The organism is Bacillus cereus group sp. MYBK222-1 (assembly GCF_051916425.1).
Taxonomy (GTDB): domain Bacteria; phylum Bacillota; class Bacilli; order Bacillales; family Bacillaceae_G; genus Bacillus_A; species Bacillus_A paranthracis.
This window is the reverse complement of record NZ_JBQAGP010000001.1, coordinates 2,190,456-2,305,798: the sequence shown is the minus strand read 5'-3', so window position 1 is coordinate 2,305,798 and position 115,343 is coordinate 2,190,456. Positions and strand designations below refer to the sequence as shown.

Genomic DNA, 115,343 nt, shown 5'->3' with positions numbered 1-115,343 from the left:
CCGTTTCGTGATTTTATGAACGGATCATTTAAAAAACAGCAGAAGCAAACAAAATTATTAAGCATTGAGCCAATCAGTCCAATAGCGTTTTTCCATATGGCACACCCCCTTGTACACACTTATGTAGCACTTGGCATACTTGGCGGACTAACGATTGGAGCTGTTTTATTGGAAAGATATCTGGTTCAAAATGACCGGATTACAGCAGGTAAATTAGTATCAGATGGACTGTATCACGGACTTCGGATAGGTAGCATTGGTTTTATTGTATATGTGTTCATTCGAGTTGTAAGGATGTTTTAAAGGGAGGGTATGAATGTGATGAAGGAATGGTTTCATAAAAGAGCTATAAAGAATCTTTTAATTGAGGTATTCAAAAAAAGTGGTATTTACTATGAACACCAAACAAGAGGAGGTAAATTACCTGTTTTCCCGAAAATCCATCATGTTCTAGAAACAAAAGATTCTGTCCGATATACATTTACTTTACCAAACGGGGTAGATCCGCAAACGATTGAGAAGAAATGGTTTTGCTTTCAGCAAATCTTAGGGAGGGAACTGGCGATTGAAGGAGATATAAAACGCTTTGTATTGCACTCGTTCAAACATAATAGCTTACAACCGTATTTGTATAACTATTCAGATTGGTTACCACATCTAAAAGGACATAGCATCCCTGTAGTGGTAGGAAAGGACCAATTTGGAAAGTGGATTGTATATGATATGACGGATTCGAATAGCCCACACTTATTAATAGCGGGAGAAACAGGAAGTGGTAAAAGTAGTATGGTACGCGTTATTTTATCTACATTGATTCAACATTTGCCACCAGAATCATTACAGCTGTATTTAGGTGATTTGAAGAACTCAGAATTTCACTTTTTAAGAAGAGTGCAACACGTTAAAAAAGTTTGCATGGAAGAAGTAGAAATGGAGGTAATGTTAAACCAATTGTGGATGGAAATTATCAAAAGACGTAAGTGTATGGAGAAATATGAAGTAGACCACGTTAACGAATACAACAAAGTGACTACAGAGGAAAAATTACCGTATATTTTAATTTGCATTGATGAGGTTGCGATGTTGGAAGATGAAAACGATAGTATGAAAATTATTAGAAAGATATCAGCTGTCGGGCGATCATTAGGCGTATTTTTAATGTTATCGATGCAGCGGCCGGATGCAACCGTTATCGATGGGAAATTAAAAGTGAATATGACAGTCAGAATGGGGTTCCAGTGTGATTCATCGTTAAATGCAGGAATTATAGGTACACCAGGTTCAGAACTGTTAGAGCAATCCGGGCAAATGATTTTCAAATTAAAAGGACTAAAGAAAGTGCAAGCTCCAGAGTTAAAGTTAGAAAAAGCAAAGAAATTAGTGGCTCCTTTCAGAATGACAAAAGAAATAGAAGTAAGTACTGAAGTGAAAGAGGAGCCTTTATTTGGGGTGTTAGATGATGAGGAATAGAGATATGGCTATTTTGAAGAATTTGACTAAATTTCGTTGTATGTCACGGGACGACATTGTGGAATTACACTTCAGCCATTTGAAAAACCCAATAACATCATGCAATACGGTATTAAAAAGATTACGTAGAGATGGACATGTGGAAGTGAATACTACATTCCAGCCATATGTGTATTTTCCACAACCAAGCGCAATTAGAAAAACAAGTCAAAAAATACCACATTTCTTAGGCATAGTAGATGCGTATAAACAATTGATCCAAAATGAGAAACCTAAGATTTTTAAAGTAGAACCGAAGTATGGAAAAGAATATATGGAACCTGACATATTTACGATTTGGCGAAAAGCTCCCTTCTTTATTGAAGTACAAAAATCAATATACAGTAAAGCTGTAATGCAAGAAAAGATTAAAAGATATGAAATGTATTTTTGTGGTATGAAGTGGCAAGAAGAATCTTGGCAGCCATCCAATAAAAAAATATTCCCCTCAATTTTAATCCTTACTGATAGAAAGTATGATGTCTCCAGTGCAAATTTCCGCATTTTTCAAGCGAATTCAATTAAAGATTTTCTTAATCAAATAACACCCAAACATCCAAAAAAAGAAATCTCTATTCAAGTGGGATCAAGAAAAAATTAATTTAAAAGGAGTGATTTATTATGAGTGAAGCAACAAAAGAGTTAAATGAAATTTTGCGTAAGTATGATGTGAGTGCTGAAGACGTAATTGAAATGATGTCACAATGGTTAGAAAGAAAAGTTTATGATGATCGTGAAGAAACTTTAGAGGAATATGGAGAAAACGATTTTATACGTTTAGATAATCTTCATGCTGAAATAAATAAATTAGATTGGAAATTCAATTTTCCTTATTGAAAATAAATCACAAAAAAATTAATGGGCATATATATAAGAAGAGAGTGTCATATAAAATGATCGCTCTCTTTTGACCACGCAGACCACATTGACCACAACTTGTACCACATTTATTATTTACTTTATGTCCATTTTGTCTAAAATATAAAATATAGCTAGACAAGAAGACACGTTTTAACACATAATGGACACAATGCATCTTTAGAGGTGTAAAGAAAAAACATTGACAAATATAAAATGGCTAGCTATAATTTTGTTTGTTGCCTTGAGGTGATATGATATGAAATGGTCCATCCATCAATTGAATAAATTGAGAAATAAAGGATTGACATTGGATGAGATGGTAGATGTAAGTGAGCTAAAAGAGGTCGAGAAAGATATTCGTGAAATTAATCCTGTTCACGTAACAGGAAGAGTTGATTTTGGCTCCGGTAAGTTTACGTTCCATCTACATATAACTGGAAGCATGGTTTTACCATGTTCTCGCTCTTTAGTAGATGTGACATTACCATTTGACATTAAAACAACTGAGGTGTTCCAAACTTCACAAGAAGAATTTGAAACTGAAGCTGAAATTCATTGTTTAGAAGGAGAAGTACTTGACTTACTGCCCGTAATCAAGGAAAATATACTTTTGGAGATTCCAATGCAAATTTTCAGTGATGATGTTTCTGGTGGAGCACCGACGCAAGGTCAAGACTGGCAAGTGATTTCGGAAGAAGACAAAGAAAAGCCTGTTGATCCAAGATTGGCAGGACTTGCAAAGTTTTTTGACAAATAATCGGAAGACTGGTTCAGGCCTTCATATGAAAATAACTATTTCTTTTAAGGAGGTGGGAAGAATGGCTGTACCTTTTAGAAGAACTTCTAAAACAGTAAAAAGAAAGCGTCGTACGCATTTCAAATTATCAGTACCTGGTATGGTAGAGTGCCCAAGCTGTGGTGAAGCGAAATTAGCTCACCGTGTATGTAAAGCATGCGGTACTTACAAAGGTAAAGAAGTAATCAGCAAGTAATTGCGGGAAAATAAACGTAGAAGATATCTTCTACGTTTATTTTTTTTGTCTTATTCTTCATTTGTTGTATTCTATCTTTTCTAGTAACTGCATATGTTTAATAAAAAATGCATAGGGAGGACTAGAGAGATGGCGACAACAAGACAAGATGCTTGGACTGATGATGAAGATTTGCTTCTGGCAGAAGTAGTACTCCGGCATATTCGAGAAGGTGGAACGCAATTATCTGCCTTTAAAGAAGTGGGAAGACATTTATCTCGTACACCAGCAGCATGTGGCTTTAGATGGAATTCTTACGTTAGAAAGCAATACAAAGAACGTATTGAAGAAGCGAAGCAACTGCGTAAAGTGGAAAATTATGAAGTGAAAGAGACGAAGGTATTAGAACCTACGTCAATTACATTGAATGATGTTATTGATTTCTTGCAAAATTATAAAGATGAAAACTCTTTAGTGGTGTTGCAACAGCAAATTGAATCGTTACAAACAGAGAAAGAGAGCCTGTTGGAGCGATTATCAGTATATGAGGAAGAATATAGAACATTGCTTGATTATATCGATCAAAAAAGAAGTGTAATGGTAGCGGAAAGAAATAGCGCTCGTTCGAATGGGAAATTAGAGAAGTTAAAGAAATAAAAAAACAGCTGCTATGTAGCTGTTTTTTTATTTCTTATGCAGACTCTTCATTTGTAACCGCATTCAAATTTGTTTCTGGGTGCCAAACGTAAAAATCACCATCAGGTACTGACACAGGTTGGAAATTTAATTTATCCCAAAAACCAGCTGAATGGATACGTGCGATCGTTTTAATTGGGAACTGCAGTCCCTTCGCATAATTTACAAGCATTTCTCCGAATCCTTGTTTTTGGAAAGTTGGTAATACTTCAAGTTTATAAAGTTCTAGGTAAGTACCTGTAATTTCGAATGGTTCCCCGCCGTTCCTTTTCATGTATAGACTCATACGTGCAATGAGTGATCCACCGTAATAAATACCGTAAAATGGAGATTCACTATTGTTTTCAATAATGTTTGCTTGTAATTCTTCTAACATGGATAGTTCTTGAGCTCCGCAGCCTTTAAATTTTTTAAACTCGTCTAATGTTTTATAATTGATGAGCAAGCGCTCAACTTTTGGGAATCCCATAACATCACATCCTTTTTGTCTCATTGAATGCAGAAAAGTGAAAATATTTATAATAATATTATAACTCATTTTTTTATTTTTATGAAGATGATAGTGTATTTCTTTTATTATTTTTTTGAGGATTTGCTAAACTAAGAGTAGAAGTATAGTAATAAGTAGTATATACATATTGAAAGAAGAGGTGGCATTTGATCATCTTTAGTTAATTATGATTCCGTATGAATCGGGGGTTCGCGGAATAAAAGAGGAGGGGAAAAAGGGACTTATGTATCGTGTTCAAATGAGTTCCTTGTGTGAAAATGAAAATTGGAGTTGTGGGACCGGGAGCTATTGGTCTATTGTATACATTTTATTTACAAAAAAGTAATCAAGATGTTACGTTGTTTACAAGGACAGCTAAGCAGGCTGACGAATTAAATATAACGGGTGTAACTTGTATTAGGGAGGGGAAACGTGAAACGGTATTCCCGCCAGTGTTACCAATAGAAAGCATGCTAGACCAGCAGCTAGATTATATATTTATTGCTGTTAAGCAATATCATATAACTGACATACTACCTTTTGTGCGAGGGAAATCCTCAGTAGTCTTTTTGCAAAACGGAATGTCACACCTTCATGCTATGCAGAAAATAGAGAATGAAAATATTGCAGTTGGAATTGTAGAGCATGGTGCGAAAAAAGAAGAAAGACATACCGTTTATCATACAGGGATAGGTGTAACGAAGTTTGGAATCGTGCGCGGTCGGTCTATACATTTTGAAAAAATATTTAATTGCTTTCCTTTTCCGCATTTTCCAATTCGAATAGAAGATAATTGGAAGGATGTTATGCACAAAAAATTAGTAGTGAATGTATGTATCAATCCATTGACGGCATTATTACAGGTCAAGAACGGAGAATTGATCACGAACCCGTTTTTTTATCAGATGATGGAGCAAGTATTCAAGGAAGTCGTTTTTCTCGTTAAAGAAGAAAAAGAAATGGTATGGGAAATGGTACGTCATGTATGTGAAAGAACATCTCATAATACATCATCTATGCTGGCAGATGTAAGGGCGAATAGACAAACAGAGATTGGTGCGATTGTTGGATATGTATTAGAAGAAGCTAAGAAACAGCAACGATCCGTTCCGACACTTCAATTTTTGTTCGATGCAATAAAAGGGTTAGAAGTAAAAGTATAAGTGTAATTCTTTGCTTTTACGTGAAACATTGACTACAATGTGGATTGGTGAGAGAACAGGATACGAAAGGAAGAATTATATGGAGATAAAAGAAATCTCTGTTCCGCAACAAGGTGTTGTAGCGGACTATATGAACGGTAAAAAAGAGATACAGTCGTGTTTTGATTATATGTTAACAGAAGATGCTTTTAAACAGCGTGTACAAGATTTGCGTGAGAGGGAGTTTTTCCGCCAAGATTTAGTAGCGCATTTATTAGAATATAATACAAAATTACAAGCGGGAGAAGCTACAATTCAAAATGTAAAAGCGCTTGAAGATGAAGATACATATGTTGTTATAGCTGGACAACAAGCTGGGTTATTAACTGGGCCACTTTATACGATTCATAAAATTATTTCAGTTTTACAGCTTGCGAAGGAAAAGGAAGAAAGTTTAGGCGTTAAAGTTGTTCCTGTTTTCTGGATTGCTGGTGAAGACCATGATATGGATGAAATTAATCATACTTTTGTAACGAAGAATAAAAAAATAAAAAAGACCATTTTTCATGATCGTAATCCGAAAAAGGCGAGTGCTTCAGAGTCTGAGCTTTCTTTGGAAGACTGTAGAAAGTGGATTGAAGAAATTTTTAAAACATACCCTGAAACGAATTTTACAAAGGATGTACTGCGATTTATTGATGATTCTTTACGGAAATCGAATACGTATGTAGATTTCTTTGGTCACCTTATTATGAAAATGTTCATGAATTCTGGTTTAATTCTTGTCGATTCGCATCATCCTGAATTAAGAAAATTAGAAGTGCCGTTTTTTAAACAAATTGTAAGTAAGTATAAAGAAGTGCAAGAGGGGCTTCATAACCAACAGGAAGTAATTAAAGAATTAGGATATAAGCCAATTATTGAAACAAAGTCTAATGCAGTACATATATTTATGGAAATTGATAATGAGCGAGTGTTGCTTGAAGACAATCAAGGGAAGTTTGTTGGGAAAGATGGGACGTATTCCTTTTCATATGAGGAATTGATTGAAGAGATGGAAAGAAGCCCAGAGCGCTTTAGTAATAATGTTGTAACGCGCCCTCTTATGCAAGAGTATGTATTTCCTACGTTGGCGTTTATTGGAGGTCCAGGGGAATTAGCTTACTGGAGTGAATTACAACAAGTCTTCCATACTATCGGCTTCCGAATGCCTCCTGTCGTTCCTCGTATTACAATTACTTATATTGAGAGGGATATAGCGACAGATTTACACGATTTACAATTGCAAGAGAGTGACCCGTTTTTGAATAACGTAGATAAGTTGCGTGAAAACTGGCTATCTAATCAAATAGAGGAACCGATAGATGAACGATTTGTAGAGGCGAAAAAAGAAATAATTGATATTCATAAGTCATTACAACAGTTTGTGAAGAAAATAGATCCTGGATTAAGTTCGTTTGCAGGGAAAAACGAGTTCAAAATTAATGAACAAATTGAACTGTTGGAAAGAATGTTGAAAAGAAATGTTGAGAAAAAACATGAAGTGGAACTAAATAAATTCCGTCGTATACAATTTGCACTACGCCCATTGGGAGCGCCACAAGAGCGTGTGTGGAATGTATGTTACTATTTAAATCAGTTCGGTTTAGATTTCGTTGATCGTGTAATGGAAAAACCGTTCTCTTGGAATGGAAAACATCACGTTATAAAACTATAGAATCTTGCTCTTAGGAGCAGGATTTTATTTTTATTCCGTTGAATTTACTGTGAAGTGAAATTTTTCTGAATTATTAATTTTAAAAAAGCTAATATCGTAATTATGCAGGATACTTAAATATATGACAAAATAGCACAAAATGTAAACGTATTATTATCTTTTTCGACAGTTTTTTATTTAAATTCCCGCAAAAGATGATAAAATTTAGTATATAATAAAAGAAAATGGCGATTTGTATAGTATGCTGCCTTTGTAGGCAAGTTAAATGAGTCGTTCTTTCATAGTATTTCGTTCTCTAGTCGTGAAATATGCGTTTAGAGGAGGAGATACATTCAACATAATTAATTGGAAAAAGAGTAGGTGCAACAATGTTTAATCACGTAACAGTGCTTTTGAAGGAAACAGTAGATGGCTTAGATATAAAGCCAGGTGGTACATATGTAGATTGTACACTGGGGGGAGGAGGACATAGTTCTTATTTATTATCCCAATTAACTGAAGGCGGAAGATTAATCGCGTTTGATCAAGATGAGATAGCAATTCAAAATGCGAAAGAAAAATTCTCTTCATACGGTGAGCAGTTCATAACAGTAAGGAGTAATTTCCGTTACCTATCTGAAAAACTACAGGCATTAGGTATAACAGAAGTAGACGGTATTTTATTTGATTTAGGTGTTTCATCCCCGCAATTAGATACACCAGAGCGTGGCTTTAGTTACCATCATGATGCACCGTTAGATATGCGAATGGATCAAGATGCCCCATTAACAGCCTATGATGTTGTAAATAGTTGGTCATATGAACAACTTGTAAGAATTTTCTTCCAGTATGGCGAAGAGAAATTTTCAAAACAAATAGCAAGAAAAATTGAAGCGTATCGTGAGAATAAAGCTATTGAAACGACAGGGGAATTAGTAGAACTAATTAAAGAGGGTATTCCAGCTCCTGCTCGTAGAACGGGTGGACATCCTGCGAAGCGAGTGTTCCAAGCGATCCGTATTGCGGTAAATGATGAATTGAAAGTATTTGAAGAAGCGTTGGAATCTGCAATTGAGATGGTTAAGCCAGGCGGAAGAGTTAGCGTTATAACATTCCATTCTTTAGAAGACCGTATTTGTAAAACGACGTTTAAGCGAAATAGTACAACGCCACAATTGCCACCAGGATTACCAATTATTCCTGATGAATTTAAGCCGAAATTAAAGCTTATTACAAGAAAACCGATTTTACCTTCTGATATAGAGTTAGAAGAAAATAATCGAGCGCGTTCTGCGAAATTGAGAATCGCTGAAAAACGATAAAAAGGGGAGAGAGGTATGAGTAACTTAGCTGTAAAGTACAAGCAACAAGCGCAAGAAGAGGTTCAGATTCAAACGCCCCCACAGCAGATGGTTCAACCAAAAGCTAAAGCGAAGATTACAAGAATCGAAAAACTGTTGTATGTAGCGTTTATTGGCTTTTTATTGTATGCCTGTGTAGCGTTTATTGGAAATAAAGCAGGCCTTTATCAAGTTAATGTAGAAGCTGCGACAATAGAACAAAAAATTGTACAGCAGCAAAAAGAAAATCAAGAGTTACAGGCTGAAGTAGAGAAGTTAAGTCGTTATGAACGAATCGCTGAAGTTGCAAAAAAACACGGGCTAGAAATTAATGCGAATAATGTGAAAGGCCTCAAATAAGGCAATAGGTGTGAAGGGAAAATGAAGAGAAATATGACTAAATTTCATACCAATAAGGGAGCAGGGTATTTTATGATTTTATTCCTCCTGCTCTTTTTGCTGTTATTAGCCCGATTTTTTTACATACAAGCGACAGGAACAGTGCATAATCAGGATTTGGATAAACTCGCTCAGCAAAAACATAGTAAAACAGGAGTTCTGGAAGCGAATCGTGGGACGATTTATGATCAAAATTCCCATGTGTTAGCGCAAGATGCAAACTCTTATAAACTTGTAGCGGAATTAAAAGGTGCGAAGCCTGTTGAGAATAAAGAGGATACTGCTAAGAAAATTGCGGGCGTACTCGGAAAAGATGAAGAGAAGATTTTAGCTACTTTAAATAAAGAGGGTAGAAGTCAAGTAGAGTTTGGGAAATTAGGTAAAGGCTTGACGAAAGAACAGAAAGAACAAATAGAAGCATTGAAATTACCAGGTATATCTTTTATTACTGAAAATGCAAGAGTGTATCCGAACGGTGATTTTGCATCTTATGTTGTAGGTCATGCGAGACCTGATGAAAAGGGAATCGCTATAGGTCAATTTGGTTTAGAAAAGAGTTTGAATAAGTATTTAGGTGCTTCCAATGGAGAGGTAGCTTATACAGGCGATCGTAGAGGCGTATCTCTTGACGGTGGAAAAGTGAATGTGAAGGCACCTAAAAATGGAGATAATGTATATTTAACACTCGACCAGCGTATTCAAAGTTATTTAGAAGATGCAATGAAAGAAGCGAGTAAACATTATGAGCCAGAAAGCTTAATAGGAATTGTTGCGGATCCAAAAACAGGGAAAATATTAGCGATGTCTAGTAAGCCTAGTTATGATCCGAACCAAGAGAATAATAATTATTTTTATAATGACGCAATTGCAAATGCATTTGAACCTGGATCAACAATGAAAATTTTTACGCTAGCAGCAGCTATTAATGAAGGTGTGTATAAGGGACAAGATTATTATCAGTCTGGTACATATCAAGTCGGGAACCGCAAAATAAAAGATCATAATGGCGGTGCTGGATGGGGATCTATCACATTTGATGAAGGTGTAGAGCGCTCTTCCAACGTAGCGTTTGCTATTTTAGGGGATCAAAAACTTGGTCCAGACCGTTTCCGGAAATATATCCATGCTTTCGGATTAGATGAAAAAACGAATATTGATTTACCTGGTGAAGGTTCAAATACCATTGTATTCGATCAGCAAATACAGCAAGTAACAACAGCTTTTGGACAAGGTTCTACTGTAACACCAATTCAGCTTGTACAGGCTGCAACTGCTATTGCGAACGATGGGAAAATGATGAAACCTTATACAATTGATAAAATTGTAGATCCGATAACAGAGGAAGTAAAATTAGAACATAAACCAGAAGAAGTGGGAAAACCTGTTACAAAAGAGACAGCAGCGCAAGTAAGACAGTTATTAGAACGCGTTGTTACATCGCCGAAAGGAACAGGAACTGCTTATAAAGTCGATGGCTATTCAGTTGGTGGTAAAACAGGAACAGCGCAAATTCCGGATGGAAAAGGAGGCTATATGACGGGAAGAGAGAATTATATATTCTCATTCTTAGGTATGGCACCTATGGACAATCCGCAACTTGTTGTGTATGTAGCTGTTAAAAAGCCGAAATTGAAAGATGATGAGAGCGGCGCACAACCTTTAGCTGATATTTTTAAATATGTAACGAAGAATAGTTTAGAGTATTTAAAGATTAAGCCTAATGAAGTGAAAGATCCGAAGAAATATGTGAAAGAGCAGCAAACTGCTGTTCCAGATGTAACGGGAAAAACGATGGAAGAAGCGAAAAAAGCCATTGATAAAGCAAAACTTCGCCCAATCGTATTAGGTGAAGGGAAAGTACAGCATCAAGTACCGAAAGCAACTGAACAAACATTGAAGGGTGACCGAGTCTTCTTAGTGGGAGATAAACCTACAATGCCAAATATACAAGGCTGGGCACTTCGTGATGTTATGAATTTAGCAAAAACATTAAAGCTTAATCTAAAACCTACTGGTACAGGATACGTAACCGAACAAAGTGTACCAGAAGGAACATTGTTGCAACCTGGTACAGAGTTAGGTGTAACACTTGTACCGCCACTTGAACCACAACAAGAAGCAGAAAAGCCGTAATGGTAAAAGAGAAGAAGTTCTAATTAAATAAGTACAAGCATATATTGGAACAAGCTAGGCGTAAGGGAGGCTTGTTCCAATATGCGTGTATCAAATGTAACAGTTAGAAAACGACTTATTTTTATACTCATATCAGGTATACTTATTTTCACTATCATCGATATTCGTCTTGGATATGTGCAATTTTTTCTTGGGAATATGTTAACGGATCGTGCGAAAGATTCATGGAGTCGTAATATTACTTTTGAACCTGAACGTGGAAAAATTTTAGACCGAAATGGTGTGGAACTTGCCACGAATAAAAGTGCTCCAACTGTCTTTGTTGTACCGAGGCAAATTGAAAAACCAGCAGAGACTGCAGAGAAGTTAGCTGCAGTATTAGGTGTGGAAAAAGATGAGATTTATAAGAGGATTACAAAAAAAGAATCAATTGTAAGGTTAGATAAAGGCGGAAGGAAAATATCACATGATAAGGCGAAAGAGGTAAGAGGATTAAGTTTGAAAGGTGTTTATATCGCAGAGGACTCTATCCGGTACTATCCATTTGGCAACTTTTTATCACACGTATTAGGGTTTGCAGGTAGTGATAACCAAGGTCTTATGGGACTAGAAAAATATTATGATAAAGAACTGAATGGTGATGAAGGTCATGTGCGCTTTTTTGCAGATGCAAAAGGGCAAAGGATGCCTAATGTTGGCGATGATTTCAAAAAACCAGAAGCTGGTTTGAATTTAGGCTTAACAATTGATGCACGTATTAATAGAATTATGGAAAGAGAAATGAATATCGCAGAGTCGACATATAATCCAGATGGTATGATTGCGATTGCGATGAATCCGAAAAATGGTGAAATTTTAGGTATGTCGAGTCGGCCGAGTTTTGATCCGGCAGATTTTCAAAGTGTTTCTCCAGAAGTGTACAATAGAAATTTACCAGTATGGAGTACGTATGAACCTGGTTCAACATTTAAAATCATTACGTTAGCCGCAGCTTTGAATGAAAATTTAGTAGACTTAGAGAAAGATACGTTTTATGATGATGGAGCAGCTGAAGTTGGTGGAGCAAGATTGAAATGCTGGAAAGCAGGAGGCCATGGTAGCCAAACGTTTTTAGAAGTAGTTCAAAACTCTTGTAACCCAGGATTTATTGAGCTGGGTGATCGTCTTGGTAAAGATCGATTGTTTAAATACATTCGTAATTTTGGCTTTGGACAAAAAACCGGAATTGACCTGCAAGGTGAAGGTAGTGGGATTTTATTTAATTTAGACAAAGTCGGTCCAGTCGAGCAAGCAACAACTTCATTCGGTCAAGGTGTTTCTGTTACGCCAATTCAACAAGTGGCGGCGGTAGCAGCAGCTGTAAATGGTGGAACATTGTATCAACCGTATATAGCTAAAGAATTTATTGATCCGAAAAACAATCAAGTTGTAAGTAAAAAGACACCTGTGGAAAAAAGAAAAGTTATTTCCAAGGAAACTTCAGAAAAAGTTCGGTATGCATTAGAGAATGTTGTAGCAAAGGGATCTGGTAAAGGTGCTTTTATTGATGGGTATCGTGTAGGCGGAAAAACAGGTACAGCCCAAAAAGTGAAAGATGGTAAATATTTAGAGAATAATTATATCGTATCTTTTATCGGTTTTGCTCCAGCAGATGATCCGGAAATTGTTGTATATGTTGCTGTTGATAATCCGAAAGGTGTAACGCAATTTGGTGGAGTAGTAGCAGCTCCAATTGTTGGGAATATTCTGCGGGATGCACTTCCTGTTATGGGAGTGAAACCGAGAAAAGAACAAGTTGAGAGAGAATATAAATGGGGCGATACACCAACTGTGGAAGTTCCAAATTTAATTGGTATGAAAAAGAAAGACTTACAGACGCAACTCGTTGATTTGAAGCTTGATATAAGCGGAGATGGAGAGAAAGTCATTAAACAGTCCCCAGAAGCAGGAGCTAAAGTGAAAGAAGGCTCAAAAATTAGAATTTACTTCGGGAATTAAAGGTAACCTAGTACGTTTTATGGTACAATTGGTGGAAGTGAGTTCTTTATAGAAGAGTTACTTAATTTGAGACCGCAAGAGTCTCGGTTATAAATAGGTCTATTTATTAGACACAGTAGCACTTACCTCCTATTTTACATAATTAGGAGGTAACGTGTTGCTTATTAATAAAAGAGATAAATACACAATGTAGAGAGGGTTTAGTGAAATGAAGTTGCATACACTTGTATCATGTTTGCATGATTTTCCAGTTGTTCCAAAAGAAAATCCAGAAATCACATCTATAGAAGCTGATTCACGTAAAGTGAAAGAAGGAAGCTTATTTGTATGTATGAAAGGATATACGGTTGATAGCCATGATTTTGCTAAGCAAGCAGCGGCACAAGGAGCGGCTGCTATTGTTGCGGAAAGACCAATTGATGTTGACGTTCCAGTTGTACTTGTGAAAAATACTTTTCGTTCGTTAGCGGTTTTAGCTGATTATTTTTATGGTCAACCAACACACAAGTTACATTTAATCGGTATTACAGGTACAAATGGAAAGACAACAACATCGCATATTATGGATGAGATTATGCGCGCACATGGTCATAAAACCGGGCTAATTGGAACGATTAATATGAAAATCGGTGATGAAACATTTGAGGTGAAAAATACAACACCAGATGCACTAACACTTCAACAGACGTTTGCAAAAATGGTTGAACACGGTGTGGATAGCACAGTAATGGAAGTTTCATCACATGCTTTAGATCTTGGCCGTGTACACGGATGTGATTACGATGTCGCAGTGTTTACAAATTTAACACAAGATCATTTAGACTATCATAAAACGATGGAAGAATATAAACATGCAAAAGGGTTGCTATTTGCGCAACTTGGCAATAGTTATAATCATAATCGTGAAAAATACGCGGTATTGAATAACGATGATGCTGTAACAGCGGAATATATGAGAAGTACTGCAGCAACTGTTGTAACGTATGGAATTGATACAACAAGTGATGTTATGGCAAAAGATATCGTTATGACAAGTGGTGGAACTACATTTACGCTTGTAACACCGTATGAGAGTGTAAATGTTACGATGAAATTAATTGGGAAATTTAATGTATATAACGTACTAGCTGCGACAGCGGCAGGACTTGTTTCTGGTGTAAGTTTAGAAACAATCATTGATGTAATAAAGGAACTAGCTGGAGTTCCAGGACGTTTTGAAGTAGTTGATGGTGGACAAAATTATACAGTTATTGTTGATTATGCACATACACCAGATAGCTTAGAAAATGTATTAAAAACAGCAAAACAGTTTGCAAAAGGTGACGTATATTGCATCGTCGGTTGTGGCGGTGATAGAGATAGAACGAAGAGACCAATCATGGCAAGTGTTGCAACACGATATGCAACTCACGCCATTTACACTTCAGATAATCCAAGAAGTGAAGAGCCAGGAGCTATTTTAGATGATATGGTACATGGTGCAAATGGAAATAATTATGAAGTAATTATTGATAGAAAAGAAGCGATATACCATGCAATTGCTAACGCAAAAGCTGAAGATATTATCATTATTGCTGGTAAGGGTCATGAAACATATCAAATTATTGGTAAAGATGTTCATCATTTTGATGATCGTGAAATCGCTAAAGAAGCAATTACAGAGCGTTTAAACAACGAAGAGTAACAACGTGAGAGGAGGACTACATGTGCTTGAGCAAGGTTTATTAGTAACGGCTGGGGTAGCATTCTTAATTTCTGTTGCCCTTTCGCCATTGTTTATTCCATTTTTAAGAAAATTAAAGTTCGGACAGAGTATTCGTGATGAGGGACCAAAATCACATCAAAAAAAATCAGGGACACCGACAATGGGTGGTATCGTCATATACGTATCTATGATGGTAACTTCACTTATTATGGCGATTAAGTTTAATCATTTAGGTGCAGAGGTATCGTTATTACTATTAGTGACATTTGGTTACGGATTGATTGGATTTTTAGATGACTACATAAAGGTAGTTAAGAAGAGAAATCTTGGTTTAACATCAAAACAAAAATTAGTAGGTCAGCTTGTTATTGCTATTGCGTTCTTTTTAATTGGAAAAGGGCAAGCGTTCCACACATACATCATGATTCCGGGAACGGATGTTAAGTTTGAATTAGGTTGGGCTTATTTTGTACTTGTACTATTTATGCTTATTGGTGGATCAAATGCAGTTAACTTAACTGACGGTTTAGATGGTTTATTATCAGGAACTGCTGCTATTGCATTTGGAGCATTTAGTATTATTGCTGTGGCACAAGAGCAATTTGGAGTAGCGATATTCTGTATGGCAGTTGTAGGAGCTGTACTTGGATTTTTAGTATTCAATGCGAATCCAGCAAAAGTGTTTATGGGAGATACAGGTTCATTAGCTTTAGGTGGAGCCATTGCAGCTGTAGCAATTTTATTAAAACAAGAATTGCTACTTGTAATCATTGGCGGAGTATTCGTAATGGAAACTTTATCGGTTATTATTCAGGTCATTTCATTTAAAACAACAGGAAAACGTGTCTTTAAAATGAGTCCACTACACCATCATTATGAATTATGTGGTTGGTCAGAGTGGCGTGTCGTTGTGACGTTTTGGTCTGTAGGATTTTTATTAGCTGTGTTAGGAATTTATATCGGGGTGTGGATGTAATTGAAAACTGTAACTGAATTTCAAAATAAAAATATTCTTGTATTAGGCATTGCAAAAAGTGGTTATGCAGCAGCTACATTGTTACAAAAGTTAGGGGCAAATGTTATTGTAAATGACGGAAAGCCTTTAGCAGAGAATGTACTTGCTGCAGAATTACAAGCAAAAGGAATGGACGTTGTATGCGGTGGTCATCCTTTAGAATTATTAGAGAGAAATATTTCTCTTGTAGTAAAAAATCCAGGAATCCCGTATTCTAATCCAATATTAGTTGCTGCGAAAGAAAAGCAAATTCCAATTGTTACGGAAGTTGAATTAGCATATCGTATTTCAGAAGCACCATTTGTTGGGATTACGGGGTCTAACGGTAAAACGACGACGACAATGCTTACATTTGAAATGCTAAAAGAAGGACAAAAGCATCCCGTAATTGCAGGGAACATTGGAACTGTAGCGTGTGAAGTTGCACAGGATGCGAAAGAAAATGAAGTTGTAGTTACAGAACTTTCATCGTTCCAATTGATGGGAGTAGAATTGTTCCAACCTAAAATTGCTGCGTTTTTAAATTTATTTGAGGCCCACTTAGATTATCATGGGACGAAGAAAGAATATGGTTTAGCAAAAGCGAATATTTTTAAAAACCAAACAGAAAATGATTATAGTGTAATAAATGCAGATGATGCAGATGTGATGGCTTTATCTGCTTATAGTAAAGGTCAAAAAGTACTGTTCTCAACAACGAAAGAAATTGAAGATGGTGCGTGTATAAAAGATAATGCTCTTTATTTTAAAGGTGAAAAAGTTGTTGAAGTAGGCGATATCGTTTTACCTGGTCAACATAATTTAGAAAATATTTTAGCAGCGATGAGTATCTCAAAATTATTGGGTGTTTCTAATGAAGCGATTACGGCAGTTTTAAAACGTTTTACAGGTGTAAAACATCGTTTAGAATACGTAACAACTATAAACAACCGTAAGTTTTATAATGACTCAAAAGCAACGAATATGTTAGCGACAGAGAAAGCTTTATCTGCGTTTACACAACCGACTGTGTTATTAGCAGGTGGGCTAGATCGTGGAAATGAATTCGATGATTTAATTCCGTATTTCAAAAATGTTAAAGCGATTGTAACATTTGGACAAACAGCTCCAAAATTAGTAAGAGCTGCAGAAAAAGCGGGATTAGATACAATTGAAAGTGTCGATACTTTAGATGAAGCTGTAGTGAAAGCTTATGCTCATTCTACAGATGGCGATGTAATTCTTCTTTCTCCAGCATGTGCAAGCTGGGATCAATTTAAAACATTTGAAGAAAGAGGAGACATTTTTATACAAGCTGTGCATAAACTTATATAAAGTAAATCAAAACATCAGTAGGCTAACACCTACTGATGTTTTGTTACATAGGGCAAAAGTTTCTGCCTAAAGAGGTGGTGTTTATGGGTAATGAAGAAAACGCCTGATTTTATTCTCATCATCGTTACACTTGCGTTGTTAACAATCGGAATGATTATGGTTTATAGTGCGAGTGCGGTTTGGGCCTCTTATAAAATGGGGGACTCATTCTTTTTTGCAAAAAGGCAATTGCTATTCGCAGGTCTTGGTGTAGTGGCTATGTTTTTTATTATGAAAATTGATTATTGGGTGTGGCGTACGTATTCAAAAGTAATTTTGCTAGTTTGCTTCATTCTTCTTATTCTCGTTCTTATTCCTGGAGTAGGTCTTGTTCGAGGAGGAGCGCGAAGTTGGATTGGAATCGGGGCATTTTCCATTCAACCGTCCGAATTTATGAAGTTTGCGATGATTATTTTCTTAGCGAAATTTTTAGCGGAACGACAAAAATTAATTACCTCTTTTAAACGTGGTTTACTACCAGCTTTAGGTTTTGTATTTCTTGCTTTCGGAATGATTATGTTACAGCCCGACCTTGGTACAGGGACGGTAATGGTTGGGACATGTATCATTATGATATTTATCTCAGGAGCAAGAGTCTTTCACTTTGCAATGTTTGGTTTGCTTGGTGTAGCAGGATTTGTAGGGCTAATTGCATCAGCACCGTATCGGATGAAACGTATTACATCATATTTAGACCCGTGGTCAGATCCGCTTGGAAGTGGATTTCAAATTATTCAATCGTTACTCGCAATTGGACCAGGTGGATTATTCGGGCTTGGACTTGGACAAAGTAGACAAAAGTTTCTTTATTTACCTGAACCGCAAACAGACTTTATATTTGCAATCTTATCCGAGGAATTAGGTTTTATTGGTGGTTCATTTGTGTTATTATTATTTAGTCTATTATTATGGCGTGGGATTCGTATAGCTTTAGGAGCGCCAGATTTATATGGTACGTTTTTAGCAGTAGGTATTGTGGCGATGATTGCGATTCAAGTAATGATTAATGTTGGTGTTGTAACAGGATTGATGCCTGTTACGGGTATTACTTTGCCGTTTTTAAGTTATGGTGGATCAAGTTTGACATTAATGTTAATGGCAGTAGGTGTATTATTAAATATAAGTCGCCATTCTCGCTACTAAACCCTGTTTTATAAGACAGGGTTTTTCGTATGTGTACGAAGAAACAATATGTATATAGAAATAAATACGACTGTAATAAGAAAAAGAGAAGCGGAGGAGTTAGTAGTGCGTGTATTAGTAAGTGGTGGGGGCACTGGAGGTCATATTTATCCGGCTCTTGCTTTAATAAGAGAAATAAAAAAATTAAATCCGGAAGCAAGGTTTTTATATATTGGTACGGAGAATGGATTAGAGAGCACAATCGTGCCCAAAGCAGGTATACCGTTTCAATCTATTGTTATAAGTGGATTTAAGCGTAAAATATCGTTAGATAACGTGAAAACGGTGATGCGTTTTCTAAAAGGTGTACAAGATAGTAAACGATATATTCGTCGTTTTAATCCAGATATTGTAATTGGAACAGGTGGATATGTATGTGGACCTGTTGTATATGCTGCGGCAAAATTAGGTATTCCAACTATTGTACATGAACAAAATAGTGTACCTGGTGTAACGAATAAATTTTTAAGCCGCTATGTTGATAAAGTTGCAGTTTGTTTTGAAGCGGCTGCAGAACATTTTCCGCAGTCAAAAGTGGTCATGACAGGAAACCCACGAGCGTCAGAAGTAATGGATCAAAATGGAATGAAAGGAAAACGTTCAGTAGGTTTATCTCTTCCTAAAAAATCCGTGCTTATTTTTGGTGGCAGCCGTGGGGCTAGACCAATTAACGATGCTTTCGTAGAGGCAATTGAACAGTTTGGAAATAAAAGTTACGAAATATTGTATGTAACAGGTGAAGTTCATTACGACAAAGTGATGGACGCAGTGAAGCAAAAAGGGAACCCGAATAATGTTATTATTAAACCTTTCATTCATAATATGCCAGAAGTACTTACAGGTGTAGACCTTGTTGTCTCAAGAGCTGGAGCAACAACACTTGCAGAATTAACAGCGTTAGGTAAGCCAAGTGTGTTAATTCCGAGTCCTTATGTAACAAATAACCATCAGGAAAAAAATGCACGTTCTGTTGTCGATAAAGGAGCAGCAAAAATGTTGCTTGAAAAAGATTTAACAGCTGAAACACTTATTCGTGATATTGACGAGATTTTATTAGATGCACAAACATTACAAAATATGAGGCTTGCTGCTGGGCAATTAGGTATTCCAGATGCAGCAAATAAGTTGTATGAAGTAATGAATAAGCTTGTAAAAAAATAACGTTAGGTGAACGCCCTGCATACTACTGTAATAAGGATGCTTAGTATGGGGGAGATTGTTTATGGAGCAATTAGTAAATGAGCTTATAGAAGCAAATGTTGGTCGTGTGTTAGTGGATGAACCGTTAGCACGTTATACAACTATGAAAATAGGTGGACCAGCTGATATTTTAATTGTGCCAAAGCATGTTGCCGGTATTGAAAAAACGTTGCAGTTAGTAAAGAAATATAAAACAAAGTGGACTGTAATTGGTCGCGGTTCGAACCTTCTTGTATCTGATCTAGGTATAGAAGGTGTCGTTATTCGTTTAGGAGAAGGATTAGACCACTTAGAAGTCGAAAAACATAGAGTAAGAGTTGGTGGTGGGTATCCCCTAATTAAATTATCAACTTTACTTAGTCGGCAAGGGTTAGCCGGTCTGGAGTTCGCAAGTGGTATTCCAGGAAGTGTTGGCGGTGCAGTGTATATGAATGCAGGAGCACATAATTCGGATATATCAAACATATTATCAAAAGCTCTTATTTTGTTTGAAGACGGAACAATTGACTGGTTAACGCATGGAGAAATGGAGTTTTCCTATCGTACATCTGTATTGCAAACGAAACGTCCTGGTATTGTTTTGGAGGCTGAGTTTCAATTACAAATAGGTGAGCGTGAGAGAATTGTAAGTGTTATGCAAAAGAATAAAGATTACCGTCGTGAAACACAGCCATGGAATCATCCGTGCGCAGGAAGTGTGTTTCGGAATCCAACTCCATACTTTGCAGGAGATTTAATAGAAAAGGCGGGGCTTCGTGGTTATCAAATAGGTGGAGCTCAAATTTCTGAAATGCATGGGAATTTTATTATTAATACTGGGGGAGCCAGCGCGCAAGATGTCTTATCTTTAATTGCATTAATAAAACAAACAATTAAGGATGGATTTGGCGTAGAAATGCATACAGAAGTAGAAATCATTGGAAGATAACGGTTATTCGTTCCGCTCATTATCATTTATGTTATAATAAGAAGATAAGAACGGCATGAGGAACATGCCGTTCTTTATGTTACGTAGGGGGATCGTACATGAAAAATAGTAAAGTAATTAAACTACAGGATCGTGTACCAAAGTTAAAAAATCAACAGAAAAAAAAGAAGAAAAATGTTAATCATCGGTTGATTTTATACATATCAATTTTATTTCTATTAGTTCTCTTTTTAATTTATTTTCGGTCTCCACTTAGCAATATAAAAAAGATAAGCGTGTTTGGAAATCATTATATGACAGATGAACAAGTGATGAAGGAATCAGGTGTGACATATGATACAAGTTATTTCCGAGTGACAGCACATAAAGCAGAAGAAAACTTAACGAAACGAAAAGAAATTAAAGCAGTAAATGTAAAGAAACGTTTTCCAAATAAAATTGACGTTCATATTGAAGAATATTTAACGATTGGTTATATAAACAAAGATGGGAAATTACAACCGTTATTAGAGAACGGGAAAACACTTGATGTACTCCCGAACGGAAAACTTCCTGTTGCAGCGCCAATTTTTGAACCTTTTAAAGAGGAAAAAATGAAGGAGTTAATTGCTGAGCTTGAAAAATTAACACCAACTATTTTAAGGTCTATTTCTGAAATTCGTTATTCACCGACAAATGCGAATGAAGACCACCTTACTTTATATATGAATGAAGGGTATGAAGTGAGCACTACGATTCAAAATTTTGCAAAACGTATGGAAGCTTATCCACTTATCTTAAAAACAATTGAGCCAGGTAAAAAGGTATTAATTGATTTAGAAGTAGGGGCGTATACGAAAGAATTAGGAGCAGAAGAAAAAAAAGAATAGAATGATAGTTTTCACTACGTTATTGTAGAAAAAAACGAAACGAATGTTCTGCTTGGTGCATAGGAATTTACAAGAATGGTTCATTTGATGAAAAATATGTAAAAATTCTTAGATTCATACTAGGATTGGTACAAGTTTCACTTTTCTATGAGTACATCTTAGTGTAGACTTATACTTGGCGGTAATCTTTACACTTGAAATAGAATTATTTCAAGATAAGCAGTTATTCACAGTTTACTGCAATATTCTTAAATGAATGTTAAATAAAAATAAGAAAAATATAGGGTTAAAAAAGGGAAACGTATAAAGACGTTGAATATTTTTCTTATAAATAGTAAAGTTGCGATTGTTGTTCCATATATTGAGTTGTATGGTATAAATAAAGAAGGAGGTGCCAAAGAATGAACAGCAATGAAATATATGTTAGTCTTGACATCGGTACATCCAATGTTAAAGTCATCATTGGTGAAATGGTTAATGACAGCTTAAACATTATTGGTGTTGGAAATGTAAAATCAAATGGTTTAAAGAAGGGATCGATAGTTGATATAGACGAGACTGTTCGATCAATTAAAAAAGCAATTGAACAAGCTGAGCGCATGGTGGGAATCCACATTGAGCAAGTTGTAGTAGGTGTCAATGCAAACCAGGTACAGCTACTTCCTTGTCACGGAGTAGTCGCTGTTTCAAATGAAGATCGTGAAATCGGGAATGAAGATGTCTTACGCGTTCTAGATGCAGCACAAGTTGTGTCAATTGCTCCAGAACGTGAGTTTATTGATGTGGTACCTCGACAGTTCATTGTAGACGGTCTTGACGAGATTAACGATCCGCGCGGGATGATCGGTGTAAGATTAGAAATGGAAGGTACACTTATTACAGGCTCGAGAACTTTACTACATAACCTACTTCGTTGTGTAGAAAAAGCAGGTCTTGAAATTGTTGATATTTGTCTTCAACCTTTAGCGGCTGCAACAGTTGCTATATCTTCAGATGAAAAAAATAGAGGAGTAGCCCTTGTTGATATGGGGGGAGGATCTACAACTTTATCTATTTTTAAAGATGGAGAGTTACAAGCGACGAGCGTATTACCATTAGGTGGAGACCATATAACGAAAGATATTGCAATTGGGTTGAAAACTTCAACAGAAAATGCAGATCAAATTAAGTTGAAATATGGACATGCTTTTTATGATACAGCATCTGAAGAAGAGATGTTTACGGTTCCTATTATGGGAAGCGATCAAACAGAACAATATTCTCAGTTGGAATTATCGGATATAATAGAGGCTCGTGTAGAGGAAATTTTAATGTTTGTTCAAGATGAAGTGCGTAAGTTAGGAGTAAAGCAAGTAGCTTCTGGTTATGTACTAACTGGTGGAATTGCTTCTATGCCAGGTGTCCTTGATCTTGCATATGATATTTTACATGAAAATGTTCGTATAGCAACTCCTGATTATATTGGTGTGCGTGAGCCACAATATACAAGTGGAGTAGGATTAATTAAACATTCTTATCAAAAAGCTAAATTACGTGGGAAAAATGTACAGGAAAAGCAAGAGCATTTTGAACCAGTACCAGCACAAGCTCCAGCGCCGGTACAACAGCAACCTGCGAAACAAAAAACTCGTAATCAAAACAATAATAATCAAAATGATGACCGTATGATGTCAAAAGTAAAACGTGTATTCCGTTATTTATGGGATTAAAATTGGACACGAAAAATGAGGTTCTAGGGGGATTTCGACATGTTAGAGTTTGATACTACTCAAGATCAATTAGCGAATATAAAAGTTATCGGTGTCGGCGGTGGCGGAAACAATGCTGTAAACCGTATGATTGAACACGGTGTACAAGGTGTAGACTTTATCGCTGTGAATACTGATGCACAAGCATTAAATCTATCAAAAGCTGAAACAAAAATGCAAATTGGTGGAAAATTAACACGTGGACTTGGTGCAGGTGCAAACCCTGAAGTAGGGAAAAAAGCTGCAGAAGAAAGTAAAGAACAGATCCAAGAAGCACTTCGTGGTGCTGATATGGTATTCGTAACTGCTGGTATGGGCGGCGGAACTGGAACTGGTGCAGCGCCAGTTGTTGCTCAAGTGGCAAAAGAATTAGGTGCATTAACAGTTGGTGTTGTAACACGTCCATTTACATTTGAAGGACGTAAGCGTGCAACACAAGCGGCATCTGGTATTGCGGCATTTAAAGAAAATGTAGATACACTTATTGTAATTCCAAACGATCGCTTATTAGAGATTGTTGATAAAAACACGCCAATGTTAGAGGCTTTCCGTGAAGCGGATAACGTATTACGTCAAGGTGTTCAAGGTATTTCTGATTTAATTGCAACACCAGGTTTAATTAACTTAGACTTCGCAGACGTAAAAACAATTATGTCTAATAGAGGTTCTGCTTTAATGGGTATTGGTTCTGGTAATGGAGAAAATCGTGCTGCTGAAGCTGCGAAAAAAGCGATTTCTAGTCCATTATTAGAAACATCTATTGATGGAGCTCAAGGTGTTATCATGAATATTACTGGTGGAGCTAACTTAAGCTTATATGAAGTACAAGAAGCGGCAGATATTGTAGCTTCAGCTTCAGATCCAGAAGTAAATATGATCTTCGGTTCGGTTATTAATGAAGGATTAAAAGATGATATCGTTGTAACTGTAATTGCAACTGGTTTTGATGATACAATTGCAACTCAACCACCAAAACCAATTATCCGTCCGAATGTGAATCACACGCAACAACAGCAACAGCCAGTAGCTCAACCACCAAAACAACGTGAAGTAAAACGTGAAATGAAGCGTGAAGAGCCAGTTGTACATGAGCGTCATTCAGATTCAGATGATATCGATATTCCAGCATTCTTACGTAATCGTCGTAGACGATAAAAGAAAAGGAGCATTTATGCTCCTTTTTTGTTTTATACAGGGAAAAGATCTGCCTAAGCAGGTCTTTTTTATTTTATATATTTTAATCTATTTCGCTATTTGCCGGATAACATGATTGGTGCGTGGTGATTAAAGTTTCACTTTATATGTAAGTAAAAAAGTATATAGCATTCTATGAAACATTTACTTTTATTTTTTACCGACAGATTATGTCTAGAAAGCACAAAATAACAAAAAAACACCTCCGCAAATTGACACACTTTCCTATTGGATATGCATTATACTAGTCTCAACTTAAAAAAAGAGGTGAATTGTTTGGTTGTTTACGCCGACGTTGTTTGGTTGTTAAACGCCTGCATTGATTTTCTTTTACTTTTATTAACGGCTACCGTGTTAAAAAAGAAGATCAAAAGATGGAGGCTTGTGTTAGGGGCATTGATAGGTTCAACCATTGTTATTTTTGCCTTTACTCCTTTTGCTTCTATGATGACACATCCAATTATGAAACTACTGTACTCGTTACTTATTGTGTATACAGCATTTGGGTTTACAACATTTAGAAATTATGCACAAACTGTTTTTACTTTTTACTTTGTAACCTTTATGGTTGGCGGAGGATTAATGGGCACTCATTTCTTTTTGCAAACGAATGAAATGGTAAATGGGTTGGTTCAATCTCAATCAATTTCTTATGGTGACCCAATTAGTTGGTTGTTCGTTATTTTTGGTTTTCCAGTCATTTATTATTTTTCTAAAAAGCGTATTGAAAGCGTAGAGGTTACAAAAATACACTATGATCAAATTGTGAAATTGAAAATTCAATTAGCTGAAGAGGAACTAGAACTCGCAGGTTTAATTGATAGTGGGAATCAACTTTACGACCCGTTAACGAAAACACCTGTTATGATTATGCATATTTCATCGTTAGAACATTGTTTACCAGCTTGGTTAACAGAACAAATTTATTCCAAAACAGAGATTCCTCAAATACCAGAAAATGATTCTGGGTGGGCGACAAAATTACGCTTAATTCCTTTCCGAGCAGTAGGAGTAGAGAATCAATTTTTATGGGCAATTAAGCCAGAAAGTGTACAAATTTATCATGAAGGTAGTTCTATTGTCGTTAATAAAGTATTGATTGGATTAAATACACAACAGTTGTCAACCAATGGAGAGTATCAATGTATTGTGCATCCGAAAATGTTAATTTCGCAAAAAATGGTAATTGCTTAATAATGGGAGGCGGGATAATATGATGAAATTAAAATTTTATTTAGTATACCTTTGGTATAAAGTATTGTTGAAATTAGGAATTAAGACCGATGAAATTTATTACATTGGTGGAAGTGAAGCGTTACCACCACCGTTAACGAAAGAAGAAGAGGAAGTTCTTTTGAATAAATTGCCAAAAGGAGATCAGGCAGCAAGGTCGTTACTGATTGAACGCAATTTACGGCTAGTTGTATATATAGCAAGAAAGTTTGAAAATACAGGGATAAATATTGAAGATTTAATTAGCATTGGAACAATTGGGCTTATTAAAGCGGTAAATACATTTAATCCAGAAAAGAAAATAAAATTAGCAACATATGCATCACGTTGTATAGAAAATGAAATTTTAATGCATTTGCGCCGGAATAATAAAAATCGTTCAGAAGTTTCTTTTGATGAACCGCTTAACATCGATTGGGACGGGAATGAACTTTTATTATCAGATGTATTAGGGACAGACGATGATATTATTACAAAAGATTTAGAAGCTACTGTTGATCGTCATCTTCTAATGAAAGCATTACATCAATTAAATGATCGTGAAAAACAAATTATGGAACTTCGGTTTGGGCTTGCAGGAGGAGAGGAAAAGACGCAAAAAGATGTAGCGGATATGCTTGGGATTTCACAGTCATACATTTCGCGTTTAGAAAAAAGAATCATAAAAAGATTACGAAAAGAATTTAATAAAATGGTGTAAAGAATAAGACCAGCCGTTATGTAGGCTGGTCTTATTCTCTTTCGTTGTATGAGGAAGGACAACGAAAATGAAAAATGAAGAGAAAACCGCATGCATAAAATCTCCTTCAAAGGAAATACTTTACACTGTACAGCAACTCCCGATAGGAGGGAACACTTTGACGAGAAACAAAGTAGAAATTTGCGGTGTTGATACAGCTAAACTTCCCGTACTAAAAAATGATGAAATGCGTAAATTATTTCGTGAAATGCAAAGTGGAGAGATAAGCGCAAGAGAGAAATTAGTGAATGGAAACTTACGTCTTGTACTGAGCGTCATCCAAAGATTTAATAACAGAGGAGAATATGTTGACGATTTATTTCAAGTTGGTTGCATCGGACTTATGAAATCCATTGATAATTTTGATTTAGGCCAAAATGTAAAATTTTCAACGTATGCTGTGCCGATGATTATTGGGGAAATACGCAGATATTTGCGTGATAACAATCCGATTCGCGTATCTCGTTCATTACGAGATATTGCGTATAAAGCGTTACAAGTAAGAGAAAAGTTGATTGCAGAAAATTCAAAAGAACCAACAGCAATGGATATTGCAAAAGTGCTTGAAGTGACTCATGAAGAAATCGTTTTTGCTTTAGATGCAATTCAAGATCCAGTTTCATTATTTGAGCCGATTTATAACGATGGGGGAGATCCTATCTTTGTTATGGATCAGTTAAGTGATGAAAAACAAAAGGACGAGCAGTGGGTTGAAGAGCTAGCACTAAAAGAAGGAATGAAGCGTTTAAATGATCGTGAGAAAATGATTATTCGCAAACGTTTCTTCCAAGGGAAAACACAAATGGAAGTTGCAGAAGAAATTGGGATTTCTCAAGCACAAGTGTCACGTTTAGAGAAATCAGCTATTAAACAAATGAATAAGACAATTCAAGGATAAGGTTTCACCATTTATGGTGAAACCTTTTTATATATCATATAGTTTGTTTGCGCTCATAGTAGGGTAGCTGTGTTCATATAATGAAAATAATATGAAGTGGGTAAGAGGTTGCTTCCTGTTCATTTGAGAAACAATGTTTTTTCGATTCGTCATATATAAGGGAGAGGATGAAAGTGATACAAATTTCGGAATTGCAGATGAAAGATATAATAAATGTTTCAGACGGAAAAAGGCTGGGTAATATTGGTGATATTGAAATTGATATGAACACAGGGAAGATCGATTCTATTATTATTTCTAAACAGGCACGTATGTTTGGGATTTTTGGGAAAGACGTAGAAATTGTAATTCCTTGGAAAGAAATTGTGAAAATTGGGGAAGATGTCATACTTGTTAGAGTAAATCCTGTTAATTCTGTAACAGAATCAATACAAACACCGACAATTTCATAAAGAATATTACAAATTCCTCTTTTTTTTCTGTTAGGATTATGAAAAAATAAAAGTATGGTAAAATAGACAGGAAGTACCATGCTTTTTTATGTTATTTTAATTAAAAGGAGCCGCTGTTATGAGAGAACCATTTAAATATGTGGACGGTATACTGTATTTAGAAGCGTGGAAAGAACTTGGAAACATTACTGCTGGATTTACGACAAAAGATGGTGGGGTAAGTACGGGCTCCTTTCATGCAATGAATTTAGGATTACATGTGAATGATATTGCCGAGAACGTTCATGAAAATAGACGCATTTTAGCAAATAAGTTACAAAAACCATTAGAAAACTGGATTTGCTCTGAACAAGTTCATGATCATCATGTTGAAAAAGTAGGACAACAGGAAAAAGGAAGTGGCGTTTATTCATATGAAGACGGCATTTCAAAAACAGATGGCATTTATACGACTAATAATGATGTTCTTTTAACATCTTGTTATGCTGATTGTGTTCCACTCTATTTTTATGCACCATCACATGGTATGATAGGACTTGCGCATGCTGGATGGAAAGGGACTGTAAAAGAGATTGCAAAAGAAATGATTCAAAAATGGAATGCAGAAGGGATTTCGAGTGATGAAATTCATGTTGCGATTGGACCGGCAATTGGATCTTGTTGTTACGTTGTTGATGATCGAGTGTTAACAGCAGCAGAGCAAGTGGTAAACGGTTCTGTTCCTTATAAAAAAGTTTCTGACGGACAGTACGCAATTGATTTAAAAGAAATTAATCGTATATTATGTGTACAAGCAGGCATAAAAGAAGAGAATATTGTAATGTCATCTCTTTGTACAAGCTGTGAAGAACAACTGTTTTTCTCTCACCGTCGTGATCAAGGTAAGACAGGGAGAATGTTGAGTTTCATAGGTTTTAAGGAGGATGAAAGCAAGTGACAGTACAAACAAATTTAACAACTGTAAACGAAGCAATTAAACAATCTTGCGCGCGAGCGGGACGTTCTTTGCAAGATATTAAACTCGTTGCAGTTACAAAAACGGTAGGAATTGAAAAAACAAACGAAGTAATTGAAGCAGGAATTATCGATTTAGGTGAAAATAGAAATGAAGGTTTCTTACAGAAGTATGAACATTTCGGTTCAAAAGTGAATTGGCATTTTATTGGATCATTACAAACGAGAAAAGTAAAAGAAATCATTAATGAAATCGATTATTTACATTCATTAGATCGTCTTTCACTTGCAAAAGAAATTCAAAAACGTGCGGATAAGAAAGTGAAATGTTTTATTCAAGTGAAAACATCATCTGAAGAATCAAAGCAAGGATTGGCAATAGAAGAAACCGTTTCTTTTATTCAAAGTTTGCAAGAATTGGATAAGATTGAAGTGGTTGGACTAATGACAATGGCTCCGTTTACAGAAGAAGAGGAAGAAATTAGACGCTGTTTTAAGACATTACGTATGCTACAAACAGAGGTGCAGGAGTTAGAATTATTACATGCACCATGTAAAGAATTATCAATGGGAATGTCTAATGATTACACCATTGCAATTGAAGAAGGTGCTACATACATTCGTTTGGGGACGATTTTAGTAGGAAAAGCGTAAAAGGAAGGAGAATCTTATTATGAGTTGGTCAAAAGTAAAATACTTCTTTTTTGATACACCTGAAGAAAAAGAAGCAGCTCAATATAGTTATGAAAAGGAGCAAACGGACATGAAGAAGCAGCAAGATCCGCCAGAACAACAAGATGTTACGTTTCCAAAAGCGCAAACGAAACAAAATGTTGTGAGCATTGAAACAGCGAAGCAATCCTCAAAAGTTGTTTTATTAGAACCACGCACATATTCGGAAGCGCAAGGAATTGCGGACCATTTAAAAGGTAGACGAGCTGTTGTAATTAATTTACAACGAATGTCTACGGATCAAGCTGTACGTATCGTTGACTTTTTAAGTGGTACTGTATACGCTATAGGCGGGGACATTCAAAAAATAGGACCGAAAACATTTATGTGTACGCCTGAAAATGTAGATATTGTTGGTGCAATTTCAGAGTTATTCGGTGAAGAAGAAGACACAAATATAAAGAGGTGGTAATACGCCATGGAAACCGTTTTAAGACTTTTAGTTTATGCTATCGAGATTTACTCGTGGGCACTTATTATTTACATTCTCCTATCATGGTTCCCAGGTGCAAAGGAATCAACTTTCGGAGAGTTTCTTGCGCGTATTTGTGAACCATATTTAGAACCATTTCGCAGATTTATTCCGCCGCTTGGTATGATTGATATTTCGCCACTCGTTGCGATCTTTGCTTTAAGACTTGCGACAAATGGTTTAATAAGTTTATTCGGCTATTTCTTATAGTAAGAGGTTATATGTATGAGCATCTACGAGCATTTTAGACCTGATGAAGTGGTCTTTGTGGATAAAGTGTTAGAGTGGAAGCGAGCAGCGGAGTACCATCAAGTGAAATTAACAGATTTCCTTGATCCAAGGCAACAACAAATTGTTACTATGGTAATAGGCCAAGGGGATGTTGCTGTACAATTTGATGGTGCAACGTCTCAAGCAGAGCGCAAAAGAGCACTCATTTATCCGGACTATCTAGTAATAAATGAAGAGGAATTTCAAGTAGAAGTATTGGAAATTGACTATCCTTCCAAGTTTTATACGCTAGAGCATAGGCAAATATTAGGTACATTTATGTCTCTTGGTTTAACGAGAGAAAAATGTGGTGATATTTTGCTTCAAGAAGATCGTGCCCAAATTGTAGTCGCGAAAGAAGTTGTATCTTATATTGAGATGAACTTACAATCTATAGGAAAAGTGAAAGTCTCCTTATCACCAGTGCAAGGGGAAAAAATTCTACAGATACAAGAAACGTGGGGGGAGAAATCCGGAACGGTTTCTTCACTTCGTTTAGATGTTATGTTAGCTGAAATGTTACATATATCTAGGCAAAAAGTACAACCTTTCATAAAAAATGGTTTAGTAAAAGTGAATTGGAAAATAGTGGAGCAAACCTCTTATGAATGTTATCCAGGAGATGTTTTTTCAGTGAGAGGATATGGACGCAGTAAATTGTTTTCTGTAGAAGGTAGAACAAAGCGCGACAAATGGAGAATTTTGTATGGTATACTAAAATGATTGGTTTTTTAGAAGGAAATCCTCCTATTTTGTCGAAGAAAAGATATAATTGAAAGAGGAAATTTAGATAACTACTTGGAGGTGGCGTTGTGCCGTTAACACCATTAGATATTCATAACAAAGAATTTGGTCGCGGATTCCGTGGCTATGATGAGGATCAAGTAAATGAGTTTCTTGATCAAATTATCAAAGATTATGAATTAGTCATTCGTGAGAAAAAAGCTTTAGAAGAACAAGTTGCGCAATTAGAAGGGAAGTTAGATCATTTCTCTAATATTGAAGATACGTTAAACAAATCTATCGTTGTTGCACAAGAAGCAGCGGAAGAAGTAAAACGTAATGCCCAAAAAGAAGCGAAATTAATTGTACGTGAAGCTGAAAAGAATGCAGACCGTATTATTAACGAAGCTTTAGTAAAATCAAGAAAAGTTGCTTTTGATATTGAAGAGCTAAAGAAACAAGCGAAAGTATTCCGCACTCGTTTCCGTATGTTATTAGAAACACAGCTTGAAATGTTAAACAACGATGATTGGGATAAACTAATTGAGTTAGAAGACGAAGTAGACGAGCTGTTGAAAAAAGAAGAAACAGTGTAAGCTTGACGTTTTTCTCATTATTACATATAATTTTAAACAACATATTTATTAAGAAAAACGAAGATAGGGATAAGTACCTTTTTCATACCTTATATAGCGAACTGAGGATGGTGTAAGCTCAGGATAAGGAGATAATGGGAATATCACCCTGGAGTTCCGCGCTGAACAAATAGAGTAAGCGTAGGCGTATATTCGCGTTAAGAATATAAAGAGGATTGTATACATACGTATAGAATCTACTAGGGTGGTACCGCGGGAGACTTTCTCGTCCCTTTTTGGGATGAGAAAGTCTCTTTTTTATTCCGTTTTTTAGGTCTTTCTTTTATACATGTAAGGAGGAATTGAGCATGGAGTACAAAAATACATTACTAATGCCAAAAACAGAGTTCCCGATGCGTGGGAATTTACCAAAACGTGAGCCTGCAATGCAAGAAAAGTGGGCGGAAATGAATATTTATGAAAAGGTACAAGAACATACGAAAGGTCGTCCTTTATTTGTACTGCATGATGGACCTCCATATGCGAATGGTGACATTCATATGGGACATGCATTAAATAAAGTATTAAAAGACTTTATCGTTCGTTATAAATCAATGACTGGTTTCTGTGCACCATATGTCCCAGGTTGGGATACACACGGTTTACCAATTGAACAAGCTTTAACAAATAAAGGTGTGAAGCGTAAAGAAATGACAGTTGCTGAGTTCCGTAAGTTATGTGCAGAGTATGCATATGAACAAGTAGAACGTCAGCGTGAGCAATTTAAGCGTTTAGGTGTACGTGCTGATTGGGATAACCCATACATTACTTTAGAGCCAGCATATGAAGCACAACAAATTAAAGTGTTTGGTGATATGGCGAAAAAAGGTTATATCTATAAAGGGCAAAAGCCAGTTTATTGGTCACCAACGAGTGAATCAGCTTTAGCAGAAGCTGAAATTGAATACCAAGATAAAAAATCTGCATCTATTTACGTAGCATTTCCTGTAAAAGATGGAAAGAACGTATTAGAAGGTGATGAGAAATACATTATCTGGACAACAACGCCTTGGACGTTGCCTGCAAACTTAGGTATTTCTGTTCACCCAGAACTTGAATACGCTATTGTAAAAGTAAATGGTGAAAAATATATTATTGCTTCTGAACTATTTGAGACAGTTGCAAAAACGTTAGAGTGGGAAAACGCTGAAGTTGTGAAAACAGTAAAAGGTAGCGAGCTTGAGTATACAGTTGCAAAGCATCCATTCTACGATCGTGATTCATTAGTTATGCTAGGAGATCACGTAACAACAGATGCAGGTACAGGTTGTGTTCATACAGCACCAGGACACGGGGAAGATGACTTTATTGTTGGTAAAAAGTATGGCTTAGAAGTACTTTGTCCAGTTGATGATAAAGGTGTATTAACAGAGGAAGCACCTGGATTTGAAGGCTTATTCTATGATAAAGCTAACAAGCCAATTACAGAAAAATTAGAAGAAGTAGGCGCATTACTGAAGCTAACATTCATTACGCATTCATATCCACATGATTGGAGAACGAAAAAACCTATTATTTTCCGTGCGACAGCACAGTGGTTTGCATCTATTGAAGCATTCCGTAAAGAGTTATTAGAAGCTGTTGCGGAAACAAAATGGGTACCAGCATGGGGCGAAACTCGTCTTCATAACATGGTTCGTGACCGTGGTGACTGGTGTATTTCTCGTCAACGTGCATGGGGTGTGCCAATACCTGTATTCTATGCTGAGAATGGTGATCCAATCATTACGGATGAAACAATTAACCATGTAGCTGATTTATTCCGTGAACACGGTTCTAACGTATGGTTTGAGCGTGAAGCGAAAGATCTATTACCAGAAGGATTTACACATCCAGGTAGCCCAAATGGTGAATTCCGTAAAGAAACAGACATCATGGATGTATGGTTCGACTCAGGTTCTTCTCACCAAGCAGTATTAGAAGAGCGCGATGACTTACAACGTCCAGCAGATTTATATTTAGAAGGATCTGACCAATATCGTGGTTGGTTTAACTCTTCATTATCGACAGCAGTTGCTGTAACAGGAAAAGCGCCATATAAAGGCGTACTAAGCCACGGTTTCGTATTAGATGGTGAAGGACGTAAAATGAGTAAGTCGATTGGAAACATCGTCGTACCGAAGAAAATTATGGATCAATTAGGCGGAGATATTTTACGATTATGGGTATCTTCTGTTGACTATCAATCTGATGTACGTATTTCGGATGATATTTTAAAACAAGTAGCAGAAGTGTATCGTAAAATCCGTAACACATTCCGTTTCTTATTAGGAAACTTAGACGACTTTAAGCCAAGTGAAAATACAGTAGCTATAGCTGAACTTCGTGAAGTAGATCGTTACATGTTAGTGAAATTAAATGACTTAATTACAAAAGTAAAAGAAGCATATGAGACATACGACTTCGCTGCTGTATATCATGCAATTCATAACTTCTGTACAATTGATTTAAGTTCATTCTACTTAGACTTTGCAAAAGACATTTTATACATTGAAGGTGCGAACCATGAAGATCGTCGTGCAATTCAAACTGTATTATATGATGTTCTTGTTGCATTGACGAAACTTGTAACACCAATCTTACCGCATACAGCTGATGAAGTATGGCCATACATTCCAGGTGTAACAGAAGAAAGTGTACAATTAACTGATATGCCAGAAGCTGTACAATTAGATGGTGCAGAAGCATTAAAAACAAAATGGGATGCATTTATGACATTGCGTGATGACGTATTAAAAGCGTTAGAAGTAGCTCGTAATGAAAAGGTAATCGGTAAGTCATTAAATGCAAGCATTACGCTATATCCAACTGCAGAAATGAAAGCTATGTTAGAGTCTATTAACGAAGACTTAAAGCAATTATTCATCGTTTCTGAGTACAAACTTGGTGGTATGATGGAAGAGGCGCCAGCAGATGCACCGAAGTATGAACATACAGCGGTTGTTGTTGTTCAAGCAACTGGTGAAACATGTGAACGTTGTTGGGTAGTTTCAGAAACAATTGGTAAAGATGCTGAACATGAAACATTATGTGAGCGTTGCGCAACGGTTGTTAAAGAAAATTATGTAAAATAATAAGGGGTGACTGCACGTAAAGTGCAGTCATTTTTTTGGTTAACAGTATATTGAAATAACTTTCACTCTCTTTCCTATGAAGGAAAAATGTGTGAGAGGTAAGCATATAAATTTCGGACACACTAATCGTACATTGCAACTGGGAGGAATGTACACGTGAATGAAATGTATATGGAAATCAAAGAAGAATTGCAATTGATGCGAAAAGAGTTACAAGAGAGGCTAGCTAAAGAGGTTATGTACAAATATAATACAGAGTTTAGCGAAGAGCTTGGGTATGAAATTAAGGAAGAGATAAAGAAAAAACTTTTATTACATGATATAAAAGAGGATTTAAAAGATGTAGAACGTGCATTATTTAAAATGGAAATAGATATGTATGGTATTTGTGAAGACACAGGGAGAGTAATGTCGGTAAAACAAATGAAAACGATGCCGACTGCACGTACCATTCATGAATTTTTCTATGAAAAAGTAAATGTATGAATGTGCACAACGATATTATATTACCTTTTTTTAATTTATTTTATTCTTCTATAAAGGTTCATTGTGAAAAGGTTGCAGCTATGCTAAAATTTTGAGGTACACTGTCTTTGTGGGGGAAATGAAAATGATATATTATGTAATAGCGTTATTTGTCATTGCCATCGATCAAATATCGAAATGGCTAATTGTAAAGAACATGGAATTGGGTACGAGTATTCCGATTATCGATAATGTATTATACATAACATCACATCGAAATAGAGGAGCTGCTTGGGGTATTTTAGAAAATAAAATGTGGTTTTTCTACATTATTACAGTCGTTTTTGTAGCATTTATCGTATTTTATATGAAAAAATATGCAAAAACAGACAAGCTTCTAGGAATTTCATTAGGTCTAATTTTAGGCGGAGCAATTGGTAATTTTATTGATCGTGTATTTAGACAAGAAGTAGTGGATTTCATTCACGTGTATATTTTCTCGTACAACTATCCAGTATTCAATATCGCTGATTCAGCATTATGTATTGGTGTTGTATTAATTATTATTCAAACATTATTAGAAGGCAAGAAAACGAAGGAGTAATTGAATGAGTGAAGTAGTACAAGTAACAGTTGCAGAAGAACAAAAAAATGAGCGAATTGATAAATTCGTTGCAGGAATAAATAATGAATGGTCACGTACACAAGTACAACAATGGATTAAAGATGACGTTGTTACAGTTAATGGAAAAGCTGTAAAAGGGAATTATAAAGTTAGAGAAAATGATGAAATTACAGTGACGATTCCTGAGCCAGAAGAGTTAGATATTCAGCCAGAAGATATGAATTTAGAAATTTATTATGAAGATGCAGATGTACTTGTTGTTAATAAGCCGCGTGGTATGGTTGTGCATCCAGCACCAGGTCATACAAGTGGTACACTTGTGAACGGTCTTATGCACCATTGTACAGACTTATCAGGCATTAATGGTGTGATGCGTCCGGGTATCGTACATCGTATTGATAAAGATACGTCTGGTCTATTAATGGTTGCTAAAAATGATATGGCACACGAATCACTTGTAAATCAACTTGTAGCAAAAACAGTAACGAGACGTTACAAAGCGATTGTACACGGTGTTATTCCGCACGATAAGGGAACGATTGATGCTCCGATTGCTCGTGATAAGAAAGAACGCCAAAGTATGACGGTTGATGAAAATGGTAAGCATGCTGTTACGCATTTCCAAGTGTTAGAGCGATTCAAAGATTTCACACTTGTAGAATGTCGCTTAGAAACAGGGCGTACACATCAAATTCGTGTTCATATGAAATATATTGGCTATCCACTTGCAGGAGATCCAAAGTATGGACCAAAGAAAACATTAGATATGAACGGACAAGCACTTCATGCAGGTATTTTAGGCTTTGATCATCCTCGTACTGGTGAATATATTCAGTTTGAGGCACCGATTCCAAAAGTGTTTGAAGACGCATTAAATATTTTGCGAAAATAGTATTGACAAATCATAAGAAAACTGAGATACTGACAACAGTTAAATAATGATCCTTTAACACAGCCCCGTGAGGTTGAGAAGGTAACGGTTTGAAATGCATAGGGTATGCTATACCCTTTTTCAAAAGTCCTCTCGCACACGCTGAGAGGACTTTTTTTATACCATTACTCTCACGCAAGAAAAAAGCTTGGAGGTGTAGAGCATGCAAGAGAAAGCTGTCGTTTTAGATGACCAAATGATTCGCCGCGCTTTAACACGAATTAGTCATGAAATCGTGGAACGAAATAAAGGTGTCGATAATTGTGTTCTTGTCGGAATTAAAACTCGTGGAATTTTTATTGCACAACGTTTGGCAGAACGAATTGGTCAAATTGAAGGAAAAGAAATAGAGGTTGGAGAGCTAGACATTACGTTATATCGTGATGATTTAACGCTACAATCGAAAAATAAAGAACCACTTGTAAAAGGTTCTGATATCCCTGTAGATATTACGAAGAAAAAAGTTATCCTTGTAGATGATGTATTATATACAGGCAGAACAGTTCGAGCAGCAATGGATGCTCTTATGGATTTAGGTAGACCATCACAAATCCAACTGGCGGTTCTTGTTGATAGAGGTCATCGTGAACTACCAATTCGCGCTGATTATGTAGGAAAGAACATTCCAACATCAAGTGAAGAGCGTATCGAAGTTGATTTGCAAGAGACAGATCAACAAGATCGAGTAAGCATATACGATAAGTAAAGCCCTTTTAAATGTAGTCCTGTGAGGCTGCCAAAGGGTCTTGGCTTTCATATGTCAAATTTGGCATACGAAAGTGTAGGACTCTTTGTGCACAGGCACAAAGAGTTTTTTTATTGCAAAGATTTAAACTGAAGGAGGATGTAACAATGGAACAAAAGCCAGTGTTAGACGTTAATGAAGTACCGAAACCGGGAAAATGGTTATTTTTAAGTATACAACATTTGTTCGCGATGTTTGGATCAACAGTGCTTGTTCCGTTTTTAACAGGATTGAATCCGTCAGTAGCATTAATATCAAGTGGATTAGGAACGTTAGCGTTTCTTCTTATAACGAAAGGTCAAGTACCTGCCTATCTAGGATCATCATTCGCCTTTATCGCACCGATTATAACAGCGAAAACGGCAGGGGGACCTGGAGCAGCAATGCTTGGTGGTTTGCTAGCAGGACTTGTATACATCTTAATCTCACTCGGAATTAAGAAATCAGGATCAGAGTGGATTATGAAATTACTACCACCAATCGTAGTTGGTCCAGTAGTAATGGTAATCGGGCTAGCTTTAGCACATACAGCAGTTAACATGGCGATGAATGGTGCGGATGGCAAATATAGCTTTACACACTTTTCAGTAGCATTAGTAACATTAGCAATTACAATTATATGCTCAATATTCGGAAGAGGATTTTTCAGTATCATACCAGTGTTACTTGGCATTATCGGCGGATATATCTTCGCTTACTTCCAAGGGTTAGTAGACTTAAAGCCGGTAGCTGAGGCAAAATGGTTTGTTGTACCAGATTTCACAGTACCATTTGTAACATACACACCAGAGTTTTCATGGAAGATTGTACTCTTGATGGTACCAGTTGCACTAGTAACAATTTCAGAACATATCGGACATCAAATTGTATTAGGAAATGTTATTAAAAGAGATTTAATTAAAAAACCAGGTTTACACCGTTCAATCTTCGGTGATGGAGTAGCCACATTAATCGCATCACTAATCGGTGGACCACCGAATACAACGTATGGTGAAAACATCGGTGTGCTAGCAATTACAAGAGCGTACAGTGTATACTTATTCATCGGTTCAGCGGTATTCGCAATCATGTTCGGATTTATCGGTAAGATTTCTGCACTGATTCATTCGATCCCCACACCAGTTATGGGTGGTGTATCAATCTTACTATTCGGTGTAATCGCATCAAGCGGATTACGCATGATGGTAGACGATAAAACAGATTTAAGTGACAAACGAAACTTAATGATTGCATCAGTAATACTAGTAATCGGTATTGGTGGAGCGGTACTTCACGTAGGAGAATCATTCCAAGTAGAAGGAATGGCACTAGCAGCAATTGTAGGTGTACTGTTAAATCTACTACTACCGGAAACGAAACAAATAAAACAATCTAAGCAGATTGCTTCATAATAATAACCTTTTAATTCAGTCCTGTGAGACCGGAAAGGGTGGCTTCTTTCTTGCACCCTAGTCTCACATGACTAGGGTATTTTTATGCAAAGGTTGTTATAAAAATACAAAAGTGGTAACATAAAAATCAGAAAGATGAGGGATGACGATGAGCCATTTGTTAACGATGAGTGAATTATCGGAAGTAGAAATTTCAGAAATCCTAAAAGACGCAGAAGATTTTGCGAATGGAAAAGAGAGCAAAACGACAGAGCAAACTTTTGTTGCAAACTTGTTCTTTGAGAATAGTACGAGAACGAGATTTAGCTTTGAAGTTGCTGAGAAGAGATTAGGACTTGATGTTTTAAACTTTTCAGCGGATGCATCTAGCGTACAAAAAGGAGAAACTTTATACGATACGATAAGAACACTAGAATCAATCGGAACAAAAGCAGTGGTCATCCGCCATGAGCAAGATCGCTACTTCGATGAACTAAAAGATCAGGTGAATATCCCGATCTTAAACGCTGGAGATGGATGTGGAAACCACCCAACGCAGTGCCTACTCGACCTTCTTACAATTAAACAAGAGTTTGGAAGATTTGAAGGTTTGAAGATTGCGATAGTAGGAGATGTTCGTCATAGCCGAGTAGCACGTTCTAATGCAGAAGCATTAACGAAGCTAGGTGCAACAATTTACTTTGCAAGTCCAGAAGAGTGGAAAGATGAAGACAACACATTTGGAACATACAAACCATTAGATGAACTTGTTCCGGAAGTGGATGTAATGATGCTACTTCGTGTACAACATGAGCGTCATGATCATTATGAAACAGACATTATGAAAGAGTATCATGAGAAACACGGATTAACAGTAGAAAGAGAACAGCGTATGAAAGAAGGAAGCATTATTATGCATCCAGCTCCTGTAAACCGAGATGTTGAAATTGCAAGTGAACTTGTTGAGTGTGAGCGTTCACGCATATTTAAACAAATGGAAAATGGAGTTTACGTAAGAATGGCTGTACTAAAACGCGCCTTACCAAATGTATTAGGAGGAATGAAACATGAATTATTTGTTTAAAAATGGTCGTTATATGAATGAAGAAGGAAAAATCGTAGCAACGGATCTTCTCGTACAAGACGGTAAAATCGCTAAGGTAGCAGAAAATATTACGGCAGATAATGCTGAAGTAATCGATGTGAACGGAAAGTTAATCGCACCTGGATTAGTAGATGTACACGTACACCTTCGTGAACCAGGTGGTGAACATAAAGAAACAATTGAAACAGGTACGCTAGCAGCGGCAAAAGGTGGATTCACAACAATTTGCGCAATGCCAAATACACGCCCAGTACCAGATTGCAGAGAACATATGGAAGACTTACAAAATCGTATTAAAGAAAAAGCGCATGTTAACGTATTACCATATGGAGCAATTACAGTACGTCAAGCGGGTTCTGAAATGACAGATTTCGAAACGTTAAAAGAACTTGGAGCATTTGCTTTCACTGATGACGGTGTAGGCGTACAAGATGCTAGCATGATGTTAGCTGCTATGAAACGTGCAGCGAAATTAAATATGGCAGTAGTTGCGCACTGTGAAGAGAATACTCTTATTAATAAAGGTTGTGTACATGAAGGGAAGTTTTCTGAGAAACACGGATTAAACGGTATCCCATCAGTATGTGAATCTGTACATATTGCAAGGGATATACTGCTTGCTGAAGCGGCAGATTGTCACTATCACGTATGTCACGTAAGTACGAAAGGCTCTGTACGTGTAATCCGTGATGCAAAGCGCGCTGGAATTAAAGTAACAGCAGAAGTAACACCCCATCACTTAGTGTTATGTGAAGATGATATCCCATCAGCTGACCCTAACTTTAAAATGAACCCACCGCTTCGTGGAAAAGAGGATCATGCAGCATTAATTGAAGGTTTATTAGATGGAACAATCGATATGATTGCAACTGATCATGCACCGCATACAGCGGAAGAGAAAGCGCAAGGAATTGAAAGAGCACCGTTCGGAATTACTGGTTTTGAAACAGCATTCCCACTTCTATACACAAACCTTGTGAAAAAAGGAATTATTACACTAGAACAGTTAATTCAATTCTTAACAGAAAAGCCAGCTGATACATTCGGCTTAGAAGCAGGTCGCCTGAAAGAAGGTAGAACAGCTGATATTACAATCATTGATTTAGAACAAGAAGAAGAGATTGATCCAACAACATTCTTATCAAAAGGAAAAAACACACCATTCGCAGGTTGGAAATGCCAAGGATGGCCGGTAATGACAATCGTTGGTGGTAAGATCGCATGGCAAAAGGAGAGTGCATTAGTATGAAAAGACAACTTATCTTAGAAGATGGAACAGTATTAATTGGAACAGGTTTCGGAGGAGAAATCGAAAAGTCAGGTGAGGTTGTATTTACAACAGGAATGACTGGATATCAAGAAACATTATCTGATCCATCATATTGCGGTCAAATTGTAACATTCACGTACCCATTAATCGGAAACTACGGCATCAACCGTGACGATTTTGAATCGATTCACCCATCTGTAAATGGTTTAATCGTAAACGAAATTTGTGATCACCCATCAAACTTCCGTAATGAAATTTCGTTAAATGACTACTTAAAAGAAAGAAACATTCCAGGATTAGCAGGAATTGATACGAGAAAATTAACGAGAAAAATTCGTCAATACGGTACATTACGCGGACGCCTTTGTAACATGGATGCAGATGTAGAATACATCGTAAGCCAATTAAAAGCGACAGTATTTACAGACCATGTAAAACGCGTATCAACGAAAGATCCATACCCAAGCCCAGGCCGCGGACATCGTGTTGTATTAGTAGACTTCGGTATGAAACATGGTATTTTAAGAGAATTAAATAAACGTGATTGTGATGTAATTGTAGTTCCTTACAACACGACAGCTGAAGAAATTTTACGCCTTAGCCCAGATGGAATTATGTTAAGTAACGGACCTGGGGATCCAAAAGATGTACCAGAAGCAATTGAAATGTTAAAAGACATTATCGGTAAAGTTCCTTTATTCGGAATTTGCCTAGGACACCAACTATTTGCTTTAGCATCTGGTGCGAATACAAGTAAGTTAAAATTCGGTCACCGTGGTTTAAACCATCCAGTAAAAAATCTTGCAACTGGAAAAGTAGCAATTACATCTCAAAACCATGGTTACGCAGTAGAAGAAGAATCAGTTGAAAATACAGAACTTGAAATTACACATGTTGCTTTAAATGATGGAACAGTAGAAGGTCTTCGTCATAAGAAGTTCCCAGCATTTACAGTTCAATACCATCCAGAAGCTTCAGCAGGACCAGAAGATGCAAATGATTTATTCGAAGATTTCTTAACAATGATTGAAAACTTCAAGAAAGAAGGGGAAGAGTTATGCCAAAACGCCTAGACATTAACACAATTTTAGTAATCGGATCAGGACCAATTGTAATTGGGCAAGCAGCGGAGTTTGACTACTCTGGAACACAAGCTTGTCAATCTCTTAAAGAGGAAGGTTACAAAGTAATCCTTGTTAACTCTAACCCAGCGACAATTATGACAGATACTGCAACTGCAGATAAAGTATACATTGAGCCTTTAACATTAGAATTCGTAAGCCGAATCATTCGTAAAGAACGTCCAGATGCAATCTTACCAACATTAGGCGGTCAAACAGGTTTAAACATGGCTGTTGAACTTGCAAAATCAGGCGTACTTGAAGAGTGCGGAGTTGAAATTTTAGGAACAAAATTATCAGCAATCGAGCAAGCGGAAGATCGTGATTTATTCCGTACATTAATGCAAGATTTAAATGAACCAACACCACCAAGTGAAATTATTCATAACCTTGATGAAGCATATGGCTTTGTAAACGAAATTGGTTATCCAGTAATCGTTCGTCCAGCATTCACATTAGGCGGAACGGGCGGCGGAATTTGTCATAACGAAGAAGAGTTAATTGAAATCGTAACAAGTGGTTTAAAACATAGCCCAGTAACACAATGTTTATTAGAGAAAAGTATTGCTGGCTGTAAAGAAATTGAATATGAAGTAATGCGTGATTCAAATGATAACGCGATTGTAGTATGTAACATGGAAAACATCGATCCAGTTGGTGTTCATACAGGTGATTCTATCGTTGTAGCACCGAGCCAAACGCTAAGCGACCGTGAATACCAAATGTTACGTAACACGTCATTACGAATTATTCGTGCACTAGGAATTGAAGGTGGATGTAACGTTCAGCTTGCACTAGATCCATATAGCTTCCAATACTATGTAATCGAAGTAAATCCACGTGTAAGTCGTTCATCTGCACTAGCGTCTAAAGCAACTGGATATCCAATTGCGAAATTAGCAGCGAAAATTGCAGTCGGCTTAACGTTAGATGAAATCGTAAACCCGGTAACACAAAAAACTTACGCTTGCTTCGAGCCAGCATTAGACTATGTTGTTTCAAAAATTCCACGCTGGCCATTTGATAAGTTTGAATCAGCGAACAGAACACTTGGAACGCAAATGAAAGCAACTGGTGAGGTTATGTCAATCGGACGTAACTTAGAAGAATCATTATTAAAAGCGGTTCGTTCTTTAGAACTTGGTATTTATCACTTAGAATTAGACCACTTAAAAGAACTTGATAAAGAAACAATGAAAAAACGCATTATTAAAGCAGATGATGAGCGACTGTTTATCGTAGCAGAAGCAATTCGTCAAGGTGTAACGAAAGAAGAGATTAACGAATGGTGTGAAATGGACTTCTTCTTCTTACAAAAAGTTGAAAATATCGTAAATATGGAACGCGAAGTAAAAGCGAATGTAGGAAATATGGAAGTACTACAAACTGCAAAAGAAATGGGCTTCAGCGATCACTACATTGCAGCAGCTTGGAACAAAACGGAGCGCGAAATTTACGATATGCGTAAAGAAAATAATATGACGCCGGTATTCAAAATGGTAGATACTTGTGCGGCAGAGTTTGAATCTGCAACACCGTATTACTACAGCACATACGCTGATGAGAACGAATCAATTGTAACAGATCGTAAGAGTGTAGTAGTTCTAGGATCTGGTCCAATCCGCATTGGTCAAGGTGTTGAGTTTGACTATGCAACAGTTCACTCAGTATGGGCAATTAAAGAAGCTGGATATGAAGCAATTATCATTAACAATAACCCAGAAACTGTTTCAACAGACTTCAGTATTTCTGACAAATTATACTTTGAACCATTAACGATTGAAGATGTAATGCACATCATCGATTTAGAAAAACCAGAAGGTGTTATCGTTCAGTTCGGTGGACAAACAGCAATTAACTTAGCGGCAAAATTAGAAGAACATGGTGTGAAGATTTTAGGAACATCACTTGAAGACTTAGACCGTGCAGAAGATCGTGATAAATTCGAAGCTGCTTTAACAAAACTTGGTATCCCACAACCAGTTGGTAAAACAGCAACGACTGTAGAGCAAGCGGTAGCAATCGCAGAAGAAATTGGTTACCCAGTATTAGTAAGACCATCTTACGTACTAGGTGGACGTGCGATGGAAATCGTATATCGTCAAGAAGAACTACTGCACTACATGAAAAATGCAGTTAAAGTTCACGCAGATCACCCAGTATTAATCGACCGTTACATGGTTGGTAAAGAAATTGAAGTAGATGCAATTTCAGACGGTGAGAATGTATTCATTCCAGGTATTATGGAACATATTGAACGCGCTGGAGTTCACTCTGGTGACTCAATTGGAGTATATCCACCACAAAGCTTATCTGAAAAATTAAAAGAACAAATTATTGAACATACAATTGCACTTGGAAAAGGATTAAACATTGTTGGATTACTAAATATCCAGTTTGTCGTATTCGAAGATCAAGTGTACGTAATTGAAGTAAATCCACGTGCGAGCCGTACAGTACCATTCTTAAGTAAAATTACAGGTGTACCAATGGCAAACGTTGCAACGAAAGTTATTCTAGGGCAAGACCTAGTAGAGCAAGGATACGGAACGGGCTATCACCCAGAAGAGAAAGAAGTGTATGTAAAAGCTCCGGTATTCTCATTCGCGAAATTACGCTCAGTGGATACAACATTAGGACCTGAAATGAAATCAACAGGGGAAGTAATGGGTAAAGATTTAACGCTTGAAAAAGCATTATACAAAGGTTTAGTTGCTTCTGGAATTAACATCCCAACGCACGGATCAGTAATCATTACTGTAGCGGATAAAGATAAAGAAGAGGCGATGGAAATTGCAAAACGTTTCCATGAAATCGGCTATAACTTATTAGCAACAGCTGGAACAGCAAAATCGTTAACAGAGCAAAATATCCCAGTACAAGTTGTAAACAAAATTGATTCTGAAGACTACAACTTACTAGATATTATCCGCCAAGGAAAAGCACAGTTTGTAATCAATACATTAACAAAAGGCAAACAACCAGCGCGTGATGGTTTCCGCATTCGCCGTGAATCAGTAGAAAATGGTGTAGCTTGCTTAACATCACTTGATACAACGAGAGCAATCTTACGAGTATTAGAATCTATGACATTCTCAGCTCATTCAATGAAAGAAATTACGCAAACAAAGCGTCACGAGGTGGTACATGCATGATGCAAAAGCAAAATATGATCGTCGTTAATCAAAAAGAAATCGCAAAGAACATTTACGAATTAGTGCTTCAAGGAACTTTAGTACAGCAAATGAACGAACCAGGGCAGTTTGTACACATTAAGGTAGCAGAGGGCATTGCGCCCCTTCTGCGCCGCCCAATTAGTATTTGTAATGTAGATCAAGAGAAGAACGAATTTACAATGCTATATCGTGCGGAAGGACAAGGAACAAAAACATTAGCCACTAAAAAACAAGGTGAAATGGTAGACGTACTAGGACCATTAGGGCACGGTTTTCCTGTAGAAGAAGCAGAAGCTGGTCAAACAGCTTTACTAGTAGGTGGGGGGATTGGTGTACCACCACTTTATGAATTATCACAGCGCCTCGTTGCAAAAGGTGTACGCGTAATTCACATCTTAGGTTTTCAAACGAAAGATGTTGTTTTCTATGAAGAAAAATTTGCAGAACTTGGTGATACGTACGTTGCGACAGTAGACGGTACACACGGTACAAAAGGATTTGTCACAGATGTAATTGATCATTACGGAATTGACTTTGATATTCTTTATTCATGTGGTCCGTTAGCGATGCTTCGTGCATTAGAAGGACGTTACAAAGAGAAAAAAGCCTATATTTCATTAGAAGAACGTATGGGCTGTGGTATTGGAGCTTGTTTCGCATGTGTATGCCACTTACAAGAAGATCCAAGTGGACATTCTTACAAGAAGGTGTGTAGCGACGGACCAGTATTTCCAATCGGGGAGGTTGTACTATGAACAGATTGCAAGTTGAATTACCAGGATTATCATTAAAAAATCCAATTATACCGGCATCTGGATGCTTTGGATTTGGTCGTGAATATGCACAGTTTTACGATTTAAGTGTACTAGGATCAATCATGATCAAAGCGACGACAGAACAACCACGCTATGGAAATCCTACGCCTCGTGTTGCTGAAACACCGGGTGGCATGTTAAATGCAATCGGACTTCAAAACCCAGGATTAGAAAAAGTAATGAATTCTGAATTACCATGGTTAGAACAATTTGACCTTCCAATCATTGCAAACGTTGCAGGTTCACAAGCTGAGGATTACGTAGCGGTTGCAAAGGAAATTTCTAAAGCGCCTAATGTCCATGCACTGGAATTAAATATTTCTTGTCCAAACGTAAAAACAGGTGGTATCGCCTTTGGTACAAATCCTGAAATTGCTGCTGATTTAACGAAGCGAGTAAAAGAGGTTTCTGAAGTACCTGTATATGTGAAGTTGTCACCGAACGTGGCAAACATTGTGGAAATTGCAAAAGCGATTGAAAATGCAGGTGCAGATGGTTTAACGATGATTAATACATTGCTTGGTATGCGTCTAGATTTAAAAACAGCTAAACCAATTTTAGCAAACCGTACAGGCGGATTATCAGGTCCTGCGATTAAGCCAGTAGCAATTCGTATGGTACATGAAGTAAGCCAAGCGGTTAACATTCCAATTATCGGAATGGGTGGTATTGAAACAGCGGAAGATGTAATTGAATTCTTCTACGCTGGCGCAAGCGCAGTTGCAGTAGGTACAGCGAACTTTATCGATCCGTTCGTATGTCCGACAATTATTGAAGAGTTACCAGCATTACTAGATGAATTAGGATTTGATCACATTTCGGAATGTCAAGGAAGGAGCTGGAAGCAAACATGTCACAGTCGTTAATCGTTGCACTAGATTTTCCGGGGAAACAAGATGTAGAACAATTCTTGCGCCACTTTGAAGGGGAAGAGTTATTTGTCAAAGTTGGTATGGAGTTATTTTACAAAGAAGGCCCTGCGATTATTACGTACTTAAAAGAAAAAGGGCATAAGATCTTTCTAGATTTAAAACTTCATGATATTCCAAATACGGTAAAAAGCGCTATGCGTAGCCTAGCTAGTCTAGATGTTGATATGGTAAATGTTCATGCTGCTGGGGGAAGCAGCATGATGAAAGCTGCAATTGAGGGATTAGAGGAAGGTAAGCAAGAAGGAAAAGAGAGACCGATTTGTATTGCAGTTACACAACTAACAAGCACTTCGGAAGCTATGATGAAAAAAGAGATCGGCATTGAGAAAACGTTAGAAGAAGCGGTTGCTCATTATGCAAAATTAACGAAAGAAAGTGGACTGGATGGCGTTGTTTGTTCAACGCTCGAAGTTCCAAAATTACGTGAAGTATGCGGAAATGAATTTGTAACAGTAACACCGGGGATTCGTCTTGCAAGCGATGATGTAAATGACCAGGTGCGCGTAGCAACACCGAAACGTGCGAGGGAACTTGGCTCAAGCTATATCGTAGTTGGACGTAGTATTACAAAAGCAGAAAATCCGCTTGAAGCGTATAAAACAGTAAAACAACAGTGGGAAGGTGTAACAGTATGAAAAAAGAAATCGCATCGCATTTATTAGAAATTGGAGCAGTATTTTTACAACCGAATGATCCATTCACATGGTCTTCAGGTATGAAATCACCAATTTATTGTGATAACCGTTTAACTTTATCTTATCCGAAAGTACGTCAAGCGATTGCAGCTGGATTAGAAGAGTTAATTAAAGAGCACTTCCCAACTGTAGAAGTTATTGCAGGAACAGCAACTGCTGGTATTGCGCACGCTGCATGGGTAAGTGATCGTATGGATTTACCAATGTGCTACGTACGTAGTAAAGCAAAAGGTCACGGTAAAGGGAATCAAATCGAAGGAAAAGCTGAAAAAGGTCAAAAAGTTGTAGTAGTAGAAGACTTAATTTCAACTGGCGGCAGTGCAATTACATGTGTAGAAGCACTTCGCGAAGCTGGCTGTGAAGTATTAGGAATCGTATCAATCTTCACATACGAGCTAGAAGCAGGAAAAGAAAAGTTAGAAGCAGCGAACGTAGCATCATATTCTTTAAGTGATTACAGTGCATTAACTGAAGTTGCAGCAGAAAAAGGTATGATCGGACAAGCTGAAACGAAAAAATTACAAGAGTGGCGTAAAAATCCAGCTAACGAAGCTTGGATCACAGCGTAACACGAAAAAAGACGACTGCGGGGGAACGCGGTCGTTTTTTTTATATTATTGTTAAAACTTCATGTGAAGTTCCATCAATATCAAAGAAAATCATATTCCTGTCTCCTTGCTAACAACTATTTAGCGTTTTCAGCAACCTCATATCCTTTCACAAACAATAGCGTCATATAAGAAACAATAAATGAGAAGATGCTGTACATGCCAACCCAAAAGAAAAATTTTGGAGTAAAGGCGATAACACCTATTATTAAAAAACTAGCAAACGTTACAATCGGCATTACGTAATACGTTTTCGTTTTGCGTGTTCCAATAACAGATACGATAAAGATAAATAACGGACAAATTAATAAGACGAAAATCAATTCATTCATAGGTATGTCCCCTTTTCTAATTGCAGTAATCTGTTTCTTATAAACGTTTTGAAATAATTACTCTCCTAATATAATTTCGCTAAGTAATAACGAATCCCTCTTGAAAACTGATAATTCATGATGAATTTTACAAGCAAAAAACGTAAGCAAGAGAACACTTGCTTACGCTATAGAATAAACATCGCAACGATCGTGGTTACAATTAAGCCAATCATAACTGGTAAAAAGTTTCGACGTGCAAGTTCAAATGGATCGACTTTACAAATCGCAGCGGCAGGAATAAGTGCCCAAGGAATCAACGTCCCGCCCCCGGTCCATATAGCTGCAATTTGCCCGAGTGCTGTTAATGTAGCTGTTCCATGGCCAAGTGCTGTTCCAAAAAGATTGGCAATGGAACCAGCAAGTGATATACCTGAAAAACCTGATCCATCTAAGCCGGTAATGACACCAACGATAGTTAATGTCCCTGCCGATACATATTGATTTAAAGGAACAGTTTGAGATAAAGCGATGCCTAAGTCGTTAATGATTCCGTGTGAACCTTTCGGTAAATAGTCCCCGATAATTTTCACAAAGCCACTATCTCCTAAATAAAAGAGTGCAGCGATAGGAATAACTGGTCCGAAAATTTTAAAGCCAAATTGGAGCCCTTCTATAAAGTAATCGGTCGTTTTATTCAGTCCATTACCTTTGTAGGCGATGAGAGAAATGATGATAATCATAATAACAGTTGTTCCGCCGATAAGTGCAGTTGCGTCGCTTCCTTGTAGTTTAAATTGAATCATGCAAAGGATATCGATGGCATATACGATCGGAATACAAATAGCGAGCCATTTTTTTGTCCGAGTAGATAATGAAGTGAGCGTTTTAGAAGACGCAGTTGATGAAATAGACTCTTGTATAGATAAGCCTGTATGAAATTCTTTTCGTAAGAAGAAAAAAGCGACGGAAGTTGTCACAATGCCCATAACGATAACGAGTGGAACACTTGCAGAAACAACGCTAGAAACAGGAAGACCAGCAGCGTCTGCGGTTAATTTTGGTGCGCCTTGTATAACGAAGTCGCCGGATAAAGCAATCCCATGACCGAATAAGTTCATAGCAATTGCCACTCCAATTGGCGGAAGGCCGACACGTACAGCAACCGGTAATAAAATAGCTCCCATTAAGGCAACAGCTGGAGAAGGCCAAAAGAAGAAAGAAATTGTCATCATCAAAAGACCGATAATCCAGTAGGCGAGGGTAGGGGTACGAATCATCTTTGTAAATGGTGAAATCATTGTATCATTTATGCCAGTATGAACGAGTAAATTGCTCATGGATACGATAATGGAAATGATTAATATAGTTGGTAATAGCTCAGTAATAGCGTAAATAAAACTTTGAAAAATGCCGCTAACGGCAAGAGGGATAGAACTTGTAGCAGTTAATGCTAATAAAAAGATGAAAACGATACAAATAATCGTCGTATCCTTTCGGAAAATAAAAAAGGTAATAATGGTGAGTAAACAAATAACATAGAGAGCGTGTAATAGCGTTAATTCAACTCCCATAACATTCACATCCTTTAGGCATTCGTGTAGTTTATTGTATGAAAGTAGGGAAAGTATGTGAGTATAGGAAACCGAAAAACCAAAATTTCATGTACCGTAGTGGCAAGGTTGAAAAATGGATGTTAAAATACAATTAATCCTAAAAATGGAATTAAAGGAGGGCTTATGCGCAAAATAATTGGGTTTTGGGGCTTTATTCTCTCTTGTAGTCTATTAATCATTTTAAATTTGTTTACAAGCAATGAATGGATCAGTATTATACCTGTTTTTGGGTTTGTACTTATACTTTTATATAACTGGGATGATATGAAACAATATAGCAAGAAAAGTATTGGAATTATGATAGGTATCATCGTTGTTTGTTCATTATTCGTAGGAGTTATTTTAATAGAGGGTCAGAAACAAATGAAGAAAATGTCTATTTTTCAAGAATGGATGTCGTCTGCAAAAAGTCTTTATATTGTAATTGTAGTAGTTATTTTTCTAAGAATTGTTATAAGCATAGCAAGTTACATATTAAAGGAGAAGTAGAATGGGGGAGTACGAATGAGAGAGAAAATAGGTTATTATGGTGTGCTCGTTTGTTTACTATTATCAGTTATTTCAGGGCAATTTTTAAAAAGTGAATGGGTACCAGTTATATTATGTATAGGAGTATTGATTTTTGCTCCTATGTATCGCTGGGATGAGTGGAAAGCATATAGCCGAAAAAAGAAAATTGTATTCAGTATTGAGTTTGTCATGATAATTAGTACGATTCCGTTTTTGTTACTGAAGGGAAATGAGATAATAGATGGAATTGTAATGTTTCAAGGGTGGTTATTTATTACGAAATTGCTATATTTAATTTGCATTTTAATGTTGGTAGCGGTAGTCACTAAAACAGTAAATGAAAAGCTATTCGTTAATGAATAATAGAAGAAAGTGCCACCTTATCTGGTGGCACTTTCTTACTTTATTGAATGAGCTTTTTGCATCTTCTTAATTAAACGAATTTGTCCGCGATGATTGATTTCATCTTCAAATACGTGAAACCACTTAAAATAGTTATTTGCTTGTTTGTCATACCAAAAGTCTGTCGTTTTAAACAGCCATTCATCAGGTAACGATTGGAATGTTTCAATTGTTTTGGAACGTACTTCTTGTAATGTATCAATATAAAATTCTATAGAGTTTCCTTTTATTTCCTCACGTCCAAGAGCTTCTAACTCGAGGCCAGGTAACCATCTTTCTAGTTCGGCCTCCGTTGGTTCGCGGTCTTCAAAAGTATGAATCTGGTAGTAAAATTCAACAGCAGCCATGTGATATAATAGCATGCCGATTGAATTTGCTTCCTCATTATATAAATAATCAAGTTCTTCCATTGTTAAATCTTCCACTGCTTGCATTGTTGTATAGCGAGCGTAATTCATCATGGAAACTAGTTTGGAAAATTCAGGATGTAAACCATCTATTTTATCGATTACAAAGTTCAATTACAATTCCCCCTCTTGAAACGAATACTCCAGAGAAGGAATTCTATGTGCAGAGAAAAAATCCTGTTGGAAATTTCAAAATATTAACAAGGGATTACAATTAGTTCTCTATTTGATTTTGTAATAACTTCATATCCGTCTTTTGTAATGACAATATCATCTTCAATTCTACAACCGCCCCAGTTCGGTATGTAAATACCTGGTTCAACTGTAACGACCATACCCTCTTCTAAAGTAGCCTTACTTTCTTGGGATAGGCGGAGAGGTTCATGAATTTCTAATCCAAGACCATGACCAGTAGAATGTCCAAAATATTGACCGTATCCATGCTCAGTAATGTAGTTTCTCGTTATATCATCGATACGTTTTGCAGTTTCTCCAGGTTTAATCGCTTCAGTCCCGCGTTTTAATGCTTCAAGTACAATATTGTATATCTTTTTGAATTCTTCTGATGGTTCCCCGATTACTACAGTACGTGTTATATCGGAACAATATCCGTCGTAAAGTGCACCGAAATCTAATGTAACGATGTCGCCTCGTTCAATTATTTTATTTGATGCAACTCCATGTGGAAGGGAAGAACGAACACCAGAAGCTACAATAATTTGAAATGATGAAGATGCAGCACCTTTTTTTCGCATGAAAAACTCTAATTCATCTCGTACAGTATTTTCACTTATTCCTGGTTTTAGAAACGTAAGAATGTGGTGAAATGCTTCGTCCGCAATATTAGCTGCAATTTTCATTATTTCTATTTCAGGCGTGTCTTTAATGATACGAATATTTTCGATAATTTCGCAAACTTGAATCATTTCCGCCTGTACGTACTTTTGCAAGTTTTTATATTGTTGCAATGTCATGTTGTTTTCTTCAATTCCGAGTTTTTGAATGTTTAATTTTGATACTTGATTTGCAACTTCTTCCTCTAAATTTCCTTTATGCATAATAATTTCAGCATCTTTTATTTGTGATTTTGCTTGATCTACATAGCGGAAATCTGTTATAAAAACAGCTCGATCGGTAGAGATTAAGACGGCGCCAGCACTACCTGTAAAGCCTGTTGCATATTGGCGGTTTTCTTTTTTTGTAATAAGTAACCCGTCAATTCCGTACTTATGTAGTTGTTTTTGGATATTAGTTATTCTTATATTCATTTTAATGCCTCCTTTTTATATTTAATAAAGCAAAACTTGTGCCAATATACTTATTGACAATAAAAGAGAAGCGGGAGTTTTGTGTCAAAAAAACTAGACAAATATAAAATGAGGATGTCAAAAATTTATACAGTAATGTAAACTTGCATATTATAATCTTTCAATTCTAATATTATATTTTTTGTATAAATAAATGGTGATAATTGGTATAATAAGAGGTCGTTATGTTTTCTTGTAGATAAAGGTGCGTAACGAATAAATAGGAATAAGGAATGTGAGTATATGAAGAAATTAAGTAAAGTCATGTCATTTTGCTTCGCTGCTAGTATGCTAGTTGTAACAGGGTGTGAAAAAAGTGAAATCAAAGTTCAAGCAAATGAAACGATTGAACAGCTTGATGAAGCCCCAGAAGTGACAGAAAAAGAAGCGAAAAAGATTGTAAGAAAGAGTGTAGATGCAATAGCAAATGCATTTAGTGAGATGGAAAAAGAAAATGGATGGAGTCGAAATAATCCAGGAGATTTGGCGACAGCGAAAAAAGGAGTTAAGGGATTGGTTACAGAAAAATTTGTAGAGAACCAGCTTCCTAATTCGCTTGAAACATTTAATAGATCTAGAGAGACAGATATGTTGCCATTCCCTATTAATATTGAACCAGAAATGAGATTAACGTATACACAGAAAGATAAAAATTTAACGATTGAAACGATTATACCTTCAAATGATATGGGAAATGAAGCAGAGATATGGGAATTTATTTTCGTTTATAAAGATGGAAAATGGTTAATGGATAAATGGTCATCGCATACACCGAGAGATTTAAAACTTACGAAGGAAGAAGCTAGTGAGTTTCTGAAAATTCGAGGCTTTAAGAATGTCGATTTTGTTAAAGAGGAGAACAGTGGTGACAAAAAATATATTTTTAAAGAAAATGCTAGATTAATTGCTGTAGATGCAAAAACATCGGTTATTACATATGATTTAGATGAGCAAAAGCAGGAAAAAGAAACGAAAGAAAATAATAGTCAAGAACACGAAAACATTAAGGAAAATAGCATGAGTACGCATGCTATTTCTAAAGAAGAGAAGCAGACTAAAAAAGAAACTTCGTCAGCAGTAGGTAAAACTAAAGTTTTAAATGAGTTAGCGGCTCTAGAAAACCAAGAAAAACATACAAATGTCATGTCAACAAATGACATAGTAAATGAAATAGAAGGAAATTATGAACTGTGGGATAATAAACTAAATGAAATTTACAGTACATTAAAAAATACGATGTCCCCTGATGCATTTCAGTCATTAAAAACGAAACAAATTGCGTGGGTTAAAGAAAAGGAAAGTAAGGTTAAAGCAATTGGTACTGATACAAATAACGGGACGATGAGACGTATAGATGCTTCAGAAGAGAAATACAAGATGACAAAAGAAAGATGTTATGAATTAGTGAATGGGTATATGAACTAGTTGGAACGAATAAAAAAATGCGCTGCTTATAAGCAACGCATTTTTTTATTTAAGCTTTTAATTTCATTACAGTATCAGCATCGGGTGTTACATAAACAGTTTGCTGATTGTCGTACGTAACAAAACCAAGTTTTGCACCACTCGGTTTTTTCACATGGCGTATTTTGGTGAAATCAACAGGTACAGAACTAGACTCTTTTGCTTTACTGTAATAAGCAGCAATTTTGGCAGCTTCTAGTAAAGTTTCTTCAGCAGGTTCTAAAGAACGAATGACAACGTGAGAACCAGGTATATCTTTCGTATGTAACCAAATTTCATCACGACGGGCAAATTTCGTTGTTAAATAATCATTTTGTTTATTGTTTTTACCGACGAAAATCTCTGTGCCATCACTTGCTACATATTTATCTAATACTGGTTTAGTAGGCTTTTTCTTTCCGTTTTTCGTTTTACGATTGCGCATATAACCTTCTTCAGCTAATTCCTCACGAATTTCTTCAATATCTTTTGAAGAAGCAGCTTCCATTTGTTGAAGTAAGCTATCAAAATAAAGAATTTCTTCCTTTGTTTTTTCGATTTGTTCTTCTACAACAACAACGGAATTTTTCGCTTTTTGGTACTTTTGGAAATAGCGTTGTGCATTTTCAGATGGCGTTTTTAAAGGATCTAATGCGATCTTTACAGTTCCGCCATTTTCATCATAATAGTTAACGACTTCAATATCTTTATCGCCTTTTTTCAAAGCGTACATATTGGCTGTAAGTAGTTCTCCAAATAGTTGATATTTATCTGCTTTTCCAGCATCTTGTAATGTTTTTTCTAGTTTAATGAGTTTTTTCTCATTTTTATTTTTTTCGTTTTGCATAAAGCGCTCTAAATCATGAGCTTGTTGTTTTACACGGTCACGCTCTGCTTTTCCAAAAAAGAAACGGTCTAGCAATTCACTAACAGATGAGAATGTCTTGTCTTCTCCAGCTAAGTGCGCAAGAGGGAAAAGATAAAAGAATTCTTTCCCATTTGAAGTAGTCATTGTTGGTGAATATGTATGAGTTAATAATGGTTTTTGTATGGAGAAAAATGCGTCAGCTAATGCTTTTTCATTTACCATACCTGCTTTTTTCACTACTTCTTTTGCGAATAACGGTGATATTCCGGTAAAGGTTCCGACTAGCTGTTTATCCATGTTTCCAGATAGAAAGTCCAGCGGTCTAATAAATTCATCATTTGTTTCGATCTGAAGTGGGTTAATTTTATGTTGTGCTGGTGGTGCAATATATTCAGCTCCAGCGTATACAGTTCGATGTCGGTTTACTGCTAAGGAAACGTGTTTTAAGCTATCTAAAATATTGTTTGTTTTTGTGTCTACTAAAATGATGTTACTATGTCGTCCCATAATTTCAATTACTAATGTTTTTAGCGATTCATCACCAATTTCATTTCTGCTACGAACGGTAATTTGAATAATACGCTCTAAATCAATTTGTTCAATTTTTTCAATGAATCCACCTTCTAAATGCTTACGAAGAAGCATACAGAACATTGGCGGAAGTGCAGGTGAATCATAATTTTGATTTGTTAAGTGTAAACGTGCATATGTCGGATGAGCGGAAAGAATCAGTTTTTGATTTTTTCCGTTTGCTCGAATATGTAATAAAATCTCGTATTTTGAAGGTTGATATATTTTTGAAATTCTTCCCGTGTAAAGAGAATTTGCAATTTCATGTGTAATCGCTCTTGTAAATAATCCATCGAATGCCATAAATGAACACTCCTTTCTAACTAAAAGTTAATTATAGCATTTTTTTGGACGAGGCTGAATAAGCTTTCAATAGAGTATGTCTGGAATCAGGAGGTCGATAGCAGGATGAACTGGTATGGAATGCGTGCACATGAAGTGGAAGAAAGAACGAATACGAATGTGAAGGTTGGACTTACAGAGAAAGAAGCAGAAGGGCGAATAAAAAAATTTGGTACAAATGAACTAGATGAAGCAAAGAGGCCTTCTGCACTAATGGTATTTTTGGCGCAATTTAAAGATTTTATGGTGCTTGTTTTGTTTGGTGCAACAATCGTTTCGGCTTTTTTAGGGGAATACATTGATTCTATTGCGATTGTGGCAATTGTTATTATCAATGGTATTCTCGGATTTTTTCAAGAAAGAAAGGCTGAAAAGTCATTGGAAGCTTTAAAAGAGCTAGCCGCCCCGCAAGTAACTGTACTGCGAAATGGAAAGTGGGTAAAGGCACCGTCTAAAGCACTCGTTTTAGGTGATGTTATTAAATTTTCTAGTGGCGATCGTATTGGAGCTGATGTACGTCTTGTTGAGGCGTCGAGTTTATATATTGAAGAATCAGCTTTAACAGGAGAGTCAGTTCCAGTGCAGAAGAAAGTAGAAGCGTTGCAAGGGCAAGATGTTTCAATTGGTGATCAAAAAAATATGGCTTTTATGGGTACGATGATTACACGAGGGTCTGGAACAGGAGTCGTTGTAGCAACGGGTATGAATACAGCGATGGGCCAAATTGCAAATATGTTGCAAAATGCAGAGCAAATGGAAACACCATTGCAAAGAAGATTAGAGCAACTTGGAAAAATATTAATTATTGTGGCTCTTATTTTGACAGCGCTTGTCGTGTTAGCTGGTGTGTATCAAGGGAATGAAGTATATCATATGTTTTTAGCTGGCGTGTCGCTAGCTGTTGCTGCTATTCCAGAAGGGTTACCAGCAATCGTTACAGTAGCTTTATCGCTTGGTGTACAGCGTATGATAAAAAAGAGAGCAATTGTAAGGAAGTTACCAGCAGTAGAAACGTTAGGCTGTGCTTCTGTCATATGCTCTGATAAAACAGGAACGATGACGCAAAACAAAATGATGGTAACACATATGTGGTCAGGTGGAGAATTGTGGAAAGTGACAGGCCAAGGGTATGAACCTAATGGCTCTTTTATGAAAGGTGAAAAAGAAATTAATCCAGCTAAGACGAAATCACTTTATCAACTACTTACATTTGGTTCGCTATGTAATAACGCAAATATTATTCAAAAGAAAAAGGCGTATGTATTAGATGGAGATCCAACTGAGGGGGCGCTTGTAGCTGCAGCAATGAAAGCGGGGATAACGCGTGAGGCGCTGAAAGGGAAATTTGAAATTATTCGTGAATTTCCGTTTGATTCAACTCGAAAAATGATGAGTGTTATTGTACGAGATCGAGAGGGGAAAAAGTTTGTCGTTACGAAGGGAGCACCAGATGTCCTTCTGCAAATGAGTCAAACGATTTTATGGGGAGATAAGCAGCAACCATTAAGTGAGTTGTATAGAAAAGAAGTACAGGCGGCTATTCATAGTTTAGGTAGTCAAGCGCTGCGAACAATTGCAGTTGCATTTAAGCCATTAAAAGTAACTGATTCTACCGAACATGAAAGAGACGTTGAAAAGGATTTTATGTTAGTTGGGATACAAGGTATGATTGATCCGCCAAGACCAGAAGTAGAGCAGGCAGTAAAAGAGTGCAGAGAAGCTGGTATTCGAACAGTGATGATTACAGGGGATCATAAAGTGACTGCAATGGCGATTGCAGAACAATTAAGCATTTTACCACCAGGTGGACGCGTTGTTGAAGGGGTAGAACTCGCAACTATGGATGTAGAAGAATTAGAAAATGTTGTAGAAGATACGTATGTATTTGCTCGTGTATCACCAGAACATAAATTAAAAATTGTTAAGGCGTTGCAAAATAAAGGACATATAGTGGCGATGACAGGTGATGGAGTAAACGATGCTCCAGCTATAAAAACTGCGGATATTGGGATAGCGATGGGAATTACAGGGACAGATGTTGCAAAAGAAGCTTCATCTCTCGTATTGCTGGACGATAATTTCGCTACGATAAAATCAGCAATTAAAGAAGGTAGAAATATATACGAGAACATACGTAAGTTTATTCGTTATTTATTAGCATCGAACGTTGGAGAAATTTTGGTCATGTTATTTGCCATGTTACTTGCACTACCGCTGCCGATGGTTCCAATTCAAATTTTATGGGTGAATTTAGTTACTGACGGTTTACCGGCGATGGCGTTAGGTTTGGATAAGGCCGAGGGAGACGTGATGAAAAGAACGCCGCGTCATCCGAAAGAAGGGGTATTTGCTAGAGGGCTTGCCTGGAAAATTATAAGTCGTGGCTTTCTAATTGGGGCAGTGACGCTAGTAGCATTTATTATTGCGTATAATCAACATCCAAATGAACTGAAATATGCACAAACTGTAGCGTTTGCAACATTGGTACTTGCTCAGCTGATTCATGTATTTGATTGCCGAAGTGAGCATTCTGTTTTCCACCGCAATCCGTTTGGAAATGTGTATTTAGTAGGAGCGGTTATCATTTCATTACTACTCATGCTAGTCGTTATATATTATCCACCGTTACAACCGATTTTTAGCACGATGCCAATACAAGCGAGAGATTGGTTGTTAATTGGAGGGTTATCGTCAATTCCGACCTTCTTATTAGTAGGCTCTTTATTAACAGGGAAAAAGGGGAAGAAGGAAAAGCCAATATTATATAAGAAGGGATTAAACTTGAAATAGTCAATGATATGAAAATGTGATATAATTTACAGAAGGTAGTAGAGCCTTGTCTCTATTACCTTTTTCATTGAGTTATTTCATGGCTTGGATGTGATAAAAAATGATTTGTAGTATGACAGGATTTGGAAGATCGAAAGTAGAGAGTGATACTTTTCAAATTACAGTAGAAATGAAATCGGTGAACCACCGTTTTCTAGAGATGAGTATTCGACTACCGAAGCAAATGACGGTATTTGAAGACAAAATTCGTAAAATAATTGCACAGCAAGTTCGCCGTGGACGTATTGAAGTGTCTATTAGTATAGCGGGTGAAGGGCTTGTTGAAAGAAAATTAAGTGTGAATTGGTCGCTTCTTGAGCAGTACCAATCGATTATGGAAGATATAAAAGGAAAATTTCAATTACAAGATTCTATTACACTCGAGCAATTAATGGCAATGCCAGAAGTAACAGCGATTGAAGAGGTAGAAAACGTAAATGAACAATTTGAGAACAGTTTATATGAGGCTGTTCGCCAAGCTGCTCATATGTTAAAAACGATGAGAGATGGCGAAGGAGAACGATTACATAAAGATATAGCGTATCGCTTACAAGAGATTCATAATTGTGTAAATGCTATTATTCCGCATGCACCAATTGTTACACGAAAATATCGTGAACGATTAGAAAATCGCTTAAAGGAATTACATAATCAAGATCTAGATGAACAAAGATTGCTAACAGAAGTTGCAATCTTTGCTGAGCGTTGTGATATTCACGAAGAGTTAGTTCGTTTGCAAAGTCATTTAGAACAATTCCGTGAAACACTGCAGATTGAAGAGCCTGTTGGAAGGAAAATGGATTTCATCGTGCAAGAGATGCATAGAGAAATTAATACGATTGGTTCTAAGGCAAATGACTTAACAATTTCAAAATATGTTGTAGAAATGAAAAATAACCTTGAAAAAATTCGTGAACAAGTACAAAATATTGAGTAGCTTTCAAAAAATATATAAAGTTATACGTGGTGGAGAAATCGGATAGACTTACTAGGAGGCGCAAACTATGGCCATGCGGTTTTTAAATATTGGATACGGAAATATTGTATCTGCTCATCGAATTATTGCTATTGTAAGTCCGGAGTCAGCTCCTATTAAACGAACAGTACAGGAAGCACGCGAACATAATGCTTTGCTTGATGCTACGTATGGGAGAAAAACAAGGGCGGTTATTGTTATGGATGATGGGCATGTTGTATTAAGTCCAATTCAGCCAGAGACGATTGCACATCGTTTGAATAATAAAGAAGAGTTAAGTGAGGAAGGGTAGGTTTTACATATTTATGAGAAGTAGAAGAGGATTGCTCATCGTTCTTTCAGGACCTTCTGGGGTTGGTAAAGGAACGGTTCGAAAAGAGCTGTTTAGTCATGAGGATACACGTTTTCAGTACTCCATTTCAGTAACGACACGTAAGCCACGTGAAGGTGAAGTGGATGGTGTGGATTATTTCTTTAAAGAGAGAGAAGAATTTGAGGAAATGATTCGTAATGAAAAATTACTTGAGTGGGCTGAGTTCGTAGGTAATTATTACGGAACACCAATTGACTATGTTGAAAAAACATTACAAGAAGGAAAAGATGTATTCTTAGAAATTGAAGTGCAAGGAGCAATTCAAGTTAAGAAAGCTTTCCCAGAAGGTGTATTTATTTTCTTAGCACCTCCAAGTTTATCTGAACTAAAGAACCGAATTGTCGGTCGTGGTACAGAAACTGAAGATGTTATTGAAAATCGTTTAACGGTAGCGAAAGAAGAAATTGATATGATGGACGCTTACGACTACGTTGTAGAAAACGACCAAGTTGAACTAGCTTGTGAAAGAATTAAAGCAATTGTGGTTGGCGAACATTGCCGCCGCGAAAGAGTAGCAAAATATTATAAAGAAATGACGGAGGGTCTATAATTATGTTAAATCCATCAATTGATTCATTATTAACAAAAATCGATTCTAAATATACACTTGTAACAGTGGCTGCAAAACGTGCGCGCGAAATGCAACTTGCTAATAACTGTGTTGTAGAAAAACCAGTTTCTCATAAATGTGTAGGTAAAGCATTAGAAGAAATCGATATGGAAGCGTTAAGCTACGTACCAAGTGAAGATAAAGTAACTGAATAAGACTTTGTCTTCGACAATTTAAAACATAGACTTTATAATTTTCTATGTAACGGTAACAACCTATTTACAAGTAGGTTGTTATTTTTTTACGGTAGGGAAGAAATATTGATACTGATGAGCTGATAATCTTGTTTCAGTATTATAAGTTTGAAAAAGAAAGAGGACGAGCCATATGCTAAAAGGGAAAAAGATACTTTTATGTGTAACAGGGGGCATTGCGGTCTTTAAAGCGGCTGCGTTAACGAGTAAATTGACACAATCTGGTGCTATTGTAAAAGTAATGATGAGTGAGTCGGCAATGAAATTTGTTACACCTCTTACATTCCAAGCGCTTTCTCGCCATGATGTATATACGGATACATTCGATGAGAAAGACTCAGCTGTTATTGCTCATATCGATTTAGCAGATTGGGCAGATGTTGTACTTGTTGCACCTGCTACAGCCAATTGTATTGGAAAGTTAGCTAACGGTATTGCAGATGATATGATTACAACTACTTTGTTAGCTACTACAGCCCCAGTGTGGATTGCACCTGCTATGAATGTGCATATGTATGAAAATAAAATTGTTCAAAAAAATATGATGACGTTAAAAATGTTAGGATATACATTTATTGAGCCTGGAGAAGGTTTTTTAGCGTGTGGTTATGTAGCGAAAGGAAGATTAGAAGAACCTGAAGCGATTATCGCACGGTTAGAAGAGGCTTTTTCAGAACAAAAACCATTGCATGGAAAAAGAATATTAATAACTGCTGGTCCAACACGTGAAAAGATTGATCCAGTTCGTTTTATGACCAATTTTTCTTCTGGAAAAATGGGATACGCGATTGCGGAAGTGGCAGCGAACTTAGGCGCTGATGTTATACTCGTTTCGGGACCGACAGCATTACATCCACCATTACATGTAACTACGGTGCAAGTGGAATCTGCACAAGATATGTTAGAGGCGGTTATTCAACATTATGAAGACGTAGATGTTGTTATTAAAACAGCAGCAGTTGCAGATTATCGCCCGAAATACGTTCATGATAATAAAATGAAAAAGAAAAATGGCGATGCTGTAATTGAACTTGAGAGAACAGTAGATATTTTAAAAACGTTAGGTGAGATGAAAGACAAACAGTTACTTATCGGTTTTGCGGCTGAAACGACAAACGTAGAGGAATATGCAACGAAAAAATTACGTGAGAAAAATGCGAATATGATTGTTGCAAACGACGTAAAGGCGCAAGGAGCTGGATTTGGTACAGATACGAACATTGTAACAATGTATAGAAAAGATGGAGAAGTTATAGAGTTGCCACTTTTAACGAAGAAAGAGGTTGCTCGTGAAATATTAAAGCAAATTGAAATGATGTTAGAAGATGATCGTCTATGAAATTTGCAAGTGTAATTGTTGATGTACCTGCACGTCAGACAGATCGACCATTTGATTATATTATCCCTAAAAAATGGGAAGATATTGTCCAGACAGGCATGCGTGTAGTAGTTCCGTTTGGCCCAAGGAAATTGCAAGGTTTTATTATTGGGATTAAAGATTCGGTTGAAGTAGAAAGTAAGAAGTTAAAGACAATTCATGAAATTTTAGATGTAACACCCGTTTTAAATGAAGAGTTGTTAAAGCTAGGGTATTGGCTTACAAGTGAAACGTTATGTTATATGATTTCAGCTTTTCAAGTTATGCTTCCAACGGCGATAAAAGCAACATATAAAAAACGTCTACAACTTCGTAAACAAGAAGAAGTAGCACCTGAACTACTGTTTTTATTTCAGGACAAAGAAGCGATAGATTGGGAAGCGATTGAGACGCAGCCACAGCTATACCGCACGATTCAACAAGAAATTAAACATGGTACGATTGAAGTTGTTTATCAAGTAAAAGATAAAGTACAAAAGAAGAAACAAAGAGTCGTTCAACCGGAGTTGCCAGAAGATAAATTAGAATTAGCAGCATTTGAACTGAAAAGTAAAAAACAACAAGATGTCCTCTATTATTTTGTGGAAAATTATAAAAGTGTACCGTTGAAAGTAATAACAGAAGAGTTACAAATAACAGATGCTCCAATTAAAGCACTTGTTAAAAAGGGACTACTCTCAGAAAAGTATGTGGAAGTGTACCGAAATCCGTATGACGATGACGATTTTGAACAAACGAAACCATTCCCACTTACTGAGGAACAAAAGCAAGTTATTACACCGATTTTATCATCAATTACAAATGAAACTTACAATCCATTTTTACTATATGGTGTTACAGGAAGCGGAAAAACAGAAGTATATTTACAATCTATAGCAGCGGTGCTCGAGAAAGGAAAAGAAGCTATTGTACTTGTTCCTGAAATTGCACTAACGCCTCAGATGGTAGATCGTTTTAAAGGTAGATTTGGCTCACAAGTTGCAGTTCTTCATAGTGCGCTGTCTGTTGGAGAAAAATATGATGAATGGCGTAAGATTTTAAGAAAAGAAGTGAAAGTCGTAGTTGGTGCACGTTCAGCTGTATTTGCTCCTTTTGAAAATTTAGGGATTATTATCATTGATGAGGAACATGAATCGAGCTATAAGCAAGAAGATAATCCGAGGTATCATGCAAGGGATGTAGCTGTGTGGAGAGGACAATATCATAAATGCCCTATCGTTCTTGGTAGTGCAACACCGACGCTTGAATCGTTTGCAAGAGCGAAAAAAGGTGTGTATGAATTACTGACGATGGAAAAACGTATGAACGAACAAGCTTTACCGACAGTAGAGATTGTTGATATGCGTGAAGAACTTCGTGACGGGAATCGCTCCATGTTTTCAAAGGCACTGCATGAAAAAATAGCAGATCGGTTAGAAAAGAAAGAACAAATGGTGCTCTTTTTAAATAGAAGAGGTCATTCTACATTTGTTATGTGCCGTGATTGCGGGTACGTTGTACAATGTCCGCATTGTGATATCTCGCTGACATATCATAAAATGAATCATCGTTTAAAATGCCATTATTGCAGTTACGAAGAAAATATGCCGACTGCGTGTCCTGCTTGTCAAAGTACATACATTCGTTTCTTTGGTACAGGTACGCAAAAGTTAGAAGAAGAAATTACAAAACTATTTCCAGAGGCACGAGTCATTCGAATGGATGTAGATACGACGAGTCGTAAAGGGATGCATGAGAAATTATTAAAGGCGTTCGGGGAAGAAAAAGCAGATATATTACTTGGAACACAAATGATTGCAAAAGGGTTAGATTTTCCGAAAGTAACGCTTGTTGGTGTTTTAACTGCTGATACGATGCTTCATTTACCTGATTTCCGGGCGAGTGAAAAGACTTATCAGTTATTGACGCAAGTAAGTGGACGAGCAGGCCGACATGAATTGCCAGGGGAAGTTATAATTCAAACGTATACGCCAGAACATTATAGTATAGAGTTAGCAAAGAACCAACAATATGATGTGTTTTTTGATCAAGAAATGCAAATGAGGCGAACGAGACAATACCCACCTTATTACTATGTTGTACTTGTGACGGTATCTCATCCAGAATTATTAAAGGCAGTACAAGTGACGGAAAAAATTGTCGGTCATTTACGGACGCACTGTTCGCAGCAAACGATGGTGTTAGGACCGGTTGCTTCAGCAATTCCAAGGATAAAAGATAGATATCGTTATCAATGCATGATAAAATACAAACGGGAACCAAACTTAAAGAACGTGCTCAAAATGGTAAATGAACATTATCAAGCAGAAATGCAAAAAGAGCTACAAATCTCAATTGATTTTAATCCAACAATGTTAATGTAGCGGAGGGAAATATGGCAGTTTTAGAAATAGTAAAGCATCCAAATGAAGTGTTAGAAACACCGTGTGAAAGAGTAATTAACTTTGATAAAAAGTTAGTGAAATTGTTGAAAGATATGCATGAAACAATGTTAATTGCGGACGGAGTCGGTTTAGCTGCGCCTCAAGTAGGGGTAAGCTTGCAAGTGGCGGTAGTTGATATCGGTGATGATACTGGGAAAATTGAGTTAATCAATCCATCGATATTAGAAAAACGTGGTGAACAAGTAGGTCCCGAAGGCTGTTTAAGCTTCCCGGGACTTTATGGTGAAGTGGAACGTGCGGATTATATTAAAGTGCGTGCGCAAAATCGTCGAGGCAAAGTATTTTTACTAGAAGCAGAGGGTTTTTTAGCGCGTGCAATTCAACATGAAATCGATCATTTACACGGTGTGTTATTTACATCGAAAGTGACAAGATATTATGAGGAAAATGAATTAGAATAGGTATTAAAAGGAGCGTTTTTTAAATGATAAAAGTAGTATTTATGGGAACACCGGACTTTTCAGTGCCGGTGCTTCGTCGTCTTATTGAAGATGGCTATGATGTAATAGGTGTTGTTACGCAACCAGATCGTCCGGTAGGCAGAAAAAAAGTATTAACACCTACACCTGTTAAAGTGGAAGCAGAAAAGCATGGTATTCCGGTGTTACAGCCGTTAAGAATTCGTGAAAAAGACGAATATGAAAAAGTATTGGCATTAGAGCCAGATTTAATTGTAACAGCTGCGTTCGGTCAAATTGTACCAAATGAAATTTTAGAAGCACCGAAGTATGGATGTATTAACGTCCACGCTTCTTTACTTCCTGAACTTCGTGGTGGTGCACCAATCCATTATGCAATTATGGAAGGGAAAGAAAAAACAGGTATTACAATTATGTATATGGTAGAAAAATTGGATGCTGGTGATATTTTAACGCAAGTAGAAGTGGAAATTGAAGAGCGTGAAACGACAGGCTCGTTATTTGATAAGTTAAGTGAAGCAGGGGCACATCTTCTATCTAAAACAGTACCTTTACTAATTCAAGGTAAGTTAGAACCAATTAAACAAAACGAGGAAGAAGTAACGTTTGCATATAATATAAAACGTGAGCAAGAGAAAATTGATTGGACAAAAACAGGTGAAGAAGTATACAATCACATTCGCGGATTGAATCCATGGCCAGTTGCTTATACAACTTTAGCAGGACAAGTTGTTAAAGTATGGTGGGGAGAAAAAGTACCTGTAACGAAATCAGCTGAAGCAGGTACGATTGTTGCGATCGAAGAAGATGGTTTCGTTGTAGCAACTGGTAATGAAACGGGTGTTAAAGTTACAGAATTGCAACCTTCTGGTAAAAAGCGTATGAGCTGTTCACAATTTTTACGTGGAACAAAACCTGAAATTGGAACGAAGTTAGGAGAAAATGCATGAGACAAAATGTTCGTGAATTAGCTCTTGATGGTTTAATTCAAGTAGAAAAAAGTGGTGCATACAGTAACTTACTTTTAAATAATCTAATTGAAAAAAGTACAATTGATAGAAAAGATATTGGTTTATTAACTGAGATTGTATATGGAACAATCCAACGTCGTGATACATTAGATTATTATTTACAGCCTTTTTTAAAAAAGAAAGTTGAAGCGTGGGTAAGAGTATTACTTCGCTTATCTTTATATCAAATGATTTATTTAGACCGAGTGCCTGAAAGAGCGGCTATTCATGAAGCCGTTGAGATTGCAAAGCGTCGCGGGCATAAAGGAATTGCTGGTATGGTGAACGGTGTATTACGTTCGATTCAAAGAGAAGGTGTACCTTCTGTAGATGAAATCAAAGATCCAGTAGAACGTTTGGCAATTGCAACGAGTCATCCAATTTGGCTTGTCCAAGAGTGGACTTCAGAATATGGTTTAGAAACTGCTGAGAAAATGTGTGAAGTGAACATGTTACCGCCTGTACCAACAGCGCGTGTAAATGTTGATAAAATAACAGTAGAAGAAGCAATTGCATTATTAGCTAGTGAAGGTATAGAAGCGAAGCGTGGCGATTTGTCAGATGATGCAATTCAAATTGAAAAAGGGAATGTAGCGCACACAGATGCGTTTAAAAAAGGTTTTCTTTCTATTCAAGATGAAAGTTCTATGCTGGTAGCACGTGCCTTAGAACCAGATGAGGGAGATGTAGTTCTTGATAGTTGTGCTGCTCCAGGTGGAAAAACAACACATATCGCAGAGCGATTAAAAGGAACTGGTCAAGTCATGTCCCTTGATTTACATGCACACAAAGTACGTTTAATTAAACAACAAGCAGAGCGACTTGGTCTAGGAAATGTCGAAACAAAGGCATTAGATGCTAGAAAAGTGCAAGAACATTTTGCAAATGAAACGTTTGATAAAATATTAGTAGATGCCCCATGTTCTGGATTTGGTGTAATTAGACGTAAGCCTGATATTAAGTTAGGTAAAGATAAAGGCGATAGTGAAAGATTATCGACGATCCAACTTGCAATACTAGAAAAAATCGCACCGTTATTAAAACAAGGTGGTCGCCTTGTTTATAGTACGTGCACAATTGAAAAAATAGAAAATGAACAAGTAATAGAACGATTTTTACAAGAGCATCCTGAGTTTGAGTGGGATACTACGATAAAAGAGCGTATGCCAGAAAAGTTAAGTCCGTATATTGATGAAGGTCAAGTACAAATTTTACCGCATTATTTTGCAACAGATGGCTTTTATATTGCTTGTTTAAGGAAGAAGGTGTAGCATCGTGGAAACGACTGTGAGAAAACAAAAGAAAAATTTAGAAACGAAAAAACCATCAATTTACTCTTTACAACTTCATGAAATGCAAGATTGGTTAAAGGAGCAAGGAGAACCAAAGTTCCGTGCTGGACAAATTTTTGATTGGTTATATAAAAAACGTGTAAAAAATTATGAGGATATGTCAAACCTTTCTAAAGGATTGCGTGAAAAATTGTCGAATTCCTTTGATATTACTACTTTAAATACATTAGTAAAACAAACGTCTTCGGATGGAACAATTAAATTCTTATTCCAATTATATGATGGATATTCTATTGAAACGGTATTAATGCGACATGAATATGGAAATTCCATTTGTGTAACAACACAAGTAGGTTGTCGTATTGGGTGTACGTTCTGTGCTTCAACGCTTGGCGGTTTAAAGCGAAACTTAGAAGCTGGAGAAATTGTAGCACAAGTAGTAGAAGTGCAACGTGCACTTGATGAATCAGAAGAACGTGTAAGTTCTCTTGTCGTTATGGGAATTGGAGAACCATTTGATAACTATGATAATTTAATGGGATTCTTACGCATCATTAATCATGAAAAAGGACTTCATATTGGTGCGAGACATATGACAGTTTCGACAAGTGGAATCATCCCGAAAATTTATAAGTTCGCTGAAGAAGATTTACAAATTAATTTTGCGATTTCACTGCATGCTCCAAACTCAGAATTACGTTCAAAATTAATGCCGATTAACCGTGCTTATAAGCTACCAGATTTGATGGAAGCTATTAAATACTATGTAAATAGAACAGGGCGTCGTATTACTTTTGAATATGGACTATTTGGAGGCGAAAATGACCAAGTTGAGCACGCTGAAGAGCTTGCTGCGCTCTTGAAAGGTGTAAAATGTCATGTGAACTTAATTCCGGTAAACTACGTACCTGAACGTGATTATGTACGTACGCCACGTGAACAAATTTTCTTATTTGAAAAAACGTTAAAAGATCGTGGAGTAAATGTAACGATTCGCCGTGAACAAGGTCATGATATTGATGCAGCCTGCGGTCAGTTGCGTGCGAAGGAGCGCAAAGAAGAGACGAGGTGACGAGATGAAAGCCGTGTTTCTATCAGATAAAGGAAAAGTTCGTCAACATAATGAAGATAGTGCAGGAGTTTTTCATAATTTAGATGGAAATATTTTAGCGGTAGTAGCAGATGGAATGGGAGGTCATCGAGCTGGTGATGTAGCTAGCTCGATGACCATTCAATTATTCCATGATTATTGGAAGCAAACGCATAATATGAACGAGCCAAAAAAAGTAGAAGAGTGGTTACATACTAGCGTGGGGATTATTAATGAGCGTATATATGAATACTCTAAGCAACATGTAGAATGTAATGGTATGGGAACAACACTTATAATAGCGATTTGTACACCAAATTTTGTGACGATAGGTCATATAGGAGATAGTCGTTGTTATATGGTATCAGAGGGGGAAATCTCGCTTGTAACGGAAGATCACTCACTTGTCAATGAACTTGTGAGACATGGTGAAATTTCAAAAGAAGACGCAGAATATCACCCGAAAAAGAATGTTTTGTTAAGGGCATTAGGAACAGAAGAGAAAGTCGGATTAGATGTGAAAACATTAGTGCTAGAGGAAGATGATCAGTTACTTCTTTGCTCTGATGGACTATCTAACAAAGTTTCTATTGCTGATATGCAACAAGTTTTACAGTTAAATGAACAGCTAGAAACTAAGGGACAACGTCTCATTCAATTGGCGAATGATCGTGGCGGGGAAGATAATATCACCCTTGTTCTCATTGATTATGCGGGTTCGACAAACGAAAGTAGGTGAAGTGCAACGTGCTGATTGGAAAACGCTTAAATGACCGTTATAAGCTACTGAAAATGATTGGTGGCGGTGGAATGGCCAATGTGTATTTAGCTCATGATGATATACTAGGCCGAGATGTAGCGGTGAAAATATTAAGACTCGACTATTCAAATAACGAAGAGTTTATTAAACGTTTCCATCGAGAAGCGCAGTCTGTTACAACGTTGTCGCATCCAAATATTGTGAATATGTATGATGTCGGAGAAGAAGATGGTATATATTATCTTGTAATGGAGTATGTACCAGGACAAACATTGAAGCAATACATAATTGAGCGAGGAATGTTACCGATAGGAGAAGCTCTTGATATTATGGAGCAGTTAACATCCGCCATGGCACACGCCCATCATTTTGAAATTGTGCACCGCGATATTAAACCGCACAATATTTTAATTCGAGCTGATGGAGTAATAAAAGTAACAGATTTTGGAATTGCGACAGCTACAAGTGCAACAACAATTACACATACAAATTCAGTACTCGGTTCGGTGCATTACTTATCACCAGAACAAGCACGTGGCGGGATAGCAAATAAACAATCAGATATTTATTCCCTAGGGATTGTTATGTTTGAGTTGTTAACAGGAAGACAACCATTTTCTGGAGAATCTGCTGTTGCTATAGCTTTAAAACATTTACAAAGTGAAATTCCGTCTCCAAAAAGATGGAATGAAAGTATTCCGCAAAGTGTCGAAAATATTATATTAAAGGCAACTGCGAAAGATCCGTTTCATCGATATCAATCTGCTAATGCGATGAAACGAGATATTGAAACTGCGCTATATCCAGAGAGGATAAATGAGCAGCCATTTTACATACCGGAAGATATGGAAGCGACAAAAGCGATTCCGGTTATTCAACAGGAACAATTATTCGAAAATGTAACTGATGAAACAATTGTTTTACAAGGAAGTAAAGTGGATGAACAGGCAAGAAAAGAAGATGAGGATTTAAATAAGAAGAAAAAACGAAGTAATAAATGGCTCAAAGTTTTAATTACAACATTTTTACTTTTAGCGATCGGAATAACGTTAGCCCTTACTGTTATTCCAGGATTCTTTATTCCAAAAGATGTAAAAGTCCCTGATGTGGCTGGTATGAAATATACGACCGCAGTAAATACATTAGTTGAAAAGGGTTTTGAGGTTACGGAACCTAATATTGTATATACAGATGATGTTGAAACCGGTGATGTTATAAAAACAGACCCTGTGGCAGGAAGAGTCGTGAAAGAAAACTCTAAAATTACTATCTATCAATCAGGTGGGAAAAAGAAAAGTAAGATGATTGATTTCACAGGAAAAGATTTAGAGAGTATAAGAACAGAGTTAGAAGAGAAATATAAACAAGTTACAGTATATTATATTGAAGATGATAGGCCAAAAGGTGCAATCGTAGAGCAATTTCCGACGTCTGACCAAATGGTGGTAGAGGCCGAGCAAGAACTGAAAATCTGGGTGAGTAAAGGTCCTTATCAAATTAGACCGGGTGATTTTTCAAGGTGGACTGAAAATAGTGCAACTGGTTATCTGAATGAGAGAAAACTAACTCCAGATATAAAACGAGAGTATTCTGATACTGTTGATAAAGGACTTGTAATTTCGCAATCTCCAAAACCAGGAACGCCGTTAAAAGAAGGAGATAAAGTGACGATTGTTATTTCAGATGGTCCTAAGCCGAAAGTAACGAAAACAGTGAAAGTGGATAATATTTCTATTCCGTATGAGTCTTCTATAATAGGTGAGAAAAAACCGCAAACGATAGAAATTTATAAAGAAGATATGCAACAAAAAATGGATAGACCAATTGAAACTAGAACAATTTCAGAGTCGGCAACTATTTCATTAGAATTTGTAATTCAAGAAGGTACAAAAGGACATTATAAAATTGTACGAGATGGTGTAACGATTATTGACAAAGAAGTACCATACCCAACTCAATAATAATGAATTCCATTTTATCTCCAAAGAGAATGGAATGTATTACTTCTGCCTGTTATGCTGTCTACATATAGTGGACTGTATAACAGGCAAAAATATATGATTCAAAAAGATATAAAAGTGATACTGTTATAAATAATATTTTAAATTTGATGGTAGATTAAATATATTAATGTATATATATGACGGGTTTTGAAATCTTTATTTAAAGAATGATAATCCATTCAATAGGAATTCCAGCTTCACTTTATACAGAATAAAGGAGAATTATATGCCAGAAGGAAAAATTGTAAAAGCTCTAAGTGGATTTTATTATGTGCAGCATGAAGAAGGGATTACACAATGTCGCGGGCGTGGTGTGTTTAGAAAAAATAAAATTACACCACTGGTAGGAGACCAAGTTGTTTTTCAGGCTGATAATCCGAGTGAAGGATACGTGCTTGAAGTATTTGATCGAAAAAATGAACTTGTCAGGCCTCCTATTGCTAATGTTGATCAAGCGATACTCGTATTTTCTGCAGTAGAACCAGATTTTAATCCGGGACTGTTAGATCGATTTTTAGTGCTGATTGAATATCATAACATTAAGCCGATTATTTGCATTAGTAAGATGGATTTAGTGGATGAAAAAATGAGAGAGACTGTTGAATCTTATGCAAATGACTATCGTGAGATGGGATATGATGTATTATTTACTTCTATAAATACATCGGAAAGTATTGACATTTTAAAACCATTCTTAGAAGGTTGTGTTTCCGTCGTTGCGGGGCAATCTGGTGTTGGAAAATCTTCTATGCTTAACGTCTTACGTCCAGAATTAGAACTGAAAACGAATGATATTTCCTCACATTTAGGACGCGGGAAACATACGACAAGACACGTAGAATTAATTGCGATTGGAAGCGGACTAGTTGCAGATACACCTGGTTTTAGTTCACTCGATTTCATAGATATAGAGGTAGAAGATCTTACATATTGTTTTCCAGAGTTGAAAGAAGCGAGCCAATACTGTAAATTTAGAGGGTGTACACATCTTTCTGAACCGAAATGCGCTGTGAAGGCTGCGGTTGAAGAGGGGAAGATTACAGAATATCGTTATAAGAATTACAAACAATTTGTAGAAGAAATTAGAGAGAGAAAGCCGAGGTATTAGTTATGATTAAAATTGCACCATCGATCTTATCAGCAGATTTTTCAAAATTAGGGGAAGAGATTAAAGATGTAGAAAAAGGCGGAGCGGATTACATTCACGTCGATGTAATGGATGGACATTTCGTACCAAATATTACGATTGGACCATTAATTGTAGAAGCAATTCGTCCGATCACATCGTTACCGTTAGATGTACATTTAATGATTGAAAATCCTGATAACTATATCCCGACTTTCGCAAAAGCGGGAGCGGATATTATTACTGTTCATGTAGAGGCGTGCCCTCATTTGCATCGTACAATTCAGTTAATTAAATCTCATGGCATTAAAGCAGGAGTTGTATTAAATCCGCATACGCCAGTTTCAGTGATTGAGCATGTATTAGAAGATATTGATATGGTATTACTTATGACAGTAAACCCTGGATTTGGTGGGCAGAAATTTATCCATTCTGTATTACCGAAAATTAAACAAGTTGCAGAAATGGTTAAAGAGCGCAATCTAGAAGTAGAAATTGAAGTTGATGGTGGTGTAAACGCTGAAACAGCAAGACTTTGTGTAGAAGCAGGAGCAAATGTACTTGTAGCTGGGTCAGCAGTATACAATCAAAAAGACCGCGGTGAAGCAATTCGTGTCATTCGTGGATAATGAATGAACGAGTCTTTATCCCAGTGAATCTTCTAGTGTAGTAAGTTTTCACTATTTATAAAGGGTAGAGAAAAAATATATAAAAAGGCAATCTACCGAATGGCAGATTGCCTTTTTACAATAGAAGGGGAAGGAAACATGATTATTCATATTTTAGCGGGAGGACCCGCGGAATATTGTGCAGATTTTTCTTCATATGAAAATGAGAAAGTAGTGTGGGCGGCAGTTGATAGAGGAGTATATCGTTTATTAAAAAGAGGTATTACTCCTGCTGTTGCGTTTGGAGATTATGACTCGGTTACGGAAGAAGAATTAGCATGGATGGGGCAACAAACAAATGATTTACATATTGTTCCTCGTGAAAAAGATCAAACTGATTTAGAAATTGCGATTAACTGGGCGTTAGAACAAAAGCCGGCACTCATTCGTATTTTTGGTGCTACTGGCGGAAGACTTGATCACGGTTTAGCGAATATACAAATGCTTTTAAAAGGATTAGAAGTAGGAATAGAGATGTGTATTGTAGACAATCAAAATGAAATAAGTGTAAAAAGAGTAGGTACACATATAATTGAAGAAAATAAAAATTTCCCTTATGTATCTTTTGTGCCTGTTACTGAAATAGTGGAAGGGATTACATTACTTGGTTTTAAATATCCTCTAACGAATAAAAAAATAGAGTGGGGATCCACACTTTGTATTAGTAATGAACTCGTTGAGGAAAAAGGTACTTTTTCATTTACTTCTGGCATATTAATGGTGATAAGAAGCACTGATTAAAGAAACAATTTTGCTCCTTACATCATATAGTGACCAAGTGGAGTAATGGGGATTAGGAGGGAAACCATGAGATTTTATACAATTAAGTTACCTAAATTTCTTGGTGGAATTGTTCGTGCCATGTTAAATACCTTCAAAAAAGATTAAAAAAAGCACCTATTACCGGTGCTTTTTCCATTGGTATAGTAAAAAAAGAGCCTAGCGGCTCTTTTTTTTATTATTAAACACGTTCGATTTTGCCAGATTTTAATGCTCTAGCAGAAACGTAAACACGTTGAACTTTTCCGTCGATGCGTACGCGAACTTTTTGAAGGTTAGCGCCCCACTTACGTTTTGTAGCGTTCATTGCGTGAGAACGAGAGTTACCAGAACGAGCTTTTCTTCCAGTAATAGCACAAACACGAGCCATTTATATTTCCCTCCCTTGATACCTTACCATACGTAATTTTTCAATGTTAGTCTTTTATGCGATGCTAAAAACACTACTATAATTTAACACAACTAAAAAGAGAATGCAACACTGTAGAAAAAAGAAATCAAGAAAAATTACTTGACACTATATGTCAATGAAGAAAAGTTGAAATCAAGAAAAATTGCTTGACATATTATAGTGATACATGTTGTATAATAACAATGGACTATTTTGCTCATCATAAAAAAGTGTAGTTTTCAACATAAAATATGAGAGTGAAAAAGAAAGAACGATGGAATTTTCTTTAAAAAGATTATATGATAGTAACTAAAGTAGTCTAACTCACTTTCACCATTTATGAAGGGGGAAAACGAGATGTCAATTGAAATTAAAACGAAGTACGGTCAAATTGATATTAGTACAGATGTAATTGCAACAATTGCTGGAGGTGCCGCGGTAGATTGCTACGGTATCGTAGGTATGGCATCAAAAAATCAGTTAAAAGATGGATTAACAGACATTTTACGAAAAGAAAATTTCACTAGAGGTGTTATTGTTCGTAAAGATGAAGATGAAGTACATATTGATATGTATATTATTGTGAGCTATGGTACGAAAATTTCAGAAGTAGCACATAACGTGCAGACGAAAGTGAAATATACATTAGATCAAACTGTAGGACTAGCAGTAGATTCTGTAAACATCTACGTACAAGGAGTTAAAGTAATAAACTTGTAATGTGCATTAAGGAGGAAAATCTGTGTCAATTCAAAAAATTGATGGAAAACGTTTATCACAAATGATCATTCAAGGAGCGAATAATTTAACGAATAATGTTCAGCTTGTTGATGCATTAAACGTATTTCCAGTTCCAGATGGCGATACCGGTACAAACATGAACTTATCTATGACTTCAGGCGCACGTGAAGTGAAAGCAAATCCTTCACAACATGCTGGTAAAGTCGGCGTAAGTTTAGCCAAAGGATTATTAATGGGAGCTCGTGGTAACTCTGGAGTTATTTTATCTCAGTTGTTCCGTGGTTTCTCGAAATCCATTGAACAAAAAGAAGAATTAACAACAGTTGATTTTGCTGCAGCTTTAGAAGCTGGAGTAGAGGCGGCTTACAAAGCGGTTATGAAACCGATTGAAGGAACGATTTTAACGGTTGCAAGAGAAACGGGTAAATATGCAGTAACAGTTGCGAAAAAACAGCGCGACTTTGTTTTGTTTATGGAAGACGTTGTGAAAGAAGCAAATGCATCGTTAAATCGTACGCCAGATTTATTACCTGTATTAAAACAAGTTGGCGTTGTAGATAGCGGTGGTAAAGGTCTTGTAGTAGTTTACGAAGGGTTTTTAGCTGACTTAAAAGGAGAAACGATTTCTTCTGATGCACCTGCCCAACCATCTATGAATGAAATGGTGCGCGCAGAACATCACCGTAGTGTACAAAGCCAATTGAGTACAGAAGATATTAAGTATGGATATTGTACGGAGTTCATGGTGAAATTAGAAGCTGATAAAGTGAAAGAACATAATTTCTCTGAACAAAAATTCCGTGAAGATATTAGTGTGTATGGTGATTCACTACTAGTTGTATCTGATGATGAAATTGTAAAAGTTCATATTCATGCAGAACATCCTGGAGACGCTATGAACTACGGACAACGTTACGGTAGTTTAATCAAGATTAAAGTAGAGAATATGCGTGAACAGCATACCGCTTTATTAGATGAGCCTGCTATGATGCCAGAGCCAACTAGCCAGCCTAAAGAGAAACAACCATATGGTATCGTAACTGTAGCTATGGGATCTGGTATTAAAACTTTATTTGAAAGCATTGGCGCGACGAAAGTTATCGAAGGTGGCCAAACGATGAATCCAAGTACTGAGGATATCGTGAAGGCGATTGAAGAAGCAAACGCTGAAAAAATCATTATTTTACCGAACAACGGGAATATCGTAATGGCAGCAGAACAAGCAGCGTCAGTTGTGGATCAAGAAGTGATTGTAGTTCGTTCAAAAACAGTTCCTCAAGGTATGGCTGCAATGTTAGCATTTAATCCAGTTGGAACGCTAGAAGAAAATGAAGAAAACATGAAAGAAGCTTTATCTCATGTGAAAACAGGTCAAATTACGTATGCTGTACGTGATACGGAAATTGATGGTGTGGCAATTCAAAAAGATGATTTCATGTGTATCGCAGATGGAAAAATCGTATCAACAAATGCTGAAAAAGTAGGGGCTGCGAAGCAATTACTAGAAGCACTAATTGATGAAGATTCTGAAATCGTAACGATTCTACAAGGTGAAGATGCAACTGACGAAGAAGTAGCTGAATTAGTTGAATTTGTAGAAGAGAATTTTGAAGATGCAGAAGTAGAAGTACATGCTGGAAACCAACCGGTGTATTCTTTCATCTTCTCTGTAGAATAAGAAAAAATTCGTTTTGAAAATAAATGGATTACTTACTTGCTAATGGATAATAAGTAGTAATATGAAGTTTATTACTAGTTTTTATTCAAAAGGCTAGCATATTGAAGATAAAAAAGAGCCTTGCTGCTAATAGTGAGGCTCTTTTCTTTCGTGTTGTTTATGAGGGATTTGAGTAGTTTCTCTTAGAATGCCTATGATAGAATATATAGGGTGAAAGAGAGCGATTACAGATGTCAATCATGTTAATGGATAATGAATCAAAAAAATAATGTGACGGAGCGTGAGAATCTTGAATGAAGTTGTACAAGTTCCCGTTACGGATGTAAAGGGAATCGGAGGAGAAACATCTGAATTACTACACGAGATGGGAATTTATACAGTTTCTCATCTATTAGAATATTTTCCGTACCGTTATGAAGACTATGCGATGAAAGATCTTGCTGAAGTAAAGCATGATGAACGTGTAACAGTAGAGGGAAAAGTTCATAGTGCTCCTTTACTGCAATATTATGGGAAGAAGAAGTCGCGTCTTACGGTTCGTGTCCTCGTAGGTCGTTATTTAATTACAGCTGTATGTTTTAATAGGCCGTACTATAAGCAGAAGTTAAATTTAGATGAAACGGTAACGATTACTGGTAAATGGGATCAGCATCGTCAAACGATTGCGGTATCAGAACTTCATTTTGGACCGGTTGTACGTCAACAAGAAGTAGAGCCTGTGTACTCAGTGAAAGGGAAACTTACAGTAAAACAGATGCGCCGTTTTATTGCACAAGCGTTAAAAGAGTATGGAGATTCTATAGTTGAAGTGTTACCTGATGGATTGCTAAGTCGATATAAATTATTGCCGCGTTATGAAGCGCTTCGGGCGTTGCATTTTCCAACAGGTCAGGAAGATTTGAAGCAAGCGCGTCGCCGTTTTGTATATGAGGAGTTTTTCTTATTTCAGTTAAAAATGCAAACGTTACGGAAAATGGAGAGGGAAAATTCGAAAGGGACGAAAAAAGAAATTCCTTCAGAAGAATTGCAAGAGTTTATCGATGCTCTTCCGTTTCCGTTAACTGGTGCGCAACGCCGAGTTGTAGATGAAATTATGAAAGATATGACATCTCCTTATCGAATGAATCGTCTGTTGCAAGGTGATGTAGGTTCTGGTAAAACGGTGGTCGCTGCAATTGGTCTTTATGCAGCAAAATTAGCGCATTATCAAGGTGCTTTAATGGTTCCGACAGAAATTTTAGCAGAACAACATTATCAATCGCTCGCAGAGACGTTCTCGCACTTTGGTATGAAGGTTGAATTGTTAACAAGTTCAGTTAAAGGTGTGAGACGCCGAGAGATTTTGGCAAAATTAGAACAAGGAGAAATAGATATCCTTGTTGGAACACATGCTTTAATTCAAGATGAAGTGATCTTTCATAGGTTAGGTCTCGTTATTACTGATGAACAACATCGATTTGGTGTAGCGCAGCGACGAGTTTTACGTGAGAAAGGTGAAAGTCCAGATGTATTATTTATGACAGCAACACCAATTCCACGTACGTTAGCAATTACTGCATTTGGAGAGATGGATGTTTCTATAATCGATGAGATGCCAGCTGGTAGAAAGGTAATTGAAACATACTGGGCAAAACATGACATGTTAGATCGTGTTCTCGGTTTTGTAGAGAAAGAGATAAAAAAAGGAAGACAAGCATATGTTATTTGTCCTCTAATTGAAGAATCTGAGAAACTTGATGTGCAAAATGCAATCGACTTACATAGTATGCTGACTCATCATTATCAGGGGAAATGTCAAGTCGGATTAATGCATGGAAGATTATCATCTCAAGAAAAAGAAGAGATAATGGGGCAATTTAGTGAAAATAAAGTGCAAATTCTTGTGTCGACAACAGTTGTTGAGGTGGGTGTGAACGTACCGAATGCGACTGTAATGGTTATTTATGATGCAGAGCGTTTCGGTTTATCACAGCTTCATCAGCTAAGAGGCCGTGTTGGGCGTGGTAGTGAACAATCGTATTGTTTATTAATCGCGGATCCGAAATCGGAAACGGGAAAAGAACGAATGCGTATTATGACCGAAACGAATGATGGATTTGTATTGTCAGAAAAAGATTTAGAATTACGAGGTCCTGGAGATTTCTTTGGGAGTAAGCAAAGTGGTTTACCAGAATTCAAGGTTGCTGATATGGTACATGATTATCGGGCGCTAGAAACAGCTAGACAAGATGCGGCGTTACTAGTAGATTCAGAAGCGTTTTGGCATAATGATCAATATGCGTCGTTGCGTACGTATCTTGACGGGACAGGTGTGTTCCAGGGAGAGAAGCTCGATTAAAGGGAGGCAACAAAAGTTTTTGTTGCATTCTACTTTTAATGATTATATACTACTGTTAGTACCTAGTCATAAAAATGGATGGTGCGGTATGAAAAAAAGAAGAAGTAAAAAAGAAAGACAAGAATTATTACAACAAACGATAGAAACGAATCCTTTTATTACGGATGAAGATTTAGCAGAAAAATTTCAAGTGAGTATACAAACTGTACGTCTTGATCGTATGGAATTATCTATTCCTGAATTAAGAGAAAGAATTAAACATGTAGCTACAAAGCAACATGAAGAAGATGTGAAATCTTTACCGTTAGAAGAGGTTGTCGGAGAAATTATTGATATAGAATTAGATAGACATGCGATTTCTATTTTTGAAGTGAAGGTAGAACACGTATTTAAAAGAAATCAAATTGCCCGTGGGCATCATTTGTTTGCACAAGCAAACTCACTAGCTGTTGCGGTTATTGATGAAGAATTAGCTTTAACTGCAAAGTCTACCATTCGATACATTCGTCCTGTAAAATTAGGAGAGCGTGTTGTTGCAAAAGCGCGCGTGGAAGATGTAGAGAATGATAAAGGGCGGACGGTTGTCAAAGTGCGTAGCTTCGTTGGAGAAGAACTTGTTTTTACAGGCACTTTTGAAATGTATCGATCTAGTAATTATAGTGAGGAAGGTAACAACTTATGAAAATCGCAATAGATGCAATGGGCGGCGATCATGCTCCAAAGGCTGTCGTACTAGGAGCAATGAAAGCTATTAAGGAATATTCTGATTTACATATTACGTTAGTGGGGAAAGAAGAGGAAATTCGTCAATACTTAACGAGTGAAGAACGAATTACTATACTTCATACAGACGAAAAAATCGAATCGACAGATGAACCAGTAAGAGCGGTTCGTCGAAAAAAACAAGCTTCAATGGTACTTGCGGCGCAGCAAGTGAAAGACGGTGTAGCGGATGCTTGTATATCAGCTGGTAGTACAGGAGCTTTAATGGCGGCTGGATTGTTTGTTGTAGGTCGTATGGAAGGAATTGAGCGACCAGCTTTATCCCCTACAATGCCAACTGTTGATGGAGAAGGTTTTGTTATGTTAGATGTTGGAGCGAACGTTGATGCAAAACCAATTCATTTATATCAATATGCAGTAATGGGATCTGTATACGCTGAGAAAGTAAGAGGAATTAAAAATCCTCGCGTTGGACTTTTAAACGTTGGAACAGAAGATGGTAAAGGTAACGAGCTTTCAAAACAAGTCTTTGCAATGCTTAAAGATGCGCCAATTAATTTTGTTGGGAACGTTGAATCAAGAGATTTATTGCAAGGTGTAGCAGATGTTGTTGTATGTGACGGTTTTACAGGGAATGTAGCACTGAAATCATTAGAAGGAACAGCACTTGCATTATTCTCTATGTTAAAAGAGCAGTTAATGAGTTCGTTTACGAGCAAATTAGCAGCGGCGGTATTAAAACCAAAACTTATGGTATTAAAAGATAAAATGGATTATTCGGAGTATGGAGGAGCCGCGTTATTTGGATTGAAAGCTCCTGTCATTAAGGCTCACGGTTCTTCCAATGACCAATCAATATTTAGTGCGATTCGTCAAACGAGAGAAATGGTAGCGAAAGAAGTTATTCCTACTATTTCAAGCGTAATGGAGAAAGAGCCACTCCAATAAGAGGAGGATTTGAAATGGGAAAACTAGCATTTCTTTTTCCGGGCCAAGGTTCACAGGCAGTTGGAATGGGTAAACAGTTAGCAGAGAATAATAAAGAGGTTGCAAATGTATTTGCAAAAGCAGATGAGGTGTTGCAAGACTCACTTTCAGAAGTGATTTTTGAAGGGCCGCAGGAAAAGCTTACGTTAACAACAAATGCGCAACCTGCTTTATTAACAACGAGTTTTGCTATTTTGACAGCTTTAAAAGAGTATGATATTACACCAGACTTTGTCGCAGGGCATAGTTTAGGTGAGTATAGCGCTCTTGTAGCAGCAGGTGCATTAACTTTTGAGGATGCAGTATATGCTGTAAGGAAACGTGGGGAATATATGGAAGAAGCTGTTCCTGGCGGAGAAGGTGCAATGGCGGCTATTTTAGGTGCTGATCCACATATGCTGAAACAAGTTACAGAAGAAGTAACAAGTGAAGGGTATGCAGTACAAATTGCTAATATGAATAGTACGAAGCAAATTGTGATTTCTGGAACAAAGCAAGGAGTCGAGATTGCTTCTCAAAGAGCGAAAGAACATGGTGCAAAGAGAGCAATTCCGCTTAAAGTAAGTGGACCGTTCCACTCTGCGCTTATGAAGCCAGCGGCGGAGAAATTCCAAAGTGTCTTAAATGAAATTACAATTCAAGATACGAATATTCCGGTAATCGCAAATGTAACAGCAGACGTTATTACAAGTGGTGCACATATTCAAGAAAAGCTAATCGAGCAGCTCTATTCGCCTGTCTTATGGTATCCATCCATTGAATATATGGTGAGTCAAGGGGTAGATACATTTATTGAGATTGGACCTGGGAAAGTACTTGCTGGACTTATGAAGTCAATTGATTCATCAGTGAAAGCATACGCGATATACGATGAAGAGACATTACAAGATACCATTTCGAATTTGAGAGGAGAAAACTGATGTTAAAAGGGAAAGTAGCATTAGTAACGGGTGCTTCACGTGGAATTGGTCGCGCAATTGCGATTGATTTAGCAAAACAAGGGGCAAATGTTGTAGTAAATTATGCTGGTAACGAGCAAAAGGCAAATGAAGTAGTTGATGAAATAAAGAAATTAGGTTCGGATGCAATTGCAGTAAGAGCAGATGTTGCAAATGCTGAAGACGTTACAAATATGGTGAAACAAACTGTAGATGTATTTGGACAAGTTGATATTCTTGTAAATAATGCAGGTGTAACAAAAGATAATTTATTAATGCGTATGAAAGAAGAAGAATGGGATACAGTTATTAATACAAACCTAAAAGGTGTATTCTTATGTACAAAGGCAGTATCTCGATATATGATGCGTCAACGTCATGGACGTATTGTAAATATCGCTTCTGTTGTCGGAGTAACGGGAAACCCAGGACAAGCAAACTATGTTGCTGCTAAAGCAGGTGTAATCGGATTAACAAAAACATCAGCAAAAGAGTTAGCAAGCCGCAATATTACTGTAAATGCAATTGCTCCTGGATTTATTGCGACAGATATGACAGACGTATTAGATGAAAATATAAAAGCTGAAATGTTAAAATTAATTCCTGCAGCTCAGTTTGGTGAAGCGCAAGATATCGCAAATGCTGTAACGTTTTTTGCTTCTGATCAAAGCAAATATATTACAGGTCAAACGTTAAATGTTGATGGCGGTATGGTAATGTAATAAAAGAATCGATTTCAGCTAGTTTTTTTGGACAATATTTAATATAATATTTGAGGGGAGGTGAATGGAATGGCAGATGTTTTAGAGCGTGTAACAAAAATTATCGTTGATCGTTTAGGAGTAGAAGAAACAGAAGTAGTACCAGCTGCAAGCTTCAAGGAAGATTTAGGAGCAGACTCCCTAGATGTAGTAGAACTTGTAATGCAATTAGAAGACGAATTCGAAATGGAAATTTCTGATGAAGATGCTGAAAAGATTGCTACTGTTGGCGATGCTGTGACTTACATAGAGAGTCATCTATAATGCTTGAATGAAGTCCCGTTTTTTAGCGGGGCTTCTCGGCTTATATCTGGAGGGACCTATGCCGTACCGTAAATATAGAGAAAAAAAATACGAAACAAAATATCGTGAAGCGTTTAAAGTATTTCAAGAAAAAATAGGTATTACGTTTACAGATGAAAAATTATTGATTCAAGCATTTACGCATTCATCGTATGTGAATGAGCATCGAAAAAAACCGCATGAAGACAATGAGCGTCTCGAATTTCTTGGAGATGCAGTATTGGAACTTACTGTATCGCAGTATCTGTTTCAAAAATATCCGACAATGAGCGAAGGAGAGTTAACAAAACTACGTGCAGCTATTGTATGTGAACCATCTCTTGTTCGTTTTGCAAACGAGTTGTCATTTGGTAGCCTAGTTTTATTAGGAAAAGGTGAGGAAATGACAGGCGGACGTGAACGACCAGCTTTATTAGCGGATGTCTTTGAAGCGTTTATTGGTGCCCTTTATCTTGATCAAGGGTTAGAAACAGTATGGGGCTTCTTAAAAGAAATTGTATACCCTAAAATTAATGAAGGTGCTTTTTCTCATGTGATGGATTATAAGAGTCAATTACAAGAGTTGATTCAGCGTGATGGTAGTGGCAATATTGAGTATCAAATTTTGCAAGAAAAAGGACCGGCTCACAATCGAGAATTTGTGTCACGTGTTACGTTAAATAACGTGGCCTTAGGTCTTGGTAGTGGCAAGTCGAAAAAAGAAGCAGAGCAACAAGCTGCTGCAGAAGCGTTGAAAAAGTTAAAAGAACAACTATAAGGAATCCCCCTTTGAATGAGGGGGATTCCTTGTGCATAGAATGAAACTTTCCTTTCGTTTATAAATGTAAGGAAATGAAATCCGTATAATCGTTTGTTTTTGTATAAACAACATTTATAGCAACGGAGAATAGGAGGAAGGCCTTTCGTGTTTTTAAAAAGATTAGAAATAGCAGGATTTAAGTCTTTTGCTGAGCGTGTATCTGTCGATTTTGTCCCAGGTGTAACGTCTGTAGTAGGACCTAATGGAAGCGGGAAAAGTAATATTACTGATGCCATTCGTTGGGTACTTGGTGAACAATCGGCAAAATCATTACGTGGTGCAAAGATGGAAGATATTATTTTTGCAGGTAGTGATACGAGAAGAGCGGTTAATGTTGCTGAAGTAACATTAACTTTAAATAATGAAGATCAACGTTTACCGATTGAATATAATGAGGTGTGTGTAACGCGTCGTGTATCTCGTTCTGGTGATAGTGATTTTTATATTAATAAACAATCATGCAGGTTGAAAGATATTATCGATTTATTTATGGACTCTGGTATGGGAAGAGAAGCTTTTTCGATTATTAGCCAGGGGAAAGTTGAAGAAATTTTAAGTAGTAAATCAGAAGAACGTCGTGGTGTATTTGAAGAAGCGGCGGGAGTGCTGAAATACAAACTTCGTAAAAAGAAAGCTGAAGGTAAATTAGCAGACACACAAGAAAACTTAAATCGTGTACAAGATATAATTCACGAATTAAGTAGTCAAGTAGAACCTTTAGAAAGACAAGCTTCTATTGCAAAGGATTATCTCGAGAAAAAAGAAGAATTAGAGAAAGTAGAAGCGGCGCTTATTGTACATGAAATTGAAGAATTACATGAGAAATGGGAAGCGCTTCGAAATCAGTTTGGGCATAATAAAAACGAAGAAGCGAAAATGTCAACGCATTTACAAAAAGGTGAAGAAGAGCTAGAGGAATTACGAGGCCAATTACAAGCAGTAGATGAGTCTGTAGATTCCCTGCAAGAAGTACTTTTGCTTTCTAGTAAAGAACTAGAAAAGTTAGAAGGACAGCGTGAGCTATTAAAAGAGAGAAAGCAAAATGCAACAACGCATTGTGCACAACTCGAACAGTTAATTGTTGAATTAACAGAGAAAGCTACAAGTTATGATGGTGAAATTGAATCGAGTACAGAAGTATTGATGCAATTTGTAAATCATGTAAAAGAGTTGGAGACGAAATTGCATGATAATGAGCAATTACTTGCAACGTTTGCTGACAATTTAGAAGAGCAAATTGAGAATTTAAAAGGTGACTATATTGAACTTTTAAATCAACAAGCTAGTCATCGTAATGAGTTATCTATGATTGAAGAACAATCTAAACAACAAAACTCAAAAAATGAACGCCTTGATGAAGAAAATGCGAAATATGTAGAAATGCGTATGGAAATTACAGCGAAAAAGACAAAACTTGTGGAAAGTTATGAACAAGTAAAAGAAAAAGTAGCTGGAATCCTTTCGAATATACAAAAGACAGAAGCGGCACTTGGGAAATGCAAGGCGCAGTATAGTGAAAACGAAACAAAACTGTATCAAGCATATCAATTTGTACAACAGGCACGTTCTCGAAAAGAAATGCTAGAAGAGATGCAAGAGGACTACTCTGGTTTCTATCAAGGGGTACGTGAAGTATTGAAAGCTAGAGAAAATAGGTTGCAAGGTATTGAGGGTGCTGTTGCAGAACTGCTAACGGTACCGAAAGAATATGAAATTGCAATGGAAATTGCTCTAGGTGCAGCGATGCAGCATATAGTTGTACAAAAAGAAGAACATGCTCGTAATGCAATTGCGTTTTTAAAACAAAATAAACATGGACGAGCAACGTTTTTACCGCAAGCTGTTATTAAAGGTAGATCGTTATCATTTGAGCAATTACGTATTGTAAATCAGCACCCATCGTTTGTAGGTGTGGCAGCAGAACTCGTGCAATATAACAATAAATATGAAAATGTAGTTTCAAATTTATTAGGTACTGTTATTGTTGCAAAAGATTTACGCGGAGCGAATGAGTTGGCGAAACAATTGCAATACCGTTATCGCATTGTAACAATCGAAGGTGATGTAGTAAACCCTGGCGGTTCTATGACGGGTGGAGCGGTAAAACAGGCGAAATCATCTTTATTAGGACGTCAACGTGAACTAGAAGAGTGGACGAGTAAGTTAACTGATATGGAAGAAAAAACAACGAAGTTAGAAAACTTTGTTAAAGCAGTAAAACAAGAGATTCAAGAAAAAGAAGTGCAAATACGCGAACTAAGGCAAAGTGTAGAAGCAGAGCGTGTAGATGAACAGAAATTAAGAGAAGAAATTAGTCGCTTAGAATTAGAAGAACATCGTATTAATGATCGTTTATCTATTTACGATTTAGAGATTGAAGGGTTCTTGCAAGACCAAGTGAAAATGCAAGGCCGTAAAGAAGAGTTAGAAAAGATTTTAGCGACTCTTCAGGCAGAGATTACGGAATTAGATAGCAAAATCACAGCTTTAACAAAACAAAAAAGTGAGCAACATTCTTCGAAAGAAAAAGTTCAAAAAGAAATGACTGAGTTAAAAGTGTTAGCAGCTGAAAAGCAACAACGCTTATCTAATCAAAAAGAAAAAGTAGAACGATTGACGAAGGAAAAAGAAGAAACCGATGCAACGCTTGTCAAAACGAAAGAGGATTTAGCATTCTTAAAACAAGAAATGACATCGAATTCAAGTGGTGAAGAACAAATTACGAATATGATTGAGAAGAAAGCGTATGATCGTAATCAAACTTCAGAGTTAATTCGCTCTCGTCGTGAACAACGTGTATCGTTACAAGAGAGAGTAGAACAGTTAGAGCGTAACCTGAAAGAAACAACAGGTAAACATAAATACATTCTTGAGATGTTGAAAGATCAAGAGGTAAAAATAAACCGACTTGATGTAGAGTTAGAAAATAGATTACAACATTTACGTGAAACATATACGATTTCATTTGAAGCGGCAAAACTGAAGTATACAATGGTGATGCCTGCTGAGGATGCACGTAAAAAGGTGAAACTAATTAAACTCTCCATCGAAGAGCTAGGTACAGTAAACTTAGGAGCAATTGATGAGTATGAGCGTGTGGCAGAGCGTCATACATTCTTACTAGAGCAAAAAGATGATCTAGAAGAAGCAAAAACGACATTGCACCAACTTATTACTGAAATGGATGAAGAAATGAAAAAACGCTTTTCTACTACGTTTGAAGGAATTCGAATGGAGTTTCAATCGGTGTTCTCTGAATTATTTGGAGGCGGTAGAGCGGATTTAGTTATGACGAATCCAGAGGACTTATTAAATACGGGTATTGATATCGTAGCGCAACCGCCAGGGAAGAAACTGCAAAACTTAGGTTTACTTTCAGGTGGAGAGCGTGCTTTAACGGCAATTGCGCTGCTATTTGGTATTTTAAAAGTACGCCCAGTCCCATTCTGTGTATTAGATGAGGTAGAGGCTGCTCTTGATGAGGCAAACGTTGCCCGTTTTGCTCAGTATTTAAAGAAATTTAGTGATGAGACACAGTTTATTGTAATTACACATAGAAAAGGTACAATGGAAGAGTCTGACGTATTGTACGGTGTAACAATGCAAGAGTCAGGGGTATCTAAACTTGTTTCGGTTCGTTTAGATGATGGAGAAGAACTAGTTGCAAGCAAATAGAAAGGATGGGACAGTATGAGCTTTTTTAAAAAACTAAAAGAAAAAATTTCAAAACAAACAGATACGGTAACAGAGAAGTTTAAACAAGGATTAGAAAAAACGAGAAATTCGTTTGCAGATAAAGTAAATGATTTAGTCTTTCGTTACCGTAAAGTAGATGAAGATTTCTTCGAAGAATTAGAAGAAATTTTAATCGGTGCAGATGTTGGCGTTTCGACAGTGATGGAATTAATCGACCAGCTGAAAGAAGAAGTGCAACGTCGTAATATTCAAGATCCAAAAGAAGTACAAGCTGTTATTTCGGAAAAATTAATAGAGATTTATAAAGGTGACAGTGATTTTACTAATGAAATTAATGAGCAAAAGGATGGCTTGACAGTTGTTTTATTTGTTGGTGTGAATGGTGTAGGTAAAACGACAACAATTGGTAAGATGGCTCATAAGTTTAAATCAGAAGGTAAGTCTGTCTTATTAGCAGCAGGAGATACATTCCGTGCTGGAGCGATTGAACAATTAGAAGTATGGGGCGATCGCGTTGGGGTAGAAGTGATTAAACAAGGATCAGGGTCTGATCCAGCAGCGGTTATGTATGACGCTGTACAAGCTGCAAAAGCACGTAAAGTAGATGTATTACTATGTGATACAGCAGGACGTTTACAAAATAAAGTAAACTTAATGAAAGAGTTAGAGAAGGTAAAGCGTGTAATTGAGCGTGAAGTACCAGGAGCTCCTCATGAAGTATTACTTGTTATTGATGCAACAACAGGACAAAACGGTTTAAGTCAAGCGAAAACATTCCGTGAAGCAACGAATGTGACTGGTATTGTTTTAACGAAGTTAGATGGAACTGCTAAAGGTGGTATTGTATTAGCAATTCGTAACGAAATGGATGTACCGGTGAAATTCGTTGGATTAGGAGAGCAAATGGATGATCTGCAACAGTTCGATCCAGAACAATATGTATATGGTTTATTTGCGAACTTAGTAGAAACAGAAGAAGTATAAGTGAAAGAAGCGGTATTTTCCGCTTCTTTTTCTATAAAAATATGAGATGTTAAGAAAAAAACTTGACACTCTTTTGTACTCCATGTAAACTAATTCATGTAAAGGGAAATCACTTAACAAAGGATGATCCAACATGCTCGAAAAAACAACGAGAATGAACTATTTATTTGATTTTTATCAATCGTTGTTAACGCAAAAACAAAGAAGTTATATGTCGCTTTATTATCTAGATGATTTATCTCTTGGTGAAATTGCGGAAGAATTTGATGTAAGTCGCCAAGCCGTGTATGATAACATTAAACGGACTGAAGCGATGCTTGAAGAATATGAAGAAAAATTAGTATTACTTCAAAAGTTTCAAGAGCGACAGCGACTTGTTGCAAAGCTAAAACAGCTAATCAGCGAAGAAGAGCATGTGAATGAAGAAATGAAACAAGTTGTTGAAGCTATCGAAAAATTAGATTAGGAGGGCGGCAATATGGCATTTGAAGGATTAGCCGACCGACTTCAACAGACGATGCAAAAAATCCGCGGCAAAGGAAAAGTTTCTGAAGCCGATGTGAAAGAAATGATGAGAGAAGTTCGTCTAGCTCTTTTAGAAGCGGACGTTAACTTTAAAGTAGTAAAAGATTTTGTAAAGCGTGTATCTGAACGTGCTGTCGGACAAGATGTAATGAAAAGTTTGACACCTGGACAACAAGTAATTAAGGTTGTACAGGAAGAACTTACAGAACTTATGGGCGGAGAGCAAAGCAAAATTGCTGTTGCTAATAAGCCACCGACTGTTATTATGATGGTTGGTCTGCAAGGTGCAGGTAAAACAACGACGACAGGTAAGCTTGCGAATTTGCTTCGTAAAAAGCATAATCGTAAACCAATGCTTGTTGCGGCGGATATTTACCGTCCTGCAGCGATTAAACAGCTTGAAACATTAGGGAAGCAATTGGACATGCCTGTATTCTCTTTAGGAGATCAAGTAAGTCCTGTTGAAATTGCGAAACAAGCGATTGCAAAAGCGAAAGAAGATCATCATGATTATGTTTTAATTGATACAGCAGGTCGCCTGCATATTGATGAAGAACTAATGGATGAATTAGCGAAAGTGAAAGAAGTTGCGAAACCGGATGAAATTTTCCTTGTTGTCGATGCGATGACAGGACAAGACGCGGTTAATGTTGCACAAAGTTTCCATGAACAGCTAGGTTTAACAGGGGTTGTATTAACGAAGCTGGATGGTGATACGCGCGGTGGTGCGGCATTGTCTATTAAAGCTGTTACAAATACGCCAATTAAATTTGCTGGTATGGGTGAAAAACTAGATGCACTTGAAGCGTTCCATCCAGAACGTATGGCATCCCGTATTTTAGGGATGGGAGACGTCTTAACATTAATTGAAAAAGCGCAAGCTACAGTTGATGAAGAGAAAGCAAAAGAACTTGAGCAAAAAATGCGTACGCTTTCGTTTACACTTGACGATTTCCTAGAACAACTTGGACAAGTGCGTCAACTTGGACCGCTTGATGAATTGTTAGGAATGCTTCCTGGTGCAAATAAAATTAAAGGGCTGAAAAATGCACAAGTTGATGAAAAACAAATTGGGCATATTGAGGCAATTATTCGTTCTATGACTAAATTAGAGCGAGAACAACCGGAAATAATCAATGCTAGTCGCAAAAAACGCATTGCCAAAGGTAGCGGTACAACGGTACAAGAAATCAATCGTTTAATCAAGCAATTTGATGATATGAAAAAAATGATGAAAACGATGACTGGAATGCAAAAAGGTAAGAAAAAAGGACTAGGTGGATTGAAGTTTCCATTCATGTAAGGAAAAAAGATGGCTCTGTTAAGAAAAAATACTTTACAAAGCAATAGTCTTTTTGCTAATATAATTATCTGTGTGAAATAAATTCGGAGGTGCTTTATAAATGGCAGTTAAAATTCGTTTAAAACGTATGGGAGCTAAAAAAACTCCTTTCTATCGTGTAGTTGTTGCAGATTCTCGTTCTCCTCGTGACGGACGTTTCATTGAGGAAATCGGTACTTACAATCCGGTTGCTCAACCAGCTGAAGTTAAGATCAACGAAGAAGCAGCATTAAAATGGTTAGGAAATGGTGCTAAACCATCTGATACAGTTCGTAACTTATTCTCTAACCAAGGTATCATGGAGAAATTCCACTTATCTAAACAAGGTAAGTAATTGAGGCAATGACTATGAAGAAGTTAGTCGAGACGATTGTCAAGCCTCTTGTCGATTATCCTGAAGATGTAAAAGTTACACAGGAACTTTACAACGGAGAGATAAAGTATCGATTAACTGTACATCCTGAGGATGTTGGAAAAGTCATTGGAAAACAAGGGAAAGTTGCGAAAGCAATTCGAATGCTCTTGTATTCAGTGGGACATCACAATAGTGAAAAAGTAACACTGGAAATTCAATAAACGTAAAAAGGGCGAGGAGTTATTCCTCTCCCTTTTTTAACATTTAAAGAGAAGTTGCATGTTCCATATGTGAAATGGGGATGCTTAATTTATATAGAAACCAGGGGTGACATACTGTTTATGACAAAATGGTTTAACGTAGGAAAAATTGTAAATACTCATGGCGTAAAAGGAGAAATTCGTGTGGTTTCTCGTACGGATTTTCCAGAAGAGCGATATAAAGTAGGGAATACGTTATACATATCGAATGAAAAAGGTGGAGAGCCTTTCCCAGTAAAGATTACTTCTCATCGTCAACATAAAACATTTGATTTATTGACATTTGAAGGATATGGGAATGTAAATGAAGTAGAACAGTTTAAAGGTTCTCTTTTAAAAGTGCCTGAAGATCAATTAGGCGAACTAGCTGAAGGTGAATACTACTATCATGAAATTATTGGTTGCAACGTTGTAACGGAAGAAGGAGAAGCGCTAGGGACAATAAAAGAAGTTCTATCTCCTGGTGCAAATGATGTTTGGGTAATTAAACGTCCAAAAGGTCAAGATTTGTTAATTCCTTATATTGATGATGTTGTGCTTCAAGTTAACATTGAGAATAAATTAGTAACCATTCATGTAATGGAAGGGCTACTATAATGAAAATTGACATTTTAACTTTGTTTCCAGATATGTTTACAGGTGTGTTTGGATCTTCAATTTTAAAGAAAGCACAAGAAAAAGAAGCGGTAGAGCTTCGTGTTGTCAATTTCCGCGATTATACAACGAGTAAGCATAATAGTGTGGATGATTATCCGTATGGTGGCGGCGCTGGGATGGTGTTAACTCCTCAGCCTATTTTTGATGCTGTAGAAGATTTAACGAAAGAGACAGAGCGGAAGCCGCGAGTTGTCTTAATGTGTCCGCAAGGTGAAAGGTTTACTCAGAAGAAGGCGGAAGAGCTTGCAGAGGAAGAACATTTAATCTTTGTATGTGGGCATTATGAAGGATATGACGAACGAATTCGTGAACATCTCGTAACAGATGAGATTTCTATCGGTGACTATGTATTAACGGGTGGAGAGTTAGCCTCTATGGTTATAACTGATAGTGTCGTACGTCTCCTTCCAGGAGTACTAGGAAATCATGCTTCACAAGTCGAGGATTCGTTTAGTACAGGTTTATTAGAGCATCCTCATTATACACGTCCAGCTGATTTTCGTGGTATGAAAGTGCCAGATGTATTAATGTCGGGAAATCATAAAAATATTGATGAATGGCGACATAAAGAATCGTTGCGTCGTACGTACACGCGTAGACCGGATTTACTAGAAGAACGAGAATTGTCTAAGCAAGAAAAGAAGTGGCTAGAACAGATTAAAGAAGGCAAATAAGTGCTTGATATATTTTCTATTGCAACAGCCTTAGCAATATGCTATTATAACACTTGTGCTGCTGAAATCAGTAGCCGTATTAACGATGTTCCGCTGTAATTTATTTAGACTTTATAAGAGCATCTGTTTAAAGGAGAGAATTTAATATGCAACAATTAATCGCAGAAATTACAAAAGGCCAATTAAAAACTGACCTTCCTTCATTCCGTCCTGGAGACACTTTACGTGTACACGTAAAAGTAGTTGAGGGAACTCGTGAAAGAATTCAGCTTTTCGAAGGTGTTGTAATTAAACGTCGTGGTGGCGGAATCAGTGAAACATTCACAGTTCGTAAGATTTCTTACGGTGTAGGTGTAGAGCGTACATTCCCAGTTCACACGCCAAGAATCGCGAAAATCGAAGTACTTCGCCGTGGTAAAGTACGTCGTGCTAAGTTATACTACTTACGTAACCTTCGCGGTAAAAAAGCACGTATTAAAGAAATTCGATAAGACATGTATGGGAGCTTGTAAATGCACAAGCTCCCTTTTTCCAATCTATATAAAATTTTGATATAATACGATCAGCTTACATAATCGTGGAGGGGAAAAGCATGAAGAAAGAAAAGAGTTCACTTTGGGAATGGATCAAGGCAATTTTGATAGCTGTTGTATTAGCAGGTGTTATTAGACAGTTTTTCTTTGCGCCAATTCTCGTAGATGGAGTATCGATGGCGTCTACATTACATGATCGCGATCGAATGATTGTTAATAAAATTGGTTATCACATAGGAGATCCGAAACGATTTGATATTATTGTATTCCGAGCAACGGAAGATAAAGATTATATTAAGCGTATTATCGGCCTGCCAGGCGATGAAATAGAGTATCGTAATGATAAACTATATGTTAACGGAAAGGCTTATGAGGAGCCGTATTTAGACAAGCAGAAAAAACAAATTGCTGACGGACCGCTTACATATGATTTCACTCTTGAAGAAATGACAGGGAAGAAAACTGTTCCAGAAGGTCAATTATTTGTTTTAGGCGATAATCGTCGTTTTAGTAAAGATAGCCGTTCGATTGGTACAATTTCAATGGACCAAGTGATTGGAAAGGCAAATATACTATATTGGCCGTTAAAAGATGCTCGTATTGTGAAATAAAAGAAAAAGAAGGTGGCAACATGGTAATTCAATGGTTCCCGGGACATATGGCAAAGGCTAGACGCCAAGTAACAGAAAAATTAAAGTTAATTGATGTTGTAATTGAGCTTGTAGATGCTCGATTACCTTTATCTTCTCGAAATCCGATGATCGATGAGATTATTACACATAAACCGAGGCTTGTTGTTTTAAATAAAGCGGATATGGCAGATGATCGTTTAACAAAGCAATGGATCGCATATTTTAAAGAAAAAGGCCATATGGCAATTTCAATTAACGCACAGGCTGGACAAGGCATGAAGGAAATTGCGGCGGCTTGTAAAGTGTTAGTGAAAGAGAAATTTGATAAAATGGTTGCAAAAGGTATTAGACCGAGAGCGATTCGTGCATTAATTGTGGGGATACCGAATGTTGGTAAATCTACGTTGATTAATAAGTTAGCGAAGAAAAATATTGCTAAAACAGGAGATCGTCCTGGTGTGACAACAGCTCAGCAATGGATTAAAGTTGGGAAGGAAATGGAATTACTTGATACACCAGGTATACTATGGCCTAAATTTGAGGACCAATTAGTTGGATTACGTCTAGCTACGACTGGTGCAATTAAAGATTCTATTTTAAATCTACAAGACGTAGCTGTTTATGCGCTACGTTTTATGGAGAAACATTACCCAGAGCGATTAAAAGAGCGCTATAATTTAAATGACATTCCAGAAGATATCGTGGAGTTATTTGATGCGATTGGAAAAAATAGAGGCTGTTTAATGGGCGGCGGAATGATTGATTATGATAAAACATCTGAACTTGTACTTCGTGAGCTTCGTGGTGGCAAACTTGGAAAAATGACGTTTGAAACACCAGAAGAGTTTGCAGAGCAGACAGAAGATGCAGAAAAAGTAGAAGAAGTATAAGACGTGCGTTTGTACGTCTTTTCTTTTTTGTATATAAAGGGAGTGGCATGAATGCAAAAAGTGACGATTCAAGAGGCGGAACATTTATTACAAGAAATTATGAGTGAAGAGGACGACCGCTTTCAGATATTAATGAAAGATGAGCGAAAAGGGGTACAAAAGCTCATTTCGAAGTGGTATAAACAAAAAGAGTTAGCACAAAAGGAAAAAGAAAAATTTCTAGAAATGTCTAAATATGAAAATGCATTACGTGAAAAAGGTCTCACATATATCGCAGGTATAGATGAAGTAGGTCGTGGACCGTTAGCTGGGCCTGTTGTGACGGCAGCTGTCGTTCTTCCTAAGGATTTTTATATTCCGGGGTTAAATGACTCGAAAAAGTTGAGTGAAGCGAAACGTGAGCGTTTTTATGATGAAATTAAAGCGCAAGCAATTGCAATTGGAGTTGGAATTGTATCACCGCAAGTTATTGATGAAATAAATATTTATCAAGCGACGAAACAAGCGATGTTAGATGCTGTTGCGAATTTATCTTGTACACCACAATATTTATTAATTGATGCGATGAAACTCCCTACACCAATTCCGCAAACATCTATTATTAAAGGTGATGCAAAAAGTATTTCTATTTCAGCTGCATCCATTATTGCGAAAGTAACGAGAGATCGTATGATGAAAGAGCTTGGAGAAAAGTATCCTGCATATGGATTTGAACAACATATGGGATATGGCACAAAACAACATTTAGAAGCGATTGAAGCGCATGGCATATTAGAAGAACATCGAAAATCGTTTGCGCCAATTAAAGATATGATTCAAAAATAAGCTGCGAAAACGCAGCTTATTTTGTATTTTGACATATAAACATTACTATTTTCCAAAAAGAATAAAGCGATTTCAGTTTTCTGACACTTTATTGTAGACAGCGTGCCAATCATCTTATACAATGGCAATGTAATGTTTTTTAAACATTAAAAAACTTTTCGAGTAAAACAGGAAAACAGGGGAGGATGGGACCATGAATATCCATGAGTACCAAGGTAAGGCAGTCCTTAGAAGCTATGGGGTTAGCGTTCCGAACGGGAAGGTTGCATTTACAGTAGAAGAAGCTGTAGAAGCGGCGAAAGAATTAGGAACGGATGTATGTGTAGTGAAAGCACAAATTCACGCTGGTGGACGCGGCAAAGCTGGCGGAGTAAAAGTTGCAAAAAATTTAGATGAAGTTCGTACATATGCAGAGAGCATTTTAGGAACTACACTTGTGACACATCAAACAGGTCCTGAAGGTAAGGAAGTAAAACGCTTACTTATCGAAGAAGGTTGCGATATTAAAAAAGAATATTATGTAGGTCTTGTTTTAGACCGTGCAACTTCTCAAGTTGTTTTAATGGCTTCTGAAGAAGGCGGAACAGAAATTGAAGAAGTAGCAGAAAAAACACCTGAAAAAATCTTTAAAGAATATATTGATCCAGCAGTAGGCTTACAAGGCTTCCAAGCACGCCGAATTGCATTTAACATCAATATTCCAAAAGAGCTTGTAGGACAAGCTGTGAAGTTTATGATGGGCTTATACCGTGCTTTTATCGAAAAAGATTGCTCTATCGCAGAGATTAACCCACTTGTTACAACAGGTGATGGTAAAGTTATGGCATTAGATGCGAAATTAAACTTTGATTCTAATGCTTTATATCGCCATAAGGATATTTTAGAACTTCGTGACCTTGATGAAGAAGATGCAAAAGAAATCGAAGCTTCTAAATATGACTTAAACTACATTCCTTTAGATGGAAATATCGGTTGTATGGTTAATGGTGCAGGTTTAGCGATGGCTACGATGGATATCATTAAACATTACCATGGCGATCCAGCTAACTTTTTAGATGTTGGTGGCGGTGCGACAGCTGAAAAGGTTACAGAAGCATTCAAAATTATCCTTTCTGACAAAAATGTAAAAGGTATCTTCGTTAACATTTTTGGTGGCATTATGAAGTGTGATGTTATTGCAGAAGGTGTTATTGAAGCAACGAAACAAGTAGGTCTTGAATTGCCTTTAGTTGTACGTCTTGAAGGTACAAACGTAGAGTTAGGTAAGAAAATTTTAAATGAGTCTGGCTTAAATATTGTTGCAGCAGAATCTATGGCAGACGGTGCACAAAAAATTGTTTCACTAGTGGGCTAATAGAAAGCGGGGGAGAAAAATGAGCGTATTAGTTAATAAAGATACAAAAGTTATTGTTCAAGGTATTACAGGTTCTCAAGGGTTATTCCACACAAAGCAAATGATAGAATACGGTACGAAAATTGTCGGTGGTGTAACGCCAGGTAAAGGTGGCACTGATATTGAAGGTGTACCAGTATTTGATACTGTAGAAGATGCAGTGAAAGCAACAGGCGCAAACGCTTCAGTTGTATACGTTCCACCCGCTTTTGCGGCTGATGCAATTATGGAAGCAGTTGATGCAGAAATTGATTTAGTAGTATGTATTACTGAAGGAATTCCTGTATTAGATATGGTAAATGTAAAGAGATATATGGCTGGTAAACATACACGTTTACTTGGACCGAACTGCCCAGGTGTTATCACACCTGATGAATGTAAAATTGGTATTATGCCAGGGTACATTCATAAAAAAGGTCATGTAGGTATCGTATCTCGCTCTGGTACATTAACGTATGAGGCTGTACATCAGTTAACACAAGAAGGTATTGGTCAATCTACGGCTGTAGGTATCGGCGGAGACCCTGTTAACGGTACAGACTTTATTGATGCGTTAAAAGCATTTAATGAAGATGAAGAAACACATGCTGTAATTATGATTGGTGAAATCGGTGGTACAGCGGAAGAAGAGGCAGCTGAATGGGTGAAAGCTAATATGACAAAACCGGTTGTAGGCTTCATTGGCGGCCAAACAGCGCCTGCTGGCAAACGTATGGGTCATGCTGGTGCAATCATTTCTGGCGGTAAAGGAACTGCTGCAGAAAAGATTAAAACGATGGAAGCTTGTGGTATTAAAGTAGCGGAAACTCCAGCAGTTATGGGTGAAACGCTAATCTCTGTCTTAAAAGAAAAAGGTCTATTTGAGACTTGTAAAAACTACTAATCTGTTGAAAGACACCTTCTTGCTTGAAGGTGTCTTTTTACAAACTTCTTGTTAACATAATAAAAATTATGGGTAAGGAGAATTGGGATGAAAAGAGAACGATTATTACATCTTCATTACTTGTTAGCAGACCATTGGAAGGCGATAGAGAGGCTATTACATGTCGATCCAGAATTGAAGGAAATATACAATTTTAATGCAAAACAAATTGAATGTTACACTGGAATATCCTCGAAAAAATCTTCAGAATTAGTAAATTTTCTTCAAAGTTCAAATCTCCCACAATATATATCTTATTTAGAGAAAAATCGATTCTTTTATATGACAATATGGGATGAAGATTATCCAAAATTATTACGTGAAATACAAGATCCTCCCTTTGTATTATATGGAAAAGGAGAAAAAGATTTTCTCGATAAAGTGAATAAATTAGCGGTTGTTGGAACGAGAGAGCCGACTTTATATGGATATGAAAGTTTGAAATTTATTTTACATCCATTATTAGAAAAAGAATGGCTTATTGTCAGTGGATTTGCAAGAGGGATAGATGCGATGTCTCATGAAATTACAGTAAGACGGCATTGCCCAACAATTGCGATACTAGGACATGGATTATCGTATATATATCCAAGAGAGAATCGATATTTATATGAAGTGTGGAATGAATATATATTGTTATTAACAGAGTATCCTCCGCACTATGCACCGAAAAAATGGTATTTTCCAAAAAGGAATCGAATTATTAGTGGCATAAGTAAAGGTGTTTTAGTTGTAGAAGCGAAATCAAGAAGTGGAACACTTATTACCGCAGACCTTGCTCTAGAGCAAAATAGAGAGGTATTTGCACTGCCTGGACCTATATTTATAGATAGTGCATCAGGAACAAATCATCTCATTCAACAAGGAGCGAAACTAGTAAGAAATGCAGAAGATATACTGGAAGAGATTTTAAATTAACCTTATATTTTTATGTTTTTATTAAACAATTATTGACAAATGGTAGATAGGCACTGTATGGTATATTCATTCTTGATTGACAAAAACAAGAGAAATCAATAAGATTAATGAAGACTTGAATCCACCTCTTAAGGAGGCACTAGCATGTCAGATTACCTCGTAATCGTGGAGTCGCCTTCTAAGGCGAAGACCATTGAGAAATATTTAGGGAAAAAATACAAAGTTGTCGCGTCTATGGGACACGTTCGCGATTTACCTAAAAGCCAAATGGGGATAGAAGTAAAGAACAACTTCACCCCGAAGTATATTACCATTCGTGGTAAAGGTCCCGTCTTAAAAGACTTAAAATCAGCAGCAAAAAAAGCAAAGAAAGTCTATCTCGCGGCCGATCCAGACCGCGAAGGGGAAGCTATTGCTTGGCATTTAGCCAATACGTTAAATGTGGACGTTGAATCAGATTGCCGAGTTGTGTTTAATGAGATTACAAAAGATGCAATAAAAGAATCATTCAAACATCCTCGCGCGATTAACATGAATTTAGTAGATGCACAACAAGCAAGACGTATACTAGATCGTCTTGTTGGTTACAATATTAGTCCTTTATTATGGAAGAAAGTAAAAAAAGGATTAAGTGCAGGACGCGTACAATCTGTAGCAGTTCGTTTAATTATCGAACGTGAAAGAGAAATACAAAGTTTCGAGCCTGAAGAATTCTGGACAATTAAGACAGAATTTGTGAAAGGGAAAGACACATTTGAAGCAAGCTTTTACGGTGTAGATGGTGAAAAAGTTCAATTAACGAATGAAACACAAGTGAATGAAATAATTGAACGGCTGAAAGATAATGCGTTCTCAGTTGAAAATGTAACGAGAAAAGAGCGAAAACGTAATCCAGCATTACCATTTACAACATCTTCCTTGCAACAAGAGGCGGCGCGTAAGTTAAACATGCGAGCAAAGAAAACGATGATGCTTGCGCAGCAATTGTATGAAGGAATTGATCTTGGAAAACAAGGAACTGTAGGTCTTATTACGTATATGAGAACTGATTCAACACGTATCTCAGAAACAGCTCAAACAGAGGCACGTACGTACATTACTGAGGCGTTTGGTACGGAATACATAGGAACAGAAAAGAAGAAAGAAACGAAGAAGTCGAACGCACAAGATGCGCATGAGGCAATTCGTCCTACTTCGGTAATGAGAAAGCCAGAGGAACTAAAGAGTTTCTTAAGTCGTGACCAACTTCGATTGTATAAATTGATTTGGGAGCGATTTGTTGCAAGTCAAATGGCGTCTGCTATAATGGATACTGTGACAGCGAGACTCATTAATAATAATGTTCAGTTCCGTTCAAGTGGATCGGTTGTAAAGTTCCCAGGATTTATGAAAGTGTATGTAGAGTCGAAAGATGATGGGGCTGAAGAAAAGGATAAGATGTTGCCACCTTTAGAAGTAGGGGAAACCGTATTTTCGAAGGATTTAGAACCGAAGCAACACTTTACACAACCTCCGCCGCGCTATACAGAGGCTCGTTTAGTAAGAACACTTGAAGAGCTTGGAATTGGAAGACCGTCGACTTACGTACCGACACTTGAAACGATTCAAAAACGTGGATATGTAGGTTTGGATAATAAACGCTTCGTTCCAACTGAACTAGGTGAAATAGTAATTGAACTTATTTTAGAGTTTTTCCCGGAAATTATTAACATTGAATTTACTGCTAACATGGAGCAAAGCCTCGATGAAGTAGAAGAAGGAAATGCGAATTGGGTAAAAATTGTTGATGATTTCTACGTAGGATTTGAACCGCGTTTAGAAAAAGCGGAAAAAGAAATGCGTGAAGTGGAAATTAAAGATGAACCAGCTGGGGAAGATTGTGAATTATGTAATCACCCAATGGTCTTTAAAATGGGTAAATATGGGAAATTTATGGCTTGCTCGAATTTCCCAGATTGTCGTAATACAAAACCGATTGTGAAAGAAATCGGTGTTACTTGTCCGAAATGTGATAAAGGTCAAATTATTGAACGTCGTAGTAATAAAAAGAAACGTCTTTTCTATGGGTGCGGTACGTATCCAGAGTGTGACTTTGTATCTTGGGATAAGCCGATTGGCCGTAAATGTCCGAAGTGTGAAGGTATGCTAGTAGAGAAGAAGTTGAAAAAAGGCGTACAAGTACAATGTATTTCGTGTGATTATGAAGAAGAACAACAAATGTGAGCGTAACTGCTCACATTTTTTTCGGGAAGAAAAGGAAAGGTGATAAATATATGACAACACAAGTAGTAAACGTCATTGGCGCAGGTCTTGCAGGAAGTGAAGCAGCTTACCAAATTGCAAAACGTGGTGTCCAAGTAAGATTATACGAAATGAGACCGGTAAGGCAAACGCCAGCTCATCACACAGATAAATTTGCAGAATTAGTATGTAGTAACTCGCTTCGCGCAAACACATTAACAAATGCTGTTGGTGTTATTAAAGAAGAAATGCGTTTAATGGATTCTGTTATTATTCGTGCAGCTGATGAGTGTTCTGTACCAGCAGGAGGGGCTTTAGCGGTAGATCGTCATGAATTTGCAGCAAAAGTAACGGAATATGTGAAAAATCATCCGAACGTAACTGTGGTGAATGAAGAAATCACTGAAATTCCAGAAGGTCCTACTGTTATTGCGACAGGTCCACTTACGTCGCCTGATCTTTCTGCGCAATTAAAAGAATTAACGGGTGAAGACTACTTTTATTTCTATGATGCAGCAGCACCGATTGTTGAGAAAGACAGCATTGATATGAATAAAGTGTATTTAAAATCTCGTTACGATAAAGGTGAAGCGGCATATTTAAACTGTCCAATGACGGAAGAGGAATTTGACCGTTTTTACGAGGCTTTAATCGCTGCTGAAACAGTACCTTTAAAAGAATTTGAAAAAGAAATTTTCTTTGAAGGTTGTATGCCGGTAGAAGTTATGGCAAGTAGAGGAAGACAAACACTAGTATTTGGACCGATGAAACCTGTTGGATTAGAAGATCCAAAAACAGGGAAAACGCCATATGCTGTTGTTCAGTTACGTCAAGATGATGCAGCGGGGACGTTATACAATATCGTAGGTTTCCAAACGCATTTAAAATGGGGACCGCAAAAAGAAGTGTTACAGTTGATTCCGGGACTGGAAAACGCAGAGATTGTACGTTATGGTGTAATGCATCGTAATACGTTTATTAATTCACCTAACTTACTTCGTCCAACATACCAATATAAACAACGTGATGATTTATTCTTCGCTGGTCAAATGACTGGAGTAGAGGGGTATGTTGAATCGGCGGCTTCAGGATTGCTAGCAGGTATCAACGCTGCTCGACTTGTAAAAGGTGAAGAGCCGGTTGTATTGCCACCTGTAACTGCAATGGGAAGTATGGCGAATTATATTACTGCGACAAACGCGAAAAACTTCCAGCCAATGAATGCAAACTTCGGTCTGTTTGCACCGTTAGAGAAGAAAATTAAGAAAAAAGCAGAACGTAATGAAGCCTATGCAGCACGCGCTTTAGAAACGATTCGAAATTTTGTAAATATTTAGTTAAATTTCTTGCAAAGGCTACTAAGTTGTGATACGATTTAGTAGCCTTTATTGAGGTGAATTGTGTGAATGTGAAGAAATTGTTACAATTATTCGTTGGATATTTACAAATTGAAAGAAATTATTCAAAATATACAATTGCAAGTTATCAAAATGATTTAGAACATTTTGTGCAATTTATGGAGCGAGAAGGCATATCCTCTTTTTTAGATATTACATACGCGGATGTTCGTTTGTACTTAACGACGTTGCACGATGAAAAGTTAGCCCGTAAATCTGTCGCAAGAAAAGTATCAAGCTTACGAAGTTTATATCGTTTTTTGATGCGTGAAGGTTATCGGAAGGATAATCCGTTTGCACTTGCGTCACTCCCCAAAAAAGAATTGTCAATCCCAAAGTTTTTATATGCTGAAGAATTAGAGGAATTATTTGAAGTTTCTGATACGGAAACCCCGTTAGGTCAAAGGAATCAAGCTTTATTAGAGTTGATGTATGCGACCGGGATCCGTGTGAGTGAATGTGTCAATTTACAACTTACCGATATTGACTTTGCGGTGGGAACAATTTTAGTAATGGGAAAAGGAAAAAAACAAAGGTATATTCCGTTCGGGAGCTATGCACAAGATGCTTTAATTACTTATATAGAGAACGGGAGAAAACAGTTAGCCAAGAAAACTGAAGAACAATCTCATATGGTATTTTTAAATGCGAAAGGCACGCCGCTGACAAGTCGAGGAGTACGCTATGTATTAAATGAACTCATTAAGAAAGCTTCACTGACAATGCGTATAAGTCCTCATATGTTAAGGCATACATTTGCTACACATATGTTAGATGAAGGGGCAGATTTACGTACTGTACAGGAGCTACTCGGTCATGAAAATTTGTCTACGACACAAATTTATACGCATGTCTCTAAAGAAAGATTGCGTTCTGTCTACATGAAGCATCACCCACGGGCATAAATTGCTTTTAAAGCTATAAAAACATATAAAGGAGTTTTTTCTATGGGAAATTTCCACGCTACAACGATATTTGCAGTTCATCATAATGGAGAATGTGCAATGGCTGGAGATGGCCAGGTGACAATGGGAAATGCTGTTGTAATGAAACATACAGCTCGTAAGGTTCGTAAACTTTTTCAAGGGAAAGTTTTAGCTGGTTTTGCAGGTTCAGTTGCTGATGCATTTACTCTTTTTGAAATGTTTGAAGGGAAATTAGAAGAGTATAATGGAAACTTGCAGCGTGCTGCTGTTGAGATGGCGAAGCAATGGCGCGGTGACAAAATGTTACGTCAGCTAGAAGCGATGCTCATTGTCATGGATAAAACAACGATGCTCCTTGTTTCAGGTACGGGAGAAGTGATTGAACCGGATGATGGTATTTTAGCAATTGGATCTGGCGGAAATTATGCGCTTTCAGCAGGTCGTGCTTTAAAACAATATGCAAGTGAACATTTAACAGCGAAGCAAATTGCGAAAGCGAGTTTAGACATTGCAGGCGATATTTGTGTGTATACAAACCACAATATAATTGTGGAAGAATTGTAGAATCGTAAGGGAGGCATTTTATATGCATTTACATTTTACTCCGCGTCAAATTGTGGAAAAATTAGATCAATACATTATCGGTCAAAAGGATGCGAAGAAAGCGGTTGCTGTAGCTTTAAGAAATCGATACCGCCGAAGTAAATTAGCTGAAAATCTACGTGATGAAATTGCACCTAAAAATATTTTAATGATTGGACCGACAGGTGTTGGTAAAACAGAGGTAGCACGACGAATGGCGAAACTCGTTGGAGCACCTTTTATTAAGGTTGAAGCTACGAAATTTACAGAAGTTGGATATGTAGGTAGAGATGTAGAATCGATGGTACGTGACCTTGTGGAAACGTCAGTTCGCATTGTGAAAGAAGAAATGGTAGTAAAAGTACAAGACAAAGCAGAAGAACAAGCGAACCAACGTCTTGTTGAAATTTTAGTGCCGAGTCCGGAGAAGCAATCTGGATTTAAAAACCCATTAGAAATGCTATTTGGTGGCGCTCAAAATTCGAACCAAACAACAGATTCACAGGAAGATGTTGAAATCGAAAAGAAACGTCAAGATGTGGAAAGAAAGCTTGCTGCAGGACTTCTTGAAGATGAAATTGTATCGATTGAAGTGACTGAACAACAGTCTTCCATGTTCGATATGCTGCAAGGAACTGGCATGGAACAAATGGGGATGAATTTTCAAGATGCATTAGGAAGTTTTATGCCGAAAAAAACAAAAAAACGTAAACTTTCTGTAAAAGAAGCAAGAAAAGTCTTGACAAATGAGGAAGCACAGCGCTTAATTGATATGGATGAAGTTACACAAGAGGCTGTTTATCGTGCTGAACAGCTCGGGATTATTTTTATCGATGAAATTGACAAAATTGCTGGTAAGCAGTCGAATAGTGTAGATGTATCACGTGAAGGTGTGCAACGTGACATTTTACCAATTGTAGAAGGATCAAATGTTGCGACAAAATACGGATCAGTAAAAACGGATTATATTTTATTCGTTGCAGCTGGAGCGTTTCATATGTCTAAACCGTCAGATTTGATTCCGGAATTACAAGGGAGATTTCCGATTCGAGTAGAATTAACAAAATTATCGACGGATGATTTTGTTAAAATATTAATCGAGCCTGATAATGCGTTAATTAAACAATATATTGCTTTATTAGCGACTGAAGGTATAGAAATTGAATTTTCAGACGAAGCTATTCGTAAGATTGCTGAGATTGCTTATCAAGTTAATCAGGATACAGATAATATTGGAGCAAGAAGACTTCATACGATTATGGAGAAGCTCCTTGAAGATTTATCGTTTGAAGCATCTGAAATTACGTTAGAGAAAATAACGATAACGCCTCAATACGTTGAGGAAAAATTAGCAACGATTGCTAAAAATAAAGATGTGAGCCAGTTTATTTTGTAATAGTGTCATCAGGTGACTCGCCCTAGTTTCCAAGTGATGAAAAAATATGTGAGTAACATGTAGGAGGAACTTTTGAAATGGAATTATTAGCAAAAACAAGAAAATTAAATGCGTTATTACAGAGCGCAGCAGGAAAGCCTGTAAACTTTAGAGAAATGTCTGACACAATGTGTGAAGTAATCGAAGCGAACGTATTCGTAGTAAGCCGTCGTGGTAAATTACTAGGTTATGCAATTCACCAACAAATCGAGAATGAGCGTATGAAACAAATGCTTGCAGAGCGTCAATTCCCAGAAGAGTATACACAAAGCTTATTCAACATTACAGAAACATCTTCAAACTTAGATGTAAACAGTGCTTACACAGCATTCCCAGTAGAAAATAAAGAATTATTTGGTCAAGGCTTAACTACAATCGTACCGATCGTTGGTGGCGGTGAGCGTCTAGGTACATTAGTTTTAGCTCGTCTTGGTCAAGAGTTCTTAGATGATGATTTAATTCTTGCTGAGTACAGCTCAACTGTTGTAGGTATGGAAATTTTACGTGAAAAAGCAGAAGAAATTGAAGAAGAAGCACGTAGCAAAGCTGTTGTTCAAATGGCGATCAGCTCATTATCTTACAGTGAGTTAGAAGCAATCGAGCACATCTTCGAAGAATTAAACGGAACAGAAGGTTTACTTGTTGCAAGTAAAATTGCTGACCGCGTAGGAATCACTCGTTCGGTAATCGTAAATGCACTTCGTAAATTAGAAAGTGCTGGTGTAATTGAGTCGCGTTCTTTAGGTATGAAAGGAACATACATTAAAGTACTAAACGACAAATTCTTACATGAACTTGCTAAATTAAAAACAAACTAATTTATAAAACTCTTCTCATTTTTTGAGGAGAGTTTTTTGTATAACAGATTGATGTTGTTCGTACATAGCGTCATAATCGCATTTTTTTGAAAGGCCATGAATTGCATTTCACTTTTTTTGCTTAAAAGAAATGTAGGTTGGTAATACTAGAATTCGAGTATGAACAAAGAAAGTTTTACATTGTTCGCATTTTCGACTTGATTGTAATATTTCAGTATGATATAGTAAGCAGTGGTGTCAGTACAAAGTACACACGTTTACTGATTTAAGTGTTGGTGCTACGTTTGTAGTTTCGCTTAGAGATGAAGTAAACGGAGGATATCAAAAACCATTTAGGAGGAACTATATTATGTCAGTAATTTCTATGAAGCAATTGCTTGAAGCTGGTGTTCATTTCGGACATCAAACTCGTCGTTGGAACCCAAAAATGAAGCGTTACATTTTCACAGAGCGTAACGGTATCTACATCATCGACTTACAAAAAACTGTGAAAAAAGTTGAGGAAGCTTTCAAAGTTATGCGTGACATCGCTGCTGAAGGCGGAGACATCTTATTCGTAGGTACTAAAAAACAAGCACAAGAAGCTATTAAAGAAGAAGCAACTCGTGCTGGTATGTACTTCGTTAACCAACGTTGGTTAGGTGGAACTTTAACTAACTTCCAAACAATCCAAAAGCGTATCAAGCGTCTTAAAGACATCGAAAGAATGCAAGAAGATGGTACTTTCGAAGTACTACCTAAGAAAGAAGTTGTTCAACTTAAAAAAGAGTTAGAGCGTCTTGAGAAATTCTTAGGCGGTATTAAAGATATGAAAGGTCTTCCAAGTGCATTATTCGTAGTAGACCCTCGTAAAGAGCGTATTGCAGTTGCTGAAGCACGCAAATTACACATTCCAATCATCGGTATCGTTGATACAAACTGTGATCCAGACGAAATCGATCACGTTATCCCAGCGAACGATGATGCAATTCGTGCTGTAAAACTTCTTACATCTAAAATGGCAGACGCGATCCTTGAAGCAAAACAAGGTGAAGAAACTGTTACTGCGTAACAAAGTTGGAAAGGTGATAAGGGGTTCGGCCTTTTATCACCTTTTTTAAGGTATAAACACCTTTATAAAAGGTATAAATACATATTTTAGGAGGATGAAAAGTATGGCAATCACTGCACAAATGGTAAAAGAATTACGTGAAAAAACTGGCGCAGGTATGATGGACTGCAAAAAAGCTTTAACAGAAACTAACGGCGACATGGAGAAGGCAATTGACTTCTTACGTGAAAAAGGTATCGCGAAAGCTGCTAAAAAAGCAGACCGCATCGCTGCTGAAGGTTTAACTTTCATCGAAACAAACGGTAACGACGGTTTAATCTTAGAATTAAACTCTGAAACTGATTTCGTTGCGAAAAACGAAGGTTTCCAAACATTAATTAAAGAATTAGCTGCTCACCTATTAGCTAAGAAGCCTGCTAACGTTGAAGAAGCTATGGCTCAAACAATGGAAAACGGTAAAAAAGTTGAAGAGCACATCAACGAAGCAATCGCTAAAATTGGTGAAAAGCTTACACTTCGTCGTTTCGAAATCGTATCAAAAACTGATGCAGATGCATTCGGTGCTTACCTACACATGGGTGGACGCATTGGTGTTCTAACAGTTCTTGAAGGTTCTACTGATGAAGCGGCTGCTAAAGACGTAGCAATGCACATCGCTGCAGTTAACCCAAAATACATCGATCGTGATGCTGTAACAGCTGAAGAAGTTGAGCATGAGCGTCAAGTATTAACACAACAAGCATTAAACGAAGGCAAGCCTGAAAAAATCGTTGCAAAAATGGTTGAAGGCCGTCTAGGCAAATTCTTCGAAGAGATTTGCTTACTTGACCAAGCATTCGTTAAAAACCCTGATATGAAAGTTCGTCAATTCGTTGAGTCTAAAGGCGCAACATTAAAAGGATTCGTTCGCTACGCTGTTGGTGAAGGTATCGAAAAACGCGAAGACAACTTTGCTGAAGAAGTAATGAACCAAGTAAAAGGTAGTAACTAATACAGATTAGGGAACACATTGTGTTCCCTTTTTTAAAATAAAGATGTAAGCAATTGGAGGTTCATTATGAGTAAACCGAAATATAATCGTGTCGTTTTAAAGCTGAGTGGAGAAGCTTTAGCTGGCGAGCAAGGATTTGGAATCAACCCAGCTGTTATTAAGTCAGTTGCGGAACAAGTGAAAGAAATTGCAGAACTAGATGTAGAGGTTGCTGTTGTTGTTGGCGGCGGTAACATTTGGCGTGGAAAAATTGGAAGTGAGATGGGCATGGATCGTGCAGGAGCGGATTACATGGGCATGTTAGCGACAGTTATGAATTCATTAGCTCTTCAAGATAGCTTGGAGAACATCGGAATTCAAACTCGCGTACAAACTTCAATTGAAATGCGTCAAGTGGCAGAGCCTTACATTCGTCGTAAAGCAGTTCGTCACTTAGAGAAAAAACGTGTTGTTATCTTTGCAGCAGGTACTGGTAACCCATACTTCTCTACAGATACAACGGCAGCATTACGTGCAGCGGAAATTGAAGCTGACGTAATTTTAATGGCGAAAAACAATGTGGATGGCGTATATAATGCAGATCCATCTATTGACCCAACAGCTACGAAATACGAAACACTTACTTACTTAGATGTATTAAAAGAAGGTTTAGGTGTAATGGATTCTACAGCTTCTTCTCTATGTATGGATAATGATATTCCATTAATTGTATTCTCAGTTATGGAAAAAGGGAATATTAAACGTGCCGTGTTAGGCGAAAATATCGGAACAGTTGTAAGGGGGAAATAAATATGGGACAACAAGTATTGAAGTCTGCAAATGAAAAAATGGAAAAAGCGGTTGCTGCTTATTCACGCGAATTAGCAACAGTTCGCGCTGGTCGTGCAAACGCGTCTGTATTAGATAAAGTACAAGTTGATTACTATGGTGCACCAACACCAGTTGTGCAATTAGCGAACATTACAGTTCCAGAAGCACGTTTACTTGTAATTCAACCGTATGATAAAACTTCTATCGGTGATATCGAAAAAGCAATTTTAAAAGCAGATTTAGGCTTAAACCCTTCTAATGATGGAACTGTAATTCGTATTGCATTCCCTGCATTAACAGAAGAGCGTCGTCGTGATCTTGTAAAAGTTGTGAAAAAATATGCTGAAGAAGCAAAAGTTGCTGTTCGTAACGTACGTCGTGACGGTAACGATGATCTTAAGAAGCTTGAAAAAGCTGGCGAGATTACAGAAGACGATTTAAGAGGATATACTGAAGATATCCAAAAAGAAACAGATAAATATATTGCAAAAGTTGACGAAATCGCAAAAAACAAAGAAAAAGAAATCATGGAAGTGTAATAGCGATACTTTCGCAAATATGACCCTCTTCTTAAGGGGGTCTTTTTACACTTTTAGGCATACGTCTGCTTGTTGGAGGGTATGAATGATGTTTAAAAACTTTCCTTTTTTTAAAGGTAAAAAGGACACATCGTTTGATCATCTCGTTGAAGAAGTGAAAAAAGGATACATCCCAGAACATATTGCCATTATTATGGATGGTAATGGAAGGTGGGCAAAGAGGAGAGCGATGCCTCGTATTGCGGGACATCATGAAGGCATGCAAGTTGTAAAGAAAATCACAAAATTTGCAAGCAAACTTAATGTGAAAGTATTAACTCTTTATGCTTTTTCAACTGAGAACTGGAAAAGACCAAAAAAGGAAGTTGATTATTTAATGAAGCTTCCAGAAGAATTTTTAGGTACATTTTTACCAGAATTGATTGAAGAGAACGTACAAGTCCGTGTAATAGGGCAACAAGATCGTCTTCCTACGCATACACGCAGAGCGATGGAGAAGGCCATGGAAGAGACGAAAGAGAATACGGGATTAATTCTGAATTTCGCGTTAAACTATGGAAGTCGAGATGAAATCGTTTCTGCTGTGCAACATATGATGAAAGATAGTGAGGAAGGAAAAGTTCGTGTTGAAGATGTAAGCGAAGAAATGCTTTCTTCCTACCTAATGACGAGTTCTTTACCTGACCCAGAATTGTTAATCCGTACGAGCGGAGAGCTACGTATTAGTAATTTCATGTTATGGCAAATTGCATATTCGGAATTTTGGTTTACAGATGTGTATTGGCCAGATTTTACCGAGGAACATTTGCTAAATGCGATTACAGACTTTCAGCATAGAGGGCGCAGATTCGGAGGCGTGTAGAAAGAGAGGGTTTGGTAGTGAAACAGAGAATTATTACTGGAGTGGTTGCTGCCGCGCTATTCATTCCCATCGTAATTTACGGTGGCGTGCCTTTTACGGTTTTAGTGTATGCACTTGCTTCTATAGGTTTATATGAATTAATTCGTATGAATAAGCTTACGCTTATTTCAGTACCAACAGTTTTAGCTGCAGTATTATTATGGATTATTTTAATTCCAAGTAGTGCATCAGAACTGTTTACTTGGATTGGATTAGGTAAATTAGAAATCACATTTGTGATTGTTCTATTACTTTTATCATATACAGTCCTTTCTAAGAATACATTTACTTTTGATAATGCTTCATTTTTACTAATGGCGACAACATATGTTGCAATGGGATTCTTATATTTGAATGAAACGAGAATTTTAGGAATTAAATATGTGTTTTGCGCATTATTTGTTATATGGGCTACTGATTCAGGTGCATATTTCGTAGGAAAAGCATTAGGAAAAAGAAAATTATGGCCAGAAATTAGTCCAAATAAAACGATTGAAGGTTCATTAGGCGGCATCGTTTGTGGAATTATTGTGGCGCTTGTTTACAACATGTTCTTCCCAGTGGAATCGAATGTAGTAATTTTAATTGTGCTGACAATTATCATTTCTATTTTTGGACAAATTGGTGATTTAGTACAATCTGCATTTAAACGTCATTATGGCGTAAAAGATTCAGGTACAATTTTACCTGGACATGGTGGTATATTAGATCGAACAGATAGTTGGTTATTCGTTTTACCAATTCTCTACTTCTTATTACAATACAATTAATAAATGAACGAGGGGTTGGAGTCATGAAAAACATTAGTTTATTAGGTGCAAGCGGATCAATTGGTACACAAACTTTAGATGTATTACGCTCGCACCCAGACCAATTCCGTCTCGTTGCTTTTTCTGTAGGGAAAAATATTGACTACGCAGTAAAGGTCATTCAAGAATTTTCTCCGCAAATTGTCTCTGTGCAAAGAGAGGAAGATGTTTTAAAATTACAAGCTGTCTCTGGTAATACAAAAATTGTATATGGTAGTGAAGGACTTTTAGAAGTAGCATTACATCCAGATGCGGAGATAGTAGTAAATGCTGTTGTAGGTAGCGTAGGGTTGTTACCGACACTTCGTGCAATTGAGGCGAAAAAAACAATTGGAATTGCAAACAAAGAAACGTTAGTAACTGCAGGGCATCTTGTAATGGAAGCAGCGCGAAAACATAATGTTTCGTTACTTCCAGTAGACAGTGAACATTCAGCTATTTTTCAATGCTTGAATGGTGAAAATGAAAAAAGAATTTCTCGACTAATTATAACGGCTTCTGGTGGAAGTTTCCGTGATAAAACGAGAGATGAATTGCATCATGTGACCGTAGAAGATGCGCTTCGACATCCAAACTGGTCAATGGGTTCGAAAATTACAATTGATTCTGCTACAATGATGAATAAGGGGCTAGAAGTAATTGAAGCACATTGGCTTTTCGGTATCCCTTATGAGCAAATCGATGTTGTTTTACATAAAGAAAGTATTATTCATTCTATGGTTGAATTTGAAGATCGTAGTGTGATGGCACAGCTTGGCTCACCTGATATGCGAGTGCCAATTCAATACGCACTTACATATCCTGATCGATTGCCTCTTTCAGACACAAAGCAGTTAAATTTATGGGAAATGGGTACATTGCATTTTGAGAAAATGAATCAAGAACGTTTCCGTTGCTTGCGCTTTGCGTATGAAGCTGGAAAAACAGGTGGAAGTATGCCAGCTGTAATGAATGCAGCGAATGAAGTAGCTGTTGAAGCTTTTTTACAAAAGAGAATTGGTTTCTTAACAGTGGAAGACCTCATTGAAAAAGCAATGAACCATCACAATGTCATTGCACGTCCAAGCTTAGAGGAAATTCTGGAAATTGATGCAACCACAAGACGGTTTGTGATGGAACAAATTTAGCAAAGGTGGTATGGAATTGAATACAGCGATTGCCTTTATATTAATTTTCGGTGCACTCGTATTTTTCCATGAGCTAGGGCATCTATATTTCGCAAAACGAGCAGGTATTTTATGCCGTGAGTTTGCGATTGGTTTTGGTCCGAAAATATTCTCATTTGAAAAGAATGAAACGGTGTATACGATTCGATTACTGCCCCTTGGCGGCTATGTAAGAATGGCTGGCGAGGATGCAGATACAGTTGAGTTAAAGCCAGGGAAAAAGGTTGGCCTTGTATTAAACGAAAAAGACGAAGTTGTAAAATTAGTTTTTGATGGATATGAAAAGTATCCAAATGTTCGCGTTATTGAAGTCGAACAATCTGATTTAGAGCATAATTTAACAATTTCGGGTTATGAAGAGTACGAGGAAGAGCTTCAAACATTCCGAGTGAATGAGAAGGCTCGTATTATTACTGCCGGTGAAGAAATTCAAATTGCTCCGTATAATAGACAGTTTGGCTCTAAGAAATTAGGTCAACGTGCTTTAACGATCTTTGCGGGTCCTGCAATGAACTTCATTTTAGCATTTGTTATTTTTGTGATTCTTGGATTTGTACAAGGTGTTCCTGTTGACAAACCAATGGTCGGAAAAGTGATGGAGAATAGTGCAGCAGAGCAAGCTGGATTAAAAGAAAATGATACAATTCAAGCTATTGATGGGAAAAACACAAGTACATGGAAAGATGTTGTTACCATTGTACGTGAAAACCCGAATAAAGAACTTACGTTACAAGTAAAGCGTGATAGTGAACAGTTTAATGTGAAAGTAACGCCAACGCTTGATAAAGAAGGTAAAGAAGAAATTGGTAGAATTGGTGTTTACACTCCAGTAGAGAAAACAGTAATGGGTTCGATTAAATCAGGTTTTGAACAAACATATTATTGGACGAAACTAATTTTTGAATCTCTTGTGAAATTAGTAACGGGTCAATTCTCTATTAATGAGTTGTCAGGTCCAGTAGGAATTTATAATCTTACAGATCAAGTGGTAGATTATGGATTTACGCGTGTATTAAATTTAGCAGCCGTTTTAAGTATTAACCTTGGTTTATTTAATTTACTACCAGTTCCTGCTTTAGACGGTGGACGTTTGTTCTTCTTCTTAATTGAGGCATTGCGCGGGAAACCAATTGATCGCCAAAAAGAAGGAATGGTTCACTTTATTGGTTTTGCATTATTAATGTTACTTATGTTAGTTGTAACTTGGAATGACATTCGTAAGTTTTTCTTGTAAAATAAAGTGAAACTTATAATGAAATAGAGCTCGTAGAATAAAATCCCTCACCTAACTCGAGGTGAGGGGTTTTCCTGCGTGTAAGAGTAAAATGAAGAGGTGCGAATAGATGAAACAAAGTATGGTATTCAGTCCTACATTACGTGAAGTTCCAGCTGATGCGGAGATTAAGAGTCATCAGTTATTACTTCGTGCAGGTTTTATGCGTCAAAATGCTTCTGGTATTTATAGTTTTCTACCATTTGGATTAAAAGTACTACACAAAGTAGAACGTATCGTTCGAGAAGAAATGGAGCGCGCAGGTGCTGTAGAATTATTAATGCCAGCGATGCAAGCTGCAGAATTATGGCAAGAGTCAGGTCGTTGGTATTCTTACGGATCTGAATTAATGCGTATGAAAGATCGTAACGCTCGTGAATTTGCATTAGGAGCGACACATGAAGAAGTAATTACGGATCTTGTACGTGATGAAGTAAAGTCATATAAAAAATTACCGTTAACATTATATCAAATTCAAACAAAATTCCGTGATGAACAAAGACCTCGTTTCGGTTTATTACGTGGAAGAGAGTTTCTAATGAAAGATGCATACTCTTTCCATGCTACGCAAGAGAGCTTAGATGAAGTGTACGATCGCTTATACAAAGCATACTCTAACATCTTTGCTCGTTGTGGCTTGAATTTCCGTGCGGTTATTGCTGATTCTGGAGCAATGGGTGGAAAAGATACACATGAATTTATGGTATTATCTGATGTTGGTGAAGATACAATTGCATACTCTGATACATCTGATTATGCAGCGAACATCGAAATGGCTCCTGTTGTAGCTACGTATACGAAGAGTGACGAAGCAGAAAAAGAGCTTGAAAAAGTAGCAACACCAGACCAAAAAGCAATTGAAGAAGTATCTGCATTCTTAAACATCGAAGCTGAAAAGTGCATTAAGTCTATGGTATTTAAAGTAGATGAGAAATTAGTAGTTGTACTTGTTCGTGGTGATCATGAAGTAAACGATGTAAAAGTGAAAAATGTATACGGTGCTTCCGTTGTTGAGCTTGCCTCTCATGAAGAAGTAAAAGAATTATTAAATTGTGAAGTTGGTTCATTAGGTCCAATTGGTGTAACAGGTGATATCGAAATTATTGCTGATCACGCTGTAGCATCAATTGTCAACGGATGTTCAGGAGCGAACGAAGAAGGATTCCATTATGTAAATGTAAATCCAGAACGTGACTTTAAAGTAAGTCAATATACGGATTTACGATTCATTCAAGAAGGAGACCAATCTCCAGACGGAAACGGAACAATTCTTTTCGCACGCGGAATTGAAGTTGGTCATGTATTTAAATTAGGAACTCGTTATAGTGAAGCAATGAACGCAACATTCCTAGATGAAAACGGAAAAACACAACCACTTATTATGGGTTGTTACGGCATTGGTGTGTCTCGTACAGTGGCAGCAATTGCAGAGCAGTTTAATGATGAGAACGGTTTAGTTTGGCCAAAAGCTGTTGCACCGTTCCATGTGCATGTAATTCCAGTAAATATGAAATCTGATGCACAACGTGAAATGGGTGAAAATATCTACAACTCATTACAAGAGCAAGGATATGAAGTATTACTAGATGATCGTGCAGAACGTGCAGGTGTTAAATTTGCTGATGCTGATTTATTCGGCCTTCCAGTTCGCGTGACAGTTGGTAAAAAAGCAGACGAAGGTATTGTAGAAGTGAAAGTACGTGCTACAGGTGAGTCTGAAGAAGTAAAAGTAGAAGAACTTCAAACATATATTGCTAATATTTTAAAATAGGAAGAGGTACCTCGTAATGAGGTACCTTCTCTTTCTTTGTAAACGTATTTTGTAAAAGAAGAAGGGAGAAATCTTTCTTTGTAGTACGTTTCAATTTATAATAGCAAATGGAAGGAGAGTGCTTATGTCTTTAACAAATGAACAAAAAGAGCGATTTCAAATTTTGCTCCA

The 115,343-nt window shown here is 37.0% G+C and carries 113 protein-coding genes and 1 other annotated feature (2 of these 114 cut by a window edge); of the genes, 106 read left to right on the top strand and 7 right to left on the bottom strand.

Annotated elements, in window-relative coordinates; translation table 11 throughout:
- The 7 genes from ACTFR9_RS11740 to ACTFR9_RS11710 form a co-directional block, all read left to right on the top strand.
- Positions 1-303: the 3' portion of a hypothetical protein gene (locus tag ACTFR9_RS11740; RefSeq protein WP_440048972.1), read on the top strand. Its footprint begins 24 nt before the window's first position; only the last 303 of its 327 coding nucleotides appear in the window; its start codon lies off the left edge, out of view; the stop codon is at positions 301-303.
- A 9-nt stretch (positions 304-312) separates the two neighbouring features.
- Positions 313-1,470 carry an FtsK/SpoIIIE domain-containing protein gene (locus ACTFR9_RS11735; protein ID WP_002027563.1) on the top strand — a complete coding sequence of 386 codons (1,158 nt, stop codon included), beginning with the start codon at positions 313-315 and terminating at the stop codon, positions 1,468-1,470.
- Positions 1,460-2,110, top strand: a complete 651-nt coding sequence (locus ACTFR9_RS11730) for a replication-relaxation family protein (RefSeq protein WP_042469569.1) — start codon at positions 1,460-1,462, stop codon at positions 2,108-2,110. The genes ACTFR9_RS11735 and ACTFR9_RS11730 overlap by 11 nt, the downstream gene beginning before the upstream one ends.
- Before the next feature lie 20 nt (positions 2,111-2,130).
- A complete protein-coding gene (locus ACTFR9_RS11725; protein ID WP_124878119.1) occupies positions 2,131-2,346 on the top strand; it encodes a hypothetical protein in 216 nt (71 codons plus the stop codon).
- A gap of 280 nt (positions 2,347-2,626) precedes the next feature.
- Positions 2,627-3,127 carry a YceD family protein gene (locus ACTFR9_RS11720; RefSeq protein WP_000872145.1) on the top strand — a complete coding sequence of 167 codons (501 nt, stop codon included), beginning with the start codon at positions 2,627-2,629 and terminating at the stop codon, positions 3,125-3,127.
- A 61-nt stretch (positions 3,128-3,188) separates the two neighbouring features.
- On the top strand, positions 3,189-3,362 hold the full coding sequence (gene rpmF / locus ACTFR9_RS11715) for a 50S ribosomal protein L32 (protein ID WP_001984764.1): 174 nt from the start codon (positions 3,189-3,191) through the stop codon (positions 3,360-3,362).
- A gap of 129 nt (positions 3,363-3,491) precedes the next feature.
- On the top strand, positions 3,492-3,998 hold the full coding sequence (locus ACTFR9_RS11710) for an RsfA family transcriptional regulator (protein WP_000246478.1): 507 nt from the start codon (positions 3,492-3,494) through the stop codon (positions 3,996-3,998).
- A 34-nt stretch (positions 3,999-4,032) separates the two neighbouring features.
- Here the strand turns inward: ACTFR9_RS11710 and ACTFR9_RS11705 are convergent, their stop codons facing one another.
- Positions 4,033-4,506, bottom strand: a complete 474-nt coding sequence (locus ACTFR9_RS11705; RefSeq protein ID WP_000506707.1) for an N-acetyltransferase — start codon at positions 4,504-4,506, stop codon at positions 4,033-4,035.
- Positions 4,507-4,799: 293 nt separating this feature from the next.
- On the opposite strand from ACTFR9_RS11705, the gene panE reads away from it, so the two are divergent.
- The 39 genes from panE (at position 4,800) to pyrE (ending at position 48,430) form a co-directional block, all read left to right on the top strand.
- Positions 4,800-5,690, top strand: coding sequence for a 2-dehydropantoate 2-reductase (gene panE, locus ACTFR9_RS11700; protein WP_000782392.1), 891 nt, complete (start codon positions 4,800-4,802; stop codon positions 5,688-5,690).
- 79 nt (positions 5,691-5,769) lie between these two features.
- Positions 5,770-7,386 (top strand): bacillithiol biosynthesis cysteine-adding enzyme BshC, encoded by a 1,617-nt coding sequence (gene bshC, locus ACTFR9_RS11695; RefSeq protein WP_000403052.1) that lies wholly within the window; start codon positions 5,770-5,772, stop codon positions 7,384-7,386.
- A gap of 368 nt (positions 7,387-7,754) precedes the next feature.
- A complete protein-coding gene (gene rsmH / locus ACTFR9_RS11690; protein ID WP_440048971.1) occupies positions 7,755-8,687 on the top strand; it encodes a 16S rRNA (cytosine(1402)-N(4))-methyltransferase RsmH in 933 nt (310 codons plus the stop codon).
- 15 nt (positions 8,688-8,702) lie between these two features.
- A complete protein-coding gene (gene ftsL / locus ACTFR9_RS11685) occupies positions 8,703-9,065 on the top strand; it encodes a cell division protein FtsL (protein ID WP_000067081.1) in 363 nt (120 codons plus the stop codon).
- A 21-nt stretch (positions 9,066-9,086) separates the two neighbouring features.
- Complete coding sequence (locus tag ACTFR9_RS11680) at positions 9,087-11,237, top strand: penicillin-binding protein (RefSeq protein WP_440048970.1); 2,151 nt, start codon at positions 9,087-9,089, stop codon at positions 11,235-11,237.
- An 81-nt stretch (positions 11,238-11,318) separates the two neighbouring features.
- Positions 11,319-13,235, top strand: coding sequence for a stage V sporulation protein D (locus ACTFR9_RS11675; RefSeq protein WP_001266227.1), 1,917 nt, complete (start codon positions 11,319-11,321; stop codon positions 13,233-13,235).
- A gap of 208 nt (positions 13,236-13,443) precedes the next feature.
- Positions 13,444-14,919, top strand: coding sequence for a UDP-N-acetylmuramoyl-L-alanyl-D-glutamate--2,6-diaminopimelate ligase (murE, locus tag ACTFR9_RS11670; RefSeq protein ID WP_000766300.1), 1,476 nt, complete (start codon positions 13,444-13,446; stop codon positions 14,917-14,919).
- A 22-nt stretch (positions 14,920-14,941) separates the two neighbouring features.
- Entirely contained in the window at positions 14,942-15,916 is a 975-nt protein-coding gene (mraY, locus tag ACTFR9_RS11665) for a phospho-N-acetylmuramoyl-pentapeptide-transferase (RefSeq protein WP_000893058.1), read from the top strand.
- Positions 15,917-17,269 (top strand): UDP-N-acetylmuramoyl-L-alanine--D-glutamate ligase, encoded by a 1,353-nt coding sequence (murD, locus tag ACTFR9_RS11660; protein ID WP_000860124.1) that lies wholly within the window; start codon positions 15,917-15,919, stop codon positions 17,267-17,269.
- A gap of 90 nt (positions 17,270-17,359) precedes the next feature.
- Complete coding sequence (spoVE, locus tag ACTFR9_RS11655; RefSeq protein ID WP_000753510.1) at positions 17,360-18,451, top strand: stage V sporulation protein E; 1,092 nt, start codon at positions 17,360-17,362, stop codon at positions 18,449-18,451.
- A gap of 105 nt (positions 18,452-18,556) precedes the next feature.
- The gene (gene murG, locus ACTFR9_RS11650) at positions 18,557-19,651 is read left to right on the top strand and encodes an undecaprenyldiphospho-muramoylpentapeptide beta-N-acetylglucosaminyltransferase (RefSeq protein ID WP_229136218.1); all 1,095 of its coding nucleotides are present in this window, start codon (positions 18,557-18,559) and stop codon (positions 19,649-19,651) included.
- A 61-nt stretch (positions 19,652-19,712) separates the two neighbouring features.
- Positions 19,713-20,618 (top strand): UDP-N-acetylmuramate dehydrogenase, encoded by a 906-nt coding sequence (gene murB / locus ACTFR9_RS11645; RefSeq protein WP_000437042.1) that lies wholly within the window; start codon positions 19,713-19,715, stop codon positions 20,616-20,618.
- Positions 20,619-20,716: 98 nt separating this feature from the next.
- Positions 20,717-21,487, top strand: coding sequence for a cell division protein DivIB (divIB, locus tag ACTFR9_RS11640; RefSeq protein ID WP_000798222.1), 771 nt, complete (start codon positions 20,717-20,719; stop codon positions 21,485-21,487).
- 401 nt (positions 21,488-21,888) lie between these two features.
- Positions 21,889-23,196, top strand: coding sequence for a cell division protein FtsA (gene ftsA, locus ACTFR9_RS11635; RefSeq protein WP_001087555.1), 1,308 nt, complete (start codon positions 21,889-21,891; stop codon positions 23,194-23,196).
- A 39-nt stretch (positions 23,197-23,235) separates the two neighbouring features.
- The gene (gene ftsZ / locus ACTFR9_RS11630) at positions 23,236-24,390 is read left to right on the top strand and encodes a cell division protein FtsZ (RefSeq protein ID WP_000888991.1); all 1,155 of its coding nucleotides are present in this window, start codon (positions 23,236-23,238) and stop codon (positions 24,388-24,390) included.
- A gap of 315 nt (positions 24,391-24,705) precedes the next feature.
- Positions 24,706-25,623 (top strand): sigma-E processing peptidase SpoIIGA, encoded by a 918-nt coding sequence (gene spoIIGA, locus ACTFR9_RS11625; RefSeq protein ID WP_000261993.1) that lies wholly within the window; start codon positions 24,706-24,708, stop codon positions 25,621-25,623.
- A gap of 19 nt (positions 25,624-25,642) precedes the next feature.
- Complete coding sequence (gene sigE, locus ACTFR9_RS11620; protein WP_000976948.1) at positions 25,643-26,362, top strand: RNA polymerase sporulation sigma factor SigE; 720 nt, start codon at positions 25,643-25,645, stop codon at positions 26,360-26,362.
- 157 nt (positions 26,363-26,519) lie between these two features.
- Positions 26,520-27,299 carry an RNA polymerase sporulation sigma factor SigG gene (sigG, locus tag ACTFR9_RS11615; protein WP_000197753.1) on the top strand — a complete coding sequence of 260 codons (780 nt, stop codon included), beginning with the start codon at positions 26,520-26,522 and terminating at the stop codon, positions 27,297-27,299.
- 167 nt (positions 27,300-27,466) lie between these two features.
- Positions 27,467-27,751, top strand: a complete 285-nt coding sequence (locus ACTFR9_RS11610) for a YlmC/YmxH family sporulation protein (RefSeq protein ID WP_001998116.1) — start codon at positions 27,467-27,469, stop codon at positions 27,749-27,751.
- 118 nt (positions 27,752-27,869) lie between these two features.
- Positions 27,870-28,688 (top strand): peptidoglycan editing factor PgeF, encoded by an 819-nt coding sequence (gene pgeF / locus ACTFR9_RS11605; RefSeq protein WP_001209002.1) that lies wholly within the window; start codon positions 27,870-27,872, stop codon positions 28,686-28,688.
- Positions 28,685-29,359: a YggS family pyridoxal phosphate-dependent enzyme gene (locus tag ACTFR9_RS11600; RefSeq protein WP_000218169.1), complete on the top strand. Its 675-nt coding sequence runs from the start codon at positions 28,685-28,687 to the stop codon at positions 29,357-29,359. Before pgeF ends, ACTFR9_RS11600 begins: the two co-directional genes overlap by 4 nt.
- 19 nt (positions 29,360-29,378) lie before the next feature.
- The gene (locus tag ACTFR9_RS11595; protein ID WP_000119138.1) at positions 29,379-29,849 is read left to right on the top strand and encodes a cell division protein SepF; all 471 of its coding nucleotides are present in this window, start codon (positions 29,379-29,381) and stop codon (positions 29,847-29,849) included.
- Between the two features lie 6 nt (positions 29,850-29,855).
- Entirely contained in the window at positions 29,856-30,119 is a 264-nt protein-coding gene (locus ACTFR9_RS11590; RefSeq protein ID WP_000450920.1) for a YggT family protein, read from the top strand.
- Between the two features lie 15 nt (positions 30,120-30,134).
- The gene (locus tag ACTFR9_RS11585) at positions 30,135-30,902 is read left to right on the top strand and encodes an RNA-binding protein (protein ID WP_000029724.1); all 768 of its coding nucleotides are present in this window, start codon (positions 30,135-30,137) and stop codon (positions 30,900-30,902) included.
- Between the two features lie 89 nt (positions 30,903-30,991).
- Entirely contained in the window at positions 30,992-31,498 is a 507-nt protein-coding gene (gene divIVA / locus ACTFR9_RS11580; protein ID WP_001131612.1) for a septum site-determining protein DivIVA, read from the top strand.
- A 51-nt stretch (positions 31,499-31,549) separates the two neighbouring features.
- Positions 31,550-31,774, top strand: a binding site (T-box leader).
- Between the two features lie 71 nt (positions 31,775-31,845).
- Positions 31,846-34,611, top strand: coding sequence for an isoleucine--tRNA ligase (gene ileS2, locus ACTFR9_RS11575; RefSeq protein WP_000455934.1), 2,766 nt, complete (start codon positions 31,846-31,848; stop codon positions 34,609-34,611).
- Between the two features lie 156 nt (positions 34,612-34,767).
- On the top strand, positions 34,768-35,097 hold the full coding sequence (locus ACTFR9_RS11570) for a molecular chaperone DnaK (protein WP_001004664.1): 330 nt from the start codon (positions 34,768-34,770) through the stop codon (positions 35,095-35,097).
- A 124-nt stretch (positions 35,098-35,221) separates the two neighbouring features.
- Positions 35,222-35,680, top strand: coding sequence for a lipoprotein signal peptidase LspA (lspA, locus tag ACTFR9_RS11565; protein WP_000642177.1), 459 nt, complete (start codon positions 35,222-35,224; stop codon positions 35,678-35,680).
- A gap of 4 nt (positions 35,681-35,684) precedes the next feature.
- Positions 35,685-36,593, top strand: coding sequence for an RluA family pseudouridine synthase (locus tag ACTFR9_RS11560; RefSeq protein WP_000005840.1), 909 nt, complete (start codon positions 35,685-35,687; stop codon positions 36,591-36,593).
- A 202-nt stretch (positions 36,594-36,795) separates the two neighbouring features.
- Complete coding sequence (gene pyrR, locus ACTFR9_RS11555; protein WP_001156487.1) at positions 36,796-37,338, top strand: bifunctional pyrimidine operon transcriptional regulator/uracil phosphoribosyltransferase; 543 nt, start codon at positions 36,796-36,798, stop codon at positions 37,336-37,338.
- A gap of 146 nt (positions 37,339-37,484) precedes the next feature.
- Complete coding sequence (uraA, locus tag ACTFR9_RS11550) at positions 37,485-38,768, top strand: uracil permease (RefSeq protein ID WP_000435929.1); 1,284 nt, start codon at positions 37,485-37,487, stop codon at positions 38,766-38,768.
- A gap of 148 nt (positions 38,769-38,916) precedes the next feature.
- Entirely contained in the window at positions 38,917-39,831 is a 915-nt protein-coding gene (gene pyrB / locus ACTFR9_RS11545; protein ID WP_000018852.1) for an aspartate carbamoyltransferase, read from the top strand.
- Entirely contained in the window at positions 39,815-41,101 is a 1,287-nt protein-coding gene (gene pyrC / locus ACTFR9_RS11540) for a dihydroorotase (protein ID WP_001108374.1), read from the top strand. The genes pyrB and pyrC overlap by 17 nt, the downstream gene beginning before the upstream one ends.
- Positions 41,098-42,195, top strand: a complete 1,098-nt coding sequence (locus tag ACTFR9_RS11535; protein ID WP_000828682.1) for a carbamoyl phosphate synthase small subunit — start codon at positions 41,098-41,100, stop codon at positions 42,193-42,195. Before pyrC ends, ACTFR9_RS11535 begins: the two co-directional genes overlap by 4 nt.
- Positions 42,180-45,398, top strand: a complete 3,219-nt coding sequence (carB, locus tag ACTFR9_RS11530; RefSeq protein WP_001126106.1) for a carbamoyl-phosphate synthase large subunit — start codon at positions 42,180-42,182, stop codon at positions 45,396-45,398. Before ACTFR9_RS11535 ends, carB begins: the two co-directional genes overlap by 16 nt.
- Positions 45,395-46,174 carry a dihydroorotate oxidase B electron transfer subunit gene (pyrK, locus tag ACTFR9_RS11525; RefSeq protein WP_000983352.1) on the top strand — a complete coding sequence of 260 codons (780 nt, stop codon included), beginning with the start codon at positions 45,395-45,397 and terminating at the stop codon, positions 46,172-46,174. Before carB ends, pyrK begins: the two co-directional genes overlap by 4 nt.
- Positions 46,171-47,100 carry a dihydroorotate oxidase B catalytic subunit gene (gene pyrD / locus ACTFR9_RS11520; RefSeq protein ID WP_001081057.1) on the top strand — a complete coding sequence of 310 codons (930 nt, stop codon included), beginning with the start codon at positions 46,171-46,173 and terminating at the stop codon, positions 47,098-47,100. Before pyrK ends, pyrD begins: the two co-directional genes overlap by 4 nt.
- Positions 47,085-47,801: an orotidine-5'-phosphate decarboxylase gene (gene pyrF / locus ACTFR9_RS11515; protein ID WP_000083496.1), complete on the top strand. Its 717-nt coding sequence runs from the start codon at positions 47,085-47,087 to the stop codon at positions 47,799-47,801. Before pyrD ends, pyrF begins: the two co-directional genes overlap by 16 nt.
- Positions 47,798-48,430, top strand: a complete 633-nt coding sequence (gene pyrE, locus ACTFR9_RS11510; RefSeq protein ID WP_000711449.1) for an orotate phosphoribosyltransferase — start codon at positions 47,798-47,800, stop codon at positions 48,428-48,430. The genes pyrF and pyrE overlap by 4 nt, the downstream gene beginning before the upstream one ends.
- 116 nt (positions 48,431-48,546) lie before the next feature.
- On the opposite strand, the gene ACTFR9_RS11505 is transcribed toward pyrE, so the two are convergent.
- Positions 48,547-48,801, bottom strand: coding sequence for a YbeF family protein (locus ACTFR9_RS11505; RefSeq protein ID WP_001003915.1), 255 nt, complete (start codon positions 48,799-48,801; stop codon positions 48,547-48,549).
- Positions 48,802-48,968: 167 nt separating this feature from the next.
- Positions 48,969-50,354, bottom strand: a complete 1,386-nt coding sequence (locus tag ACTFR9_RS11500) for a membrane protein (protein WP_000537898.1) — start codon at positions 50,352-50,354, stop codon at positions 48,969-48,971.
- 165 nt (positions 50,355-50,519) lie between these two features.
- On the opposite strand from ACTFR9_RS11500, the gene ACTFR9_RS11495 reads away from it, so the two are divergent.
- Positions 50,520-50,885: a YoqO family protein gene (locus tag ACTFR9_RS11495; protein ID WP_001226108.1), complete on the top strand. Its 366-nt coding sequence runs from the start codon at positions 50,520-50,522 to the stop codon at positions 50,883-50,885.
- Positions 50,886-50,900: 15 nt separating this feature from the next.
- Positions 50,901-51,269: a YoqO family protein gene (locus ACTFR9_RS11490; RefSeq protein ID WP_001208265.1), complete on the top strand. Its 369-nt coding sequence runs from the start codon at positions 50,901-50,903 to the stop codon at positions 51,267-51,269.
- Between the two features lie 35 nt (positions 51,270-51,304).
- Here ACTFR9_RS11490 and ACTFR9_RS11485 read toward each other — a convergent pair whose 3' ends face one another.
- Together ACTFR9_RS11485 and ACTFR9_RS11480 are read right to left on the bottom strand one after the other, a co-directional pair.
- Complete coding sequence (locus ACTFR9_RS11485) at positions 51,305-51,829, bottom strand: DinB family protein (protein ID WP_001012018.1); 525 nt, start codon at positions 51,827-51,829, stop codon at positions 51,305-51,307.
- A gap of 83 nt (positions 51,830-51,912) precedes the next feature.
- On the bottom strand, positions 51,913-52,983 hold the full coding sequence (locus tag ACTFR9_RS11480; protein ID WP_001026202.1) for a M24 family metallopeptidase: 1,071 nt from the start codon (positions 52,981-52,983) through the stop codon (positions 51,913-51,915).
- 282 nt (positions 52,984-53,265) lie between these two features.
- On the opposite strand from ACTFR9_RS11480, the gene ACTFR9_RS11475 reads away from it, so the two are divergent.
- A complete protein-coding gene (locus ACTFR9_RS11475) occupies positions 53,266-54,447 on the top strand; it encodes a lysozyme inhibitor LprI family protein (protein WP_000736514.1) in 1,182 nt (393 codons plus the stop codon).
- A 49-nt stretch (positions 54,448-54,496) separates the two neighbouring features.
- On the opposite strand, the gene ACTFR9_RS11470 is transcribed toward ACTFR9_RS11475, so the two are convergent.
- Entirely contained in the window at positions 54,497-56,206 is a 1,710-nt protein-coding gene (locus tag ACTFR9_RS11470) for an Rqc2 family fibronectin-binding protein (protein ID WP_000863254.1), read from the bottom strand.
- 105 nt (positions 56,207-56,311) lie between these two features.
- On the opposite strand from ACTFR9_RS11470, the gene ACTFR9_RS11465 reads away from it, so the two are divergent.
- The 17 genes from ACTFR9_RS11465 to spoVM all read left to right on the top strand — a co-directional run bounded on the left by ACTFR9_RS11465 (position 56,312) and on the right by spoVM (position 74,305).
- Positions 56,312-59,035, top strand: coding sequence for a calcium-translocating P-type ATPase, SERCA-type (locus ACTFR9_RS11465; protein ID WP_001104748.1), 2,724 nt, complete (start codon positions 56,312-56,314; stop codon positions 59,033-59,035).
- A gap of 100 nt (positions 59,036-59,135) precedes the next feature.
- On the top strand, positions 59,136-60,011 hold the full coding sequence (locus tag ACTFR9_RS11460) for a YicC/YloC family endoribonuclease (RefSeq protein ID WP_229136217.1): 876 nt from the start codon (positions 59,136-59,138) through the stop codon (positions 60,009-60,011).
- A 67-nt stretch (positions 60,012-60,078) separates the two neighbouring features.
- Positions 60,079-60,342, top strand: a complete 264-nt coding sequence (gene remA / locus ACTFR9_RS11455; protein WP_001251458.1) for an extracellular matrix/biofilm regulator RemA — start codon at positions 60,079-60,081, stop codon at positions 60,340-60,342.
- Positions 60,343-60,355: 13 nt separating this feature from the next.
- Positions 60,356-60,973, top strand: a complete 618-nt coding sequence (gene gmk / locus ACTFR9_RS11450) for a guanylate kinase (protein WP_001257738.1) — start codon at positions 60,356-60,358, stop codon at positions 60,971-60,973.
- 2 nt (positions 60,974-60,975) lie between these two features.
- Positions 60,976-61,188 (top strand): DNA-directed RNA polymerase subunit omega, encoded by a 213-nt coding sequence (rpoZ, locus tag ACTFR9_RS11445; RefSeq protein WP_000933970.1) that lies wholly within the window; start codon positions 60,976-60,978, stop codon positions 61,186-61,188.
- A gap of 172 nt (positions 61,189-61,360) precedes the next feature.
- Positions 61,361-62,566, top strand: coding sequence for a bifunctional phosphopantothenoylcysteine decarboxylase/phosphopantothenate--cysteine ligase CoaBC (gene coaBC / locus ACTFR9_RS11440; protein WP_229136216.1), 1,206 nt, complete (start codon positions 61,361-61,363; stop codon positions 62,564-62,566).
- Positions 62,563-64,968, top strand: a complete 2,406-nt coding sequence (priA, locus tag ACTFR9_RS11435) for a primosomal protein N' (RefSeq protein ID WP_229136215.1) — start codon at positions 62,563-62,565, stop codon at positions 64,966-64,968. The genes coaBC and priA overlap by 4 nt, the downstream gene beginning before the upstream one ends.
- A gap of 11 nt (positions 64,969-64,979) precedes the next feature.
- Complete coding sequence (gene def / locus ACTFR9_RS11430) at positions 64,980-65,450, top strand: peptide deformylase (protein ID WP_000279468.1); 471 nt, start codon at positions 64,980-64,982, stop codon at positions 65,448-65,450.
- A gap of 23 nt (positions 65,451-65,473) precedes the next feature.
- Positions 65,474-66,418, top strand: a complete 945-nt coding sequence (fmt, locus tag ACTFR9_RS11425) for a methionyl-tRNA formyltransferase (RefSeq protein WP_000598791.1) — start codon at positions 65,474-65,476, stop codon at positions 66,416-66,418.
- A complete protein-coding gene (rsmB, locus tag ACTFR9_RS11420; protein ID WP_001249672.1) occupies positions 66,415-67,749 on the top strand; it encodes a 16S rRNA (cytosine(967)-C(5))-methyltransferase RsmB in 1,335 nt (444 codons plus the stop codon). The genes fmt and rsmB overlap by 4 nt, the downstream gene beginning before the upstream one ends.
- A 4-nt stretch (positions 67,750-67,753) precedes the next feature.
- Positions 67,754-68,842 (top strand): 23S rRNA (adenine(2503)-C(2))-methyltransferase RlmN, encoded by a 1,089-nt coding sequence (gene rlmN, locus ACTFR9_RS11415; protein ID WP_000450543.1) that lies wholly within the window; start codon positions 67,754-67,756, stop codon positions 68,840-68,842.
- A gap of 4 nt (positions 68,843-68,846) precedes the next feature.
- Entirely contained in the window at positions 68,847-69,599 is a 753-nt protein-coding gene (locus tag ACTFR9_RS11410) for a Stp1/IreP family PP2C-type Ser/Thr phosphatase (protein WP_000648696.1), read from the top strand.
- Between the two features lie 8 nt (positions 69,600-69,607).
- A complete protein-coding gene (prkC, locus tag ACTFR9_RS11405; protein WP_000904766.1) occupies positions 69,608-71,581 on the top strand; it encodes a serine/threonine protein kinase PrkC in 1,974 nt (657 codons plus the stop codon).
- Between the two features lie 268 nt (positions 71,582-71,849).
- The gene (rsgA, locus tag ACTFR9_RS11400; protein ID WP_001113936.1) at positions 71,850-72,731 is read left to right on the top strand and encodes a ribosome small subunit-dependent GTPase A; all 882 of its coding nucleotides are present in this window, start codon (positions 71,850-71,852) and stop codon (positions 72,729-72,731) included.
- A 2-nt stretch (positions 72,732-72,733) separates the two neighbouring features.
- On the top strand, positions 72,734-73,378 hold the full coding sequence (gene rpe, locus ACTFR9_RS11395; RefSeq protein WP_000589966.1) for a ribulose-phosphate 3-epimerase: 645 nt from the start codon (positions 72,734-72,736) through the stop codon (positions 73,376-73,378).
- A gap of 99 nt (positions 73,379-73,477) precedes the next feature.
- Positions 73,478-74,158 (top strand): thiamine diphosphokinase, encoded by a 681-nt coding sequence (locus tag ACTFR9_RS11390; protein WP_001998094.1) that lies wholly within the window; start codon positions 73,478-73,480, stop codon positions 74,156-74,158.
- Between the two features lie 66 nt (positions 74,159-74,224).
- A complete protein-coding gene (gene spoVM, locus ACTFR9_RS11385; RefSeq protein ID WP_001213599.1) occupies positions 74,225-74,305 on the top strand; it encodes a stage V sporulation protein SpoVM in 81 nt (26 codons plus the stop codon).
- Between the two features lie 73 nt (positions 74,306-74,378).
- Here spoVM and rpmB read toward each other — a convergent pair whose 3' ends face one another.
- The gene (rpmB, locus tag ACTFR9_RS11380) at positions 74,379-74,567 is read right to left on the bottom strand and encodes a 50S ribosomal protein L28 (protein WP_000124776.1); all 189 of its coding nucleotides are present in this window, start codon (positions 74,565-74,567) and stop codon (positions 74,379-74,381) included.
- 378 nt (positions 74,568-74,945) lie between these two features.
- On the opposite strand from rpmB, the gene ACTFR9_RS11375 reads away from it, so the two are divergent.
- The 40 genes from ACTFR9_RS11375 to ACTFR9_RS11180 all read left to right on the top strand — a co-directional run.
- Positions 74,946-75,308, top strand: coding sequence for an Asp23/Gls24 family envelope stress response protein (locus ACTFR9_RS11375; protein ID WP_000021109.1), 363 nt, complete (start codon positions 74,946-74,948; stop codon positions 75,306-75,308).
- A gap of 22 nt (positions 75,309-75,330) precedes the next feature.
- A complete protein-coding gene (locus ACTFR9_RS11370; protein WP_000027110.1) occupies positions 75,331-77,007 on the top strand; it encodes a DAK2 domain-containing protein in 1,677 nt (558 codons plus the stop codon).
- Positions 77,008-77,296: 289 nt separating this feature from the next.
- Positions 77,297-79,345: an ATP-dependent DNA helicase RecG gene (recG, locus tag ACTFR9_RS11365; RefSeq protein WP_229136214.1), complete on the top strand. Its 2,049-nt coding sequence runs from the start codon at positions 77,297-77,299 to the stop codon at positions 79,343-79,345.
- Between the two features lie 88 nt (positions 79,346-79,433).
- Entirely contained in the window at positions 79,434-80,027 is a 594-nt protein-coding gene (fapR, locus tag ACTFR9_RS11360; protein ID WP_000747352.1) for a transcription factor FapR, read from the top strand.
- Positions 80,024-81,016 (top strand): phosphate acyltransferase PlsX, encoded by a 993-nt coding sequence (gene plsX / locus ACTFR9_RS11355; protein ID WP_000684108.1) that lies wholly within the window; start codon positions 80,024-80,026, stop codon positions 81,014-81,016. Before fapR ends, plsX begins: the two co-directional genes overlap by 4 nt.
- A gap of 14 nt (positions 81,017-81,030) precedes the next feature.
- Complete coding sequence (gene fabD, locus ACTFR9_RS11350) at positions 81,031-81,975, top strand: ACP S-malonyltransferase (protein WP_000516951.1); 945 nt, start codon at positions 81,031-81,033, stop codon at positions 81,973-81,975.
- Entirely contained in the window at positions 81,975-82,715 is a 741-nt protein-coding gene (fabG, locus tag ACTFR9_RS11345) for a 3-oxoacyl-[acyl-carrier-protein] reductase (protein ID WP_000911784.1), read from the top strand. The genes fabD and fabG overlap by 1 nt, the downstream gene beginning before the upstream one ends.
- A 69-nt stretch (positions 82,716-82,784) precedes the next feature.
- The gene (acpP, locus tag ACTFR9_RS11340; RefSeq protein ID WP_000786062.1) at positions 82,785-83,018 is read left to right on the top strand and encodes an acyl carrier protein; all 234 of its coding nucleotides are present in this window, start codon (positions 82,785-82,787) and stop codon (positions 83,016-83,018) included.
- A 58-nt stretch (positions 83,019-83,076) separates the two neighbouring features.
- Positions 83,077-83,814, top strand: a complete 738-nt coding sequence (gene rncS / locus ACTFR9_RS11335; protein ID WP_001146876.1) for a ribonuclease III — start codon at positions 83,077-83,079, stop codon at positions 83,812-83,814.
- Between the two features lie 147 nt (positions 83,815-83,961).
- Entirely contained in the window at positions 83,962-87,531 is a 3,570-nt protein-coding gene (gene smc / locus ACTFR9_RS11330) for a chromosome segregation protein SMC (protein WP_000479000.1), read from the top strand.
- Between the two features lie 15 nt (positions 87,532-87,546).
- Positions 87,547-88,536 (top strand): signal recognition particle-docking protein FtsY, encoded by a 990-nt coding sequence (gene ftsY, locus ACTFR9_RS11325; protein WP_000007646.1) that lies wholly within the window; start codon positions 87,547-87,549, stop codon positions 88,534-88,536.
- Between the two features lie 133 nt (positions 88,537-88,669).
- Positions 88,670-89,002, top strand: a complete 333-nt coding sequence (locus ACTFR9_RS11320; RefSeq protein WP_000891062.1) for a putative DNA-binding protein — start codon at positions 88,670-88,672, stop codon at positions 89,000-89,002.
- Between the two features lie 12 nt (positions 89,003-89,014).
- A complete protein-coding gene (gene ffh / locus ACTFR9_RS11315) occupies positions 89,015-90,364 on the top strand; it encodes a signal recognition particle protein (RefSeq protein WP_000863461.1) in 1,350 nt (449 codons plus the stop codon).
- A 100-nt stretch (positions 90,365-90,464) separates the two neighbouring features.
- Entirely contained in the window at positions 90,465-90,737 is a 273-nt protein-coding gene (rpsP, locus tag ACTFR9_RS11310) for a 30S ribosomal protein S16 (protein ID WP_000268750.1), read from the top strand.
- Between the two features lie 14 nt (positions 90,738-90,751).
- A complete protein-coding gene (locus tag ACTFR9_RS11305; protein WP_000737403.1) occupies positions 90,752-90,979 on the top strand; it encodes a KH domain-containing protein in 228 nt (75 codons plus the stop codon).
- 120 nt (positions 90,980-91,099) lie between these two features.
- Entirely contained in the window at positions 91,100-91,615 is a 516-nt protein-coding gene (gene rimM, locus ACTFR9_RS11300; RefSeq protein WP_000170268.1) for a ribosome maturation factor RimM, read from the top strand.
- Positions 91,615-92,349, top strand: coding sequence for a tRNA (guanosine(37)-N1)-methyltransferase TrmD (gene trmD, locus ACTFR9_RS11295; protein WP_000686892.1), 735 nt, complete (start codon positions 91,615-91,617; stop codon positions 92,347-92,349). The genes rimM and trmD overlap by 1 nt, the downstream gene beginning before the upstream one ends.
- 146 nt (positions 92,350-92,495) lie before the next feature.
- Complete coding sequence (rplS, locus tag ACTFR9_RS11290) at positions 92,496-92,840, top strand: 50S ribosomal protein L19 (RefSeq protein ID WP_001186516.1); 345 nt, start codon at positions 92,496-92,498, stop codon at positions 92,838-92,840.
- A 101-nt stretch (positions 92,841-92,941) separates the two neighbouring features.
- Complete coding sequence (gene lepB / locus ACTFR9_RS11285; RefSeq protein WP_000711857.1) at positions 92,942-93,493, top strand: signal peptidase I; 552 nt, start codon at positions 92,942-92,944, stop codon at positions 93,491-93,493.
- Positions 93,494-93,513: 20 nt separating this feature from the next.
- Positions 93,514-94,404 carry a ribosome biogenesis GTPase YlqF gene (gene ylqF, locus ACTFR9_RS11280; RefSeq protein WP_000236700.1) on the top strand — a complete coding sequence of 297 codons (891 nt, stop codon included), beginning with the start codon at positions 93,514-93,516 and terminating at the stop codon, positions 94,402-94,404.
- A gap of 51 nt (positions 94,405-94,455) precedes the next feature.
- Positions 94,456-95,229: a ribonuclease HII gene (gene rnhB / locus ACTFR9_RS11275; RefSeq protein ID WP_001174725.1), complete on the top strand. Its 774-nt coding sequence runs from the start codon at positions 94,456-94,458 to the stop codon at positions 95,227-95,229.
- Positions 95,230-95,422: 193 nt separating this feature from the next.
- Complete coding sequence (sucC, locus tag ACTFR9_RS11270) at positions 95,423-96,583, top strand: ADP-forming succinate--CoA ligase subunit beta (RefSeq protein WP_001020785.1); 1,161 nt, start codon at positions 95,423-95,425, stop codon at positions 96,581-96,583.
- A 19-nt stretch (positions 96,584-96,602) separates the two neighbouring features.
- Positions 96,603-97,505, top strand: coding sequence for a succinate--CoA ligase subunit alpha (sucD, locus tag ACTFR9_RS11265; protein WP_000115178.1), 903 nt, complete (start codon positions 96,603-96,605; stop codon positions 97,503-97,505).
- Between the two features lie 87 nt (positions 97,506-97,592).
- Positions 97,593-98,462, top strand: a complete 870-nt coding sequence (dprA, locus tag ACTFR9_RS11260; protein ID WP_000818026.1) for a DNA-processing protein DprA — start codon at positions 97,593-97,595, stop codon at positions 98,460-98,462.
- 144 nt (positions 98,463-98,606) lie between these two features.
- Entirely contained in the window at positions 98,607-100,685 is a 2,079-nt protein-coding gene (gene topA / locus ACTFR9_RS11255) for a type I DNA topoisomerase (RefSeq protein WP_001286973.1), read from the top strand.
- Between the two features lie 50 nt (positions 100,686-100,735).
- Entirely contained in the window at positions 100,736-102,040 is a 1,305-nt protein-coding gene (trmFO, locus tag ACTFR9_RS11250) for an FADH(2)-oxidizing methylenetetrahydrofolate--tRNA-(uracil(54)-C(5))-methyltransferase TrmFO (RefSeq protein ID WP_001998091.1), read from the top strand.
- Positions 102,041-102,105: 65 nt separating this feature from the next.
- The gene (gene xerC / locus ACTFR9_RS11245; RefSeq protein WP_001101228.1) at positions 102,106-103,005 is read left to right on the top strand and encodes a tyrosine recombinase XerC; all 900 of its coding nucleotides are present in this window, start codon (positions 102,106-102,108) and stop codon (positions 103,003-103,005) included.
- Positions 103,006-103,047: 42 nt separating this feature from the next.
- Complete coding sequence (gene hslV / locus ACTFR9_RS11240; RefSeq protein ID WP_000526271.1) at positions 103,048-103,590, top strand: ATP-dependent protease proteolytic subunit HslV; 543 nt, start codon at positions 103,048-103,050, stop codon at positions 103,588-103,590.
- A 22-nt stretch (positions 103,591-103,612) separates the two neighbouring features.
- A complete protein-coding gene (hslU, locus tag ACTFR9_RS11235; RefSeq protein WP_000550081.1) occupies positions 103,613-105,004 on the top strand; it encodes an ATP-dependent protease ATPase subunit HslU in 1,392 nt (463 codons plus the stop codon).
- Positions 105,005-105,081: 77 nt separating this feature from the next.
- Positions 105,082-105,861, top strand: a complete 780-nt coding sequence (gene codY, locus ACTFR9_RS11230; protein ID WP_000421288.1) for a GTP-sensing pleiotropic transcriptional regulator CodY — start codon at positions 105,082-105,084, stop codon at positions 105,859-105,861.
- Positions 105,862-106,210: 349 nt separating this feature from the next.
- Positions 106,211-106,912 carry a 30S ribosomal protein S2 gene (rpsB, locus tag ACTFR9_RS11225; RefSeq protein WP_000111483.1) on the top strand — a complete coding sequence of 234 codons (702 nt, stop codon included), beginning with the start codon at positions 106,211-106,213 and terminating at the stop codon, positions 106,910-106,912.
- A 103-nt stretch (positions 106,913-107,015) separates the two neighbouring features.
- Positions 107,016-107,903: a translation elongation factor Ts gene (gene tsf / locus ACTFR9_RS11220; protein ID WP_001018580.1), complete on the top strand. Its 888-nt coding sequence runs from the start codon at positions 107,016-107,018 to the stop codon at positions 107,901-107,903.
- 66 nt (positions 107,904-107,969) lie between these two features.
- Positions 107,970-108,692 carry a UMP kinase gene (gene pyrH, locus ACTFR9_RS11215; protein ID WP_000042663.1) on the top strand — a complete coding sequence of 241 codons (723 nt, stop codon included), beginning with the start codon at positions 107,970-107,972 and terminating at the stop codon, positions 108,690-108,692.
- A 2-nt stretch (positions 108,693-108,694) separates the two neighbouring features.
- A complete protein-coding gene (frr, locus tag ACTFR9_RS11210) occupies positions 108,695-109,252 on the top strand; it encodes a ribosome recycling factor (protein WP_000531500.1) in 558 nt (185 codons plus the stop codon).
- Between the two features lie 85 nt (positions 109,253-109,337).
- Positions 109,338-110,114 carry an isoprenyl transferase gene (gene uppS, locus ACTFR9_RS11205; protein WP_000971301.1) on the top strand — a complete coding sequence of 259 codons (777 nt, stop codon included), beginning with the start codon at positions 109,338-109,340 and terminating at the stop codon, positions 110,112-110,114.
- 17 nt (positions 110,115-110,131) lie between these two features.
- A complete protein-coding gene (gene cdsA, locus ACTFR9_RS11200; RefSeq protein ID WP_000813584.1) occupies positions 110,132-110,923 on the top strand; it encodes a phosphatidate cytidylyltransferase in 792 nt (263 codons plus the stop codon).
- 23 nt (positions 110,924-110,946) lie between these two features.
- Positions 110,947-112,089 carry a 1-deoxy-D-xylulose-5-phosphate reductoisomerase gene (dxr, locus tag ACTFR9_RS11195; protein WP_000790363.1) on the top strand — a complete coding sequence of 381 codons (1,143 nt, stop codon included), beginning with the start codon at positions 110,947-110,949 and terminating at the stop codon, positions 112,087-112,089.
- 16 nt (positions 112,090-112,105) lie between these two features.
- A complete protein-coding gene (rseP, locus tag ACTFR9_RS11190) occupies positions 112,106-113,362 on the top strand; it encodes an RIP metalloprotease RseP (protein ID WP_001090249.1) in 1,257 nt (418 codons plus the stop codon).
- 109 nt (positions 113,363-113,471) lie between these two features.
- Entirely contained in the window at positions 113,472-115,172 is a 1,701-nt protein-coding gene (locus ACTFR9_RS11185) for a proline--tRNA ligase (protein WP_000814314.1), read from the top strand.
- 124 nt (positions 115,173-115,296) lie between these two features.
- On the top strand, positions 115,297-115,343 hold the 5' portion of the coding sequence (locus ACTFR9_RS11180; protein WP_000059980.1) for a PolC-type DNA polymerase III. 4,255 nt of this gene lie beyond the right edge of the window; only the first 47 of its 4,302 coding nucleotides appear in the window; the start codon lies at positions 115,297-115,299; the stop codon falls past the right edge of the window.

What these genes read in the sequence shown, in the direction of transcription:
- ACTFR9_RS11735 (WP_002027563.1), top strand. Translation starts at nt 313, where the DNA reads ATGAATGTGATGAAGGAATGGTTTCATAAAAGAGCTATAAAGAATCTT.
- ACTFR9_RS11730 (WP_042469569.1), top strand. Translation starts at nt 1,460, where the DNA reads ATGAGGAATAGAGATATGGCTATTTTGAAGAATTTGACTAAATTTCGT.
- ACTFR9_RS11725 (WP_124878119.1), top strand. Translation starts at nt 2,131, where the DNA reads ATGAGTGAAGCAACAAAAGAGTTAAATGAAATTTTGCGTAAGTATGAT.
- ACTFR9_RS11720 (WP_000872145.1), top strand. Translation starts at nt 2,627, where the DNA reads ATGAAATGGTCCATCCATCAATTGAATAAATTGAGAAATAAAGGATTG.
- rpmF (WP_001984764.1), top strand. Translation starts at nt 3,189, where the DNA reads ATGGCTGTACCTTTTAGAAGAACTTCTAAAACAGTAAAAAGAAAGCGT.
- ACTFR9_RS11710 (WP_000246478.1), top strand. Translation starts at nt 3,492, where the DNA reads ATGGCGACAACAAGACAAGATGCTTGGACTGATGATGAAGATTTGCTT.
- ACTFR9_RS11705 (WP_000506707.1), bottom strand. Translation starts at nt 4,506, where the DNA reads ATGGGATTCCCAAAAGTTGAGCGCTTGCTCATCAATTATAAAACATTA.
- bshC (WP_000403052.1), top strand. Translation starts at nt 5,770, where the DNA reads ATGGAGATAAAAGAAATCTCTGTTCCGCAACAAGGTGTTGTAGCGGAC.
- rsmH (WP_440048971.1), top strand. Translation starts at nt 7,755, where the DNA reads ATGTTTAATCACGTAACAGTGCTTTTGAAGGAAACAGTAGATGGCTTA.
- ftsL (WP_000067081.1), top strand. Translation starts at nt 8,703, where the DNA reads ATGAGTAACTTAGCTGTAAAGTACAAGCAACAAGCGCAAGAAGAGGTT.
- ACTFR9_RS11680 (WP_440048970.1), top strand. Translation starts at nt 9,087, where the DNA reads ATGAAGAGAAATATGACTAAATTTCATACCAATAAGGGAGCAGGGTAT.
- ACTFR9_RS11675 (WP_001266227.1), top strand. Translation starts at nt 11,319, where the DNA reads ATGCGTGTATCAAATGTAACAGTTAGAAAACGACTTATTTTTATACTC.
- murE (WP_000766300.1), top strand. Translation starts at nt 13,444, where the DNA reads ATGAAGTTGCATACACTTGTATCATGTTTGCATGATTTTCCAGTTGTT.
- spoVE (WP_000753510.1), top strand. Translation starts at nt 17,360, where the DNA reads ATGAAGAAAACGCCTGATTTTATTCTCATCATCGTTACACTTGCGTTG.
- murB (WP_000437042.1), top strand. Translation starts at nt 19,713, where the DNA reads ATGGAGCAATTAGTAAATGAGCTTATAGAAGCAAATGTTGGTCGTGTG.
- divIB (WP_000798222.1), top strand. Translation starts at nt 20,717, where the DNA reads ATGAAAAATAGTAAAGTAATTAAACTACAGGATCGTGTACCAAAGTTA.
- ftsA (WP_001087555.1), top strand. Translation starts at nt 21,889, where the DNA reads ATGAACAGCAATGAAATATATGTTAGTCTTGACATCGGTACATCCAAT.
- ftsZ (WP_000888991.1), top strand. Translation starts at nt 23,236, where the DNA reads ATGTTAGAGTTTGATACTACTCAAGATCAATTAGCGAATATAAAAGTT.
- sigE (WP_000976948.1), top strand. Translation starts at nt 25,643, where the DNA reads ATGATGAAATTAAAATTTTATTTAGTATACCTTTGGTATAAAGTATTG.
- ACTFR9_RS11610 (WP_001998116.1), top strand. Translation starts at nt 27,467, where the DNA reads ATGAAAGTGATACAAATTTCGGAATTGCAGATGAAAGATATAATAAAT.
- pgeF (WP_001209002.1), top strand. Translation starts at nt 27,870, where the DNA reads ATGAGAGAACCATTTAAATATGTGGACGGTATACTGTATTTAGAAGCG.
- ACTFR9_RS11595 (WP_000119138.1), top strand. Translation starts at nt 29,379, where the DNA reads ATGAGTTGGTCAAAAGTAAAATACTTCTTTTTTGATACACCTGAAGAA.
- ACTFR9_RS11590 (WP_000450920.1), top strand. Translation starts at nt 29,856, where the DNA reads ATGGAAACCGTTTTAAGACTTTTAGTTTATGCTATCGAGATTTACTCG.
- ACTFR9_RS11585 (WP_000029724.1), top strand. Translation starts at nt 30,135, where the DNA reads ATGAGCATCTACGAGCATTTTAGACCTGATGAAGTGGTCTTTGTGGAT.
- ileS2 (WP_000455934.1), top strand. Translation starts at nt 31,846, where the DNA reads ATGGAGTACAAAAATACATTACTAATGCCAAAAACAGAGTTCCCGATG.
- lspA (WP_000642177.1), top strand. Translation starts at nt 35,222, where the DNA reads ATGATATATTATGTAATAGCGTTATTTGTCATTGCCATCGATCAAATA.
- ACTFR9_RS11560 (WP_000005840.1), top strand. Translation starts at nt 35,685, where the DNA reads ATGAGTGAAGTAGTACAAGTAACAGTTGCAGAAGAACAAAAAAATGAG.
- pyrR (WP_001156487.1), top strand. Translation starts at nt 36,796, where the DNA reads ATGCAAGAGAAAGCTGTCGTTTTAGATGACCAAATGATTCGCCGCGCT.
- uraA (WP_000435929.1), top strand. Translation starts at nt 37,485, where the DNA reads ATGGAACAAAAGCCAGTGTTAGACGTTAATGAAGTACCGAAACCGGGA.
- pyrB (WP_000018852.1), top strand. Translation starts at nt 38,917, where the DNA reads ATGAGCCATTTGTTAACGATGAGTGAATTATCGGAAGTAGAAATTTCA.
- pyrC (WP_001108374.1), top strand. Translation starts at nt 39,815, where the DNA reads ATGAATTATTTGTTTAAAAATGGTCGTTATATGAATGAAGAAGGAAAA.
- ACTFR9_RS11535 (WP_000828682.1), top strand. Translation starts at nt 41,098, where the DNA reads ATGAAAAGACAACTTATCTTAGAAGATGGAACAGTATTAATTGGAACA.
- carB (WP_001126106.1), top strand. Translation starts at nt 42,180, where the DNA reads ATGCCAAAACGCCTAGACATTAACACAATTTTAGTAATCGGATCAGGA.
- pyrK (WP_000983352.1), top strand. Translation starts at nt 45,395, where the DNA reads ATGATGCAAAAGCAAAATATGATCGTCGTTAATCAAAAAGAAATCGCA.
- pyrD (WP_001081057.1), top strand. Translation starts at nt 46,171, where the DNA reads ATGAACAGATTGCAAGTTGAATTACCAGGATTATCATTAAAAAATCCA.
- pyrF (WP_000083496.1), top strand. Translation starts at nt 47,085, where the DNA reads ATGTCACAGTCGTTAATCGTTGCACTAGATTTTCCGGGGAAACAAGAT.
- pyrE (WP_000711449.1), top strand. Translation starts at nt 47,798, where the DNA reads ATGAAAAAAGAAATCGCATCGCATTTATTAGAAATTGGAGCAGTATTT.
- ACTFR9_RS11505 (WP_001003915.1), bottom strand. Translation starts at nt 48,801, where the DNA reads ATGAATGAATTGATTTTCGTCTTATTAATTTGTCCGTTATTTATCTTT.
- ACTFR9_RS11500 (WP_000537898.1), bottom strand. Translation starts at nt 50,354, where the DNA reads ATGGGAGTTGAATTAACGCTATTACACGCTCTCTATGTTATTTGTTTA.
- ACTFR9_RS11495 (WP_001226108.1), top strand. Translation starts at nt 50,520, where the DNA reads ATGCGCAAAATAATTGGGTTTTGGGGCTTTATTCTCTCTTGTAGTCTA.
- ACTFR9_RS11490 (WP_001208265.1), top strand. Translation starts at nt 50,901, where the DNA reads ATGAGAGAGAAAATAGGTTATTATGGTGTGCTCGTTTGTTTACTATTA.
- ACTFR9_RS11480 (WP_001026202.1), bottom strand. Translation starts at nt 52,983, where the DNA reads ATGAATATAAGAATAACTAATATCCAAAAACAACTACATAAGTACGGA.
- ACTFR9_RS11475 (WP_000736514.1), top strand. Translation starts at nt 53,266, where the DNA reads ATGAAGAAATTAAGTAAAGTCATGTCATTTTGCTTCGCTGCTAGTATG.
- ACTFR9_RS11470 (WP_000863254.1), bottom strand. Translation starts at nt 56,206, where the DNA reads ATGGCATTCGATGGATTATTTACAAGAGCGATTACACATGAAATTGCA.
- ACTFR9_RS11465 (WP_001104748.1), top strand. Translation starts at nt 56,312, where the DNA reads ATGAACTGGTATGGAATGCGTGCACATGAAGTGGAAGAAAGAACGAAT.
- ACTFR9_RS11460 (WP_229136217.1), top strand. Translation starts at nt 59,136, where the DNA reads ATGATTTGTAGTATGACAGGATTTGGAAGATCGAAAGTAGAGAGTGAT.
- remA (WP_001251458.1), top strand. Translation starts at nt 60,079, where the DNA reads ATGGCCATGCGGTTTTTAAATATTGGATACGGAAATATTGTATCTGCT.
- gmk (WP_001257738.1), top strand. Translation starts at nt 60,356, where the DNA reads ATGAGAAGTAGAAGAGGATTGCTCATCGTTCTTTCAGGACCTTCTGGG.
- rpoZ (WP_000933970.1), top strand. Translation starts at nt 60,976, where the DNA reads ATGTTAAATCCATCAATTGATTCATTATTAACAAAAATCGATTCTAAA.
- coaBC (WP_229136216.1), top strand. Translation starts at nt 61,361, where the DNA reads ATGCTAAAAGGGAAAAAGATACTTTTATGTGTAACAGGGGGCATTGCG.
- priA (WP_229136215.1), top strand. Translation starts at nt 62,563, where the DNA reads ATGAAATTTGCAAGTGTAATTGTTGATGTACCTGCACGTCAGACAGAT.
- def (WP_000279468.1), top strand. Translation starts at nt 64,980, where the DNA reads ATGGCAGTTTTAGAAATAGTAAAGCATCCAAATGAAGTGTTAGAAACA.
- fmt (WP_000598791.1), top strand. Translation starts at nt 65,474, where the DNA reads ATGATAAAAGTAGTATTTATGGGAACACCGGACTTTTCAGTGCCGGTG.
- rsmB (WP_001249672.1), top strand. Translation starts at nt 66,415, where the DNA reads ATGAGACAAAATGTTCGTGAATTAGCTCTTGATGGTTTAATTCAAGTA.
- ACTFR9_RS11410 (WP_000648696.1), top strand. Translation starts at nt 68,847, where the DNA reads ATGAAAGCCGTGTTTCTATCAGATAAAGGAAAAGTTCGTCAACATAAT.
- rsgA (WP_001113936.1), top strand. Translation starts at nt 71,850, where the DNA reads ATGCCAGAAGGAAAAATTGTAAAAGCTCTAAGTGGATTTTATTATGTG.
- rpe (WP_000589966.1), top strand. Translation starts at nt 72,734, where the DNA reads ATGATTAAAATTGCACCATCGATCTTATCAGCAGATTTTTCAAAATTA.
- ACTFR9_RS11390 (WP_001998094.1), top strand. Translation starts at nt 73,478, where the DNA reads ATGGCAGATTGCCTTTTTACAATAGAAGGGGAAGGAAACATGATTATT.
- spoVM (WP_001213599.1), top strand. Translation starts at nt 74,225, where the DNA reads ATGAGATTTTATACAATTAAGTTACCTAAATTTCTTGGTGGAATTGTT.
- rpmB (WP_000124776.1), bottom strand. Translation starts at nt 74,567, where the DNA reads ATGGCTCGTGTTTGTGCTATTACTGGAAGAAAAGCTCGTTCTGGTAAC.
- ACTFR9_RS11375 (WP_000021109.1), top strand. Translation starts at nt 74,946, where the DNA reads ATGTCAATTGAAATTAAAACGAAGTACGGTCAAATTGATATTAGTACA.
- fapR (WP_000747352.1), top strand. Translation starts at nt 79,434, where the DNA reads ATGAAAAAAAGAAGAAGTAAAAAAGAAAGACAAGAATTATTACAACAA.
- plsX (WP_000684108.1), top strand. Translation starts at nt 80,024, where the DNA reads ATGAAAATCGCAATAGATGCAATGGGCGGCGATCATGCTCCAAAGGCT.
- fabD (WP_000516951.1), top strand. Translation starts at nt 81,031, where the DNA reads ATGGGAAAACTAGCATTTCTTTTTCCGGGCCAAGGTTCACAGGCAGTT.
- fabG (WP_000911784.1), top strand. Translation starts at nt 81,975, where the DNA reads ATGTTAAAAGGGAAAGTAGCATTAGTAACGGGTGCTTCACGTGGAATT.
- acpP (WP_000786062.1), top strand. Translation starts at nt 82,785, where the DNA reads ATGGCAGATGTTTTAGAGCGTGTAACAAAAATTATCGTTGATCGTTTA.
- rncS (WP_001146876.1), top strand. Translation starts at nt 83,077, where the DNA reads ATGCCGTACCGTAAATATAGAGAAAAAAAATACGAAACAAAATATCGT.
- ftsY (WP_000007646.1), top strand. Translation starts at nt 87,547, where the DNA reads ATGAGCTTTTTTAAAAAACTAAAAGAAAAAATTTCAAAACAAACAGAT.
- ACTFR9_RS11320 (WP_000891062.1), top strand. Translation starts at nt 88,670, where the DNA reads ATGCTCGAAAAAACAACGAGAATGAACTATTTATTTGATTTTTATCAA.
- ffh (WP_000863461.1), top strand. Translation starts at nt 89,015, where the DNA reads ATGGCATTTGAAGGATTAGCCGACCGACTTCAACAGACGATGCAAAAA.
- rpsP (WP_000268750.1), top strand. Translation starts at nt 90,465, where the DNA reads ATGGCAGTTAAAATTCGTTTAAAACGTATGGGAGCTAAAAAAACTCCT.
- ACTFR9_RS11305 (WP_000737403.1), top strand. Translation starts at nt 90,752, where the DNA reads ATGAAGAAGTTAGTCGAGACGATTGTCAAGCCTCTTGTCGATTATCCT.
- rimM (WP_000170268.1), top strand. Translation starts at nt 91,100, where the DNA reads ATGACAAAATGGTTTAACGTAGGAAAAATTGTAAATACTCATGGCGTA.
- trmD (WP_000686892.1), top strand. Translation starts at nt 91,615, where the DNA reads ATGAAAATTGACATTTTAACTTTGTTTCCAGATATGTTTACAGGTGTG.
- rplS (WP_001186516.1), top strand. Translation starts at nt 92,496, where the DNA reads ATGCAACAATTAATCGCAGAAATTACAAAAGGCCAATTAAAAACTGAC.
- lepB (WP_000711857.1), top strand. Translation starts at nt 92,942, where the DNA reads ATGAAGAAAGAAAAGAGTTCACTTTGGGAATGGATCAAGGCAATTTTG.
- ylqF (WP_000236700.1), top strand. Translation starts at nt 93,514, where the DNA reads ATGGTAATTCAATGGTTCCCGGGACATATGGCAAAGGCTAGACGCCAA.
- rnhB (WP_001174725.1), top strand. Translation starts at nt 94,456, where the DNA reads ATGCAAAAAGTGACGATTCAAGAGGCGGAACATTTATTACAAGAAATT.
- sucC (WP_001020785.1), top strand. Translation starts at nt 95,423, where the DNA reads ATGAATATCCATGAGTACCAAGGTAAGGCAGTCCTTAGAAGCTATGGG.
- sucD (WP_000115178.1), top strand. Translation starts at nt 96,603, where the DNA reads ATGAGCGTATTAGTTAATAAAGATACAAAAGTTATTGTTCAAGGTATT.
- dprA (WP_000818026.1), top strand. Translation starts at nt 97,593, where the DNA reads ATGAAAAGAGAACGATTATTACATCTTCATTACTTGTTAGCAGACCAT.
- topA (WP_001286973.1), top strand. Translation starts at nt 98,607, where the DNA reads ATGTCAGATTACCTCGTAATCGTGGAGTCGCCTTCTAAGGCGAAGACC.
- trmFO (WP_001998091.1), top strand. Translation starts at nt 100,736, where the DNA reads ATGACAACACAAGTAGTAAACGTCATTGGCGCAGGTCTTGCAGGAAGT.
- hslV (WP_000526271.1), top strand. Translation starts at nt 103,048, where the DNA reads ATGGGAAATTTCCACGCTACAACGATATTTGCAGTTCATCATAATGGA.
- hslU (WP_000550081.1), top strand. Translation starts at nt 103,613, where the DNA reads ATGCATTTACATTTTACTCCGCGTCAAATTGTGGAAAAATTAGATCAA.
- codY (WP_000421288.1), top strand. Translation starts at nt 105,082, where the DNA reads ATGGAATTATTAGCAAAAACAAGAAAATTAAATGCGTTATTACAGAGC.
- rpsB (WP_000111483.1), top strand. Translation starts at nt 106,211, where the DNA reads ATGTCAGTAATTTCTATGAAGCAATTGCTTGAAGCTGGTGTTCATTTC.
- tsf (WP_001018580.1), top strand. Translation starts at nt 107,016, where the DNA reads ATGGCAATCACTGCACAAATGGTAAAAGAATTACGTGAAAAAACTGGC.
- pyrH (WP_000042663.1), top strand. Translation starts at nt 107,970, where the DNA reads ATGAGTAAACCGAAATATAATCGTGTCGTTTTAAAGCTGAGTGGAGAA.
- frr (WP_000531500.1), top strand. Translation starts at nt 108,695, where the DNA reads ATGGGACAACAAGTATTGAAGTCTGCAAATGAAAAAATGGAAAAAGCG.
- uppS (WP_000971301.1), top strand. Translation starts at nt 109,338, where the DNA reads ATGATGTTTAAAAACTTTCCTTTTTTTAAAGGTAAAAAGGACACATCG.
- dxr (WP_000790363.1), top strand. Translation starts at nt 110,947, where the DNA reads ATGAAAAACATTAGTTTATTAGGTGCAAGCGGATCAATTGGTACACAA.
- ACTFR9_RS11185 (WP_000814314.1), top strand. Translation starts at nt 113,472, where the DNA reads ATGAAACAAAGTATGGTATTCAGTCCTACATTACGTGAAGTTCCAGCT.